Origin of the sequence: Nonomuraea sp. NPDC052265, from assembly GCF_044547985.1 — a bacterium.
Lineage (GTDB): Bacteria > Actinomycetota > Actinomycetes > Streptosporangiales > Streptosporangiaceae > Nonomuraea.
Genome location: NZ_JBIUBJ010000002.1, coordinates 55,496 through 170,838, shown reverse-complemented (window position 1 = coordinate 170,838; position 115,343 = coordinate 55,496). Strand labels below are relative to the sequence as shown.

93 protein-coding genes, 1 tRNA gene and 4 pseudogenes (2 of these 98 running past the window's edge) are annotated in these 115,343 nt (G+C 69.6%); 40 read left to right on the top strand and 58 right to left on the bottom strand.

The genetic code is table 11. From position 1 onward, the window contains the following. A protein-coding gene (locus ACIHAD_RS05805) for a winged helix-turn-helix transcriptional regulator (protein ID WP_397353198.1) crosses the window boundary here: on the bottom strand, nucleotides 1-125 show its 5' end (the start). 394 nt of this gene lie to the left of the window's left edge; the window shows 125 of its 519 coding nt (coding positions 1-125); its start codon is at nucleotides 123-125; the stop codon falls past the left edge of the window. 45 nt (nucleotides 126-170) lie between these two features. Between ACIHAD_RS05805 and ACIHAD_RS05800 the strand changes: the two genes are divergently transcribed. Beyond that, nucleotides 171-1,514, top strand: a complete 1,344-nt coding sequence (locus ACIHAD_RS05800) for an MFS transporter (protein ID WP_397353197.1) — start codon at nucleotides 171-173, stop codon at nucleotides 1,512-1,514. Nucleotides 1,515-1,529: 15 nt separating this feature from the next. On the opposite strand, the gene ACIHAD_RS05795 is transcribed toward ACIHAD_RS05800, so the two are convergent. Further along, nucleotides 1,530-2,615, bottom strand: a complete 1,086-nt coding sequence (locus ACIHAD_RS05795; RefSeq protein ID WP_397353196.1) for a PrsW family intramembrane metalloprotease — start codon at nucleotides 2,613-2,615, stop codon at nucleotides 1,530-1,532. A gap of 75 nt (nucleotides 2,616-2,690) precedes the next feature. After that, entirely contained in the window at nucleotides 2,691-3,896 is a 1,206-nt protein-coding gene (locus ACIHAD_RS05790; protein WP_397353195.1) for an amidohydrolase, read from the bottom strand. A gap of 117 nt (nucleotides 3,897-4,013) precedes the next feature. Here ACIHAD_RS05790 and ACIHAD_RS05785 point away from each other — a divergent pair, with 117 nt between their 5' ends. The 3 genes from ACIHAD_RS05785 (at nucleotide 4,014) to ACIHAD_RS05775 (ending at nucleotide 5,419) form a co-directional block, all read left to right on the top strand. Further along, entirely contained in the window at nucleotides 4,014-4,478 is a 465-nt protein-coding gene (locus ACIHAD_RS05785; RefSeq protein ID WP_397353194.1) for a hypothetical protein, read from the top strand. Nucleotides 4,479-4,507: 29 nt separating this feature from the next. After that, a complete protein-coding gene (locus tag ACIHAD_RS05780) occupies nucleotides 4,508-4,900 on the top strand; it encodes an ester cyclase (RefSeq protein WP_397353193.1) in 393 nt (130 codons plus the stop codon). A gap of 66 nt (nucleotides 4,901-4,966) precedes the next feature. Next, nucleotides 4,967-5,419 (top strand): pyridoxamine 5'-phosphate oxidase family protein, encoded by a 453-nt coding sequence (locus tag ACIHAD_RS05775; protein ID WP_397353192.1) that lies wholly within the window; start codon nucleotides 4,967-4,969, stop codon nucleotides 5,417-5,419. Here ACIHAD_RS05775 and ACIHAD_RS05770 read toward each other — a convergent pair. Further along, nucleotides 5,373-6,770 carry an MFS transporter gene (locus ACIHAD_RS05770; RefSeq protein ID WP_397353191.1) on the bottom strand — a complete coding sequence of 466 codons (1,398 nt, stop codon included), beginning with the start codon at nucleotides 6,768-6,770 and terminating at the stop codon, nucleotides 5,373-5,375. The two genes, ACIHAD_RS05775 and ACIHAD_RS05770, sit on opposite strands and share 47 nt — an antisense overlap. 99 nt (nucleotides 6,771-6,869) lie before the next feature. Here ACIHAD_RS05770 and ACIHAD_RS05765 point away from each other — a divergent pair, with 99 nt between their 5' ends. Next, nucleotides 6,870-9,431, top strand: coding sequence for a glycosyl hydrolase family 18 protein (locus tag ACIHAD_RS05765; protein ID WP_397353190.1), 2,562 nt, complete (start codon nucleotides 6,870-6,872; stop codon nucleotides 9,429-9,431). A 187-nt stretch (nucleotides 9,432-9,618) separates the two neighbouring features. After that, entirely contained in the window at nucleotides 9,619-10,443 is an 825-nt protein-coding gene (locus ACIHAD_RS05760) for a glycerophosphodiester phosphodiesterase (protein WP_397353189.1), read from the top strand. A gap of 63 nt (nucleotides 10,444-10,506) precedes the next feature. Here the strand turns inward: ACIHAD_RS05760 and ACIHAD_RS05755 are convergent, their stop codons facing one another. From ACIHAD_RS05755 to ACIHAD_RS05745, 3 genes are all read right to left on the bottom strand, one after another. Further along, nucleotides 10,507-13,317 (bottom strand): vitamin B12-dependent ribonucleotide reductase, encoded by a 2,811-nt coding sequence (locus tag ACIHAD_RS05755; RefSeq protein WP_397353188.1) that lies wholly within the window; start codon nucleotides 13,315-13,317, stop codon nucleotides 10,507-10,509. After that, nucleotides 13,314-13,769 carry a transcriptional regulator NrdR gene (gene nrdR / locus ACIHAD_RS05750; protein WP_103955744.1) on the bottom strand — a complete coding sequence of 152 codons (456 nt, stop codon included), beginning with the start codon at nucleotides 13,767-13,769 and terminating at the stop codon, nucleotides 13,314-13,316. Before nrdR ends, ACIHAD_RS05755 begins: the two co-directional genes overlap by 4 nt. 523 nt (nucleotides 13,770-14,292) lie before the next feature. After that, the gene (locus ACIHAD_RS05745; RefSeq protein WP_397353186.1) at nucleotides 14,293-14,664 is read right to left on the bottom strand and encodes a hypothetical protein; all 372 of its coding nucleotides are present in this window, start codon (nucleotides 14,662-14,664) and stop codon (nucleotides 14,293-14,295) included. Nucleotides 14,665-16,137: 1,473 nt separating this feature from the next. Between ACIHAD_RS05745 and lexA the strand changes: the two genes are divergently transcribed. Both lexA and ACIHAD_RS05735 read left to right on the top strand, forming a co-directional pair. Beyond that, nucleotides 16,138-16,845, top strand: coding sequence for a transcriptional repressor LexA (gene lexA / locus ACIHAD_RS05740; protein WP_397353185.1), 708 nt, complete (start codon nucleotides 16,138-16,140; stop codon nucleotides 16,843-16,845). Nucleotides 16,846-17,656: 811 nt separating this feature from the next. Beyond that, entirely contained in the window at nucleotides 17,657-18,739 is a 1,083-nt protein-coding gene (locus tag ACIHAD_RS05735; protein ID WP_397353184.1) for a MalY/PatB family protein, read from the top strand. Nucleotides 18,740-18,774: 35 nt separating this feature from the next. On the opposite strand, the gene ACIHAD_RS05730 is transcribed toward ACIHAD_RS05735, so the two are convergent. Beyond that, the gene (locus ACIHAD_RS05730) at nucleotides 18,775-21,921 is read right to left on the bottom strand and encodes a PDZ domain-containing protein (RefSeq protein WP_397353183.1); all 3,147 of its coding nucleotides are present in this window, start codon (nucleotides 21,919-21,921) and stop codon (nucleotides 18,775-18,777) included. A gap of 155 nt (nucleotides 21,922-22,076) precedes the next feature. Here ACIHAD_RS05730 and ACIHAD_RS05725 point away from each other — a divergent pair, with 155 nt between their 5' ends. Then, nucleotides 22,077-22,499 carry a hypothetical protein gene (locus ACIHAD_RS05725; RefSeq protein ID WP_397353182.1) on the top strand — a complete coding sequence of 141 codons (423 nt, stop codon included), beginning with the start codon at nucleotides 22,077-22,079 and terminating at the stop codon, nucleotides 22,497-22,499. A gap of 49 nt (nucleotides 22,500-22,548) precedes the next feature. Then, on the top strand, nucleotides 22,549-23,517 hold the full coding sequence (locus tag ACIHAD_RS05720; protein ID WP_397353181.1) for a TIGR03557 family F420-dependent LLM class oxidoreductase: 969 nt from the start codon (nucleotides 22,549-22,551) through the stop codon (nucleotides 23,515-23,517). A 24-nt stretch (nucleotides 23,518-23,541) separates the two neighbouring features. Here ACIHAD_RS05720 and leuS read toward each other — a convergent pair whose 3' ends face one another. Beyond that, the gene (gene leuS / locus ACIHAD_RS05715; RefSeq protein ID WP_397353180.1) at nucleotides 23,542-26,022 is read right to left on the bottom strand and encodes a leucine--tRNA ligase; all 2,481 of its coding nucleotides are present in this window, start codon (nucleotides 26,020-26,022) and stop codon (nucleotides 23,542-23,544) included. Nucleotides 26,023-26,526: 504 nt separating this feature from the next. Between leuS and ACIHAD_RS05710 the strand changes: the two genes are divergently transcribed. After that, nucleotides 26,527-28,128: a hypothetical protein gene (locus ACIHAD_RS05710; RefSeq protein ID WP_397353179.1), complete on the top strand. Its 1,602-nt coding sequence runs from the start codon at nucleotides 26,527-26,529 to the stop codon at nucleotides 28,126-28,128. Between the two features lie 30 nt (nucleotides 28,129-28,158). Here the strand turns inward: ACIHAD_RS05710 and ACIHAD_RS05705 are convergent, their stop codons facing one another. Beyond that, on the bottom strand, nucleotides 28,159-29,400 hold the full coding sequence (locus tag ACIHAD_RS05705; RefSeq protein ID WP_397353178.1) for a cytochrome P450: 1,242 nt from the start codon (nucleotides 29,398-29,400) through the stop codon (nucleotides 28,159-28,161). A gap of 230 nt (nucleotides 29,401-29,630) precedes the next feature. Between ACIHAD_RS05705 and ACIHAD_RS05700 the strand changes: the two genes are divergently transcribed. Beyond that, on the top strand, nucleotides 29,631-30,755 hold the full coding sequence (locus tag ACIHAD_RS05700; RefSeq protein WP_397353177.1) for a methyltransferase domain-containing protein: 1,125 nt from the start codon (nucleotides 29,631-29,633) through the stop codon (nucleotides 30,753-30,755). On the opposite strand, the gene ACIHAD_RS05695 is transcribed toward ACIHAD_RS05700, so the two are convergent. Continuing rightward, nucleotides 30,724-31,563, bottom strand: a complete 840-nt coding sequence (locus tag ACIHAD_RS05695; RefSeq protein WP_397353176.1) for an alpha/beta fold hydrolase — start codon at nucleotides 31,561-31,563, stop codon at nucleotides 30,724-30,726. The two genes, ACIHAD_RS05700 and ACIHAD_RS05695, sit on opposite strands and share 32 nt — an antisense overlap. 11 nt (nucleotides 31,564-31,574) lie before the next feature. Further along, the gene (locus ACIHAD_RS05690; RefSeq protein ID WP_397353885.1) at nucleotides 31,575-31,805 is read right to left on the bottom strand and encodes a hypothetical protein; all 231 of its coding nucleotides are present in this window, start codon (nucleotides 31,803-31,805) and stop codon (nucleotides 31,575-31,577) included. Here ACIHAD_RS05690 and ACIHAD_RS05685 point away from each other — a divergent pair. Next, nucleotides 31,702-31,974: a TetR/AcrR family transcriptional regulator C-terminal domain-containing protein gene (locus ACIHAD_RS05685; RefSeq protein ID WP_397353859.1), complete on the top strand. Its 273-nt coding sequence runs from the start codon at nucleotides 31,702-31,704 to the stop codon at nucleotides 31,972-31,974. The two genes, ACIHAD_RS05690 and ACIHAD_RS05685, sit on opposite strands and share 104 nt — an antisense overlap. Here ACIHAD_RS05685 and ACIHAD_RS05680 read toward each other — a convergent pair. Next, nucleotides 31,874-32,560, bottom strand: coding sequence for a TetR/AcrR family transcriptional regulator C-terminal domain-containing protein (locus ACIHAD_RS05680; protein ID WP_397353175.1), 687 nt, complete (start codon nucleotides 32,558-32,560; stop codon nucleotides 31,874-31,876). The genes ACIHAD_RS05685 and ACIHAD_RS05680 overlap by 101 nt on opposite strands. A 51-nt stretch (nucleotides 32,561-32,611) precedes the next feature. Between ACIHAD_RS05680 and ACIHAD_RS05675 the strand changes: the two genes are divergently transcribed. Continuing rightward, on the top strand, nucleotides 32,612-34,096 hold the full coding sequence (locus ACIHAD_RS05675) for an FAD-dependent oxidoreductase (RefSeq protein WP_397353174.1): 1,485 nt from the start codon (nucleotides 32,612-32,614) through the stop codon (nucleotides 34,094-34,096). Here the strand turns inward: ACIHAD_RS05675 and ACIHAD_RS05670 are convergent. Together ACIHAD_RS05670 and ACIHAD_RS05665 are read right to left on the bottom strand one after the other, a co-directional pair. Beyond that, complete coding sequence (locus tag ACIHAD_RS05670; RefSeq protein WP_397353173.1) at nucleotides 34,071-35,324, bottom strand: cytochrome P450; 1,254 nt, start codon at nucleotides 35,322-35,324, stop codon at nucleotides 34,071-34,073. The genes ACIHAD_RS05675 and ACIHAD_RS05670 overlap by 26 nt on opposite strands. Nucleotides 35,325-35,402: 78 nt before the next feature. Next, complete coding sequence (locus tag ACIHAD_RS05665; RefSeq protein WP_397353172.1) at nucleotides 35,403-36,947, bottom strand: GMC family oxidoreductase; 1,545 nt, start codon at nucleotides 36,945-36,947, stop codon at nucleotides 35,403-35,405. A gap of 145 nt (nucleotides 36,948-37,092) precedes the next feature. Here ACIHAD_RS05665 and ACIHAD_RS05660 point away from each other — a divergent pair, with 145 nt between their 5' ends. After that, entirely contained in the window at nucleotides 37,093-38,628 is a 1,536-nt protein-coding gene (locus ACIHAD_RS05660) for a long-chain fatty acid--CoA ligase (protein WP_397353170.1), read from the top strand. A 35-nt stretch (nucleotides 38,629-38,663) separates the two neighbouring features. Next, the gene (locus ACIHAD_RS05655; RefSeq protein WP_397353169.1) at nucleotides 38,664-39,335 is read left to right on the top strand and encodes an HAD family hydrolase; all 672 of its coding nucleotides are present in this window, start codon (nucleotides 38,664-38,666) and stop codon (nucleotides 39,333-39,335) included. Nucleotides 39,336-39,442: 107 nt separating this feature from the next. Here ACIHAD_RS05655 and ACIHAD_RS05650 read toward each other — a convergent pair whose 3' ends face one another. Together ACIHAD_RS05650 and ACIHAD_RS05645 are read right to left on the bottom strand one after the other, a co-directional pair. Then, nucleotides 39,443-39,805 (bottom strand): DUF488 domain-containing protein, encoded by a 363-nt coding sequence (locus ACIHAD_RS05650; RefSeq protein ID WP_397353168.1) that lies wholly within the window; start codon nucleotides 39,803-39,805, stop codon nucleotides 39,443-39,445. Between the two features lie 137 nt (nucleotides 39,806-39,942). Then, nucleotides 39,943-40,305, bottom strand: a complete 363-nt coding sequence (locus tag ACIHAD_RS05645) for a winged helix-turn-helix transcriptional regulator (RefSeq protein ID WP_397353167.1) — start codon at nucleotides 40,303-40,305, stop codon at nucleotides 39,943-39,945. A gap of 62 nt (nucleotides 40,306-40,367) precedes the next feature. Between ACIHAD_RS05645 and ACIHAD_RS05640 the strand changes: the two genes are divergently transcribed. Then, complete coding sequence (locus ACIHAD_RS05640) at nucleotides 40,368-40,751, top strand: YybH family protein (RefSeq protein WP_397353166.1); 384 nt, start codon at nucleotides 40,368-40,370, stop codon at nucleotides 40,749-40,751. 41 nt (nucleotides 40,752-40,792) lie between these two features. Here the strand turns inward: ACIHAD_RS05640 and ACIHAD_RS05635 are convergent, their stop codons facing one another. From ACIHAD_RS05635 to ACIHAD_RS05620, 4 genes are all read right to left on the bottom strand, one after another. Next, nucleotides 40,793-42,052 carry a class I SAM-dependent methyltransferase gene (locus ACIHAD_RS05635; RefSeq protein WP_397353165.1) on the bottom strand — a complete coding sequence of 420 codons (1,260 nt, stop codon included), beginning with the start codon at nucleotides 42,050-42,052 and terminating at the stop codon, nucleotides 40,793-40,795. Nucleotides 42,053-42,054: 2 nt separating this feature from the next. Then, complete coding sequence (locus ACIHAD_RS05630; RefSeq protein WP_397353858.1) at nucleotides 42,055-43,404, bottom strand: FAD-binding oxidoreductase; 1,350 nt, start codon at nucleotides 43,402-43,404, stop codon at nucleotides 42,055-42,057. Nucleotides 43,405-43,534: 130 nt separating this feature from the next. Then, nucleotides 43,535-44,518, bottom strand: a complete 984-nt coding sequence (locus ACIHAD_RS05625; RefSeq protein WP_397353164.1) for an NAD(P)-dependent oxidoreductase — start codon at nucleotides 44,516-44,518, stop codon at nucleotides 43,535-43,537. Continuing rightward, nucleotides 44,515-46,053 carry a serine/threonine-protein kinase gene (locus ACIHAD_RS05620; RefSeq protein WP_397353163.1) on the bottom strand — a complete coding sequence of 513 codons (1,539 nt, stop codon included), beginning with the start codon at nucleotides 46,051-46,053 and terminating at the stop codon, nucleotides 44,515-44,517. Before ACIHAD_RS05620 ends, ACIHAD_RS05625 begins: the two co-directional genes overlap by 4 nt. Nucleotides 46,054-46,274: 221 nt before the next feature. Between ACIHAD_RS05620 and ACIHAD_RS05615 the strand changes: the two genes are divergently transcribed. Next, complete coding sequence (locus ACIHAD_RS05615; protein ID WP_397353162.1) at nucleotides 46,275-47,396, top strand: CaiB/BaiF CoA transferase family protein; 1,122 nt, start codon at nucleotides 46,275-46,277, stop codon at nucleotides 47,394-47,396. A 23-nt stretch (nucleotides 47,397-47,419) separates the two neighbouring features. Beyond that, a complete protein-coding gene (locus ACIHAD_RS05610) occupies nucleotides 47,420-47,827 on the top strand; it encodes a TetR/AcrR family transcriptional regulator (RefSeq protein ID WP_397353161.1) in 408 nt (135 codons plus the stop codon). A gap of 10 nt (nucleotides 47,828-47,837) precedes the next feature. Here the strand turns inward: ACIHAD_RS05610 and ACIHAD_RS05605 are convergent, their stop codons facing one another. Then, a complete protein-coding gene (locus ACIHAD_RS05605; RefSeq protein ID WP_397353160.1) occupies nucleotides 47,838-48,290 on the bottom strand; it encodes a GyrI-like domain-containing protein in 453 nt (150 codons plus the stop codon). 96 nt (nucleotides 48,291-48,386) lie between these two features. Between ACIHAD_RS05605 and ACIHAD_RS05600 the strand changes: the two genes are divergently transcribed. Beyond that, complete coding sequence (locus tag ACIHAD_RS05600; protein WP_397353159.1) at nucleotides 48,387-49,826, top strand: GuaB1 family IMP dehydrogenase-related protein; 1,440 nt, start codon at nucleotides 48,387-48,389, stop codon at nucleotides 49,824-49,826. A gap of 387 nt (nucleotides 49,827-50,213) precedes the next feature. On the opposite strand, the gene ACIHAD_RS05595 is transcribed toward ACIHAD_RS05600, so the two are convergent. Further along, entirely contained in the window at nucleotides 50,214-51,086 is an 873-nt protein-coding gene (locus ACIHAD_RS05595) for an SDR family NAD(P)-dependent oxidoreductase (RefSeq protein WP_397353158.1), read from the bottom strand. A gap of 67 nt (nucleotides 51,087-51,153) precedes the next feature. Here ACIHAD_RS05595 and ACIHAD_RS05590 point away from each other — a divergent pair, with 67 nt between their 5' ends. From ACIHAD_RS05590 to ACIHAD_RS05580, 3 genes are all read left to right on the top strand, one after another. Further along, nucleotides 51,154-51,528 carry an FKBP-type peptidyl-prolyl cis-trans isomerase gene (locus ACIHAD_RS05590; protein ID WP_397353157.1) on the top strand — a complete coding sequence of 125 codons (375 nt, stop codon included), beginning with the start codon at nucleotides 51,154-51,156 and terminating at the stop codon, nucleotides 51,526-51,528. A gap of 141 nt (nucleotides 51,529-51,669) precedes the next feature. Further along, entirely contained in the window at nucleotides 51,670-53,193 is a 1,524-nt protein-coding gene (locus ACIHAD_RS05585; protein WP_397353156.1) for an ATP-dependent DNA ligase, read from the top strand. A gap of 386 nt (nucleotides 53,194-53,579) precedes the next feature. Then, on the top strand, nucleotides 53,580-54,347 hold the full coding sequence (locus ACIHAD_RS05580) for a septal ring lytic transglycosylase RlpA family protein (RefSeq protein WP_397353155.1): 768 nt from the start codon (nucleotides 53,580-53,582) through the stop codon (nucleotides 54,345-54,347). Nucleotides 54,348-54,696: 349 nt separating this feature from the next. On the opposite strand, the gene ACIHAD_RS05575 is transcribed toward ACIHAD_RS05580, so the two are convergent. Next, a complete protein-coding gene (locus tag ACIHAD_RS05575) occupies nucleotides 54,697-55,293 on the bottom strand; it encodes a DUF1707 and DUF4870 domain-containing protein (RefSeq protein ID WP_397353154.1) in 597 nt (198 codons plus the stop codon). A 130-nt stretch (nucleotides 55,294-55,423) separates the two neighbouring features. Between ACIHAD_RS05575 and ACIHAD_RS05570 the strand changes: the two genes are divergently transcribed. Then, a complete protein-coding gene (locus ACIHAD_RS05570; RefSeq protein WP_352327808.1) occupies nucleotides 55,424-55,768 on the top strand; it encodes a hypothetical protein in 345 nt (114 codons plus the stop codon). Nucleotides 55,769-55,812: 44 nt separating this feature from the next. Here the strand turns inward: ACIHAD_RS05570 and ACIHAD_RS05565 are convergent, their stop codons facing one another. After that, on the bottom strand, nucleotides 55,813-56,811 hold the full coding sequence (locus ACIHAD_RS05565) for a DUF4192 domain-containing protein (protein ID WP_397353153.1): 999 nt from the start codon (nucleotides 56,809-56,811) through the stop codon (nucleotides 55,813-55,815). A 189-nt stretch (nucleotides 56,812-57,000) separates the two neighbouring features. On the opposite strand from ACIHAD_RS05565, the gene ACIHAD_RS05560 reads away from it, so the two are divergent. From ACIHAD_RS05560 to ACIHAD_RS05545, 4 genes are read left to right on the top strand one after another with little or no spacing between them, the layout of a single operon-like run. Further along, nucleotides 57,001-58,449 carry a hypothetical protein gene (locus tag ACIHAD_RS05560; RefSeq protein ID WP_397353151.1) on the top strand — a complete coding sequence of 483 codons (1,449 nt, stop codon included), beginning with the start codon at nucleotides 57,001-57,003 and terminating at the stop codon, nucleotides 58,447-58,449. Then, on the top strand, nucleotides 58,446-60,185 hold the full coding sequence (locus tag ACIHAD_RS05555; protein ID WP_397353150.1) for a hypothetical protein: 1,740 nt from the start codon (nucleotides 58,446-58,448) through the stop codon (nucleotides 60,183-60,185). The genes ACIHAD_RS05560 and ACIHAD_RS05555 overlap by 4 nt, the downstream gene beginning before the upstream one ends. Then, nucleotides 60,182-62,383, top strand: a complete 2,202-nt coding sequence (locus ACIHAD_RS05550) for a hypothetical protein (protein WP_397353149.1) — start codon at nucleotides 60,182-60,184, stop codon at nucleotides 62,381-62,383. The genes ACIHAD_RS05555 and ACIHAD_RS05550 overlap by 4 nt, the downstream gene beginning before the upstream one ends. Further along, nucleotides 62,380-62,799: a hypothetical protein gene (locus tag ACIHAD_RS05545; RefSeq protein ID WP_397353148.1), complete on the top strand. Its 420-nt coding sequence runs from the start codon at nucleotides 62,380-62,382 to the stop codon at nucleotides 62,797-62,799. The genes ACIHAD_RS05550 and ACIHAD_RS05545 overlap by 4 nt, the downstream gene beginning before the upstream one ends. A 148-nt stretch (nucleotides 62,800-62,947) precedes the next feature. On the opposite strand, the pseudogene ACIHAD_RS05540 reads toward ACIHAD_RS05545, so the two are convergent. The 3 genes and pseudogenes from ACIHAD_RS05540 to ACIHAD_RS05530 form a co-directional block, all read right to left on the bottom strand. Then, nucleotides 62,948-63,764 (bottom strand): annotated as a pseudogene (locus tag ACIHAD_RS05540) (IS701 family transposase). A 169-nt stretch (nucleotides 63,765-63,933) separates the two neighbouring features. Next, nucleotides 63,934-65,499 carry a hypothetical protein gene (locus ACIHAD_RS05535; protein WP_397353147.1) on the bottom strand — a complete coding sequence of 522 codons (1,566 nt, stop codon included), beginning with the start codon at nucleotides 65,497-65,499 and terminating at the stop codon, nucleotides 63,934-63,936. 182 nt (nucleotides 65,500-65,681) lie between these two features. Further along, nucleotides 65,682-66,683, bottom strand: a complete 1,002-nt coding sequence (locus ACIHAD_RS05530; protein WP_397353146.1) for a DUF4238 domain-containing protein — start codon at nucleotides 66,681-66,683, stop codon at nucleotides 65,682-65,684. Between the two features lie 217 nt (nucleotides 66,684-66,900). Here ACIHAD_RS05530 and ACIHAD_RS05525 point away from each other — a divergent pair, with 217 nt between their 5' ends. Continuing rightward, on the top strand, nucleotides 66,901-67,716 hold the full coding sequence (locus tag ACIHAD_RS05525) for a hypothetical protein (RefSeq protein ID WP_397353145.1): 816 nt from the start codon (nucleotides 66,901-66,903) through the stop codon (nucleotides 67,714-67,716). A gap of 23 nt (nucleotides 67,717-67,739) precedes the next feature. On the opposite strand, the pseudogene ACIHAD_RS05520 reads toward ACIHAD_RS05525, so the two are convergent. From ACIHAD_RS05520 to ACIHAD_RS05490, 7 genes and pseudogenes are all read right to left on the bottom strand, one after another. Continuing rightward, a pseudogene (locus tag ACIHAD_RS05520) lies at nucleotides 67,740-68,157 on the bottom strand (metalloregulator ArsR/SmtB family transcription factor). 1,018 nt (nucleotides 68,158-69,175) lie between these two features. After that, nucleotides 69,176-69,511, bottom strand: coding sequence for a DUF3732 domain-containing protein (locus tag ACIHAD_RS05515; RefSeq protein ID WP_397353857.1), 336 nt, complete (start codon nucleotides 69,509-69,511; stop codon nucleotides 69,176-69,178). Between the two features lie 243 nt (nucleotides 69,512-69,754). After that, the gene (locus ACIHAD_RS05510) at nucleotides 69,755-70,303 is read right to left on the bottom strand and encodes an SMI1/KNR4 family protein (RefSeq protein WP_397353144.1); all 549 of its coding nucleotides are present in this window, start codon (nucleotides 70,301-70,303) and stop codon (nucleotides 69,755-69,757) included. Then, nucleotides 70,287-79,802, bottom strand: a complete 9,516-nt coding sequence (locus ACIHAD_RS05505; RefSeq protein WP_397353143.1) for a DNA/RNA non-specific endonuclease — start codon at nucleotides 79,800-79,802, stop codon at nucleotides 70,287-70,289. Before ACIHAD_RS05505 ends, ACIHAD_RS05510 begins: the two co-directional genes overlap by 17 nt. A gap of 978 nt (nucleotides 79,803-80,780) precedes the next feature. Then, a complete protein-coding gene (locus ACIHAD_RS05500) occupies nucleotides 80,781-81,203 on the bottom strand; it encodes a hypothetical protein (RefSeq protein ID WP_397353142.1) in 423 nt (140 codons plus the stop codon). Between the two features lie 180 nt (nucleotides 81,204-81,383). Then, nucleotides 81,384-81,986, bottom strand: a pseudogene (locus ACIHAD_RS05495) (transposase). A gap of 367 nt (nucleotides 81,987-82,353) precedes the next feature. Further along, on the bottom strand, nucleotides 82,354-82,602 hold the full coding sequence (locus tag ACIHAD_RS05490) for a helix-turn-helix transcriptional regulator (RefSeq protein ID WP_397353141.1): 249 nt from the start codon (nucleotides 82,600-82,602) through the stop codon (nucleotides 82,354-82,356). A gap of 189 nt (nucleotides 82,603-82,791) precedes the next feature. Here ACIHAD_RS05490 and ACIHAD_RS05485 point away from each other — a divergent pair, with 189 nt between their 5' ends. Beyond that, nucleotides 82,792-84,165 (top strand): hypothetical protein, encoded by a 1,374-nt coding sequence (locus ACIHAD_RS05485; protein WP_397353140.1) that lies wholly within the window; start codon nucleotides 82,792-82,794, stop codon nucleotides 84,163-84,165. A gap of 582 nt (nucleotides 84,166-84,747) precedes the next feature. Here the strand turns inward: ACIHAD_RS05485 and ACIHAD_RS05480 are convergent. From ACIHAD_RS05480 to ACIHAD_RS05455, 6 genes are all read right to left on the bottom strand, one after another. After that, nucleotides 84,748-86,814, bottom strand: coding sequence for an endo-1,3-alpha-glucanase family glycosylhydrolase (locus ACIHAD_RS05480; RefSeq protein WP_397353139.1), 2,067 nt, complete (start codon nucleotides 86,812-86,814; stop codon nucleotides 84,748-84,750). A 363-nt stretch (nucleotides 86,815-87,177) separates the two neighbouring features. Then, on the bottom strand, nucleotides 87,178-87,948 hold the full coding sequence (locus ACIHAD_RS05475) for an EI24 domain-containing protein (protein WP_397353138.1): 771 nt from the start codon (nucleotides 87,946-87,948) through the stop codon (nucleotides 87,178-87,180). A gap of 10 nt (nucleotides 87,949-87,958) precedes the next feature. Beyond that, nucleotides 87,959-88,540, bottom strand: a complete 582-nt coding sequence (locus ACIHAD_RS05470) for a Maf family protein (RefSeq protein WP_397353137.1) — start codon at nucleotides 88,538-88,540, stop codon at nucleotides 87,959-87,961. Nucleotides 88,541-88,568: 28 nt separating this feature from the next. After that, nucleotides 88,569-89,159: a DUF937 domain-containing protein gene (locus ACIHAD_RS05465; RefSeq protein ID WP_397353136.1), complete on the bottom strand. Its 591-nt coding sequence runs from the start codon at nucleotides 89,157-89,159 to the stop codon at nucleotides 88,569-88,571. 99 nt (nucleotides 89,160-89,258) lie between these two features. Then, entirely contained in the window at nucleotides 89,259-91,178 is a 1,920-nt protein-coding gene (ftsH, locus tag ACIHAD_RS05460) for an ATP-dependent zinc metalloprotease FtsH (RefSeq protein ID WP_397353135.1), read from the bottom strand. Nucleotides 91,179-91,215: 37 nt separating this feature from the next. Continuing rightward, a complete protein-coding gene (locus ACIHAD_RS05455) occupies nucleotides 91,216-91,989 on the bottom strand; it encodes a hypothetical protein (RefSeq protein WP_397353134.1) in 774 nt (257 codons plus the stop codon). 170 nt (nucleotides 91,990-92,159) lie between these two features. Here ACIHAD_RS05455 and ACIHAD_RS05450 point away from each other — a divergent pair, with 170 nt between their 5' ends. Next, on the top strand, nucleotides 92,160-93,125 hold the full coding sequence (locus tag ACIHAD_RS05450; RefSeq protein WP_397353133.1) for a DUF3616 domain-containing protein: 966 nt from the start codon (nucleotides 92,160-92,162) through the stop codon (nucleotides 93,123-93,125). Here ACIHAD_RS05450 and ACIHAD_RS05445 read toward each other — a convergent pair. Both ACIHAD_RS05445 and ACIHAD_RS05440 read right to left on the bottom strand, forming a co-directional pair. After that, on the bottom strand, nucleotides 93,115-93,780 hold the full coding sequence (locus tag ACIHAD_RS05445) for a peptidyl-tRNA hydrolase (protein ID WP_397353132.1): 666 nt from the start codon (nucleotides 93,778-93,780) through the stop codon (nucleotides 93,115-93,117). The two genes, ACIHAD_RS05450 and ACIHAD_RS05445, sit on opposite strands and share 11 nt — an antisense overlap. Further along, nucleotides 93,780-95,048 (bottom strand): MFS transporter, encoded by a 1,269-nt coding sequence (locus tag ACIHAD_RS05440; protein WP_397353131.1) that lies wholly within the window; start codon nucleotides 95,046-95,048, stop codon nucleotides 93,780-93,782. Before ACIHAD_RS05440 ends, ACIHAD_RS05445 begins: the two co-directional genes overlap by 1 nt. 71 nt (nucleotides 95,049-95,119) lie before the next feature. Here ACIHAD_RS05440 and ACIHAD_RS05435 point away from each other — a divergent pair, with 71 nt between their 5' ends. Next, entirely contained in the window at nucleotides 95,120-96,070 is a 951-nt protein-coding gene (locus tag ACIHAD_RS05435) for a GlxA family transcriptional regulator (protein ID WP_397353130.1), read from the top strand. A gap of 25 nt (nucleotides 96,071-96,095) precedes the next feature. Here the strand turns inward: ACIHAD_RS05435 and ACIHAD_RS05430 are convergent, their stop codons facing one another. Next, the gene (locus ACIHAD_RS05430; protein WP_397353129.1) at nucleotides 96,096-96,860 is read right to left on the bottom strand and encodes a class II aldolase/adducin family protein; all 765 of its coding nucleotides are present in this window, start codon (nucleotides 96,858-96,860) and stop codon (nucleotides 96,096-96,098) included. Between the two features lie 147 nt (nucleotides 96,861-97,007). Between ACIHAD_RS05430 and ACIHAD_RS05425 the strand changes: the two genes are divergently transcribed. After that, nucleotides 97,008-97,154, top strand: coding sequence for a TetR family transcriptional regulator (locus ACIHAD_RS05425; RefSeq protein WP_397353856.1), 147 nt, complete (start codon nucleotides 97,008-97,010; stop codon nucleotides 97,152-97,154). Nucleotides 97,155-97,222: 68 nt separating this feature from the next. Here ACIHAD_RS05425 and ACIHAD_RS05420 read toward each other — a convergent pair whose 3' ends face one another. The 3 genes and pseudogenes from ACIHAD_RS05420 to ACIHAD_RS05410 form a co-directional block, all read right to left on the bottom strand. Beyond that, nucleotides 97,223-97,414, bottom strand: coding sequence for a hypothetical protein (locus ACIHAD_RS05420; RefSeq protein ID WP_397353855.1), 192 nt, complete (start codon nucleotides 97,412-97,414; stop codon nucleotides 97,223-97,225). 64 nt (nucleotides 97,415-97,478) lie between these two features. Then, nucleotides 97,479-97,976: pseudogene (locus ACIHAD_RS05415) on the bottom strand (FAD-dependent monooxygenase); the annotation flags it as partial. A gap of 137 nt (nucleotides 97,977-98,113) precedes the next feature. Next, nucleotides 98,114-98,743 carry a TetR/AcrR family transcriptional regulator gene (locus ACIHAD_RS05410; protein ID WP_397353128.1) on the bottom strand — a complete coding sequence of 210 codons (630 nt, stop codon included), beginning with the start codon at nucleotides 98,741-98,743 and terminating at the stop codon, nucleotides 98,114-98,116. A gap of 85 nt (nucleotides 98,744-98,828) precedes the next feature. On the opposite strand from ACIHAD_RS05410, the gene ACIHAD_RS05405 reads away from it, so the two are divergent. From ACIHAD_RS05405 to ACIHAD_RS05395, 3 genes are all read left to right on the top strand, one after another. Beyond that, nucleotides 98,829-99,404 carry a CGNR zinc finger domain-containing protein gene (locus ACIHAD_RS05405; protein WP_397353127.1) on the top strand — a complete coding sequence of 192 codons (576 nt, stop codon included), beginning with the start codon at nucleotides 98,829-98,831 and terminating at the stop codon, nucleotides 99,402-99,404. Nucleotides 99,405-99,493: 89 nt separating this feature from the next. Next, complete coding sequence (locus ACIHAD_RS05400) at nucleotides 99,494-99,937, top strand: VOC family protein (protein WP_397353126.1); 444 nt, start codon at nucleotides 99,494-99,496, stop codon at nucleotides 99,935-99,937. After that, entirely contained in the window at nucleotides 99,938-100,801 is an 864-nt protein-coding gene (locus tag ACIHAD_RS05395; protein WP_397353125.1) for a pyridoxamine 5'-phosphate oxidase family protein, read from the top strand. A 25-nt stretch (nucleotides 100,802-100,826) separates the two neighbouring features. On the opposite strand, the gene ACIHAD_RS05390 is transcribed toward ACIHAD_RS05395, so the two are convergent. Continuing rightward, a complete protein-coding gene (locus ACIHAD_RS05390) occupies nucleotides 100,827-101,819 on the bottom strand; it encodes a helix-turn-helix domain-containing protein (RefSeq protein ID WP_397353124.1) in 993 nt (330 codons plus the stop codon). A gap of 70 nt (nucleotides 101,820-101,889) precedes the next feature. Between ACIHAD_RS05390 and ACIHAD_RS05385 the strand changes: the two genes are divergently transcribed. Then, the gene (locus ACIHAD_RS05385) at nucleotides 101,890-102,909 is read left to right on the top strand and encodes a type III polyketide synthase (protein WP_397353123.1); all 1,020 of its coding nucleotides are present in this window, start codon (nucleotides 101,890-101,892) and stop codon (nucleotides 102,907-102,909) included. Between the two features lie 261 nt (nucleotides 102,910-103,170). Beyond that, nucleotides 103,171-104,628, top strand: coding sequence for a von Willebrand factor type A domain-containing protein (locus ACIHAD_RS05380; protein WP_397353122.1), 1,458 nt, complete (start codon nucleotides 103,171-103,173; stop codon nucleotides 104,626-104,628). Between the two features lie 6 nt (nucleotides 104,629-104,634). Here the strand turns inward: ACIHAD_RS05380 and ACIHAD_RS05375 are convergent, their stop codons facing one another. Beyond that, nucleotides 104,635-105,300, bottom strand: a complete 666-nt coding sequence (locus ACIHAD_RS05375) for a tRNA-dependent cyclodipeptide synthase (protein ID WP_397353121.1) — start codon at nucleotides 105,298-105,300, stop codon at nucleotides 104,635-104,637. 94 nt (nucleotides 105,301-105,394) lie between these two features. Here ACIHAD_RS05375 and ACIHAD_RS05370 point away from each other — a divergent pair. Next, nucleotides 105,395-105,467: transfer RNA gene (locus ACIHAD_RS05370), tRNA-Ala, on the top strand. Between the two features lie 30 nt (nucleotides 105,468-105,497). Here ACIHAD_RS05370 and ACIHAD_RS05365 read toward each other — a convergent pair. From ACIHAD_RS05365 to ACIHAD_RS05355, 3 genes are all read right to left on the bottom strand, one after another. Continuing rightward, nucleotides 105,498-105,902: a DUF3224 domain-containing protein gene (locus ACIHAD_RS05365; protein WP_397353119.1), complete on the bottom strand. Its 405-nt coding sequence runs from the start codon at nucleotides 105,900-105,902 to the stop codon at nucleotides 105,498-105,500. A 35-nt stretch (nucleotides 105,903-105,937) separates the two neighbouring features. Continuing rightward, nucleotides 105,938-106,729 (bottom strand): LLM class flavin-dependent oxidoreductase, encoded by a 792-nt coding sequence (locus ACIHAD_RS05360; protein ID WP_397353117.1) that lies wholly within the window; start codon nucleotides 106,727-106,729, stop codon nucleotides 105,938-105,940. A gap of 91 nt (nucleotides 106,730-106,820) precedes the next feature. After that, complete coding sequence (locus tag ACIHAD_RS05355; RefSeq protein WP_397353854.1) at nucleotides 106,821-108,026, bottom strand: FAD-binding protein; 1,206 nt, start codon at nucleotides 108,024-108,026, stop codon at nucleotides 106,821-106,823. A gap of 66 nt (nucleotides 108,027-108,092) precedes the next feature. Here ACIHAD_RS05355 and ACIHAD_RS05350 point away from each other — a divergent pair, with 66 nt between their 5' ends. Next, complete coding sequence (locus ACIHAD_RS05350) at nucleotides 108,093-108,440, top strand: PLDc N-terminal domain-containing protein (protein ID WP_397353116.1); 348 nt, start codon at nucleotides 108,093-108,095, stop codon at nucleotides 108,438-108,440. Here ACIHAD_RS05350 and araA read toward each other — a convergent pair. The 6 genes from araA to mmsA all read right to left on the bottom strand — a co-directional run. Next, complete coding sequence (gene araA / locus ACIHAD_RS05345) at nucleotides 108,437-109,891, bottom strand: L-arabinose isomerase (protein ID WP_397353115.1); 1,455 nt, start codon at nucleotides 109,889-109,891, stop codon at nucleotides 108,437-108,439. The genes ACIHAD_RS05350 and araA overlap by 4 nt on opposite strands. Continuing rightward, on the bottom strand, nucleotides 109,888-110,535 hold the full coding sequence (locus ACIHAD_RS05340) for an L-ribulose-5-phosphate 4-epimerase (RefSeq protein ID WP_397353114.1): 648 nt from the start codon (nucleotides 110,533-110,535) through the stop codon (nucleotides 109,888-109,890). Before ACIHAD_RS05340 ends, araA begins: the two co-directional genes overlap by 4 nt. After that, entirely contained in the window at nucleotides 110,532-112,151 is a 1,620-nt protein-coding gene (araB, locus tag ACIHAD_RS05335; protein ID WP_397353853.1) for a ribulokinase, read from the bottom strand. Before araB ends, ACIHAD_RS05340 begins: the two co-directional genes overlap by 4 nt. Before the next feature lie 53 nt (nucleotides 112,152-112,204). Further along, nucleotides 112,205-113,188: a LacI family DNA-binding transcriptional regulator gene (locus ACIHAD_RS05330; protein WP_397353852.1), complete on the bottom strand. Its 984-nt coding sequence runs from the start codon at nucleotides 113,186-113,188 to the stop codon at nucleotides 112,205-112,207. 71 nt (nucleotides 113,189-113,259) lie between these two features. Further along, complete coding sequence (gene mmsB / locus ACIHAD_RS05325) at nucleotides 113,260-114,519, bottom strand: multiple monosaccharide ABC transporter permease (RefSeq protein ID WP_397353113.1); 1,260 nt, start codon at nucleotides 114,517-114,519, stop codon at nucleotides 113,260-113,262. A gap of 5 nt (nucleotides 114,520-114,524) precedes the next feature. After that, nucleotides 114,525-115,343, bottom strand: the 3' portion of a protein-coding gene (mmsA, locus tag ACIHAD_RS05320) for a multiple monosaccharide ABC transporter ATP-binding protein (protein ID WP_397353112.1). It continues 711 nt past the right edge of the window; 819 of the gene's 1,530 nt are visible here — the last part of the coding sequence; the start codon falls outside the window, past its right edge; the stop codon is at nucleotides 114,525-114,527.

Here is a 115,343-nt window from a genome sequence, read left to right as displayed (position 1 = left end):
TCGCCGTAGCGGCGTACGCCGTACATGGCGTCGCGGACCACGAGGAGCGTCCACCGTTCGCCGATCACTTCCAGGGCCCTGGCCAGCGAGCAGTCCTGGCCTTCGTAGTTCTTGCCGAGCGCCATGGACCCCATGCTAGTTCATTCATCGAACCGTGGTACGTTGCGCCAATGAGTTCAGTGACCGAACTGACCCGGGCGCGTCCGGGCACGCTCGCCGTGGCATCCTCGGCCCCGCTGCTGGTCCTTACCAACTACACGGTCCCGATGGTGACGTTGCCGCAGACGGCCGCGTCCCTGGGCGCGGGGCCGACGGGGCCGGTGTGGATGCTGGGCGGCATCTCGCTCGGGCTGTCGGCGCTGCTGCTGGTCTCCGGCGGCCTGGCCGACGACCACGGGCGCAGGCGGGTGCTGGTGTGGGGGTCGGCGGTGCTGGCCGCCGCCGGGGTGGTGGCCGCGCTGAGCACGTCGGTGCCGGTGTTCGTGCTGGCCAGGCTGGTCCAGGGCGGGGCGAGCGCGGCGATCCTGGCCGCCAGCCTGGGCATCGTCGGCCACGCCTACCCCTCGGGCGCCGAGCGGGTACGGGCCACGGGGCTCTACGGCGCGATGATCGGACTGGGCACGGCGGTGGGCCCGCTGGCCTCCGGCGTGCTGGCCACGGCGGTGAGCTGGCGGGCGGTCTACTGGGTGCTGTCGGCCGGCGCGCTCGTCCTGGCGGCGGCCTCGGCCCGGCTGCTGGCCGAGTCGCGCTCCCCCGCGCCGCGCCGGTTCGACGTGCCGGGTGTGCTGCTGCTCAGCCTGGGCGTCGGGGCGCTGGTCGCGGGGGTCACCGAAGGGCGTGCCGGGTGGGGGCGTCCGGTGGTGATCGGGGCGTTCGCGCTGGCGGCGGTGCTGGTGGCGGCGTTCGTGGCGGTGGAGCGCCGGCGGCCGGAGCCGCTGCTCGACCTGGAGCTGTTCGGACGGCCGGTGTTCCTGGTCGCCACCGGTGGCGCGCTGGTCGTCGGCGCGGCGGTCGTGGGCCTGCTCAGCTACCTGCCGACCGTGCTGCAGACCGCGCACGCGCTGACGCCGTTGCAGACCGGCCTGCTGTTCTGCCTCTGGTCGGGCACGTCGTTCGTGGTGTCGCTGCTGTCCCGGCTGGTACGCCTGCGCACCGCCGCCCGCCTGGCCCTCGGCCTCGGCCTGACCGCGCTCGGGTTCGCGGGCCTGCTGGGTGTGGGCGGCTCACTGGACCTGCCGCTGGTCATGGCCGGGCTGGTGGTGAGCGGCGCCGGGTCCGGGCTGATCAACTCCTCGATCACCCATCTGGCGATCGAGAGCGTGCCGGCCCACCGGGTCAGCATGGGGTCGGGCGCCAACAACACCGCCCGGTACGTCGGCTCCTCCCTGGGCGCGGCGGGCGTGGCCGCGGTCGTCGGCGCGTTCGGCGTGGACCGGGGGGCGACGGTCGCGGTGGCGGCCTGCATCGTGCTGGCCGCGGTCACGGCCCTGGCCGCCCTGCTCACCCGCCCGTGAGCTCGCCCGGGTCGGCTACCAGCGCCGGGCGTGGGCCATGGAGGCGAGCAGGGTGGCACGTTCCGCCTCGAACCTGCCCGGGTCCATGCCCTGCCGTTCGGCCCGCAGGTGCAGCACGGTCAGCTCGGTCGCGGCCTGCTGGTAGTCGCTCATCGCGCGGCCGAGCCCGGCTCCCCTGGCCCACTTGCGGGCCGCCTTGCGGGCCTTGAGCGTGCTGAGCATCGTCAGGTCCTCCGCCGTGACCAGGCCGGTCTGGCCGTAGCCGGGCAGGTAGACGCCCATCTTCGAGACGAGCTGGCGGCGTTCGACGACGGTGACCACGATGAGCAGGACCAGCGCCACCATGATCACCAGGTACGCCGTGCCCAGCCAGGCCAGCGACTGGGCGGAGGCGGCGCCGTTCCAGAGCCCGTGCAGGACGACCGCCCCCAGGTAGCCGAGGGGGATCGCGGCGAACCTGGCGGGCGTGCGGCGGGTGAGCGCGTAGGCGACGCCGAGGCCGATCATCGAGGTGTAGATGGGGTGGCCGAGCGGGTCGATCAGCCCCCTGAGCACGAACAGCCGCACCGCGGCGCCGGTGCCGTCCTGGCCGAACGCGATCAGGTAGTAGCCGATGTTCTCCACGGCGGCGAAGCCGAGGCCCGCCATGGAGGCGTAGACGATGCCGTCGGTCAGGCCGTCGATCTCCTGCTTCCTGCGCAGGAGCAGCAGCAGCGCCGACCCCTTCAGCGCCTCCTCGATCACCGGGGCCAGGAACACGGTGCCCACGTCGTTGACGAGCTGGGCGCCGTACCCGGCCCGCAGGAACAGCGCCTGTCCGGCCAGCGTCAGCCCGACGCCCAGCACGATCGCCAGGCCCGCGCCCCACGCGAAGGCGAAGGCGAGGTGCAGCTTCGGTTCGGGCTCCAGCCGGTCGAGCGAGAGCACGGCGGCCAGCAGCACCGGCAGCGGCGCGAGCCCCAGCACCGCCGACAGCCCGAACCCGACCGGCCCGCCTTTGTGCAGCATGAGACCGAGGACGATCAGCGCGAGGACGCCTGAGACGACCAGACCGATCAGGAGCGCCTTGCTGGGTCTCTTGGCGAACTGCGGAGCTGTCATGGGGGGCGCCTTTCTCCGACTCGGTGCACCTACTATGAGCGTTCCCGGCCGTCGCACACTTGACAGTCGCTTACATCACCGTGACTCGCGGTAATAGGGATCGGCCACGACGGATTCCCCGTCCACGTAGGAGTACACCTCGCGCCCGGCGATGAACACCCGCAGCGCCCGGCTCATCACGTCGAGGGGGTCGCCGGACCAGATCACCACGTCGCCGTCGAGGCCGGGCCGCAGCGAGCCCACCCGGTCGTCGAGGCCCATGATGCGGGCCGGGTTGACGGTGATCGAGCGCAGCGCGGTGTCCCGGTCGAGCCCCTCCTTGACCGCGAGGGTGGCCTGGTGGACGAGGAAGTGGATGGGCACCACCGGGTGGTCGGTGGTGATCGCCAGCTCGACCCCGGCCCGCGCGAGGATGCCCGGGTTGCGCAGCGCGCGCTGCCGCAGCTCGACCTTCGACCGGCTGGTGAACAGCGGGCCGATGATGACCGGCACGTTCCGCTCGGCCAGCGTGTCGGCCAGCAGGTGGCCCTCGGTGCCGTGGTTGATGATCACCCGGTAGCCGAACTCGTCGGCCAGGCGCAGCGCGGTGGCGATGTCGTCGGCGCGGTGCGTGTGCTGGCACCACGGCAGCTCGCCGTCGAGCACCCGGACCAGGATCTCCAGCGTGCCGTCGCGGTCGAACGGCTTGTCCTCACGCTCGGCCGCGGCCTTCTTCGCCTTGTAGTCCTGCGCCTTCATGAGCGCGTCGCGGATCACGGCGGCCACGCCCTGCCGGGTGGAGGGCAGCTTCTTCTGGTCGCCGTAGACGCGCTTGGGGTTCTCCCCCAGCGCGCTCTTCACGCTCACCGGCTCCCTGACCAGCATCTCGTCAACGGACCTGCCCCAGCACTTGATCGCGACCGTCTGCCCGCCGATCGGGTTGCCGGACCCCGGTTTGATCACGGCCGTGGTGACGCCGCCGGACAGCGCGTCGGCGAAGCCCTGGTCGGCCGGGTTGATGGCGTCGAGGGCGCGCAGCCGGGCGCCGTTGGGGTCGGTCATCTCGTTGATGTCGTTGCCCGCCCAGCCCTCGGCCTCCTCGTACACGCCCAGGTGGCCGTGCGCCTCGACGAAACCGGGCAGCACCCAGCCGCCTTCGGCGTCCACGACGGTGGCCGCGTCGGGGATCCGTACGTCCCGGCCCACCGCGACGATCTTCCCGTCGCCGACCAGGACGGTGCCGCCCTCGATGGGATCTCCGTCAACCGGTACGACATATCCGTTGATGATGGCGAGAGTCATGGCGGCAACTTACAGTCGTGGCGCTTTCGACCGTAAAGCCTGGACCGATAACCAAGTTTCGGGCATGCTTGTCGAGATCTTTAGTCAAGACCAATCGAAAGGGACGTACTAGTGCGCATGCCGGCAAAGGCAATCCTTCTCACGGCGGCGATCGGCCTCAGCGGTGTTCTCGCGGCCCCGGCGAACGCCACGGCCGTGCGAAGCCCGCAGAGCATCTGCGGCTCCGGCTTCGGGCTGGTGTCCGATGGCGCGAAGCCCGTCAAGACGCAGGGGGGCCAGCGCTACGGCACGGTCTACCTCCTGTACAACCGCGGCACCGGCGAGAACTGCGTCGTCACGATCAAGTCGAGCTTCGTCGGCTCGAAGACGCAGATGAGCGCCAGGCTCACCGTCATGCCCAAGCCGCGCAAGGACGAGAAGCAGGACGCGACCGTGCGCATGGACGCCGGCAAGTTCTCGCAGTACGCCGGGCCGGTCAAGTACTGGGCCAAGGGCTCCTGCGTGAAGTTCTGGGGCACGATCCAGGCGACCACCGGGTCCATCGCGGGCGGCGGCCGTACCAGTTGGGGCAATTGCGGCTAGGGGCGTCCCGCGCGGGTAGGCATGCCGCCATGTTGACCAAACTGTACGAGCGCTGGCTGCTCGAATTGTGGAACGGCGACCTCTCCCTCGCGCACGACCTCGTCACCCCGGACTTCGTCGGCCACTGGCCCGGCACGGACGTGCACGGCCCCGACGGGCTGGCCGAGGCGATCCGGCAGGGCCACGCGCCGTTCGACGACGTCCGGGTCACGATCGACGTGGGCCCGGTCGTCGACGGCGACCTGGTCGCCGCCCGGTGGACGTTCAGCGGCGCCTACCGGGGCGGCCTGCCCGGCACGAGCGCCCCGCCGGGCACCCGGATCTCGTTCTCCGGGCACGACCTCCTACGCGCGACGGACGGACGATTCTCCGAATACTGGGTGATCTCCGACGTCCAGTCCTTCTCCCGACAACTCGGATAGGCTGACATTTCGCATCACGACGGGGGTCGAGGGATGTCACAGGAGGCAATGGGGGCCATGGGGGCCATGGGGGCACAGCCTCTGGAGCTGCCCGAGGAGGCTCTGTCGGCGCTGCTCGCCGGCCAGCGCTTCGGCGCGCTCGCCACCAACGGCGCCGGCGGACGTCCGCAGTTGTCCACGGTGATCTACACCTGGGACCCCCGGCGCCGGGTGGTGCGGATCTCGACCGTCGCCGACCGGCTCACGGTGCGCCGCCTCCACAAGGACGCCCGCTGCGCGCTCTACGTCGTCGGCGACGACTTCGGCTCCTACGCCGTCGCCGAGGGCGAGGCCGAGCTGTCCCCCGTGAGCGACCGGCCGGGCGACGAGGTGGGGCTGGAGCTGCTGGCCATGCAGCCGGCCTTCGGTGACGCGGGCGGGGAGCTGGCGTTCCTGCACCGCATGGTCGCCGACCGCCGGCTGGTGGTCAGGATCAGGGTGAGGCAGCTCTCGGGGACCCTGCTGCCGACGCCTTCCTGATCGCGCGCCGCCGGTTGTAGGCCACCATCGCCACCACGAGCAGGATCAACGCCAGGTCGATGGCGGCCGACCAGCGCATGGCCCGCGCGTGGTGGCCGCCCTCGGCGACCGCGAAGTAGACCGCCCCGATCACGGCGACGCCGCCCGCGCCGGCGAACTGCTGCGCCGTGCTGAGCACGCCCGACCCGATGCCGGCCTGGTGCGGCGCGACCTCCACCAGCGCCGCGCCGATGAGCCGCGGCAGGACCAGGCCGTTGCCCGAGCCCACGAGCATGAGCGCGACCATGATGTACGGCAACCCGCGCCCGGCCGCCACCACCAGCAGCGCCAGCCCAAGCGCGGTCACCAGGCCGCCGGCCATGACGACGACGAGCCCGTACCGGCCGACCAGGCGGGTGCCCAGCAGCGAGGTCACGGTGAACAACACGCCCATCGGCGCGAACGCCAGCCCCGCCTGGAAGGCGGTGAGCCCGAGCCCGTTCTGCAGCAGCAGCGTCAGCGTGAACATGAACGAGGCGAAGTACGCCATGAACGCGACGATCGCCCCGACGCCCGCCAGGTAGGAGTGGACCTTGAGCAGGCCGAGGTCGAGCACCGGCTGCCCGCCGCGGGCGGCCAGCGCCCGCTGCCACCACCAGGTCAGCGCGAACACCGGCGCGCTCGCCGCCATGGCGGCCCACGTCCAGGCGGGCCAGCCCAGGCTGTTGCCCAGGCCGAGCGGCACCAGCAGCAGCGCCAGCCCGGCGGCGAGCCCTGCCGCGCCCGGCAGGTCGAACGCGACGGGCTCGCGCCGGTCGGCCTCGGGCAGCAGCCACCGGGCCAGCGGCACGACGACCAGGCCGACCGGCAGGTTGATCAGGAAGATGACCCGCCAGCCGAGGCCGAACAGGTCGGCGGTGAGCAGCAGACCGCCGAGCACCTGGCCGGCGATGGAGCCGAGGCCGCCGGCGGCGCCGTACCAGCCGATGGCGCGCCCGCGGCGCTCGGGCGGGTAGACGGCCGAGATCATGGCCAGCACCTGGGGCACCATGACGGCGCCCGCCAGGCCCTGGAGCAGGCGGGCGGCGACCAGCCAGGCGGCGCCGGGCGCGAGGCCGCACAACACCGAGGCGACCGTGAATCCGGCCACGCCGAGGACGAACAGCCGCCGGTAGCCGTAGCGGTCGCCGAGCCGGCCGCCGGTGATCATGCCGGCCGCGTACGTGAAGGCGTACCCGGCCACGATCAGCTCCAGGGCCGCCGGACCGGCGCCCAGGTCGTGCTCGACGGCGGGCGCGGCCACGTTGACCACGAAGAAGTCGAACTGGGCCATGAACCACGCCGACAGCAGGACCGGCAGCACCCCTCTCATCCTGTCAGGCTAGATCAGCCGGGCTCTTGCAAGTTCAGTGGGAGGGGCTTACTATCCGCGTAATTGTTAGGAAACTTTCTTTAAAGAAAGGTCCTTGACGTGCGCCGATTAGTCACCCCCCTGATCGCCGTCCTCGTGATCATCGGCATGTGCACCCTTCCCGCACAGGCCGCGAGCCGCCTCATCGCCACGTTCTCCCTCTCCGGGACCACGGGCACCTTCCTGGTGAGCAACCCGGGCACGACCGCCGTCAGCGGCTGGTCGATCGTCTTCGAGCTGCCGTCCGGGGTCACCGCGAGCAACCCCCAGAACGCCACCATCCGCCAGAACGGCACCAAGGTGACGCTCACCCCCGCTTTCTACATCAACACCGTGCAGGCGGGGAAGAACACCGAGCCCTACAGCCCCAAGGTCACGCTGAGCTCGGCCGTCCAGCCGACGAGCTGCCTGATCAACGGCGCCAACTGCGACGGCACCGGCGGTGATCCGCCCGCCAAGCCGCCGGTCAGCGCCACGTACGACGTCAGCGGCACCTCGGCCAAGTTCATCGTCGCCAACAACAGCACCACCGCGCTGAACGGCTGGTCGATCGTCTTCGACCTGCCCGCGGGCGTCACCGCGAGCAACGCCCAGAACGGCTCCCTCACCCAGAGCGGGCGGACGGTCACCTTGTCCCCCGTCCACTACAACACCACCGTGAACGCGGGCGCGACCACCGAGCCCTACAGCCCGAGCTTCACCGTGAGCACGGCCAACGCCGAGCCGACGAGCTGCCGGATCAACGACGTCAACTGCGACGGCACCCCCGACGCGCCGCCCGGCGCCCCCGGGAACCTGCGCTCGCCGGTCAAGACCACCAAGACCGTCTCGCTCGCCTGGGACGCCGCCACCCAGGGCAGCCTCCCCATCGTCGGGTACGAGATCTACAACGGCACGGCCCTGGCCGCCTCGGTCACCGAGACCTCCGGCACCGTCTCCGGCCTGACGCCGAACACCGAGTACACCTTCACCGTCAAGGCCAAGGACCGCAAGGGCACGCTGTCGGCCGCCTCCACGCCGCTGAAGGTGACCACCCGCAACCCGGCCGACGACACGCAGGCGCCGTCGGTGCCGTCGGGCCTGCGCAGCACGGCCAAGTCGTCCAGCAGCGTCACGCTGGCCTGGACGGCCTCCACCGACAACACCGGCGTCGCCAACTACGACGTCTTCGTCGGCTCGGCCCTGGCCACGACCGTCACGGGCACGACCGCGGTCGTCTCCGGCCTGTCCCCCTCGACCGAGTACACCTTCACGGTCAAGGCCCGCGACCTGTACGACAACCTCTCGGCCGCCTCCACCCCGGTGAAGGTGACGACGTCGGACATCGTCGAGACCGGGTACGCCCGCGTCGGCTACTTCGTGCAGTGGGGCATCTACGGCCGCCAGTACTTCGTCCGCAACCTCGACACCACCGGGGCCGCGGCGAAGCTGACCCACATCAACTACGCCTTCGCCAACATCGACCCCAAGAACCTGACCTGCCTGCAGGGCGTCACCAAGGGCACCACGTCCGACCCGCAGGACCCGAGCCAGGGCGACGGCGCCGGTGACGCCGAGGCCGACTACGGCAGGCCGTTCAGCTCCGCCCAGTCGGTCGACGGGGTCGCCGACACCGGCTGGGAGAAGCTGCAGGGCAACTTCAACCAGCTCAAGAAGCTCAAGGCGAAGTACCCGAACCTGAAGGTGCTGATCTCGCTCGGCGGCTGGACGTACTCCAAGTACTTCTCCGACGTGGCGGCCACCGACGCCTCGCGCAAGAAGTTCGTGTCCTCCTGCATCGACACCTACATCAAGGGCAACCTGCCCGACTACAACGGCAAGGGCGGGCCGGGCACGGCCGCGGGCATCTTCGACGGCATCGACCTCGACTGGGAGTGGCCGGGCGCCGAAGGGCACGCGGGCAACCACGTCGGCGCGAACGACAAGGCGAACAACACGCTGCTGATCGCCGAGTTCCGCCGCCAGCTCGACGCGCTGACGACGACGACCGGCAAGCGGTACCAGCTCACGGCGTTCACCCCGGCCGACCCGGCGAAGATCGCCGCCGGCTGGGACCTGCCCGAGGTGGCCAAGTCGCTGGACATCTTCAACATCCAGGGCTACGACTTCCACGGCGCGGGCAGCGACAACTCCTGGGAGCCGAACCGCACCGGCCACCAGGGCAACCTGTACCTCGACGCGGACAGCCCGTACAACCCGGACTTCAGCGTCGAGAAGGCCGTGGACCTCTACCTCCAGGCCGGCGTCAACCCGCGCAAGCTCACCATCGGCCTGGCCTACTACGGCCGCGGCTGGCAGCAGGTGACCGACGGCGGCAAGGCCGGCGAGTGGCAGGACGCGCACGGCGCGGCCCCCGGCCAGTTCCAGGAGGAGGCGGGCACGCGCGGCTACAGCAACCTGCTCGCCATGGTGCCCGGCTGCACGGTGCACCACGACGAGGTGGCCGTGGCCACCTACTGCTACACCGGCAACAACGGGCAGTGGTGGTCGTTCGACGACGCCTGGTCGATCGGCAAGAAGACCGCCTGGCTCAAGAGCAAGGGCCTGCTGGGCGCGATGATCTGGGAGATGTCCGGTGACACCGGCGTCCTCACCACCGCGCTGGACGGTGGTCTCAGGTAACACCGGCACACACGAGGGGCGGGCCGCCACGGGCGACCCGCCCCTCACGCGTGTCCGGGCAGCCTCAGCGCCCCGGGTGTCAAAGGCTCATCCGGCGGGCACCACTTCGTTACTGTGCCCTCAACTCACGGTCATCCGGCCTTGTCATGGTCGGGTTTGTCGGTCTCTCCCCCAACCGAGGAGATCCATGCTCCGGCGACTCGCCCTGTCCCTGCCCCTCGTCGTCCTCGCCCTCGCCTCCCCGCCCGCCGCCGCCGTCGACACCGTGGTCAACGTCGCCCATCGGGGCGCGTCGGCGTACGCGCCGGAGAACACCATCGCCGCATTCCAGCTCGCCGCCCGCCAGGGAGCCGGCATGTTCGAGCTGGACGTCCAGGAGACCAAGGACCATGAACTGGTCCTGATGCACGACACCACCCTCGCCCGGACCACCGACGCCGAGCGCGTCCTGCCCGACCTGGCCCCCTGGCGGGTACGCGACCTCACGTTCGCGCAGGTCCGCGGACTGGACGCGGGCTCCTGGTTCGACCGGGAGTACACCGGCGAGCGGGTCCCGACCCTTCAGGGGGCGCTGCGCGCGATGGCCGGCTCCGGCGCCGGCCTGCTGCTGGAGGTCAAGGAGCCCCGGCTCTACCCGGGCATCGAGGCCCGCATCGTCCGGGCGCTGCGCGCCGAACCCGTCTGGCTCACGCCGGGGCGGCTGGTGGCGCAGTCGTTCGACTGGGACTCGATGCGCGCCTTCCACCGGATGCTGCCCGAGGTCCCGATCGGGCTGCTCGGCACGCCGGACACCGCCGCGCTGCCCGGCCTGTCCAGGTTCGCCGACCACGTCAACCCGCCGTACGCCGCGATCACCCCTTCGTACGTGAAGCTCGCGCACGACCACGGTATGAAGGTCTTCGCCTGGACGGTCGACAACCCCGACATCATGCACCGCCTGCTGACGTACCAGGTGGACGGCATCATCACCGACAAACCCGACGTCCTGCGCGACGTGCTGACCGAGACCTGACCCCGCGCACGCCACTGAGGGGGACCCGGTCCCGGATCCCCCTCAGCTCAGCTCAGCGCGGAATCAGCTGCAGCCGCTGGTCGAGCCGCAGCCCTCGCAGACGTAGCAGCTTCCGGCGGGCCGCATCTTGGTGCCGCAGGTCATGCAGAGCGGCGCGTCGGCGGTGAACCGCTGGTGGCTCTCCAGCGTCAGCTCCTTGACCGGCTCCTGCTTCGGCTTCTCCTCGATGGGCGCCGACTGGGCCAGCGCCTCCCGGTCGACCGCCTCCTGCAGCGCCGCCGGGTCCTCGCCGCGCTGCTGCGCGGCGCGCTCGGCCGCCGAGAAGATGCCGAGGGCCGCCCGCTCGTCGTAGGGCAGGTGGTCGAGGGCCAGGCGGCGGAAGATGTAGTCCATCACCGACGTGGCCATCCGGATGTCCGGGTCGTCCGTCATGCCCGCCGGCTCGAACCGCATGTTCACGAACTTGCTCATGTACGTCTCCAGCGGCACCCCGTACTGGAGGCCGATGGAGATCGCCACCGAGAAGGCGTCCATGACGCCCGCCAGCGTCGAGCCCTGCTTGGACATCTTGAGGAAGACCTCGCCGAGCCCGTCGTCAGGGTAGGACGAAGCGGTCATGTAGCCCTTGGCGCCGCCCACGGTGAAGCGGGTGGTCATGCTGGGACGCTGGTTGGGCATGCGCCGCCGGGTCGGCCGGTTGACCTCGATGACCTTGACCTCGGGCTCGGCCTCGACCGCCTTCGGCTCGTCCTTCTTGGCGCCGCTGCCGGCCGACAGCGGCTGGCCGACCTTGCAGTTGTCGCGGTAGACGGCCAGCGCCTTCAGGCCGAGCTTCCAGCCCTCCAGGTAGACCTGCTCGATGTCGTCGATCGTGGCCGACTCCGGCAGGTTGACCGTCTTGGAGATCGCGCCGGACAGGAACGGCTGGGTCGCCGCCATCATCCGCACGTGGCCCATCGGCGCGATGGCCCGCTCGCCCATCGCGCAGTCGAACACCTCGTAGTGCTCCTTGCGCAGGCCGGGGGCGTCGACGACGTGGCTGTGCTCGCCGATGTACTCGACGATGGCCTCGATCTGCTCCTGCTGGTAGCCGAGCTGCCTGAGCGCCCGCGGGATCGTCTGGTTGACGATCTGCATCGAGCCGCCGCCGACCAGCTTCTTGAACTTGACCAGCGCGAGGTCCGGCTCGATACCGGTGGTGTCGCAGTCCATCATCAGGCCGATGGTGCCGGTGGGGGCGAGCAGGCTGGCCTGAGCGTTGCGGTAGCCGTTCTTCTCGCCGACCCTCAGGCACTCCGACCACTGGCGCGACGCCTCGGCGTGGATCTTCGCGTCCATGGTGCCGACCGTGCGCAGGTTGTCGTTGGCCGCGGCGTGCTTGCGCATGACCCGCTTGTGCGGCTCGGCGTTGCGGGCATAACCGTCGTACGCCCCCACCACCCCGGCCAGCTCGGCGCTGCGCCGGTAGGACACGCCGGTCATCAGCGACGTGATCGCCCCGGCCACCGCCCGGCCGCCGTCGGAGTCGTAGGCGTGGCCCGTGGCCATGAGCAGCGCGCCCAGGTTGGCGTAGCCGATGCCGAGCTGGCGGTAGGCCCGCGTGGTCTCGCCGATCTTCTCGGTCGGGAAGTCGGCGAAGGTGATCGAGATGTCCATCGCGGTGATGATCAGCTCGGTCAGCTTGACGAAGTCGGCGACGTTGAAGGTGTTGTCGTCCTTCAGGAACTTCAGCAGGTTGATGCTGGCCAGGTTGCACGAGGAGTTGTCCAGGTGCACGTACTCGGAGCACGGGTTGCTGGCGGTGATCCGGCCGGTCTCGGGCGTGGTGTGCCAGTCGTTGATCGTGTCGTCGTACTGCACGCCCGGGTCGGCGCACTCCCAGGCGGCCTTGGCCATCTTGCGGAACAGGTCCTTGGCGTCGACCTTCTCGATGACCTCGCCGGTCAGGCGGGCGCGCAGGCCGAACTCGTCGCCCTTCTCCACCGCGCGCATGAACTCGTCGGAGACGCGCACCGAGTTGTTGGCGTTCTGGTACTGGACGGAGACGATGTCCTTGCCGCCCAGGTCCATGTCGAAACCGGCGTCACGCAGGGCGCGGACCTTGTCCTCCTCGCGCGCCTTGGTCTCGATGAACTCCTCGATGTCGGGGTGGTCGACGTCGAGCACGACCATCTTGGCCGCCCGGCGCGTCGCGCCGCCCGACTTGATGGTGCCCGCGGAGGCGTCCGCGCCGCGCATGAAGCTGACCGGGCCGCTGGCCGTGCCGCCGCTGGAGAGCAGCTCCTTGGACGAACGGATGCGGGACAGGTTGACCCCCGAGCCCGAACCGCCCTTGAAGATCACGCCCTCTTCCTTGTACCACTCCAGGATCGACTCCATCTGGTCGTCCACGGAGAGGATGAAACACGCGCTGACCTGCTGCGGCGAGGCGGTGCCCACGTTGAACCAGACCGGCGAGTTGAACGCGAAGACCTGGTGGATCAGCGCGTGCTTGAGCTCGTGGTCGAAGATCTCGGCGTCTTCCTCGCCGGCGAAGTAGCCGTGCTCGACGCCCGTCCTGGTGTAGACGCCGACCACCCGGTCGACGAGCTGCTTCAGGCTCCACTCGCGCTGCGGCGTGCCCACGGCGCCGCGGAAGTACTTGGTGGTCACGATGTTGGCCGCGTTCACCGACCAGAACTCGGGGAACTCGACGCCCCGCTGCTCGAAGTTGATCGAGCCGTCGCGCCAGTTCGTCATCACGACGTCGCGGCGCTCCCACTGGACCTCGTCATACGGGTGCACGCCGGGCTTCGTGAAGATCCGCTTCATCCTCAACCCCTTACGCGGCCGCTTACCCCCGCGCGCCACTGAACCGCTGGCCGTGTCCGTCATGACTCCCCCTTCTCCGCCTTCAACTGTGAGATCTCGGCCTCGAAGTCCGCCAGGCTCTCGAAACCGCGATAAACCGATGCGAATCGCAGGTAGGCCACCTCGTCCAGCTCCCGGAGCGGACCGAGGATCGCCAGGCCCACCTCGTTCGACGGCAGCTCGGCCGCACCCTTGGCCCGGATGGCCTCCTCGACCCGCTGCCCTAGCTGGGCCAGCGAATCCTCACTGACCGGCCTGCCCTGACAGGCCCGCCGCACGCCCGCGACGACCTTGTCCCGCGAGAACGGCTCCGTCACCCCGCTGCGCTTGCTCACCATCAGCAGGACGGTCTCCTGCGTGGTGAACCTGCGCCCGCACTCGGGACAGGTGCGGCGGCGCCTGATGGCCGCGCCGTCGTCCGTGGACCGGCTGTCGATGACCCTGGTGTCAGGGTGGCGACAGAACGGACAGTGCACGGCTTCGCCTCCTTGACCCGCACGGCCCACCACACGCGTAAAACCCTCGCCGCGGTACGCTCGCGCACGCCCCACGGCTCGCCATGGTGCGGTCACGGAAACACAAGGTGTGGTGAACCGACATCGGTGTAACTACTAGATGTTGTGGTCCAACCGTAGAAGCGCGCGACCATGAACGCAAGTTGAGCAACACCCTGGAGCTGAAGTCGCTGATCAGCCCCCGAGTCACACCGGCCCCGGGCGTGTCGCCCCGGCCACGCCCCCGCGCGCCTCGGACGACCCGTCTCGCGTCACCCGACGGCGACCAGCCCAAACAGGCCCCACAAAGGTACCGGAGCCCACACCCTCCCCCCACCTCCCGCGGCCCCCCGAGGACCCCACCCACTACCCCCACGAACCCCCCAGGAACCTCCGAACTCCGACTCCCCCTCGGCCCCGCCTGCAATGTCCTTGGACCGCCGTCACACCGGCCACTTCTCACCCGCCACCGCCATAACCCCGGCAGGCGGCCGCGGCACGGGCCTCACGCCACAACGCCCCATCGCCCTTCAGAACCCATCCGGCCCCACAGGCGCCCAATGGCATCGACTCCCGAGCGGTGCGCCCCCCTCAGCGAGCGCCGCGCCAGCCCGGGTCCGTGGGCGGCGAGGAAGTCGTCGACGGTCTGCGTGCCGAAGTCGTCGCGCAGGTCTCGTACGGCGTCCTCGGTGGCGAGGCGCTCGGCGATCAGCCGGTCGTGGAGTCGCCGCGGAGACAGGCCGCGGTGGTCGTCGTCGAAGTCGTCCGGATCGACCAGCCCGGCGCAGACGCGCTCGGCGGCGCGGGTGAGACGGACGTCGAGCCGTTCGTCGAACGGGCCTTCGCTGATCGTGATGGCGTGCAGGTGGCGGGACACTCGGCCCGTGATCGTTCGGACCCCCCGACCACCGCCCCTCTTCCTCTCACCGCACGTCCGCGATCCCCCACAGCGCGGCTCCCCGACCGGCCTCCACCGGCGACACCCCCGCATGGCCGGGCACAGCGAGACCCACAGCCGCATGCCCCGCCGCCCGCGTCCCCAGCCAGAATCCACCCAGGGACAGCAGAACCATCCCCACCACCAGCACGATCCGCCCCCGCCGGGTCAGCCGCACCGGAGGAGCGGGAACCTTGACGCCCCCATCCCGAGAGATCACCGCAACACCACGCCCCCGCCGCCGCAACGCACGACGACTCCACGCCCGCCCTCCACCGCTACCGGCCCGAGCACTTCCAACCCCCACAACACGCCCCGACACCTCTCGCCCCCCGCGAGCCTCGCCACCACCAGCACCTCGCGCCCCCCGACGCCCCGAGCCCCCCGGCCCGCTCACCACCTGCCCCCGCTCCCCACCCGAAGCCTCCCCCGACCGCCTGCCCCGCCGCTCGAACCGCTCCGCCGCCTGCCCCGCCGTCTGCCCGGTCCCTCGCCTACGCCTGTCGAACCGCCCGGCCATCTCCCCTCGACGCCGCCCCTGCGTCTCCAACTGCACGGCCGCCTCCCCCGAGCGCCGTCCCCGCGTTTCCGGCCGGTCGGCCGTTTCCCCGGAGCGGCGTCCCTGAGTTGCCTGCCGCTGGGTCGTCTCTCCGGAGCGGGGGCCGCGTGCGTCGGGTCGGCCCGTGACCTCTCCTGGACGACGCGCCTCACGGCCCCGCGCCACACGCCCTGCCCGTCGGCCCGAGCGCCGTTCCCGCTCGGCGGGGGCGGTCTCGGGTGGGCGGTCGTGGGGCTCTGTCACGTCCGTTCCGGCTGCGCCTGCCGTACCCCTTGGGCCGGCACGGCGGCGGCCGGCAAGCGTGTCGTCGGCGGGCCGCCGCCTCTCACCCTCCCGGGCCCCCGTCCGGTCGGTGTCCTCATCCGCGTCGGGCCGCGGTGAGGGGACCAGCCACAGATGAGGGCGGGACGAGCCGTGTGCGGCGCTTTCGGAGCCACCGGCGCGGCGCCGCCGGGTGTTCGAATCGGGCGCGGGCCGCTTTTCCCGATTTTCGTGGTGGCCGGAGTCCGTACGCGTGTCGTCTCCCCGTTGCCCACCGCCCCGGGTGGCGTCCGCGATGAGGGTGAGCCGGTTGACGTCTTCGCTGGTCGTGTCGGTGCTCGGGTTCGTTCGCACGATTGACCTCCCGCCGTCTGGCCCGAGGAAACGGCCAAAATAGATCAGCAAATCGAACACGGTGTCGATCGAACTCCCGTACGATGTTGTACACCACGCTGGCGAGAATTTCGAGGAAGACTCGAACAATTGTTTGAAGATGATCTTCAACAGCGATACGGTCGCTGTGTGCGACATCAAGACCACGGACCGGGAGGTTCGCCGGTGAGGCGGGCCGCCGCCAGGCGAGGAGGAAGAGCATGAGTGAGCGGGAAGACGCGAACGGGGTCACAGACCTCGCGGTGCGCCGACGCGACTCCCTGGGCCTGACGCCCAGGCAGCGCAAGATCCTCGAAGTGATCCGCGATTCGGTGCAGCAGCGCGGCTATCCGCCCTCGATGCGCGAGATCGGCGAGGCCGTGCAGCTGACGAGCACGTCCAGCGTGTCGCACCAGTTGACCGCCCTCCAGCGCAAGGGCTACCTGCGGCGCGACCCGCACCGGCCGCGCGCCCTGGAGGTGCGCCTGCCCGGCGAGCCCGTGATGTGGGTCGACCCCGACGCGACCGACGACGAGGCGCCGGTGAGCCGGCCGACCGCCGCGTACGTGCCGCTCGTGGGCCGCATCGCCGCCGGTGGTCCGATCCTGGCCGAGGAGAGCGTCGAAGACGTCTTCGCCCTTCCCAAGCAGCTCGTCGGCGAGGGCACGCTCTTCCTGCTCCAGGTCGCCGGTGACTCGATGATCGAGGCCGCCATCGCCGACGGCGACTGGGTGGTCGTCCGCCAGCAGCCGGTCGCCGAGAGCGGTGACATCGTGGCCGCCATGATCGAGGGCGAGGCCACGGTCAAGACGTTCAAGCGCAAGGACGGGCACGTGTGGCTGGTGCCTCACAACTCGAACTACGAGCCCATTCCGGGCGACGAGGCCAGCGTTCTGGGCAAGGTGGTGGCCGTCCTCCGTCGCCTCTAGTTCTCCGCCGACCGGCAGCCGCCCTCTCCTGAGAGGCTGCGGCGGTCGTCCGGCATCCTTGCGATCCGGCCTCCCTCGTACGGGGACTGCGGTCGCTCGCGCCATGTGGCGATTCCTCGCAAGTCGCACGCAACGAACGCCGCCCTCCCTGGCGAGGCCCTTTCACCCGGCCTCACGTGGGGGGCGGCGTTTCGGGCGTCCACCTGGAGGGGAGTGGCAGCCGCACCCGGCGGCCACCGGGCCCGCCCAGGCGATCAGCACCCGGCGAACGAGGCCCGGTGGAGCACGCGCCCCCGCCGGCCCGACACCGTGCCGCCGCCCACAGTCCGGCGAAGCTCGTGCCGGGGCACACCCGCTCGCGTTCCCTCAGGACGTCCCTCCAGGCCCCGGGCAGAAGGGACGCGGCCTGCCCCAGGGTTCAGTCCGCGCCGACCTCACGCGGTGAGAGACGCTCCTGCGACAGGGCCACCGAGTGCCGTACAGCTAGTGCGCGGCGCTGATCGACGGGACGTCGCAGCGCCCTACCAAGGGCGATCGGTGGAGCGAACGCCGCTCGTGCGCACGCAGTCGCAACCCCTGCTTGACGCCCCGGCGCCCACGGCAGGGAAGGCACCGAGCGGCCCCGACCGGGACGCCACCTGGCCCCTTCGCATACAGGCCCGATGCCACCGAGCAGGTACGCCACCCCAGCCACCCGTCCACGGGCACAGCCCCACCCCGCCACACCGCAAACTCCTAGAATGTACCTGTGACCGACACGAACCCCCCAAAAGAGACGCATGCCCCCAAAGCGTCCTCTGTCTCCAAGGAGATGAAGGACCTCAAAGGCACGCATGACGGTCTCAAGTGGGCAGACACCCCACCCGGGGTCGTCCCGGCCTGGATCGCCGACATGGACCTGTCCACCGCCCCCGAGGTGATCGAGGCCCTGACCCGCCGCGCCGCCGGCGACCTCGGCTACCCGACCTGGCTCGACAAGCCGCAGAGCGGTCCCCTGGCCGAGGCGTTCGCCGAGCGCATGGCCGCCCGCCACGGCTGGGCCGCCGACCCCTCGTACGTCCACACGTTCAGCGACATCAACCAGGCCCTCCAGGTGCTGCTGCACGTCTGGACCAGGCCCGGTGACGGCGTCGCCCTGCACACCCCCGCCTACCACCCGTTCCTGACGACCCTCGACACCATGGAACGCCCGCTCGTCCCCATCCGGCTCGAACCGGACGGCGACGCGTGGCGGTTCGAGGTGCCCGGCCTGTCCGGCTGCCGGGTGCTCCTGCTGGTCAACCCGCAGAACCCGACGGGCCGGGTGTTCACCCGCGCCGAGCTGGAAGGGCTGGCCGAGCACGCGGAACGCCACGACCTGCTGGTCCTGGCCGACGAGATCCACGCCGACCTCGCGTACGAACCGCACCGGCACATCCCCTTCGCCACGATCCTCCCCGAGCGCACGGTCACCCTCACCTCGGCGACGAAGGCGTTCAACCTGGGCGGCATCCGCTGCTCGGTCGCCCACATCGGACACGCCGGGGTGCGCGCGGCCGTGGCGGCGCAGCCGCCGTTCCTCTTCGGGTCGGCGAACCTGCTCGGGGTGGAGGCCACGGTCGCGGCCTGGCGGCACGGTGACGCCTGGCTGGACAGGACCCGGGAGCTGCTCGACCGCAACCGCCGCCTGATCGCCGAACGGCTGCCGGACCGGTTCGGCTACCGGGTCCCGCAGGCCACCTACCTGGCGTGGCTGCACACCGGGCGGCCGGGCATGGCCGAGGTGATCGAGCGGGAGGCGAGGGTGCGGCTCAACGACGGCGCGGCGTTCGGGCCGGGCGGCGCGGACTACGTACGGCTGAACTTCGCGACGACGGAAGCGCTGCTCTCGGAGATCCTCGACAGACTGAGCTGAGGGGCGCCCGGACGGGCCGCCCCTCAGCGTGGTGGTCAGCCCAGCGGCGGCAGATCGGGCGCGGTGACGGCCGGGCGCTCCTCAAGGGCGGCGAGCGCCAGCTCGATCGCCTTCTCCAGCTGCGGGTCACGGCCCGCCACCCGGTCCTGCGGCGTGATCACGACCTCGACGTCGGGATCGACGCCGTGGTTCTCCACGCCCCAGCCCGGCCCCTCCAGCCAGAACGCGTACCGCGGCTGGGTCACCACGGTCCCGTCCACCAGGGAGTAGCGCGAGTCGATGCCGATGACGCCGCCCCAGGTCCGGGTGCCGACCAGCGGGCCGAGGGCGCGGTTCTTGATCCCGGCGCTGACGATGTCGCCGTCGGACCCGGCGAACTCGTCGGCGACGGCCACGATGGGCCCGCGGGGCGAGTCCTCGGGGTAGCGCATCGGCTCGTAGCCGCGGGCCCGCGCCCAGCCGGTGACCTTGCGCGACAACTTCTCCAGCACCAGCTCCGACAGGTGCCCGCCGCTGTTCTCGCGCACGTCCACGACCAGCCCGTCGTGGGCCATCTCGGTACGCAGGTCGCGGTGGAACTGCGCCCACCCCGAGGCCACCATGTCCGGTACGTGCAGGTATCCGAGCCTGCCGCCGGACGCCTCGCGGACGAAGGCCCGCCGGCTCTCCACCCAGTCGTGGTAGCGGAGCTGGCTGTCGTCGGCCAGCGGGGTGACGACGACCCGGCGCGGCGAGCCACCGGCCGCGGGCCGCACGGTCAGCTCGACGGGCTGGTCGGCGGTGCCGGACAGCAGCGCGAGCGGGCCGCGTACCGGATCGACCGGACGGCCGCCCACCGCCACGATCGCGTCACCGGGACGGATCGCGACGCCGGGCGCGAGCAGCGGCGAGCGGGCCGCGTGGTCGGACGTCTCGCCGGGCAGGACGCGCTCGACCCGCCACGTCCCGTCCTCGTCCTTGGCCAGGTCGGCGCCGAGCAGGCCCTGACGGCGGCGCGGATCGGTGACGCCGTCGTGGCCCCGGGCGTAGGCGTGCGAGGTGCCCAGCTCGCCCTGCACCTCCCACAGCAGGTCGATCAGCTCGGAGTGGCAGCCGAGGCGGGCGACCAGCGGCTCGTACCGGTCGAGCGTGGCCTGCCAGTCCAGGCCGCCCATGTCCTCGCGCCAGAAGTGGTCGCGCATGAGCCGTCCGGCCTCGCGGTAGCCCTGGTGCCACTCGGCGACCGGGTCGATCTGGACGGTGATGCGGTCGAGGTCGATCGTGACGACCTCGTCGCCCTCGCCGGCCGCCCGCGTCTGGAGGCCGTTCTTGCCGTTGGTGACCAGCCTGGTGCCGTCGCCGCTGACCTCGAAGGCCCGCACCTCCTTGCCCAGCTCGGCCTTGGCGCGCTTCTTGAGGTCGTAGCGTTCGAGCACGGTCTCGGTCGCCGGCTCGGTCCCGTCGCCGAGCTGGCCCGTCACGGGGTGGCGGAGCCAGAGCAGCGCGTCCTTGGCGGTCCTGAGGTTGCCGTAGCGGCCCGCCGGCACGGGTACGGGCACCACCCGCGAGGCCAGCCCCTCGGGGTCCACCTCGGTACGCGGCGGCGCGTCGTCCTTCTTGTCGTCCTTGGCGGGCTTGTCGTCCTCCCCGTTGAACCCGCGTCCCTGCAACGAGGGGTCGAACGGCGACGGCGTGGTGGCCTGCAGCGGCACGATGTACGGCCGGCAGCCCGCGGGGAACGACAGGTCGAACACGTGTGCGTCGTAGACCGGGTCGAACGTGCGCACCGACAGGAAGGCCAGGTGCTTGCCGTCCTTGGTGAACATCGGGTCGTAGTCGGAGAAGCGCAGCGGCGTCACGTCGATCACGGACGTGCCGTCCACGCGGCCCATCTTGATCTGCGACAGGGGCTCGTGGTCCGGGTGCACCCAGGCCAGCCAACCGGAGTCCGGCGAGAAGGTGAGCCCGCTGATGTCGCCCTGCGTGGTGCGGTCCAGCTCCCGCAGGTTGCCCGACTCCAGGTCCACGACCAGCAGCCGCCCGTCGTGCGTGGCCACGGCCGCGTGCTTGCCGTCGGGGGCGGCGGTCAGTTCGAGCACCCTGCCGAGCTGCCCGTCGGCCAGGGTCCTGATCTCGCCGCCGGGGGTGCCGATCTCCAGCCCGTCCTCGCCGCCGGCGTCCGAGACCCACACGGCGCGGCCGTCGGCGCCGAGGGCGCGCGGGAGCCGGATCCGCACGCCGGGTTCCACCCGGAGCGCGCCCGCGGGGCCGTCGCGGTGGGTCACCCAGTGCGCGGTGCCGCGGAGCTCGACCGCGCTGGCCCGCCCGGTCGCGTCCGGCGAGAAGGCCCCGACGCGCGCGGGCGCGGGCCGCCGCGCCCGTCCCGGCCGCGGGCCGCCGAGCTTGACGTCCAGCTTGTACGGCTCGGCGTCCAGGCTCTCCAGCAGCCACAGGTCCCCCGCGTGGCTGTAGATCACCCGCCGGCCGTCGCTCGTGGCGTGGCGGGCGTAGAACTCGTCGTGGGTGGTGTGCCGGCGCACATCGGAGCCGTCGGGGAGGGCCGAGTAGAGGTTCCCCGCGCCATCGACGTCGGACAGGTAGACGATCCGGTCGCCGACCCAGTTGACCGCCCAGTACTGGGCCGGGCTGTCGGCGAACAGCCTGGCGAACTCCCCGTCGCCCTCGGCGTCGACCCAGATCTTGGCCGCCGTGCCGCCCCGGTAGCGCTTCCACTGGGACGGCTCGCGCCAGACCGGCGACACCGTGGCCACCTTCGTGCCGCTGACGGCCGCCTCGCTGACCCACCCGTACGGCAGCCGCGCCGCCGGTCCCCCGTCGAGCGGGACGGCGTACGCCCAGAGCCGGGTACGCGACGCCTCCCCGGTGGAGCTGATCGCGAGCACGGCGTCGTCGCCGGCCCATCCGCGGACGCCGGTCATCGCGTTGCCCCAGTGCGTCAGCCGCGTGCCCTCGGGGCCGTCGAGCTCGGCCGCGAACACCTCGGGGGCGCCTTCCTTGCCGCTGGTCCACGCGATGCGCGAGCCGTCGGGCGAGAACCGCGGGGCGGAGACCGGCACGCGGTCGGCGGTGAAGCGCCAGGCCCGCCCGCCGGCGACGGGGGCGAGCCAGACATCGTCGTCGGCGACGAAGGTGACCAGGTCACCGGACAGATGTGGATATCTCAGGTATGCGCCATATGTCACAGCTAGACACTAATGCGGAACACCAAACCAGCTAAAGATTTTCTCTCACAGCGGCGGTCCACCGTACGCGAACAGCCAAGACCGTCCGATGGCCCGGATGTGCGAGGAGCGACAGGGAAGGAGCCAATCGCCACAATTATCCACTGTGAGGAATCATGAGATTTTTCGCTCGCCCACACCAGCTCCCGCCCCGCCTGGCCGCCGCCGCCATCATCCTGAACTCCGGCCTGGGCAAGGCCAAGGCCGACGAGCAGACGGCGGCGGGCCTGCACGGCATGGCCTCGGGCACGTACCCGTTCCTGCGCGGCCAGGACCCGGTGGCCTTCACCAGGCTGCTGTCGAAGGGCGAGCTCGCCCTCGGGGCCGCGCTCGTCCTGCCGTTCGTGCCGTCGCTGCTGGCCGGCGCGGGGCTGACCGCGTTCGCGGCGGGCCTGCTCGGGCTCTACCTCAGGACGCCGGGCATGCGCGAGGAGGGCAGCCTGCGCCCGACCCAGCAGGGCATCGGCCTGTCCAAGGACCTCTGGCTGCTGGCGATCGGCCTGGGCCTGGTGATCGAGGAGCTCCGCAGTGACGATTGATCTCCGGACGCCCGACCCTAATGCAGACAAAGTTGGGTAGCCCGATCGCATGGTACAAATCGGCTACACCTTGATGTCCGAGCAGACCCCGGCCCGCGAACTGGTGGAGTACGCCGCCACCGCCGAGCGCGTCGGCTTCGACTACGCGGTCATCTCCGACCACTACTTCCCGTGGATCGAGGAGATGGGCCACTCGCCGTACTGCTGGTCGGTGCTGGGCGCGGCGGCGCAGGTCACCGAGCGCCTGCCGCTCATGACGTACGTGACCTGCCCCATCATGCGCTATCACCCGGCCGTGGTGGCGCAGAAGGCGGCCACGATGGGTGTGCTGAGCGAGGGCAGGTTCACGCTGGGCCTGGGCGCCGGTGAGAACCTCAACGAGCACGTCGTGGGCGAGGGCTGGCCGCCGGTGGACACCAGGCACCGGATGTTCGCCGAGGCCGTGCAGATCATCAGGGAGCTGTTCACCGGCGACTACGTCACCTATCAGGGCGAGTTCTTCGACGTCGACTCCGCCAAGCTCTACGACCTGCCGGACGAGCAGGTGCCGATCGGCATCGCGGCCTCCGGCGGCAGGTCGGCCGAGATCGCCGCGGACCTGGGCGACGCGCTGGTCATCAACGACCCCATGCCCGAGGTGGTGCAGCAGTTCCAGGCCGCGGGCGGCCAGGGCAAGCCGGTCTACGGCCAGCTCCCCATCGCCTACGACACCGACCCCGAGGCCGCCAAGGAGCGGGCGCACCGGCTGTGGCGCTGGTCGGGCGTCGGCGGCTGGAAAGTCATGGCCGAGCTGCCCGGCCCGGTGAACTTCGCCGCCGCGGCCGGCTCGGTACGCCCCGAGGACGTCGCCGAGAGCGTGCCGTGCGGCGACGACCTGGACGCGGTCGTGCAGGGCGTCAGGAAGTTCGCCGACGCCGGATACACCCACGTGGCGCTCGTGCAGATCGGGCACGACCAGCAGGAGCCGTTCTTCGACTGGGCGGAGAAGGAGCTCCTGCCGGCCCTGCGCCGGATCTAGCCGGACGAGACCCGGGGGCCCCGCCTACGGGACGATGTTGACCAGCTTGGGCGCGCGCACGATCACCTTGCGCGGCGTGCCCTGGAGGTGGGCGGCCACCTTGTCGGAGGCCAGGGCCAGGGCCCGCAGCTCGTCCTCGGAGATGTCGGGCGAGACCTCCAGCCGGTCGCGCACCTTGCCCGCCACCTGCACCACGCACGTGACCGACTCCTGCACCAGCAGCGCGGGGTCGGCGACCGGCCAGCCGGCGAAGGCGACCGGCCCCGTGCGGCCCAGGCGCTCCCAGCCCTCCTCGGCGATGTAGGGCGCCACCAGCGACAGCATGACGGCCAGCGACTCGGCGGCCTCGCGCACCGCCGGGTCGGCCGCGCCGGGACCGGAGTCGATGGCCTTGCGCGCGGCCGAGGTCAGCTCCATCAGGCGGGCCACCGCGACATTGAATCGATGCGACTCGACCAGCTTGGTGACCTCGTCGATCGTGCGGTGGGTGACCTTGCGCAGCTCGGCGTCGCCGCCCTCGAACGGCACGCCGGGCTCGGCGGTCGCCTCCGACATCACGCGCAGCGCGCGGGCCAGGAACTTCTGCGAGGCGGCCGGCGAGACGTCGGCCCAGTCGATGTCGTCCTCCGGCGGCCCGGCGAAGATCATCGTCAGGCGTACGGCGTCGACGCCGTACGCGTCGATCTGCTGGCCCAGGTCGATGCCGTTGCCCAGGGACTTCGACATGGCCTTGCCGCCGTTGATCACCTGCCCCTGGTTCAGCATGCGCAGGAACGGCTCGGTGAAGTCGAGCATGCCCATGTCGTGCAGGACCTTGGTGAAGAAGCGCGAGTACAGCAGGTGGAGCACGGCGTGCTCGATGCCGCCGACATACTGGTCGATCGGCCCCCACTTGCGCACCTGCTCGGGGTCGAACGGCCCGTCGGTGTAGCCGGGCGAGCAGTAACGCAGGTAGTACCAGGACGAGTCGACGAACGTGTCCATCGTGTCGGTGTCGCGCCTGGCCGGCCCGCCGCACTTGGGGCACTCGACGTTGACCCACTCGGTGGCGCTGGCCAGCGGGGAGACGCCCTTGGGCGCCAGCGCCTCGCCGCGCAGGTCGGGCAGCGTGACGGGCAGCTGCTCGTCGGGGACGGGCACCTCGCCGCAGTCGGCGCAGTGGATGATCGGGATCGGCGTGCCCCAGAAGCGCTGGCGGGACAGCAGCCAGTCGCGCAGCCGGAAGTTGACCGCGCCGGTGCCCCGGCCCTCGACCTCCAGGATCTCGATGATCTTGGAGATCGCCTCGACCTTGGTCAGGCCGTCCAGCGGGCCGGAGTTGACCAGGGTGCCCTCGCCGGGCGTGGCCTCGCCGGTCTCGCCGGGGTCGGCCAGGCCGGTGTGGACGACGACCTTGACCGGCAGCTCGAACCGCCGGGCGAAGTCGAGGTCGCGCTGGTCGTGGGCGGGCACGGCCATGATCGCGCCGTGGCCGTAGTCGGACAGCACGTAGTCGGCCGCCCAGACCGGGATGCGCTCGCCGTTGACCGGGTTGACCGCGTGGCGGCCCAGGAAGACGCCGGTCTTCTCCTTGTCGGTGGCCAGGCGCTCGATGTCGCTCAGCTTGGCGACCTCGGCGCGGTACGCCTCGAAGGCCGGGCGCTGCTCGTCGGTGACGATCTCGTCGGCCAGCGCGGCGTCGACCGCGACGACGAAGAACGTGGCGCCGTACAGGGTGTCGGGACGCGTGGTGTAGACGTGGACCGGCTCGTCGCGGCCCTCGATCTCGAACAGCACGTCGGCGCCCTCGGAGCGGCCGATCCAGTTGCGCTGCATGGTCAGCAGGCGCTCGGGCCAGCCGGTCAGCTGCTCCATGTCGTCCAGCAGGCGCTGGGCGTAGTCAGTGATCTTGAAGTACCACTGGGTCAGCTCGCGGCGGATGACGTCGGCGCCGCAGCGCTCGCACTTGCCCGCGACGACCTGCTCGTTGGCCAGCACCGTCTGGTCGTTGGGGCACCAGTTGACCAGGCCGCCCTTGCGGTAGGCCAGGCCGCGCTCGAAGAAGCGGTTGAACAGCCACTGGTTCCAGCGGTAGTACTCGGGGTCGCTGGTGTGCAGGCGGCGCGACCAGTCGAAGGCGATGCCGTAGCGCCGGAAGGAGTTGGCCTGCGTCTCGATGTTGGCGTAGGTCCACTCGGCGGGGTGGGCGTTGCGCTTGATCGCGGCGTTCTCGGCAGGCAGGCCGAAGGAGTCCCAGCCGATCGGGTGCAGGACGTTGTAGCCCTGCTGCATCCAGTAGCGCGCGACGACGTCGCCGATGGCGAACACCTCGCCGTGGCCCATGTGCAGGTCGCCCGACGGGTAGGGGAACATGTCGAGCATGTAGCGCCGCTCCCGGGGGTCGGCCGCGTCCTCGCTCGCCCGGTAGGGCTCCTGTTCCTCCCATCGCTGCTGCCACTTGGCCTGCAGCGCCTGCGGGTCGTACTCACTCACGGCTACTGTCCTTCTGGCTTGACTCGGACCCATAAGAAAACCCCTCGTGCACGACGAGGGGTAGCCGCGACGGCGAGACCTCTCAGGGCCGTCGCGGCCCGCTAAGAAGCAGGGTCGCGGAACGCATGTGTCAAGCCTAGCGCACGTCTTCGGCGGAATGCAGATACTCGAAGGACCAGCACCGGCACAATAGACCCTTCAGGTCCAGCGAGACCTGATGGTGATGTATCCGTTGTGACCTCATATGTCCCTTTAGAATACTGTCGTCGCGTAGTGTACCCAGCTGAGCCAGATCGACCGGAGGGCGACCTGCCGCTGCAGGATCCGCCAACCGATCCGCACGGCTTCGCTCGTTTCGCTGCGAAACCAGCCGTATCTCCTGGAAAATCCCATGAGATCATGCCTGGTACGTCAAATCCGGATATAGCGGCACATCCGGACACAACCTCGGGAGGGCCGGCAGCAATGGCAACGGAGAATTCCGCGAGCTCCGGGGCGTCACACCTGCCACCGTCCTGGCCGGAGGTCCGCAACGACGTGCCTTCCTCGTGGCCGTCCGGCGGGCAGGAGCCCTCCGGCGTGCCGATGTCGTGGCCGGAGGCCGCCCCGGCGCAGCCGTCCTGGCCGGAGGCCCCGCAGGCGCCTTCCTGGCCCGAGCCGCCGCGCGCCGAAGCCTCCTGGCCCGACGCCCCGCGCAACGACTCCTACCGCAACGACGCGCGCCCGCAGGGCGGCGACGCGTCGTGGCCGGAGCCGGCGCGGCCGTCCTGGCCCGACCCGCCCCGGCAGGAGCAGGGCCGGCCCGAGACGCCCCGCCACGAGGTCCCCGTCTCCTGGCCCGAGCAGCAGCAGCAGCCGGCCCAGCCGCAGGCCCCGGTGCCCGCCTGGTCGCAGCCGCCGACGCCCTCCCCCGGTGCGTGGTCCAACCTGTCCACGCCCGCGCCCTGGCCCAACAGCTCTTCGGCCGGCCCGTCCGCGTCCGCCGGCGACCCGCTGGACCGCACGGTCACGCTGGGCCGCGCGCCCGGCCCGCTCGACGCCCCCGTCCAGCCCGCGCCGTCGCCGCTCGACGGCCCCGGCGCGCCGTCCGCCCATCCGGCCGACGAGCACACCGTCATGTACGGCGGCCGGCAGGCCGACACCATGGTCGGCGACCACGGGATGCCGTCCGGCCCGCTCGGGGCGGCCCACGTCGGCGCGCCCCCGGCGGGTCCCGGCGTGCCCGGCATGCCCGGCGACGGCCACCCCGACCAGCCGCGCCCCGGCTCGAACCTGAACCGCGACCCCTCCGACCCCGACCGCCGGTTCGTGACGGCCGGTCAGATCAGCGGCTCGCGCACCCCGCCCCCCGACCGCCAGCAGGAGTTGTGGAACAACGTCTTCGGCGACGAGTACGAGGGCGGCGACTCCCTGGACGACGAGCCGGGCAAGCCCATCTGGATCTACGCGCTCGGCGGCTCGGTCGTGATCGCCCTGATCGCGGCGCTGCTGTGGGCGTTCCTGGCGGGACCGCTGGCCGGCGAGGACACCCCTGAGAACAAGGCGGTCTCCTCCCCCGCGGCCTCGACCGGCCCCTCGAAGGGCACGGGCAAGCAGTCCACCACGATCCCGGCCCTGCCCAAGTACCCGGGCAAGGCGTCCCCGGTGACCGGGCGGGTGGAGGACGCGGCGGCCGGCGTCTCGCTGCCCCGTCTGGGCGGCACCTGGCAGCTCGACCAGCGCGCCACGGTCAAGTCCACCTTCGGCTACGACACCCGTCAGTACGTGCAGGTCGCGCCCGAGAAGTACGCCCAGGTCATGTCGGGCCCGCTCCCGTCGAACCTGTCCGCCCTCTACCAGGAGGACGACCTGGAGCCGGTCATCAAGCGCATGGTGCTCCAGGCCCGCAAGGACTTCTACCCCGCCGGCAACAAGGTCAGGAAGATCGCGCAGCAGCCGATCAAGGTCGGGACCGCGACCGGCCGGCTCATCGCGTACGCCATGACCGCCGGCACGGAGAAGGCCACGATCGTCACGATGGCGATCAACACCGGCGGCGACGTGCCCGCCATCGTGTTCGTGTCGATCCCGGACGCCGGCAAGCAGCTCCTTCCGGACATCCGTACGGTGATGAACCAGCTCAAGCTGAGCGCGCAGTAGTCCTGAACCCCGGGCGTCGCCGCGCCCGGGTCAGAACGTGCACTCCATGTGCTTGATCCCGTTGATGAACGAGGAGTGCAGGCGGTCGGGCCGGCCGCCCTCGATCCGCGGCACCCGCCGCAGCAGCTCGCGGAACATCACCGTGATCTCCCGCCGGGCCAGGTGGGCGCCGAGGCAGAAGTGCGGCCCCGGCCCGCCGAACCCGACGTGCGGGTTGGGGTGGCGGGTGATGTCGAAGCGGTACGGGTCGGTGAACACCCGCTCGTCCCGGTTCGCCGCCCAGTAGAACAGCACCACCTTCTCGCCCTTGCGGTAGAGGTGACCGTTCATCTCGTGGTCGCGGGTGACCTTGCGGCGCATGAAGTTCACCGGCGAGGCCAGCCGGACGATCTCCTCCACGGCACCGGGGGCGCGGCCCTCGACGTCCTCCAGCCACAGGGCGCGCTGGTCGGGGTTCTTGGTGAGCAGACGCAGGCCGTGGGAGATGGCGTTCCTGGTGGTCTCGTTCCCGGCGACCACCAGCAGGATGAAGAACGACCCCAGCTCCCGCATCGTCAGCCGCTCGCCGTCGATGTTGGCGTTGACCAGCGAGGACGTCAGGTCGTTCGTGGGGTTGGCGGTGCGGTGGGCGGCCAGGTCCTGGACGAGCTGCTGCAGCTCCATCCCGGCGGTGAGCAGGCGGGTGGCGAGCTGGTCGAGGTCGTCGCCGGTGTACTCGGGGTCGAAGCCGCCCAGGATGATGTTCGAGCGGTCGAAGACGAACCGGTAGTCGCGCTCGGGGATGCCCATCATGTCGCAGATGATCTTCAGCGGGAGGCGCGCGGCCACCTCGGTGACGAAGTCGACGCCGGGACCGGCGGCCACCAGGTCGTCGACGATCCGCACGGCGGCGGCCTCGACGTCCGACTCGAACTGTTTGATCATCTTGGGGGTGAACGCGCGGGAGACGATCCTGCGCAGCCGGGCGTGCCGGGGGTCGTCCATGTTGATCATTGAGCCGAAGTACTCGGTGAACTCGGCGGGCATGTCGGGGATGTTCGTCGCGCCGCCGTCGCCGGAGCAGAAGACCTCGGGGTTGCGGCTCGCCGCCAGGATGTCGGCGTGCCGGGCCAGCGCGTAGTAGCCGGGCCCCTTGGGCGCGACGGCCATCTCCATCTCCTCGAAGAAGGCCGGCGTGTCGCGGGCGCGCAACCGGTCGAACGCCGCCTCGCGCTCGCTCATGGGCCTGGCCCAGAAGTTCCGGTCCGAAAGGTCGAAGTCCAGGACGGTCATAGGGCCATCATTCGGAAAGCGACCACTTACGTCAATGGTTGTGACGTACACCGTACGTGGCAACGCCGAAAAACCTGTGGCTCCTGACGCCGGAGGCTTTGTAGGGTGCCGCGCATGACGTTCTTCTTCCTCCTCGGCTAGCGATCCGCCGGCGGGCCGTGGGCTGACCCACCGCCGGCGATGCGGGACGGCCTGCCGCCGTCCCGGGTCGCTACGTGGGAGAAGAACAGTTGATCACCTTGGCGGTGGCCAGGGCGGTGCGCGGCACCGAGCCCTTGGTCGCGGCGGAGATCAGGCGTGCCCGTCTCGGGGCGGTCGTCGGCCTCCGCCATCGGGAGGTGTGGTTCGAGGCCCGGCCCGGAGCCGGGCTCCTGAGGTTGCGCACGGCGGACGACGTGCTGCTGGCCGCGGCCGTGGTGGACGGGGTCGGCCACGGCCGCTCCGCGCTCGCCCGGCTGGCTCGGGCGGCCCGCGGGATCGCCCCCGGCGGGCCGGGCGCCTCCGATACCACCGGCATCGAGGTGTCGGCCTCGTTCGTGGGACGCCGCAACTACACCAGGCACGAGATCGAGGACGCCGTCGGCCACGAGCTGGCCCGGTCGTGGCGGCTGCGGTACCACTCCCGGCGGGACGGCGCCCGGCCGCCGTCGGGGGCGATGGCGTGGCGGGTGACGATCGAGGGCGACCAGGCGGTCATCGCCCGGCGGGCCGGGGATCGGCCGTTGCACCGCAGGCCGTACAAGACGGCCTCGATCCCGGGCACGCTGCATCCGCCGCTGGCAGCCGTGATGGCCCGGCTCGCCGGGCTGGACGCGGAGGCCTTCCGCGGCGTCGTGCTCGACCCCTGCTGCGGAGCGGGCACGACGCTCGTCGAGGCGCACGCGCTCGCCCCGCACGCCGTGCTCGCCGGGTTCGACCGCGACCCGGCCGCCGTCGCCGCGGCCGCCGCGAACGCGCGGGCGGCCCTGTCCCCGTCCGGTCCCGGCCCGTTCCGCTGGGGGATCGCCGACGCCGGACGGCTCCCGGTGGCGGACGGCAGCGTGCGGCGGGTGCTGGTGAACCCGCCGTGGGGACGCCAGGTGCCGCCGCGCGGCCTGCTCGGGCACGGCCTGGACCCGCTGTGGCGGGAGGTGCGGCGGGTGCTGGAACCCGGCGGCCTGGCCGTGGCACTGCTCCACGACGATCCCGGCACCGGCGGCGGCGTGCCGGGCGGGGTGCCGAGCGATGTGCCGGGTGGGGTGCCGGGTGGGGTGCCGGGCGGGTTCGGGGTCGAGGAGGCGGTCCGGGTGAGCCTGTCGGGGCGGCACGCGGTGATCGCCGTGCTCAGGAGGCGGGGCCGAGCCAGTCGAGGATGAGGCGGTTGACCTCCGCGGGCCGCTCCAGGTGCAGGAAGTGGCCCGCGTCCGCCACCTGCTCGGCCCGCGAGCCCGGCGGCAGGCTCCCGGCCGCGCTCTTGGCCATCTCCACCCCCATGCACCCGTCCCGCTCGCCGTGCAGGTACAGGACGGGGCCCGCGGTGGCCGGGTCGACGTCCGGGTAGCGGCCCGAGGGGGGCGTGGTGCCGAGCGCCGCGCGGTAGTACCCGATGGCCGCCGCCAGGTTGGCGGGCTCCCCGAGGCTGCGCCGGACGAACTCCAGGTCCTCGGCCGGGTCGTAGCCGGGCGACCAGTCCCGCCACAGCCGGTCGAAGAAGGCCGGGTCGGCGGCGGCGGGCTCGGCCAGCACGGTCTGGAACAGGAAGATGTAGAACGACCGCTTGAGCTGCTCGTACGCCAGCAGCCCGGGAAGCTGCGCGCCCGGCGGCGGCACCGCGAGCGTGACGGCCCGGCGGAAGCGCCCGGCCAGGGCGTAGGCGGGGAAGGCCCCCCAGTCGTGTGCGACGATCACGGCGTCGTCGCCGCCGCCGAGCTCCTCGTGCAGCGCGCGCACGTCGGCGACCAGGGCCGCCTCCTCGTACGCGCCGTCGGCCGGGACCTCGGTGGGCGCGTAGCCGCGGCTGAACGGCGCGACCGCGCGGTAGCCGCGTTCGGCCAGCTCGGGCATCAGGTGCCGCCAGGTGTGCGCGGTGTCGGGGAACCCGTGCAGGCACAGCGCCAGCGGCCCCTCCCCCACGGTCAGATACGCGAACTCCACACCGTTGGCGTGGATCGTTCTGATCTCCATGACTGCGAAACCTAGCATTCGCCCTCTCGCGGGAGCACGTCCCGCGAGGGGGTGCTCAGTCGACCAGTTTCTCCCGAGTCGATCAGGGCCGAGCTGCTGCGGCATCCCGCGCTCATGCCGGTGGTGGCGATCAGGCCGGTGGCCACGCCGGGCACCCTGGGCATGGTCGAACGCGCCGCCGCGCTGACCCGGGCGGGCTTCACCGCCAAGCAGGCGCTGCACGTGATCAACGCGGTGTCCACGTTCGTGATCGGGCACACGCTGGCCGAGGACCACCGGGAGCGCTTCGACCTGGCCGTCGAGGCCCTGCTCAGCGGACTTGCGCCGCGAACCCCCGCAGCAGGCACGACAGCCCGAACTCGAACTGGTCGCCGAAGCTCAGGTCGTCGGCCTCGACCACCCGCCGGTTGAACTCCGGATAGGCGCCACCGGCCATCACCTCGCGGATGTAGGGGCCGATCGCGGCCCGCCACTCCTGCTCCGACAACCCCGTACGGCGCCGCGCCTCCTGCTCGGCCAGCTCCTTGGCCACCGCGCCCAGCACGTAGTCGCCGATCACCCCGATCACGGTGGCGGCCCGCGTGATGTCGGAGGTCAGCGGCCGGGCGGCGGACAGGGCGTGTTCCACCCGCCGCAGCGAGTTGGGCCCGAGCGCCGGCCTGCTGGACATCAGCGCGGCCAGCCACGGATGGCGCAGCACGCCCGCGCGCTGCTCACGGGCCACCTCGGCCAGGTCGGCCCGCCAGTCTCCGGTCAGCGGGGCGGGCGCGCCCTCGCCCCAGACCGCGTCGACCATCAGGTCGAGCAGCTCGTCGCGGTTCTCCAGGTAGCGGTAGAGCGAGGTGGTGCCCGACTTGACCTCGGTCGCCACCCGGCGCATGGACACCGCGTCGAGGCCCTCGGCGTCGGCCACCGCGATCGCGGCCCGCACGATCGCCTCGACGCTGAGGGCCTGACGCTTCGGCGCGTACGGCTCGCGACTCCACACCAGTGACATCCGGCTCCCCCTCTCCGGCCATCATCGTACGCCTGTGGCTACAGTGTTCCCATGACGGAAACAGTGTTCCCACAAGAAGTTCACGACGTCCTGGTCGTCGGCGGCGGCAGCGTCGGGCTGAGCGCGGCCGTGTTCCTGGCCCGCCACGGCGTGCGCGCGCTGGTCGTCGAGCGCGAGTCCGGCCCCCGGGCGCACCCCCGTGCCACCGGGATCGGCCCGCGCACGATCGAGCTGCTCCGCGAGGTGGGCCTGGAGCAGGCGGTGAACGAGGTGGCCGTCGACATGACCGGCGCGACCCTCGGCAAGATCACCGTGGACACGATCGCCGGCGCCGACCTCGCCACGCTCGCGGCCGACCTGCCCACCCGTAGGCAGGCGTTCGACACGATGACCTACAGCCCGGCCCGGCTGCGCGGCGTCTGCCCGCAGAACCGGCTGGACCGGGTGCTGCTCGACGCCGCCCGCGAGCGCGGCGCGCACGTCGCGTACGACACCGAGCTGCTCTCCCTGGAGCAGGACGCCGACGGCGTGACGGCGGTCGTGTCCGGCCCGGACGGGACCCGGACCCTGCGCGCCCGCTACGTGATCGCCGCGGACGGCGTGCGCGGCCAGGTACGCCGGACGCTCGGCATCGGCGTGACCGGCCCCGGCCCGCTCGGCCCCGAGCTGCACAACGTCATGTTCCACGCCGACCTGAGCCACCTGACCGGCGAGTACGGCTTCGCGCTCGCCGAGATCACCACCCCGGAGGCGCCCGGGATGGTCATGGCCATCGACGGCACGACCGAATGGGTCTTCCACACCGGCCAGGAACCGGACCCCGACCTGGTCAGGACCGCGATCGGCGACCCCGGCCTGAAGCTGGAGATCGTCAGCGTGCTCGGCTGGCGGGCCCGCGGCCAGGTCGCCGACCGGTTCCGGGACGGGCGGGTCTTCCTGGCCGGGGACGCGGCCCACGCCGTGCCGCCGACGGGCGCGTTCGGGCTGAACACGGGCGTCGCCGACGCGCACAACCTGGCCTGGAAGCTGGCCAGGGTGCTGTCCGGCCGGTCGGATGCGGCGCTGCTGGACACCTACCACGACGAGCGGCGGCCGGTCGCGCTGCTGGCGCTGGAGCAGTCGCTGCTGCGGATGCGGGACCTGCGCATGCACTTCGGCCACGGGCCGGAGGCGGCCCGGCTCAGGGCGGAGGCGGGCGCGGTGAACGCGCCGATCGTGCACGTCGGCTACCGGTACGGCGGCGCGTCGGCGGTCGAGGGGCTGCCCTCGACCGAGGACGTGACGCTCTGCCTCGACGGCTCCCCCGGCTCCCGGCTGCCGCACGTGTGGATCGGCGAACGTTCCAGCCTCGACCTGGTCGGTCCCGATTTCAGCGTGTTCACCGGGACGCCGGTGCCCGACCCCGGGGTGCCGGTGCACGTGGTCGAGGGCTGGCCGTACGGGACCGTGCTGGTGCGGCCGGACGGGTTCGTGGCCTGGCGCGGCGAGGACGACGCCCTGGCCGCGGCGGTCAGAACGTATACGGCAGGTGCTTGATGCCGTTGATGAAGTTCGACAGCAGGAAGTCGGGCTCGCCGGCCGTCCTGATGCCGGGCAGGCGGGTGAACAGCTCGCGGAACATCACGCTCATCTCCCTGCGCGCCAGGTGGGCGCCCAGGCAGTAGTGGGGCCCCGGGCCGCCGAAGCCGACGTGCGGGTTGGGGTCGCGGGTGATGTCGAAGACGTCCGGGTCGGCGAAGACGGACTCGTCACGGTTGGCCGAGTTGTAGAAGAGCAGCACCTTGTCGCCCTTCTTGTACGGCACGCCGTTCATCTCGTGGTCCCGGGTCAGCGTGCGGCGGAACTGGATCACCGGGGTCGCGTGACGCACGATCTCGTCGCACGCCTTGCCGATGCGCGCGTCGAAGTCGGCCAGCAGCAGTTCGCGCTGATCGGGATGGTCGGTGAACAGCTTCAGCCCGTAGGCGACGGCGTTGCGGGTGGTCTCGCTGCCGGCCACCACCAGCAGGATGAAGAACGAGCCCAGCTCCTGCGGGCTGAGCCGCTCCTCGCCGCCCACGAGCAGGCTGACCAGGTCGCCGGTCGGGCGTTTGCGGCGCTCGTCGCCGAGGCGGGCGGCCATCCGGTTCAGCGAGTAGCCGGCGCGCAGCAGCTTGGCCAGGCCGCGGGCGACGTTGACGCGGCTGAAGCCGGGGTCGATGCCGGTGTACTCGGGGTCGGCGTTGCCGAGGATGACGTTGGTCCGCCGCAGCACCAGGTCATGAAATTTCGGCGGGATCCCCATCATGTCGCAGATGACCCGTACGGGGAGCCGGGCGGCGACCTGCGCCACGAAGTCGTCCGGCCCCCGCTCGATCGCCTCGTCCACGATCTCGGCGGCGGCCCTGGCCAGGTCCTCCTCCATCTTCGACAGGATGCGCGGGGTGAAGGCCCTGGAGACGATCCTGCGCAGGCGGGCGTGGCGGGGGTCGTCCATGTTGATCATGGAGCCGAAGTAGACGCTGAGCCAGCGCGGCATGTCGGGGATGCTGTTGGAGCACGGCTCGCTGCTGAAGACGGCCGCGTTCCTGCTGGCCTCGGTCACGTCGGCGTGCCGCACGAGGGCGTGGTAGCCGGGGCCGCCGCCGATGAACGGCACGGTCTGCTCCGGCACGAAGAGGGGCCGTTCGAGCCCGCGCAGGCGGCGGAAGGTCTCCAGGCGGTCGGCCTGCGGCAGCCCCCAGAACGGTATCTGCGAGATGTCCAGATCCGTGGAGAGCGTCATACCGTACAAGCCTTGGGCAAGCGCTCACTTACGTCAAGGTCCGCCGGACCGGGTCGCGGCGCCCGGCCCGGTGACGGGTCACCGGCTCCCGAGGATCAGCTCGGAGCCCTTCTCGCCGATCATGATCGCCGGCGCGTGGGTGTGGCCGCGGTTGAGCGTCGGCATGACGGAGACGTCCACCACCCTGAGGCCTTCGAGGCCGCGCACCCTGAGCGACGGGTCCACGACCGAAGCCTCGTCCGTGCCCATCCGGCAGGTGCCGACGGGGTGGTAGAGGGTCTCGCCGCGCTCGCGCACCCACCGGGCCAGCTCCTCGTCGCTCTCCGGCCCCCAGTACGGCGCCATCGGGCCGCCCGCGTACCGCTTCATCGCGCTCGTCGCGAACACCTGCTTGGCCGTCCTCAGCCCGGCGACCAGGCGTTTGACGTCGGCCTCCGCGCTCAGGTAGCCGGGGTCGATCAGCACGTCCCGGCCGCTCAGCCCGACCCGGCCGCGGCTCTGCGGCTGCAACAGCACGACGCCGACGGTCAGGCCGTGCCCGGTCGGCGGGGTGAGCCCGTGGTCCACGAACGGACCGGGGGCGAAGACGAGCTCGATGTCGGGGGCGGGCTCATCGGCCGAGGTCCGGACGAAGGCGACCGCCTCGCCGACGTTCGTGGTGAGCATGCCCGAGCGCAGCACGATGTAGCGCAGCAGGTTCGCCAGGGACTCGGCCTTGGTCAGGGTGACCGGTTCCTTGCACTCGACGTACACGCCGGAGGCGAGGTGGTCCTGGAGGTTCTTGCCGACCTGGGGCAGCTCGCGCACGACCGGCACCCCCGCGTCGCGCAGCTCCTCGGGCGCGCCCACCCCGGAGCGCATCAGCAGGTACGGCGAGCCGATCGCCCCCGCCGACAGGACGACCTCCTTCGCCGCCCTGACCAGGGTGCCGCCGCTGTGCTCGATGCCGACGGCGCGGGCGCCCTCGAACACCACGCGGTCCACGGTCGCCCCGGTGAGCACCGTGAGGTTGGGCCTGGAGGCGGCCGGGCGCAGGTAGGCGTCCGCCGCGCTCCACCTGCGGCCGCGGTTCTGGGTGACGGGCGTGGGGCAGCAGCCCTCGTTGGAGCGGCCGTTCAGCTCGTCGAGGCGGGTCAGGCCGAGCTCCTCGCAGGCCCGCAGGAAGGCCGCCGTGGTGACGTTGGGGCTGCGCAGCTCGGAGACGTAGAGCGGGCCGGAGGTGCCGTAGACGCCGCCGTGGTTGCTGCCGACGCGCTGCTCGGCCCTGGTGAAGTACGGCAGGACCTCCTCGTACGTCCAGCCGGGCACGCCCCACTGGTCGTAGTCCTCCTGGCAGCCGCGCACCCACATCTGGGCGTTGAGCGAGGACGACCCGCCGATCACCCGGCCGCGCGGCCAGTAGAGCTCGCGGCCGGACATCTCGCCCTGCTTGGCCGTCGTGAAGTTCCAGTCGTAGTCGGTCTTGAACAGCTTGGCGAAGCCGGCGGGCATGCGGATCTCCAGCTTGTCGTCGTGCCCGCCCGCCTCGATCAGCGCCACCGACACCGACGGGTCCGCCGACAGCCGGTTGGCCAGCACGCACCCGGCGGACCCCGCTCCGACGATCACGTAGTCGTACTGCATGAGCACTCCAGGGGGCTAAGTAACCTGCCACTTGCTTACTCCAGGTGAGCTGGCGCGTCCATATGCATCTGTAACCTTGGTTACCTACCGGTCGGTATGGGGGGATGCCAAGATGGCGGCACGCGGATAGAGGAGGAAGGCGTTCATGCTCAACTTGTCGGTCGTCCTGGAGGACAGCGCCAGAAACAACCCCGACGGCACGGCGATCGTCTTCGGTGACATGCGCCTGCCGTACGGCATGATCGACACTGTCGCCCGCCAGGTGGCGAACCTGCTGGTGTCGCGGGGCATCGGCAAGGGCGACAAGGTGGCCCTGGCCTGCCCCAACCTGCCGTACTTCCCGTTCGTCTACTTCGGCATCCTCAAGGCCGGCGCCACCGTGGTGCCGCTGAACGTGCTGCTGCAGGGCCGGGAGATCGCCTACCACCTCGACGACAGCGACGCCAAGGCGCTGTTCTGCTTCGAGGGCTCGCCGGAGCTGCCGCTGGGCGAGCGCGGCAGGGCCGGGTTCGAGGCCGCGGACGGCTGCGAGCACTTCTTCGTGCTGCCCGCCACCCCGCTGGCCACCGAGTCCCCGTACGGCGAGACGGTGTGGGCCGCGCTCAACGGCGTGCCGGCCGACTTCGAGACCGCACAGACCGCCCCCGAGGACACCGCCGTGATCCTCTACACCTCGGGCACCACCGGCCAGCCCAAGGGCGCCGAGCTCAGCCACCAGAACATGCTGATGAACGCGCTGATCAGCGACAGGATGTTCCCCCGCAGCGAGGGCGGCGACACCTACCTCGCGGTGCTGCCGCTGTTCCACTCCTTCGGCCAGACGACCGTCATGAACACCGCCTTCATGCGCGGCGCGACGGTCGTGCTGATGCCGCGCTTCGAGCCGGGCGAGGCCCTGGAACTCATGCGCAAGGAGAACGTGACGACCTTCGCCGGCGTCCCGACGATGTACTGGGGCATGCTCACGAAGATCCACGCCGAGGGCGCCGAGGTGCCGCGGAGCCTGAAGGTGGCCGTGGCCGGCGGCGCGTCCTCGCCGGTCGAGGTGCTGAAGGACTTCGAGCAGACCTTCGGCGTCGGCATCCTGGAGGGGTACGGCCTGTCGGAGACCTCCCCCGTGGCCAGCTTCAACCAGCTCGGCCGGCCCACCAAGCCGGGCACGATCGGCACGCCCATCTGGGGCGTGGAGATGAAGCTGATCGACGGCGACTGGAAGACGGTCGAGGGCGAGGGCCCCGGCGAGATCGCCATCCGCGGCCACAACGTCATGAAGGGCTACTACGGCCGCCCGGAGGCGACGGCCGAGGTGATCAAGGACGGCTGGTTCCGCACCGGCGACATCGCCACCCGCGACGCCGACGGCTACTACGCGATCGTCGACCGGGCCAAGGACATGATCATCCGTGGCGGCTTCAACGTCTACCCGCGTGAGCTGGAGGAGGTGCTCATGACCCACGAGGCCGTATCGCTGGCGGCGGTCGTGGGCGTGCCGCACGAGTCGCACGGCGAGGAGGTCAAGGCGTACGTCATCCGCACGCCCGGCTCGTCGGTCACCGAGGACGAGCTGATCGCCTGGGCCAGGGAGAACATGGCCGCCTACAAGTACCCGAGGATCGTCGAGTTCCGCGACGCCCTGCCGATGACGGCCACGGGCAAGATCCTCAAGCGCGAGCTCCGCTGACCGGCCCCGCCGACCACGAAGGCGCGGCGCGGCTGATGCGGCCGCTCGCGCTGTTCGACCTGGACAACACGCTGATCGACCGGCTGGCCGCGTTCCGGCTGTGGGCGGCCGAGTTCGCCGCCGGACGCGGGCTGGGCCCGGACGCCGTGGAGTGGCTGGCGCGGCTGGACGCCGACGGATCCGTGCCCATGGACGTCTTCTTCGCCCGCGTACGCGAACGCTTCGCCCTGGCCGAGCCCGTCGAGGAGCTGTGGCGGGCGTACCGGGCCAGGCTGCCGTTCCTGGTGGAGTGCCGGGCCGAGGTGCTGGCGGGCCTCGACCGGCTGCGGGCGGCCGGGTGGGCGGTCGGGATCGTGACGAACGGGATGGCCGACAACCAGACGGGCAAGATCCGGCGTACCGGGCTGGCCGAGCGGGTGGACGGGTGGGCGATCTCCGGCGCGGAGGGCGTGCGGAAACCCGGCGCGCGGCTGTTCGAGATCGCCGCCGACCGGTGCGGGGCCGCGCTGGAGGGCGGGTGGATGGTGGGCGACGACCCGGACAAGGACGTCGCGGGCGGACGCGGGGCCGGGCTGCGGACGATCTGGGTCGACCGCGGGACGGGCGTGGCGGATCCCCGGGCGGACCTGGCGGTGGACGACGTGCTCGCGGCCATGGAGGTGTTGATCGGGATGCCGGAGGGCGGCACCCGCGCAGGCGGATCGTGAGGCTGCTCGGCCGGGACCGCACCTTCGTCCTCGTCCGGCCGTTCAGGAAGGACCACTACTGAGCGCGTGGAAGCCGGGGGCGGCGTTCCCGCCCGTCGCCGTCGCGTTCAGCCTCCGAGCAGCTCCGCGAGCACCGCGGCCTCGCTGATCTCGGGCTGTCTGGTCGCGGTGAGCAGGGTCAGCGTGCCCTTCCCGGCGAGCTCGCGCAGGTGCGCCACCGCCTCGGCCCGCTCAGGCTCGGCCAGCTCGCCGCGGTAGCGGTGGCCGAACTCCTCGAACCGGTCGGGGTCGTGCTGATACCAGGTGCGCAGTTCGGTCGAGGGGGCCACCTGCTTGCACCATTCGTCGAGGTGGGCGTCGGCCTTGGCCAGGCCGCGCGGCCACAGCCGGTCGACCAGCACCCTGGCGCCGTCGTCCGGCGCGGGATCCTCGTAGACCCGGCGCACTCGCACCTTGTTCCCGGTCGTCACCGTCCGCCCGCCCCTTCTCACGCCGTGACACCACGCTACGCCGGGCGATGCCAAGCGCCGTTCAGGGACCCGGCCGCAGGACGTCTAGGATCCGGGATGCGGACGAGCGTGGAGGCGACCTCTGACGGGCCGGGGCCTCAGGAGGTTTCGGCGCCCCAGTCCCACAGTGCCTGGAGCACGGGGCCGAGGCGGCGTCCGCGCGGGGTGAGCGTGTAGTGCACCCGCGGCGGCCAGCCGGGCTCACGGCGGCGGTCGAGCACGCCCGCCTCCGTCAGGTGGGCCAGCCGCTCGGACAGCACCTTGTCCGACAGCGCGGGCAGGGCCCGGCGCAGCTCGGTGAAGGTGCGCTCGCCGTGCAGGAGCTCGCGGACCACGAGGGTCGTCCAGCGGCCGTGCAGGGCCGCGAGGGTGATCTCCACCGGGCAGGACGGGCTGGGCGCGGCGACCTCGGCGCGGGGGTCGTCGGGCAGCCCAGGGTGACCAACCGTTTGGGAAGTCACGAGAGCGCCTCCTAACGTGTGCCGCGTCCGCCCGAGATCCGAAGGTGAAAGGACGTGCGACGATGACGAGGCTACTGGCCGAACGCCCCGAGGACGTGCCCGCGGTGTTCGCCGAGCGTTTCAACACGGGCGACGCGGCGGCCGTGGCGGAGGTGTACGAGAGCGGGGCCGTGTTCGTCCCCGAGCCGGGGTCCGGCCTGACCGGCGACGAGGCCCGCGCCGCCAACGACCGGTTCCTGGGGCTCGGCCTGCCGATCGAGGTCCGGCCGCGGCACGTCTACACGACCGGCGACCTGGCGCTGCTGATCGTCGACTGGGTCATCGACGGCACCGGCCGGGACGGGAAGCCGGTGCGCATCGAGGGCACCGCCACCGACGTCGCCCGCCGCGGCCAGGACGGCCGCTGGCGGTACGTCATCGACAACCCGTTCGGCGTGGCGGGATGAGTCACGGGGAGAGGGCGAGAGGCCCTCTCCCGCCCGTCACGTCACGGCCAGTTGACCGCCGGGCGCAGCTGCACGCCGGACCGGCCGTCGTCGTCGAGCTTGACGCCCAGCACCTGGTGGAGCTGGACCTTGTTGCGCTCGAAGCCCACGATGCAGCCGGCCATGTACAGGGCCCACACCCGGGCCGTGCCCATCCCGACCTCCTGGACGGCCTCGTCCCAGTTGGCGTCGAGGTTGTCGCACCAGTGGCGGAGGGTCTTGGCGTAGTGCTCGCGCAGGTTCTCCTCGTGGCGGATCTCGAAGCCGATGTCCTCCATCTGCCTGACCAGCCAGCCCACGGACTCCAGCTCGCCGTCGGGGAAGACGTAGCGGTTGATGAAGCCGCCCTTGTTGAACGTCTTCTCCTTGCCCGTCGGACGGGTGATGCAGTGGTTGAGCAGGCGACCGCCGGGCTTGAGCTTGCCGTACAGGAACTCGAAGTACGACGGGACGTTGTCCTTGCCGATGTGCTCGGTCAGGCCGATCGAGCTGACGGCGTCGAACCCGGTCTCCCGCACGTCGCGGTAGTCCATGTGGCGCACCTCGGCGAGGTCCTGGAGGCCCGCGTCCGCGATGGCCTTCTGGGCCCACTCGGCCTGCTGGCGGCTCAGGGTCACGCCCAGGGCCTTGACGCCGTAGTGCTTGGCGGCGTGGATGACCATGCCGCCCCAGCCGCAGCCGACGTCGAGCAGGCGCATGCCGGGCTTGAGGTCGAGCTTCCTGGCCACCAGGTCGAACTTGGTGTACTGGGCCTCCTCCAGCGTCGCGTCCTCCTCGGGGAAGGTCGCGCACGTGTAGGCCATGGACGGCCCGAGCACCCACCGGTAGAACCGGTTGGACACGTCGTAGTGGTGGTGGATCGCCTCGGCGTCACGCTGCTTGGCGTGCCGCGAGCCGAGCCGGGCCAGGGCGCTCTGGCGCACCTCCTGCGGGGGCGGCGGCACCCGCATGAGCAACGGCTTGACGCCCAGCGACCGCACGGCGGCGAGCTTCTCTCCCGCGCTCAGGTCGTTGGTGGTGATGTTCCACATACGGTCGAGCAGGGTGTACAGGTCGCCGTGCACGTCGATGTGGCCGGAAATGTACGCCCTGGCCAGGCCCAGTTCCCCGGGGGCCTGCGCCAGGTAGGCCACCGCGATGGGCGACTTGACCTCAAGGCCGAGGTCGGCGCCGTCGGGACCGGCCTTACTGCCGTCGTAGGCCATGAACGAGATGTTCGCGTCAGAGCCGACGATCTTCTCAAAGATGCTTGCGAGAGCCATGCTCACCTTCCCCGTACACACTTTTCGTACAGGTCCAGCAGGCGACCGTTCGGGTCGTATTCCCGCTTGACCGGCCAATAAGCATCACCGTTGTACAGCTCCCAGAACTGCTCACGGGCGTAGAAGGAGGTCGAGTAGAGCGACTTGTGGCCGTCCAGCTCGTGCACCGAGTCCTCGATGAGCCTGTTGTAGTAGCCGTCGAACTGGCCGCGCGGCAGCGGGACCATGCCCCAGAAGCCGAAGTTGACGTAGAGCTTGCGGGGCTCCAGCGGGTACAGCGGCCAGCGGGAGCTCGCCCGCAGCGGGCACATCCACACGGGGGTCATGCCCACCTTGTCGTGGAAGAACTCCAGGAACTGCGCGCCGCGCTCGATCGGCACCTCGACGTCCTGGATGACCGACTCCTGGACGGGCTGGTCGCGCCAGCGGTCGACGCGGGCGGTCAGGCCGGTCCGCCGGTCGAGGGCGACCAGCCTGCGGTAGACGTCGGAGCGCATCCAGCGGCGCGGCATCAGCGAGCGCACCACCGGCTGCTGCACGCCGAACGCCCGCGAGCACCAGAACCAGTCGGTGTCCCAGCGCCACAGGTAGTCGTGGATGCTCAGCCAGTCGCGGCTGCGCTGCCTGATCGACTGGTAGTAGATGCGCATGCCGGTGTAGTCGGAGACGTAGGGCGCGCGGTCTGCGAAGCGGCCGAGCGTGATGTACATCTCCTCCGGGTCGAAGAAGACGCCGTCCACGAAGTCGACCTGCTCGCCGTCGTGGACCATGCTGTCGCTGATCTCCTGCATGGCCAGCATGCACTTGGCCGCGTCGGTGAACCTGATGTGGGTCAGGTGCACGTACGGCTGGACCTTGCGGAGCCTGATCCGGATGCGCAGCGCGTAGCCGAGCGTCCCGTAGGAGTTGGGGAAGGCGCGGAACAGATCCTGGTGCTCGTTGTCGTCACGGGCCACGATGATGCGGCCGTCGCCGGTGAGGATCTCCAGTTCCTCCACCGACTCGTGCGGGAGGCCGTCCCTGAAGCTGGTCGACTCGATGCCGAGGCCGGTCACGGCGCCGCCGAGCGTGATCGTCTTGAGCTGCGGCACCACGTACGGCATGAGCCCGTGCGGCAACGTGGCCTCGACCAGGTGCTCGTACGTGGTCATGCCCTGGACCTCGGCCGTCATCGTCGCCGGGTCCACGCTGATGACTTCGTCCAGGTCTCTGGCCGACAGCTTGGCCGTCCTGCTCCCGTCACGGAACCTGAACAAGTTGGACGTGGACTTGGCCAACCGGGGAGCGGCGTCGCCGGGGATCTCGGCGTAGGACTGCCGGATCTGCTCTACTGCCCGTTGGTGTGTCGACATCGTCGTCGTCACGGAAGCACCCCCTTGAGCTGGTAGAGATCGTCCGTAAGACCGTATCTCCCGTGGGCCGACTCGAACAGACCGGGGTCGTTAAAGACACGAAAACTGTTCACCGTGCCAGGTGAAACGCCTATGTGGCAGGCGAATGCGGAAATCTCCTGCGTACGACGGGTGAGACCCCATTGAGCACGGCACGCACCTCTCGTCCCTCCAGTGCCGCCGCGAGGTTGTCCAGCGTGGCTGTGACCAGGCGCGTCGTCGCCTCGGGCGTCACCCCGGCGGCGTGCGGCGACAACAGCACGTCCGGCAGGTCGCGCAGCGGGTCGCCGGCGGGCAGCGGCTCGGTGTCGAACACGTCGAGCGCGGCCCCGCCGAGGTGCCCGTCGCGCAGCGCGGCGACCAGCGCCGCCTGGTCGACGACGCCGCCCCTGGCTGCGTTGACCAGCAGCGCGCCCTGCTTCATGCGGCGCGGGTCGATCAGCCCGCGGGTCTCCTCCGACAGCGCGATGACCACGACCAGGACGTCGCTGCCGGTCACCAGCGTCTCCAGGTCGGCGTGGCCGGGCGCCTCCCGCGGGGACCTGGTCCAGTACGAGACCTCACAGCCCAGGGCGCGGAACAGCCGGACGCAGTTCTCGCCGATCGGGCCGTGGCCGACGACGCCGACCCGGCCGCCGCTCAGCTCGCGCGGCCTCAGCCCCTGCTGCGGCCACTCCCCCGCGCGTACGGCGGCGTCGGCGGCCCCCAGCCTGCGCGACAGCGACAGCGTGGCCGCCAGGCACCACTCCGACACCGCGACGGCGCTGACGCCCGGCGTGTTGGCCAGCGGCACCCCGGCCTCGGCCAGGGCGGCCAGGTCGTGGCCGTCGACGCCCACCGAGGGCTGCTGCACGAAGGCCAGCGCGGGCGCGTGCTTGACCGCCTCGGCGTCGAGCACGAGCGTGGAGGTCCAGTCGCCGAGCACGATCTCGGCCTCGGGCAGCGCGGCCAGCAGCCCGGCCCGGTCACGGGTGGCGGGCACGCGGACCGTCACCCGGTCGCCGAGCGCGGCGAGCAGGCCGCGCGTCGCCTCCTCGGGGAGCGGCGGCAGGGCGAGCAGGTTCCAGGGCGTCATGCCTTCACAGTAAAGCTGTCGATCACCTGTCGCATCAGCCCCCTGTTGCGCAGCCACTGGTCCTGGGCGACCGTCCAGGACAGGATGTAGGCCGTCTCGCCGGACACCACCGCGCGGCGCACCTCGTGGTAGGTCATGCCGGGCCGGATCCAGCCGGTGCCCGCGGCGCTGGCGGCGGTCCAGGAGAACTCCCACTCGACCGCCTTGACGCCCCGGTGGTCGACCACGCGGCGGCCGCGGTTGATCACCTCCTGGCCCTCCTCCCGCAGCGTCTCCTCCGAGTCGCGCAGGATCTGGTTGGCGTCGAGGCTGGAGAACAGGGCCTGGACGCCGAGGTGGGCGTTGCCGTCGCGACGCGTCCACTCGGTGGAGGACTCGCGCAGCGCGCCCCGCCAGCCGATCGGGCGCAGGATCGACCAGCCGTCCCGCGAGGTCCACGCGCGTACGAGCGGGCGCACCCGGCGCACGGTCGGCGTCGGGGTGGCGGACGGCGTCCGGCTCGTCGTGGGCTGCTGCGAAGGGGACGGGGTCAGCGGGCTGGCCGCGGCGGCCGGCTGCGCGGTGCGCGGGGCGCCCTCGGCGGGCGTGGCGAGCTTGAGGTAGGCGACGGCGCCGCCCGCGACGACCACCACGGCCGCGGCGGCCACGGCCAGCACGGCCCGCCCGCGCCCGCGGCCCGGCTTCTTCTCCGGCAGGTCGGTGTAGGCCGGCTTGGCCGCCACCTCGATGGCCGCGAGCAGCCGGTCGGCCTCCTCGGCGTCCACCCGCTCGGCGGGCTCCTTGCGCAGCAGGCCCTTCAGGACCGGATGCATGATCGGCGGGATGCGCCGGTAGTCGGGCTCCTCGTTGAGCAGCGCGTTGAGCGTCGCCATGGCCTCGCCGCGGTCGAAGGGCGAGCGGCCCACCATCGCGGCGAACAGCGTCGCGCCGAGCGACCACAGGTCGGAGGGCGGTCCCGCCTCGTCCGCGCGCACCCGTTCGGGGGCGAGGAAGCTGGGCGAGCCGGTCACCATGCCGGTCCTGGTCAGCGAGGCGTCGCCCTCGACCGTGGCGATGCCGAAGTCCATCAGCACCGCGCGGCCGTCGTCGGCGAGCAGGATGTTGGCGGGCTTGACGTCCCTGTGCAGGATCCCGGCCTCGTGGGCGGCCCTGAGCGCCGACAGGACCTGGCGGCCCACGTCGGCCGCCTGCCGTACGGGCAGGGCCCCAGAGGTGGCCACGACCTCCTCCAGCGAGGGGTGCGCGACCAGCTCCATGACGATCCAGGGCCGGCCGCCCTCCTCGACCACGTCGTAGACCGCCACCACGGAGGGATGGTTGAGCTTGGCCGCCGTACGGGCCTCGCGGGCCGTGCGCAGCAGATGGCGCTCCTGCTCGCCGGGCGAGAGCCCTTCGGGCAGCAGTACTTCCTTGATGGCCACCTGCCGGTTGAGCAGCGTGTCGTAGCCCTCCCAGACGACGCCCATACCCCCGCGGCCCAGTTCGCGCAGTAACTGGTAGCGCCTGGCGACAAGCCGGTTGCTCTCCGAAACCATGTCCTACCCCTGTAGCGGCGCGAGCGCCTGCTGCAGACAGCCGCTGGACGCCGGCGATCTGTAGACCACCCGAACAGTGGGCAAGTTTCCCATACCTCCCACGAGTTCGCGGGGAGGACGCGGAAAGGCCGCTTGCCACGACTCCCCGAAGGTTGTTCTACTGGGGCGGGTTCGGAGCCCCATGCCAAGCGTTCGCTTGTTCAACTGTCGAGGAGATGTCCATGTCGAAGGGTAGTGGCGGTCCGCTGGCCGGAGTGCGCGTGCTGGAGCTCGCGGGGCTGGCTCCCGGGCCGTTCGCCGGGATGATGCTGGCCGACCACGGGGCCGAGGTGCTGCGGGTCGACCGGGTGAAGGCCGTGTCCGACAGACCCCGTACGGACGTCATGGACCGTGGCAAGCGGACGATCGGCCTGGACCTGAAGTCCCCCGAGGGCGTGGCCGCCTTCAAGGAACTGGCCCGCAACGCCGACGTGGTGATCGAGGTGTTCCGTCCCGGCGTCGCCGAACGGCTCGGCATCGGCCCCGCCGACCTGCACGCGGTGAACGAGCGGCTGATCTACGGCCGGATGACCGGCTGGGGCCAGGACGGCCCGCTCGCGCCCACCGCCGGCCACGACATCGACTACATCGCCATCTCCGGCGTGCTGTCGATGCTCGGCCGCGAGGACGGCAAGCCGACCCCGCCGATCAACATCCTCGGCGACTTCGCCGGCGGCGGCCTCATGCTGGCCTACGGCGTGCTGCTGGCGCTGTTCGAGCGCGAGCGCACCGGCAGGGGACGGGTGATCGACGCCGCCATGGTGGACGGCGCCGCCCTGCTGTTCTCGATGTTCTACCAGGCCGCGCAGAGCGGTTTCTGGGGCCCGCGCGGCACCAACCTGCTCGACACCGGCGCCCCCCAGTACGACACCTACGAGACCGCCGACGGCGGCTACCTGGCGGTCGGCTCGCTCGAACCGCAGTTCTGGGACGCCATGGTGAACCTGATGGGCCTGACCGGCCTGCCCGACAGGAACGACAGGACGCAGTGGCCCGCGCTCAAGGCCCGGCTGGCCGAGGAGTTCGCCAAGCGCACCCGTGCCGAGTGGGAGGCCCTGTTCGAGGGGTCGGACGCCTGCGTCTCCCCCGTCCTGTCCATGGCCGAGGCCGCGCGGCACCCGCACAACGTGGCCCGGGGGACGTTCGCCGAGGTCGGCGGCGTGACCCACCCGATGCCCGCGCCGCGCCTGCTCGGCGTGCCGGCCCCGGACCTGTCGCCCGCCACCCGCCTCGCGGACCTGTCCGCCTGGGGACTGCCGCCGGAGGAGGCGGACAAGCTGCGGGAGCAGGGGGTGCTGGCCTGAGACGGTCGGCGTCGGTCAGGGGTGTGACGGCGCTCTACTACCACTTCGCCTCGCGCGACGACCTGGTGCGCAGCATCGTCCAGCCGCTGGTGGAGGACTTCGAGCGCTTCACCGCCGCGCGGGAGCCCGGCGACCCGCGCGCGCTGCTCGACGACTACTTCGAGCTCATGTGGCGCCACCGCGAGGTGACCGGGATGATGGTGCGCGACATCTCGATCCTGGCCTACCTCGACCTGGGCCAGCGCATGTTCGAATGGCGGCGCGTGCTGATCGCCCTGCTGCTCGGCCCCGACCTCACGCGGGCCCAGCAGATCCGCGCCACACTGGCGCTCGGCGGCATGGCCGACTGCACGGTCGAGTACGCCGGCCTCCCCCTGGAGGAGGTCAAGCCGACGGCCGTCGCGGCGGCGGCCGAGGCGCTCGGCCTGTGACTCCTCGGGCCTAGACGGCCACGTAAAGGTCGGCGCCCCCGGGGTGGTGGACCTCCAGGTCCGTGGTGAAGGCGCGGAAGGGCTGACCGCCCGACTCGGTGTGCTGCCACACCTGCCGCCACGCCTCGATCAGCGCCTGCGGCATCTGCCCGCGCGCCTCCAGGCGCAGCGACTTGGCGGCCGGCACGCGCACCGCCACCATGCCCTCGGGCAGGCGCGGCACCGTGCGCACGCCGATCCCGACGATCTGCGTGTAGGCGCCGGTGTGGTCGCTCTCGTAGTCGGTCAGCACCGCGTAGAGGTTCTCGTCGACGCGCGCCGGCACGTGCGCGAAGGCCCCCGGCGCGCCCGCCCGCTGCCACAGCGTGGGCAGCGCCGCCCGCGCCGGATCCGCCTCGTCGGCGTTCGTCGTGCGTACGGCGAAGCCCACCACGGTCAGCTCGTCCCGTTCGACGATGTCCACGACTTCCCTCCCCCAAATGTGTCCCCGGCCGATCATAAGCCCCGGAGAAAGGGGGAGACCCCTTGTTGAACCTGTCACCCCATAAGATGGATGAACGTGAAGTTTCTCAATGACCAAGAGCCTCGTTACGATTTGACTTACAGCGACGTGTTCATGGTGCCGTCGCGCTCCTCGGTCGGATCGCGGCTCGCGGTCGACCTCTCCACGAACGACGGCACGGGCACCACCATCCCCGTCGTCGTCGCCAACATGACCGCGGTCGCCGGCCGCCGCATGGCCGAGACCGTGGCCCGCCGCGGCGGGATCACCGTGATCCCCCAGGACATCCCCCTCGACGTCGTCGCCGAGGTGGTCGACTGGGTCAAGAAGCGCGACCTGGTCCACGACACGCCGCTCACCCTCACGCCGCACGACACCGTGGGCGAGGCGCTGCAACTGCTGCCCAAGCGCGCCCACAACGCCGTCATCGTCGTGGACTGGGACAACCGTCCCGTCGGCGTGGTGACCGAGGCCGACTGCCAGGGCGTGGACATGTACACGCAGCTGTCCGAGGTCATGTCGAGCGAGCTGCTGACGCTGCCCGCCGGGCTCGACCCGCGCGCCGCCTTCGACCGCCTGCACGGGGGCCGTCACCGCCTCGCGCCCATCGTGGACGAGGACGGCCGGCTGGTCGGCATCCTCACCCGTACGGGCGCGCTGCGCGCCACGCTCTACCAGCCCGCGCTCGACGCCCAGGGCCGCCTGCGCATCGCCGCCGCCGTCGGCGTGAACGGCGACGTCGCCGCCAAGGCCAAGGAACTGCTGGAGGCCGGGGCCGACTGCCTGGTCGTGGACACCGCCCACGGCCACCAGGAGAAGATGATCGCCGCCCTGCGCGCGGTACGAGCGCTCGACCCCGGCGTGCCGGTCGCGGCGGGCAACGTGGTGACCGCCGAGGGCGTGCGCGACCTGGTCGAGGCGGGGGCCGACATCCTCAAGGTCGGCGTGGGCCCGGGCGCCATGTGCACCACCCGGATGATGACCGGCGTCGGACGTCCGCAGTTCTCGGCGGTGCTCGAATGCTCGGCCGAGGCCCGCCGTCTCGGCAGGCACGTCTGGGCGGACGGCGGCGTCCGGCACCCTCGTGACGTGGCGCTGGCGCTGGCCGCCGGGGCGTCCAACGTCATGATCGGCTCGTGGTTCGCCGGCACGTACGAGTCGCCCGGCGACGCCCGTACCGACGCCGACGGGCGCAAGTACAAGGAGAACTTCGGCATGGCCTCCTCGCGGGCCGTACGGCTCAGGACCGCCGAGGACTCCGCCTACGACCGGGCCAGGAAGGCGCTGTTCGAGGAGGGCATCTCGACCTCGCGCATGTACCTCGACCCCAAGCGTCCCAGTGTGGAGGACCAGATCGACGGGATCGTCGCGGGGCTGCGGTCGTCGTGCACGTACGCGGGGGCGGCGACCCTGGAGGAGTTCCACCGCCACGCCGTCGTCGGCATCCAGAGCTCATCCGGCTACGCGGAAGGCATGCCGCTACACCAAAGCTGGTAACCCGTCCTCGACTCACCCCCTTGGCTCCCTTCACCCTTGGCTCCCTTCACCCTTGGCTCCCCCGCCCTTGACTCAACCCCACCCGCCGCCCCAGCACCGCCCGGCCGTGTGTCTCCGACCGGGCACCCGGTGCTGCCCGCACGAACGGGGCGGCGGGTGCCCCCAACGCGCCCACGCCCGCCCCTCCCCACCGCCCCAGGCCCGCGTACGTATGCTCATCCGACCGATGACGGGCGCCACTCCGGCGACCCCACCGGGACACTGGCATGGGGGCGGACATCTGTGCAGGGCGCTGGCCCAAGGCCGCACTGTCCGGCATGCCGGCGGGCATGTCGATCAAGGGTGTCCGGCATGCCGGTGGGGCCGGGGCGTCGGGGCGGCGGTGGGTCAGGTGCGGTGCCAGCCGCCGGCGGCGTGGATACCGCCGTCGACGTGGAGCGTCGTCCCCGTGACGAACCCGGCCAGGCCACCGGCCAGGAACACGGCCGCCCCCGCCGCCTCAGCCGGGTCGGCGAGATGACCGAGGGGCGGCAGCCGGGCCGGGTCGTACGGGAGCGGACGGGCCGACATGCTCTCGCGCACCCCCGCCTCCCCCGCCGTACGCAGCGCGTCGGGCGCGATCGCGTTCACCCTGACGCCGCGCGGGGCCAGCTCAAGCGCCAGCGACTTGGTCAGGCTCATCACGGCCGCCTTCATCGCGGCGTAGACCGCGAAGCCGGGCGCGGCCTGGTGTGCCTCGCTGGAGGTCACGTTGATGATCGAGGAGCCCTCGGGCATCAACGGGAGCATCGCCCTGATCATGCCGGTGACCTGGGTGAAGTTCTCCGCCACGAGCGTTCGCTCGCCGCGCGGCGACACGTCCGCGAACGCCGCGTGGAACGTGCCGCCCGCGTTGTTGACCAGCACGTCGACGCGTCCCCAGCGCTCGCGCACCGCCTGCGCGAACAGCTCCACCGCGACCGGGTCGCGCACGTCCAGCGTCATGGCCAGCTCCACCCCAGGAGTGCCCGCCGGGTTCGCCCGGTCCGCCAAGTCCGCCTGACCGGCCCGGTTCGACGGGTTCGATTGGTGTGCTGGGCTCGATCGGTGCGATGTGGGGTTCGGTTGGGGTGTCTGGGGCCAGGTGCGGTCGCAGACTGCGACGTGTGCGCCGAAGGCGGCGAACGTCTCGGCGATCGCCAGCCCGATGCCCCGGCCCGCGCCGGTGACCACGGCGACGCGCCCGGTGAGCAGCACGGAGTCGGGAGAAAGGGCGGCCATGAACGACGACGATATCCCGACGGCATAGAGTCGTCGGGTTATTGTCACCGTCAACAGGAGCACATTCGTGGCACTCGAGAAGCCTGAGATCGACTTCCCCGAGGGCAACCCGCCCGCCGATCTGGAGATCGTCGACCTCGTCGAAGGCACTGGCCCCGAGGCCAAGCCGGGCCACAACGTCAGCGTCCACTACGTGGGTGTCTCGTTCTCGTCCGGGGAGGAGTTCGACGCGTCGTGGAACCGCGGCCAGGCGTTCGAGTTCCCGCTCGGGGGCGGCCGCGTCATCGCGGGCTGGGACCGCGGGGTCGCCGGGATGAAGGTCGGCGGCCGTCGCAAGCTCGTCATCCCGGCGCACCTCGGCTACGGCGACCGCGGCGCGCCGCCGCGCATCAAGGGCGGCGAGACGCTGATCTTCGTGGTCGACCTGCTCGGCGTCAGCTAGACCGGGAACGGGCGGGCCGCCGACAGCGGCCCGCCCGCCTCCCCTGCTTCCCGTCTTCCTCTCCCCCGCCTTCTTCCGCTTTGGCAAAACCCGGGACATATCGGGTGGGGAAATGTCGGCGTGGTGAGGCACGATAGCGGTGTGCTTCTGATCGACGTGGTCCGAACCTCCGACGCGGTGACGCGCACCTCCGCACGGCTCGGCAAGGTCGGGCATCTGGCCGAGCTGCTCGCCCGGGTCGGTCCGGACGAGGCGGAGATCGCCATCGCCTACCTGTCGGGTGATCTGCCGCAGCGTCAGGTGGGCGTGGGCTGGCGTTCGCTGGAGGACGTCCCGCAGCCGAAACTGGCCGCCACCGCCACGCTGACGGCCGTCGACGCGCTGCTGACCCGGATCAAGGCCGTCTCCGGCCCCGGCTCGCAGGCGGCGCGCAGGGCGCTGGTCGCGGAGCTGTTCGCGGGGCTGACCAGCCAGGAGCAGCAGTTCATGCGCAGGTTGCTCAACGGCGAACTGCGTCAGGGCGCCCTCGACGGCGTGATGATCGAGGCGGTGGCCAAGGCGTCCAGCGCGCCGTCGGCCGACGTGCGGCGGGCGCTCACCCTGCGCGGCTGGCTGCCCGCCGTGGGCGCGGCGGCGCTGACGGGCGGCGTGGCGGCGTTGCACGCGTTCAAGCTGGAGGTGGGACGGCCGGTCTCCCCCATGCTCGCGGGCAGCGCGCCCAACGTGGCCGCCGCGCTGGAGAAGGCGGGCACGCCCGCGTCCCTGGAGTGGAAGCTCGACGGCGTGCGCGTGCAGGCCCACCGCTCGGGCGCGGAGGTGCGGGTCTTCACCCGCACGCTCGACGACATCACCGCCCAGGTGCCCGAGCTGGTCGAGGCGGTGCTCGGGCTCGACCGCGCCGACCTGGTGCTCGACGGCGAGGTTCTCGCGCTGCGGCCGGACGGGCGTCCCCACCCGTTCCAGGTGACCGCGAGCCGCGTCTCCAGCAAGACCGACGTCGCCAGGCTGCGCGAGCAGACCCCGCTCAGCGTGTTCTTCTTCGACGCGCTGCGCGCCGACGGCGCAGACCTGCTCGATCTGCCGTACTCGCAGCGCCAGGAGGCCCTGGCCCGCGCCGTCCCGCCCGGCCTGCTGACGCCCCGGATGGTCACCGCCGACGTGGCCGAGGCGGAGAAGTTCTTCACCGACGTGGTCAAGGCCGGCCACGAGGGCCTGGTGGTGAAGTCTCTGTCCGCCCCCTACGCCGCCGGCCGGCGCGGCGCGGGCTGGGTCAAGGTGAAGCCCCGGCACACGCTCGACCTGGTGGTCCTGGCGGCCGAGTGGGGCCATGGGCGGCGCCAGGGCAAGCTGTCCAACCTCCATCTGGGCGCGCGTGATCCCGAGGGCGGGTTCGTCATGCTCGGCAAGACGTTCAAGGGGCTCACCGACGAGCTGCTGGCCTGGCAGACCGAGCGATTCCTCGAACTCGCCGACGGCCCCACCGACGAATGGGCGGTCCGGCTCCGGCCCGAGCTGGTCGTGGAGATCGCCTTCGACGGCGTGCAGCGTTCGCCGCGCTACCCCGGAGGGATGGCGCTGCGCTTCGCCCGGGTGCTGCGGTACCGGCCGGACAAGCGGGCCGAGGACGCCGACACCGTGGACACCGTCCGCTCCCTCATGTTCTGAAACCAATTCTCCCGTTCAGGCTCGCCGGGCGCACAGTACGCCCTGAGCGGGGAGAGGCCGGCCGCGAGGGGTGCCCGGCCATGCCGGCTCCCGTTCGTGGCTTGAGGCCGGATTCTCCTGCCCCGTGGTCTTGGGCGAGTTCTGTCGTTCTCCGGAAACCCCAAGATCCTCGGCGTACGCTCGACGTTCTGGGCCTCTTGCGCCCTTAAGTGGGATATGTCACTGTATGTCGCATTAAGTTGTCTTTACCCGCTGTTTGTCGCATATGTTCTTCCTCGCCCGCCGGATCCCCCATCCCCTGCGGGCGGACAGGCCGTCACACGCCTCCACACCCCCACGACCTGGCCTTTCCCTTTCCTGTCCCCTAGCTAGGACCGTGGTTTACCTTGGGCCAGCACTCCCACAAATCGTCCCCCAACGACCGCAGGCTCTCCCCGGGCAAGCGCCGCTGGACCGCCATCGCCGCAGGCGCCGCCGTCGTGGCCGCCGCCTCGACCACCGCCTGGGCCGCCGTCGGCAACGACGCCCCCGGCACCACCACCGCCAAGGACGCCGCCACCGCGGCCCCCTCCGCCCGCACGTCCCCCAACACGCCGGTCGCGGCCAAGGTCTCCCAGGCCAAGCCCATGACCCCGGCTCCCAGCGCTTCGAGCCCCAGCGCCTCGACCTCCACCGCTTCGGGGCCCGGCGCGAAGAACGTCCCGGACTCCCCGCACGGCGCCACCCCCGCGCCCAAGGCGCCCGGCGCCGCACGGCCCGACGTCACCGAGACGCCGGCGTCCGAGACGGCGGTGTCCGAGACGGCGAAGACGGCCAAGACCGTCAAGCCGGTCAAGCTCAGGACGACGAAGCCGAAGGTCCGCGTCCTGTCCTCCGGGACCTGTGGCGCCTCGTACTACGGCGAGCCCCAGATGACGGCCAGCGGCGAACGCTTCAACCCCTCCGCCATGACCGCCGCCCACAAGTCCCTTCCCCTGGGCAGCCGCGTCCGCGTCACCAATTCGCGCAACGGCTCGTCGGTCACCGTACGCATCAACGACCGCGGCCCGTACGTGGGCGGACGATGTCTCGACCTCTCCAGGGCCGCGTTCGACGCGATCGGCAGCCTGAGTTCGGGCGTGATGACCGTCCGCTACGAGGTCCTGGCCCGCTGACCGCCCCTCCGGTCCCCTTCTCGGCCCCGCCCCCGGCTTCTCGTCACCTCGGGGGCGGGCCAGGCCTTCCCCCGGCACCACCCTCCACGCCCCGACATTCCCCGCAAATCCTCCCGACACCCCACCAGCGACTACCCGCGCCCGTCCGCGATTCCCTCAGGCCCCGCCCGCACATCCGTCGGACGGTCCCCGACGTCCGACGTCCTCCGGCCGCCCGTCCCTCGGGCATCCCCCCTAGTACGGCCCTCGGACGTCCCCCGACATCCCGCCCCCGCAGTCCTTCGGGCATCCCCACCCGTAGGAACGCCGCCCTCTCCCCTGAGGACAGCCTCCCCGCGCGGAAGAAGCGTTACTTGACCAGCCGTACCGTCAGCGGGTAGCGGAAGTGGCTCTCCGACAGGGCGGAGATGCCGCCGACGATGCCCAGGACGATCGCCCCGACCCAGATCACCGGCAGAAGCACGATGCCGATGACGGTGATGGGCAGGATGCACGTCGCCCCCACCACGGTGAGCTGGAAGTTCAGGGCCTCCAGCGCCTGCCGTCGCAGGTACGGCGAGGTCTTGGCCGCCGTGAGGAGCAGGATCAACGGGCCGACCACCGGGATCCCGACGGCCATCAGCAGGTGGCCGAAGGCCGCCTGGAGGCGCTCGTTGCTGTCCGAGGACCGCACCGGACGGACCGGCGGAGGCATCGGCGGCGCGAGTCTGGGCACCGCCATCGTCCCGTACAGCTCGTTCATGATGGGCATCAGGTCACCGTGGGTACGGGCGGTCATCGCGCGTTCCAGCCGGTCGTCGAACTCCAGCTTGTCGAACCGGCCCTCCGCGTAGGCGGCCTTGACGTGCTCGACGACGTGATCTCGGTCCAGGTCGGTGACGCGCAGATGAGCTGGCGGCACCTGTCCCGGCCCGGGGGTCTTGGGTACCCCAGCCATGATGGTCATGCCTCTCCTTGGAATCGGCGGTCAACTCTCATACTGCGTCCTCGGAGCCGGACGTGCCATCGGGAGAAACCCGGAGCTGTCCCCGAGATCATCCCCGACGCCGGAGCTCCAGACGGTATAAAAAGGATTCATGAGATGGCGAGACCGCTACGGTATCCGTCGGCTGCGCGGGCAGAAGATCGCGCGGTTCGACCGCGAGGCGACCGACGCCGACATCGAAGCGCTCATCGCCTTCGCACGTTCGCGGCGTGGCGTCGAGTTCTACGTCGAGCCGGAGACGTTCGCCACCGACACGACCGCCGTGGCGGTGGCTGACGACGGCGAGTGGACCAGACGCAGGGTCGGGTCGCCTGCCGTGATCCACAAGGTCGCAAGAGATCTGGCATTACCGGTGTACGACGTGCAGCTGACGGGCTATCCCCCTCGGATGCGGGCGTACAACGAGCGCCGCCGCCGCGAGGAAGGCAGCCTGTAGTCCTGGTGGAGAGGGTGCTGGTCGATGTCACCGGCACCCTTTCTTCATGCGCCCCCACCCGGCCCCCTGTGCCGGTCGGGCCCGTGCGGGGACGGGTCGTCGTCGAGCAGCCCGAGCATGGGGATCAGCCAGCCGCCGTTGGCCGGGCCCATGGCGGTGTCGAGCTCGTCGGGGGTGGGGAGGCGGTCTCGGACGACGGCGGGTGAGAGCAGGCTCTGCAGGGCGTGCGTCAGGAGGTTGGCCATCGAGTAGTGGGGGTCGGTGGTGAGGGCGCGTTCGAGCGCGATGGTGGCGAGAATGTTGTCGCCGGTGCGCCAGGCGGCCATGGCCAGCAGGGAAGCCGCCGGAGGGACGAAGCGGGGCTCCAGACGGCGGGTGAGGTCTTTCCACAAGGGCAGGTGGGCCTCCTGCATCATGGTCCAGGCTTCGTCGCGGACTCTGATCACGGTCAGGGCCAGGCCCAGCCGGGCGGCTTCGACGTCGTCGAGGCGGACGCCGCCGGCGTGGGCGCTCAGGGTAGCCCTGACTTTGGTGAGCGCCGCGGCGACGTAGCTCTGGGCGAAGGTGTCCAGGTCGGGGGCGGCGGTCAGGCGGGCTCGGACCTCTGCGACGGCGGTGGCGGTGGCCCGGCGCATCGCCATGCGGACCGGGCCGGTGGCGGGGGCGATCGTGCGTTCGAGGCTGCGGCGGTCGGGGAGGGCGACCATGCCGCGCACCGTCGCCTCGGCGGCGATGTGGCTGGTGGTCGGGTCGTACGGGGTGCCTTCGGGCGGGCAGCACCGGGGCAGCTCGCAGACGTAGGACCAGTAGCGGCCTTCGTGGGCGCGGATCGCCTCCCCCACGCGGATCTCCGACGCGGTGGCCACGAGCCTGGCCTCGTCGACGGCGGGAGTCACCGTCTCGCCTCTGCCGTAGCCGACGATGACCATCTCGGTGATGCCTTCGCGGTCGAAGAGGTCGGTGAGGGGGGTGAGGGTGCCGCGGGGGAACGGGAGGTTCCATCTGGCGGCCACCTTGGCCTGGCCGTGGCGGAGGCCGATCACGACCAGGCTGCCGCCATTCCCTGATGCTTGGATGTGTTCAAGCGTCTAGGAAGGCATCCGATGAGTGGCTGGCGTGTGGTGTTTGTGCCGGACTGGGACCATTGGGGCCCGGAGCCCGCGGAGGGCGTGCTGGGAGTCAGTGACCTAAAGGGGGCGGTACAGCGGGCAGGCTTGCGGCCAGGGGATTCGGTGTTCGTACGGCCGGATTTTCAGGTGGATCCGGATCTGCTGGATTTTGTGATGTCGAGAGGGTTCCGCTATCTGGCGCGGAGCACGAGAGAAGATTATGCAACGGATATCCGCTTGCTGCTGGACTGGTTGTGGACTCGGGGGGTGGCGTGGTGGCAGGCGACCGAGGATGATCTGGCCGCTTACCGGGAGTTCCGGTGTAATTCGCCGCTGAATCCGCAGCGGATCAGTGGCGCGAAGTGGAACCGTGAGGCGGCCGCGTTCACGCGCCTGTTCAAATGGGGGCAGGTGGACCCGCTTCCTGTGGATGTGGGCCGGCGGGAGGATCGGGCGGCGTACGCGCGAACACGTTACGTGCGGTGGCTGACGCCGCGGACGTGGCGGTTGTGGATGGACCTGGGGCTGCGGAGGTTGCGGCCTAACGGAACGCGGGTGCCAGGGTGGGATGGCCGGACAGAGTTGCGGAACACTGCGTTCACGCAGTTGGCGCTGAGCTCGGGGATGCGGAGGCAGGAGGTCGGAGGGCTGCTGGCGTTCGAGCTGCCCGACCAGCGCCTGCGGCGGGGCTTGTTCTCTCATGGGACAGTGCCGTGGGCCTTGACTCGGTCGAAGAAAATACGGGTGTTTTATGCGCGGGCGGACGCGTTGCGGCAGGTGGAGGCATACAGGGAGTCCGAGCGGATGTGGGCGATTGCGCAAGCCCAGCGCCAGGGTCGTTACGACCACCTGCCCTATCTGCTGGTGACGGAGGTGACGCGAAGCCCAGAACCAGTGGTGAGGTGGGTGGACCGAGACGGTGTGCAGGGTCGCCGGGAGCTGGGAGCGCTGGACTGGCGGGAACGTCAATGGCTGTTCACGGAGGGCCAGCAGGGGCCGGAGCCATGGTGGCTGTGGCTGACGGAGGAAGGTATGCCGATGCTGCCTGACCGCTGGAACACGATGTTCCGGCTGGCGAACCTGCGGTGCGAGGAGCAGCTGCTGACCTCACAGGAACGGCAGGTGCCGCGGCATCTGCGGACAGCCGAGGCCCGCGGCCGTGTCCCTTGGGCAACTCCGCACATGACCCGGCACTCGTTCAGCCTGTTCATGCTGGTGGTGCTGAATGACCTGGTCAACCGGAAGTTCGGATTGACACCGACCGAGCGCAGAGACTTCGCCTTACTGTACGGGGATCCGTGGTTGCTGGTGTGCGAGTTGCTCGGGCACACGGATGTGGAAACGACGAAGGATCACTACCTCTCGCCCGTCCGCCACATGCGGCTGGAGACCCTCCTCGCGTTCGATGAGAATGAGAGGAGACATCCGTCTGACGGTACTCAGACCGGTGGAGCAGAGCGGGTCACGAGCCTGTTCGCCCGGCTAGCACAAGAAACGTCGGGGATCCAGGACCTGGATGTGCTGCTAGACCGCCACCCGATGCCCGACACCGACGATGAGGTGCCAACGTGAGCCCCCGCGGCCACAAGGCGGTGCTGCCGCCCGCCGGATTCCAAGCCACCCCGCGTACCGATCAGACCGGCCTGAAGGTCACCCTGGTCAACCACCGCGGCGCCACGAAGGTTCACGACTTCGCGGGCCTTGCCGACCTGGGCGTTCCCGAACCGATGCAGCTGTCCTTGGCTCGTGTGTTCGCCCGCCAGTCTCGGAACTGGAACGCCCATTCGGCCTCGCACGCGTACTGGGCAGCTGTGAAGGCGTTCGCGGCATTCTTGCGGGACCAGGGGCATCCTGCGCAGGACCTGTACGAGGTTTCACCTGCAATGCTGCGTCTTCTGCGGAACAGTTTCATGACCGCTGGGAGGCGGGCCAACCTTGCCAACCTGCTGCGGCTGCTACGGCGTGATCCTCGGCTGAACCAAGGACTGGCTGCCGAGGAGCTCGCCCGCCCCGCCAGGCGTTTGGCATCGACGCGACAGTCCATGGGGGAGGACGAATATCAGCAGGTGAAGAGAGCCGCGCAGCGGGAGTTCCGGACGGCCCTGCTGCGGATCCGGGAGAACACGGCCCACCTGAACCGCTATCGGGCCGGTCAACTGGCCGAACGCAGTAAGGCATGGAAGATCGGCAAGATCCTCGACCATCTCGCCGTCACCGGCGACGTCCCCCGCTCCGCTCGGCCCTGCGGCACGGTTGAGGTTTCCAACCCGGGGCTGCTCGGGGGAGGCCAGCCGCTGCAGACGTGGGGGCGGTTGTTTTTGATGCGTTCTGAGCTGATCGCCTTGGCGGTGCTGATGACCGACCAGTGGGGCTGGAACCTGTCAATGTACAACCGGGTACCGGTGCCAGTACGGACGCCGTCAGCGGGAGAGACCAGCACCATCACGTACCAGGTTCATGTGGAGAAACACCGCGCTGGCGAGGGAAGGTGGTGGAACACGGAGAACATCACCGACTCAGGCGCGGACTCCAAAGGTCGCCTGATTAGCCAGGCGCTGGAGGCCACAGCACATGCCCGTGCCTTGGCGGCTCGGCTCGTCCCCGGCATCGACCTTCTCATGGTCTTTCGCCTCCACCGGACGAACACCGAGCACGGAGACGGCGATCGTCCCCCGCAAATCTGGCCGCTCGGCTTCGGTTTGGGCAGCTCCGACGCGCACTGGTGGAAGCGGCGGCATGGGCTGACACGGTCCCCGTTTCAGCCGTTGCGCCGAACGGCGGTAGTCGACGAGGGGGAACCGCTGCAGCACAAGCGGGGCACGCACGAGAGCGTCTATGTGCTGCCCGACAAGCGCGTCCAGAAGAACGCCCGGAAGGTTATCGCGGCCGGCGCAGAGGAAGCCCTGCAGCAGGCCCGCGACATCACTTTCATGGGCCAGCTCACCAGCGCTCCCGGCCCCGGGGACGAGGAAACCGTCACGTCCGACTGTGCAGATGCCAAGTCCAGCCAGTGGTCAGACCCAGACGGAGGCTGCAAAACAGCCTTCATGAACTGCCTGGCCTGCCCGAACTCCCGGGTCCACGACGGCCACCATCCCCGCCTCGCGCTTCTGCGCCAGTGCCTGATCTCCCTACGCGGAGTCATGCCCAGCCGCCACTTCGACCGGACCTGGAACAAGCCTCTGCTTCGTTTGGATAACCTGCGGGAACGCGTCGGCGAGGACATTTTCGACGGTGCCCTGCACCGCGCCACCGACCGGGACCACCTGATCGTCGAACATCTCCTCAAGGGAGACCTCACCCCGTGACCATCGCTCCCGACATCATCGACGACCCGTTCATCCTGGCCGCCCCACTGCCAGACGACTTGGTCATCCAGCCCCGTTGGATCAGTGCCAGCAACAACCACCTCAACAACCGCGTTCGCGACGACACCTGGTCGCTTGGTCCGCTCACTGACCGGCCCGGCACGATCCTCAACCGGATTCACTGGAAGAACTGCCCTGCTCACCTCCGCGAGGACCTCAAGGTCCTGGCCTGGACGCTCATCAATGGTGAACGCCGCCCCACCGTCGCTGCACGCCGCCGGACGCTCACCCGCCACAGCGTCAGCTCTTTGCACCAACGGCTGATCGAGTGGCTGCGGTGGGCACGCTGGCTAGGACAGAAGGAGGTGGCTCGACTCTCCGAATGCACGGACGACCATTGGCGCGCTTACGCCAGCGGACTCGTGGCATCCGGTGTCAACCGCACAACGATGGAACACTCCCTCAACCAACTCTCCGATCTGTGGGAGTTCGACCAGCTCACGACCGCCCCAACACAGGTGTCACGGCCGCCGTGGGACACCGAGGGCATCGACGACTTCCTCCCCGAGGAGAAGCAGGCCAGCACACGAGAAAACACCACGGAGCCGCTGGATCCGGCCGTCGTCGGCCCGCTGCTGGTCTGGTCGATACGCATGATCGAGGACCTCGCCGACGACATCCTCGCTGCCCGGAACGAACGCACCCGCATCGCCAACCAAGCCAACAGCACCGAGTCGACACCGGAAGGTGCTGCGGCCCTTCGCACCTATGTGGAACACCTCCTCAAGGCCAACACCGTCATCCCCGTCGCCACTCACCGAGGCCGCACTGGCCTGGCACGGACCTATATCGCCGTCAAGACCGGCGCCAGTTACCAGCAGGTGAAGTGGGCCGCAGTTAAACATGACCTAACGAGGTTGGCGGCCGAACGGCCGGGCCCCTGCCCCATGCTGATACCGATCAGTGGCTTGATCGACGGACAGCCGTGGCGCGAGAACATCGACTACGACGAAGCCCAGTGTCTGTGGCGGCACCTGGGCACGGCAGCCGCCATTATCGTCCTCTACCTCACCGGCATGCGCCCACAGGAGGTGCAAGGGCTGCGGGCAGGCTGCTGCCCCGATCCCGCCCCTGACGGCACCTCCCATCACCTCGTCCACAGCCTCGCCAGTAACACGGAGGCCATCGAATCCGACGAGCCCTTGACGGAGGAGGAGGCCGATCCATACCTGATTCGCGGGCACCACTACAAGAACGTCCGAGACCACAACGGTCATCACGTTTCAGGAGGCGAGGAGCGCACTGTTCCCTGGGTCGCCATTCGCCCTGTCGTCAACGCCATCCGGGTCCTGGAACGTATGGTCCCTGAAGGAGAGCTTCTCTTCAGCTCGATCCACCACGATACGGACAACCGCCAGCAGCAGGGCAGCCTCACGCTGGTAGGCATCGCAGACCGGATTAGAGCATTTGTGGCCTGGATCAACCGGGAAGCCCTTGCCCAGGGCCTTCCCGAGCAGACAGTCCCCGATGACCCCCACGGTCCTATCAGCCCATCTCGGTGGCGCCGCACACTGGCGTGGCATATCGCACGGCGTCCTGGCGGGCTGATCGCGCTCGCGATCCAGTACGGGCACATGCGCACGTTCCTCGACGCACGCACCTCTCACAGTTATGGCGCCCGCGGCCGCCGCGGCATGCACGGCATCCTCGATATGGAGACCGTCCTCGCCACCGCAGACACGGCTGACCGCCTACGCGACGCTACGGCTGCCGGCGAGAAAATCTCCGGCCCCGCAGCTCGGCGCGCGCTCCTGGACGCAGCTGACACTCCGCAGTTCGCAGGCGCCCTCACCACCATCCGAGCTACCAAACAACTGCGTCAATTGGACGGACGCCTGCTCTTCGACAACCCTAACGCGTTCCTGATTTGCTCTTTCAAGCATCAAAACGCCCTATGCGAGCCTGACGCGGATGCAATCGCCCCGCTCACTTTCGCCTGCCAAAAGGGCTGCGGCAACGCGGTCCGCACCGACCAGCACGCCCGTGCCGCCCGCGAGCAAGCCGACCACCTCGATCGCCAAGCCGCCCACGTCCCTGGTCCCATGGCCCGAGCTCTCCACGCCAAAGCCGCCGACTGGCGTCAAATCGCCGACGCCCACTCCGCTGCCGCCCGCACCGCCCAGGAGATCCTTAGATGACCGACGACTGTGATCTCCACGGTGCCGAGCGCAAACGCATCACCGCCGCCATCGACCGCCTTCTCGCTGGCACTCCCACCTACTCCAGCGGCAGCCTCACCATCGAAGCTCTCGCCGCTGAAGCCGACGTCAACAGAATGGCGCTCTACAAAAGACACGCGGACCTCGGCGAGGTATTCAAGGCCCGCGTCCGTAGCGAGACTCACCAGATCACCGAAACTGAGAAACGACTCCGCAGTGACAACGCTCGACTGCGGCACGCACTTAAAGAGGCACGAGCTAGGGAGAAGGACGCCCGGTGGACCGCCGACCAGACCGCGCTCGCCGCAGCAGTCCTCGTCCTCCAAGTCAAGGCCAACGAGACCGCCTCGGATGACAGAGGAACCGTCATTCCCCTTAGGAGGCCGACCCAATGACCCCTGCGAACTAACCGTTGGTCCGTTTACCCTGGCCCAGCCAATTCGGGCCATTGCGTGATCAGCCACCGCTCAGGCAGGGTGCCGTCGCCGACGCGAGTGATGCGGTGCCCGGCCGGACGCACCCGCAGGAAGACGAACTGCGAGCTCATGGCCGCCCTTGGAGCCTTCGCGCCAGGTGAGCGTGACCGCAGCGTCGTGGCCGGCGGCCCGGACGTGTTCGGCCAAGCTGACGGCGGCGTCGGGGTAACGCAGGCCGGTCCGGGTGGGAGGCCGGCCGCGGCCGGACCAGACCCGGGGGCACTGCGACCACGTCTGGGGCGTGCGCGAGGGCGTCGCCTTTGACCTGCACGATGTAGCCGATCCCGCGCTCGTCCAGGGCGCCGCGGAACTGACTGCTGTCACCGTAACCGGCATCGGCCACGACCATCGGCGGGCGCAGTCCTTGCTCGATCAGCGCATCGAGCATCTCCACTGCCATCATCCACTTCGGACGATGCCGCTCCTGTCCGGGGATCCCCACCGGTCCCGTCGCGTGGCCACTTGCGGACCGGTGGCGGCATCACCGGCCTGGTCATCCCATGACGTGGGCATGAACAGCCGCCAATCGAGTGGACTGGACGCGGTGTCGGTGACTGCATGGACGCTCACCCCGATCTGGCAGTTCGCCACCTTGCTCAGGGTGCCGGAGTACTGCCGCGCCACGCACGGCGAGCCCTTGCCGTCCTTGGGAAGCCCGTGTCGTCGATCACCCACGCCACCGGCTCCACGACCTCGATGGTCCGCCGGGCCAGCCTGGCCCGCACCGTCCAGGTGTCCCAGGTCGACGTGGTCACGAACTGCTGCAACGCCTGATGATCCACCCCGAGCCGCTCCGCCATCGGCTGCATCGACTTACGCCGCCCATCCAGCAACAACCCACACAGGTATGTCACCCCTTTGGCTCGCTGATCGGAGCGGGCCATGGGCGCGAACATCTCCGCGGCGAACGCCTCAAGGCGCCGCCGCACAACCGCAAGCTCGTGAGGGGTCATCGCAGCATGAAACTACCCACACCGGCACAGCCACCCAACGACACGCCGACCTAACAATGCACTACTAGGCCGCGCAGCTCGGGGCTGGTCCGGCCGGAGATCAGCAGCGACTGGACGAGATCACGCACGGCGGGGCGGGCGTACCGTTGGCGTGATGTTCCCGATGGGCGTGGAAGTAGCGTTCCGAGCGTGAAGAATGCGCCGTACAGCGCCGCCCTTCCAGCGCGTTGACGGCAGCGGACAGGTCGCTCGACAGGGCTTGCGTTGGACAGGTGCGGATCAGCCCTTGCGCATCGACATAGATCGCGCCCTGCTCGAAGAGGGCATCACAGCCAAGAACGCAGGCGAGCATCACGATCGCTGTATCGCGCCGCTCCTTTTCATCGGCTTGGTCTCGACGTTTGATGTGGGCCACATGCAGATAGGCGATTGGCAGCGTCCGGCCGCACAGGGCGCAAACCCCGCTCGTGCGGCCGCCCAAGAGATGACGGCGCAGTTTGGTCTGTTCGCGCCGCTGGGTGACCTCGCGCAGGATGTCGGTGGCGCCTTCCAGGTCCAGTCCGGTGGTCCGGCTTAGCTCTCCCGGATCGGCGAGCGTCTCTTGAACGGGCAATAGGAGCTGGGGCGCCTCGGCCAATTCGATCCTGCCGTCGCGGAACGTCCAGCCTTCACGTTCGCCGAGGGTTTCGGCTGCTGGTGCGCTGGCCATGATGAAGGTCTGCGGCGGGCCGGTGCGGAACGCCGCGTTGCGGCGCAGTTGGTCAGTGTCTTGCTTGAGCAGTTGTAGGTGCTCATACATCAGACGGCAGTCTTCAGCGGCTGTGGCGCCATCAAGATGCGCCAGCTCGACAACCCCGCTCTGCCCAGCGCCCCGCCACAGTAGGTCGGCCTCCTGTAGATCGCACATGGGCAACTTGCGGAGCGCGTCCTTGACATCCTGGAGGCGGCCGTTGCGTGGATGGCCGTGCGCGAAGGCGTACTCCCGATGTAGCGCCTGCAGCAGGCTGGTGCCCCACACGACGATCCGCGAACGGCGGCGACCACCCCGTGCCTCCAGACCTGCAATCTCGACGTCTCGGTTGTTGTAGCGCAGGAACAGAGAGAATTGAAGGGCCCAGTGCGAAAACGGGCCGCACCAGACGTCTTGCTGACGCTGGAGCCACTGCGTGTGCTTGCTTGCGCAAGGCCACCACTTATCCACCTTGCGCTCGTCGTAGTCTTCCCCGCTCTGCGGAGCCATGGCCCGGTTGAACAAGGGCCGTCCATACTTGTCGAAAACGGCCAGTTCGCTGATTCGCCCACAGCACTCAGCGGTCCGGCCGGCCAGGAACACGACATCTCGGGCACGCAGGCCTTCACGTAGGTGCGTCATGCTCTCGTGGACGAGTAGATCAGGGCGGGCTCCGTGGCCTGAGGTACAGGATGCCATCGTCGAGGCCGCGTACACCGGAGTGCGAGTTTCGGCACCCCACTCATTGGTGACCAGGCGATACCCATCGGGCCACCACCAGCGCCCTTGTTCGACAATGTCCGGGCGGCCGCTGCTCACCATCGGCATGCCGTGGCCGAGATGTTCCTCGTAGGAGTACAGGTCGCGGGGCGATTTGTTTGCATGCCAGACCTGCGGATCGAGCACAAGGTCCGAGGTGAAGAAGGCTGGGGACATGGGGCGAAATGTAGTGCAGCTTCCTGGCGGCCGTGCGGGAACAAACGACCGGGGCTTGGCACCCGCGCCCGGCGCGAGCCTCCCGTAGGGCTGATGTTGACAGATAACGCTATCGACTCAGCCGGGGCGAGGCGAGGGGGTGAGTTGGGCCGATGCGGCCTGCGCACAGCTGATTACTGAACTCATCTCGTGAGCGATGAAGGCCCGGCGGCCTTCCCCGCCGCGGGGGCTGGAGGAGCGGGTGGATGCTCGTTCAGCCATCGTCGCTCGACGGTGAGGTTCGCTCCCAGCACCGAGTATTCGACGAGATAGGAGGGAGAGGGGCGGTCCGCCTGCCCTTCCCCGCTCCATGGTTCAGGCAACCGGGCGCTGCCCAGGTGGGCACCGAGGAACGGCAGCGGGTCATGCCCGGGGTGGCAGTAGAGGTGGCTGTCGGCTGCGTCGAAGATGACCCCGTTGATCCACAGGCCGAGGCCGCCGGGGAACTTCGTCAGATGGTCTCGCTGCTTGCCAGCGTCGTCACCCAAGGTGGTGAGGCCGGGGAGGATGAGGAACCGGTGAGGATCCAGCGGCAGGATCACGTCCCAGTAGATCGCGGCACGGAGCTGGTCTTCGTCGTCGTGGCCGTTGAGAATCACCACGGGAACGTCGCTGGTCCATAGGCACGCGTCGCTGAACCCGAGCCCCCAGGGACGGTTGTGAATGATCTGAGCCAGCGCGGCGAGCTGATCGGCCATGAACCGCAGGTGAGCGTCTCGGCCTGCCAGGGACTTGAGGGAGTGCGGCATCTCCAGCGGCGGTTGGCCGGCATCCGCCGCTGCGGCCAGGGAGGCCAGACGTCGGCGTTGGCGGGTGGTGCGGACCAGCTGGGCGGCGATCCACCAGGCCATCCACGATCTGTCTTCTCTCTTCAGGGGCCATGTGCGGGGAAGCGCTCCTGACGGGTCGTCCAGAACGGCGCGAAAGACGGGGGCGGCACGGGTCTCGATGTCCGACAGCAACGCTTCCACGCGCGGGCCGTAGAAGTCGGTGACGGCCGCCACGTGCGTGATGTTCGCCTCGAAGGTCCGGTCGAGGTTTATCAGAGCGCGGGCTCTGATGAACCAGTTGGTGCTTGCCTTCTTCTTTTGGCGGGCGAAGTGCCGCAGATACATTCGTGGCACGGTGTGGTCGTTGGTCGCCATCGTGATTGTGCAGCCCTTCCTCGCCAGCCTCTCCTGGCCCTGCTCTCACGGCCATGGCTTTCCATGATGGCCACGGCTGCGAAACCGCAGCAACACACTTACTGGCGTCGTGACGATCATCGGCCGCACAGGCGCGCCCCTGGGCGCTGTCGGCTCGAGAGGTGGGGGTGGAAAACGCCTCGCGCTCGACCCGGGTTGCGCCGTAGCGTCTCAGGATGTGAACACCGATGAGCAGCGTGACCTCCGCCGTCTGCTGGACCATCTGGAGCGCCTGGAGCCGTGGCAGAAGCTGACCGGGGAGGACTCCGGCCGCTGGCAGATCGACCCGCGGAGCCCGCTGACCGGAGACGACGCCAAGACACACCCCTTCGAGGTGTCGCATTCCGCCTGGCACGCCCTCACCGTGGCGATGGACCATATCGGATGCCTGCGCTCGTCCCTGGTGGGCCAGTTGAACGGCAACCGACTGGAGGTGCGCATTCACACTCACGCCCAGTCGTCGCTACTGCGCGGGGCCGTTGAGAACGGTGCCCGGGCGGTCTGGATGCTCGGGCCGAAAGATCGGCTGACCCGCGTCACCCGCCGTCTGGCCCTGCAGTTCAAGGAGACCAAGGACGCCGAGCGGTTGCGTGAACTCCTCAACAAGCCGGCGTCCAAGACTCTGCAGGAGCGGCAGCAGCGCCTGGTCGACCTGCTCGCCTCGGCCGGGCATCCGGCCGAGGAGGCCGCCAAGACGTTGAAAACCGTGGCGGCCACCTACACAGCCATCGTGCGCGAGGCCGGGGAGCTCACCCCCCGGCTTGGCAGCGATGTCGCACATGCGGTGTGGAGCGGCTGCAGCGCTCTGGCCCACGGCGACACCTACGGCACGCTGTCCATGCTGGACAAGGAGATCGTCTCCCGCAACGACGACATCGCGCTCGTGCGCGTCACCGGCTCGATCAGCAGCCTTTTCTGGTGCACCGTGGCGGCCACGCTCGTGATCGAGCGGGGCTTCCAGCTGTATCAGGAGCGCGGCATCTCCTACCGGTAACTCTCGCGCGGCGCCGACCCACCTCAGGTGGCGATGAGCTCCCTGTCCCCCGGGCCCGGAGTAGGCGTCGGACCGGCCCCGGCCAGCGGCGTGAACAGAGCACCGAGCTTGTTCACCGTCTTGGGGATGATGCGGGACCCAGGTACCACGGCGGTCGCCGTCGGTCAGCCCGGCGCCGCGCAAGATCTTCAGCTGATGGGAGATCGTCGGGGCGGTCAGGTCGAAGGCGCCGGTCAGATCGCACACGCACGCCTCGCCACCGGCGTGAGAGCCAATCATGGACAGCAGCCGCAGCCGGACTGGGTCGGCCACCGCCTTCAGCAGCACGGCCAACTCGGCCGCCTCGCCCTCTCCAAGCGGCTGGCGGGCGATCGGCGCGCAGCACGCCACGTCCTGCGCGCCCTTGCTATCCGAGACAAGGGGCCAGCTGGTGGCGGTCATGCGGGAGCCTCCGGTGCTGACGGCTGGTTCGACGTTCGTCTAAATGCTAGGCGGTGGTAGCCGACCAGTGCGGCGGCGGCGACTAGATGGTTGAGTCCAAGGGGTCGGGGTGATCAGTGGTCGTAGCGGGTGAGTGATCTCTTGATCGGCTGGCCGGTGTGGTCGTTGTGCCAGATCGCCGCGGGCCGCTAGCAAGAGAAAGCCCCCGCCCGCCCCAGGCTCATACCAGGGTTCGGGCTAGGGCTTCGTGGCGTACGACTTGCCTCAGGCGCGCCGCCACCGCCAGTACGGGTCAGAGCTCTTGTAGGTGCACTTGTAGCGGACCTTCGTCACCTTCGCGTACCCGTACCTCCCGTGCGCCGCCTTCGGACAGAAAGCACCCGGTGTGATGCATTCCCAGTGGGAGCCGACCTGCCGGTAGCAGGAGGCGGCAACAGCGTTCACGTGCACGGCCGCGGAAGCGGGCACGGCGGCCACAGCAGGAGCGACAAGGGCGGAACCAGCCAGGAGAGTGGACACGAGCAGGCGTCTGAGCACAAAGACTCCTCGGGGGATGGATCGTGACAAGGGCGAGACGCCATAGGCCTTCGAAGAGTTGTCACGCTCGGCTGATCGGGCATGCCGCGATCGGCGACTTACGTCCGCGTGCTGACCGACCAATCGGCGACAGCACCCTCCACGGCCTATGGCAGCCCGCCCTCGTTCCCCACCCTGCCCTCAGCATTCTGAGCGATCGGCGAGCCGGTCGGCGGTAGCGCCAAATTCGGTCGGTTCTTCCCCGGATGCCCACAGGCCACGCCCGACCAGCCAGCTTGACAGCCGACACATGGTTCGCCGCCAGATGAGCCGCCATCTCAACCGCCTATCGACCGTGACCACCAAACCCGTGCATCGGATGCATCCACTCGCTCAGTGCCGGCGACGCAGCATCTCACCAGACCACCCAGCCCCTGCTATGCCCCGACCGGCATCGTGAGACTCTGCCAAACACCCAGGCCCAACATCGACTCAACGTGCCTTACGCGCCTGACAAGATCATCGATCTCTGACCTGAGGGAGCCTGAGTTGGCTGGTCGAGAATGAGGAGACGGGGTACGGGCCTATTCTGCCTAGTGAAGTAGCGGTGAAGTACCTGGTAGGTGGCCAGGTGGTAGCTGATCCATTTGGCAGACTGCCGATCCGTTCCAGCCGGATGGGACCTCGTTCGGTGTCCGTGAGGCGGTGAGGCGGGCGCGATCGAGACGGACGTGAGGAGTCGTGAGGTAAGTTGTTCGCGGTCCCCGTCGTTATTGCGTTCGGCTTCGAGGACAGCAACGGTCGCGGCTGCGATTTCGGCGGCACAGTAAGCGACCATGCGAACCAGAAAGGGCAGGGTCGGCAAAGTCGTCACACCTTGTGTGGCCGATGTGCTGCTCCAGTGGCGCCTGCACGATCTGCAACTGCTCGCTCAACGGGAGCAATTGGCCTGGGCCTTGGGTGCCCCAGGGACGGCCGGGTCAGCGAAGCTGTCGTGATCTTCAATGCAGCGACAAGCAGGACAGGAAAGCGATGAAGGAAATGACCGATAATGTCTGCACACGCTGCCACCGCTGACATTCTACATGAAAGTATATGTCCGGTCCAGTTTTCCGCCGTTGGGAAGGAGAGGGCATGAAAGACTCCCTTGATTGGCCTTCACCAAGAAATCCAGAATGCCGTCGCTGTGCCTCCACATAAAAGTCCCGTCGGAGATGCACGCCTTCCACGCATTGGGATCGCCTTTCGTTTCCCATAGGCAAACGTCGCCGTTCTGCGTCGAGCCCCACGGGAAAAGCCCACCCGGACTAGGATAGTGTTGGAAATAGCGCACTTCAAGGACCTTGCCTTGATCGTCTACAACTTCCAGCTCTTCATCCTCATGAGGCCCTAGATCGTGCAGTATTCCTAGTACAGCCTCACGCATCGACTCGCCTGGCCGATCTCCGGGGTTAGCTATATACAACCCTAGGAACGCGTCTAGATTCAGACTGCCGTATCTGGCCATAAGCCTCTTGTAGTCGCTCGGAAGACGCAGGCCTAGTTCAGCCTCTATAGCGGTCCAGTCATTGTCGGGTGCAGGTCTGCGCGGAGCGCCGATTAGGTTTTCAAGGTCAGCAATAGTAGCCATCTGTTACCGTTAGATCTGAATCGTTGTGAATGCATTCATCGGAGACCACTTCACCGTCTATCGACGTCGTCATTCGGAATCTGCTAGGCAGCGTACTACCGCCATCATATTTAACCTCTACACGGTAGTCTACCACGCGTCTTCCTGCCGCCTCTCGAACTGCCTTTTTGACGGCGTTCTCGTATCGCTTCATCGGTCCGTTGTTTACTGTCGATAGACATGGCACCAGGTTGTTGCGGTTAGTTCCTGATCCACCTAGCTGATTGCCGACTACATGGCATCGGCTATAGCGTCGAACTGACGGCTTCCTGGGATTCGGTGCAGGGTTTGTGCTGGGCCAATATTTAGGGTCAACACTTGCGGGTGACCCTCCTTCGAGGTCCGACGGCCTGCAATATCGAGCGAATCCGCCAATCGGACGCTCATCGCGAGGATCGACATAAGGCTCGTTTTTGGGCGTGCATCCAGAAGTCTCGTTGCCTCCGTTAGGAGAACCTGGCGCTGGCTCCTCATTAGGTACTGGCTCAGGCACCGGCTCTGGTACCGGCGCGGGCCCCTGATCGTCTTGCGGCTCTGTTGTCGGTTGAGTCGGTAGCTTGACGAATCCAGGACCGTCGCCGTCGAGAAACCAGACGCCACCAAATCCCGTGTAGTCTATACCGACGGGCCAAATTTCATCCAGGGGCAGATTGCCATCGATCATGCATTTGTTGCCACAGAAGTTCCCCCAGGGAATATCTGGCTTACGGACGGGTTCTTTGTCTTTCTTGGCAGGGGGACGCGGGCTGGGCGGGGCGGGCGGGGCAGGCGGATGGTAGTTGTTGGGAGGGCTGGGCTGACGCGGACGCTTTCTGTCGGTCGGTTCCTTTTTGCGGTTGTCGTCTTTCTTTCCGGTTCCATGCTTATCAAAGTGGCATTTGTTGTTGAACTCTGCACAAGGATCCGGTTTTGGCGTCGGTTTGTTGCATTGCGGCCTTGGGTCGGACCACTTGCAAGGGCCTTTAGCTACGTCATCAGAAGCAGTACCCTTCGCGTCGGTTAGCACATCGCAAGCAACCGCGACCGGCACGCCTACGACTGGAGCACCGACCACTCGATAGCACCTTGGATTGGGAGCCTTCCCTGATGGATCAGTATAAACTAGGGGATTTCCCGCTCCGTATGTGTAACGATTTGACAGGATTGATGGATCAGGAGCGAACTCCCACGTGTCACGCGAAGCGAATCCTCCCGTACCTGGCTGATACCAACGGGCATGCATGTTGACAGCGCCTGTATCGGGATCGGTGTACTCACTCTGGTATCCCAGGTTAGGTTTGATGCCAGTACGTGCCACGACTTCACCGAATGGGCTGTAGGCGCTTGTCGCGGACAGTGCGGTGCCTGAGAAGGTGCCGATCAGGTCCTGATGTAAATCGGTGAGTGCGCCCAGGGCAGGATTTCCGCCTTCTTTGACGCTGACGAGACCGCCTACAGGGTCACGGCCATAGGAGGATTGGATGGCGCCATTCTGATCGGTGATGGCGACCACGTCATTGTCGAGTCCGGCATAGACGAAGCGCTGCTTCCCACTGCCTGTCTGCCGTGTAGTCATGCGGTCGAAGGCGTCATAGGTGTAGGTGGCGTCACCGTCGTTGATGAGCCGGTCGAAGGCGTCGAAGGTTAGGGTGCGTGTGTCTCCGTTCTTGGTCTGGCCGGCCAGAGTTCCGCGCGGACTGTAGGTGTATGTGCTGCCGTCACCTGAGATAAGGCGGTTGCGTTCGTCGTATGTGAAGGTCTTGTCACCGGCCTTGATGCGGTTTCCGGAAGCATCCCAACCGTAGTTTGTAGTGTTGCCGTCCGGCCCGGTCCAAGAGGTGAGTCGGTTGGCGTGGTCATAACCATAGGTATTGGTCCCTGCGCCAGCCAGCCCTTCGGTGGCCTTGGACGTGAGATTGTCGTCCTTGTCCCACCCATAAGTGATCTTAGCGAGTAGGGCGCCGCTGCCACTCTGCAAAGTGTGAGTGAGCAGGCGATCCAACGCGTCGTAGGTATAGGTCTGTGTGTTGGCCGGGTTGGCAGATGTGATGGTGGTGAGCCGGTCGGCCTTGTCGTAGTCGTAGGTGTTGATCCGGCCACTCACCGGGTCGTTGACGGTCTTGAGTCGGTCGTCCTTGTCCCAGGTGAAGGTGGTCGTTCCGGTCACATCTACACGTTGCGTTGGATTGCCAACTGCGTCGTAGGAGAAATTGCTGGTACCGCTGGTAGACGAGGTCACTTTGGTGAGCAGGCTGCGGTCGTTGTACTCCAGAGACTGACCACTGACCATGGTGGGGCGGCCACTGAGGTCATAGGTGTAGGTCTTGTCCTCTGCAACGATTCCCGCCCCGGAGCCGGTGACCTTTGTCACCTGGTCGAGGGCGTCAAATTGCCGGTCTAGCCGCACGCCGCCAGGCTTGATCAGTGCGGTTTCATTTCCGGCGGCGTCGTAGACATGCGTCCAGGTGCGGTCGGCCTGGTCCGGATGGGCAGTCGTAGCTGGCTCGGTGAGAGTTTCGATCAGCCCTAAACTATTGTAGGTGGTCCATGTGGTGTTCCCGCGACCATCGGTGACGCGAGTACGGGCGCCGTTGGCGTCATGGCCGAAGCTTGTGGTGATCGACTCATCAGCGGAGACCGGTTCGATGAGCTTGGTGACCATGTTGGTGGCGTCGTAGTTGCGCCGGGTAGTGTGACCCTCGCCGGAGGTGTGCTGGATCTGGTTCCCGGCGGCGTCATAGCCGAAGCTAACGGTGCGAGCGATGGCCCCGTTGCTGTCCAACCGCTTCACATCTGTGAGCCGACCTGCGAGATCGTACTCGCCGATTGTGGCATTGCCGATGAGATTAGTGACCTTGGCCGGACGACCTGCAATGTCGTACGTGTACGTTGTTGTGTCGTTCATTGGGTCGGTCACGGTCATGACCTCACCTGCGGCGTTCACTTCATAGCTGGTGATCTTGTCATCCGGCAGGACTGTCTTGGTGAGATCGCCAGCATCGTTGTAGGTCATCCTGGTGATGTAGGCGGCGGTAGCCGGCTTCCGCTCAATCTCGGTATGGGTGATTTGCCGTCCCAGATCGTCATATGTTGCCTGGATGCGCGCGCCCGTCGGGTCGATGACGGCTAGTTCCTCACCGGCCAGATCATACTCTGACACCCATTGCCCGGCGGGCTTTCCTGGACCAGCAGGTGGATCAGTGACGCGGACCCGGTTCCCCAGTGCATCGTATTCATAGGTGGTGGCATGTCCGCGCGTGTTTGTAACGCTGTGCAGGCGCCCGCCACTGTCGTAGGCGAAGGCTGTCTGAGGCGTGACTGTGGTGCCGCCTGGTGGGGTGTAGGCAGGCATAGTTTGAGAGGCAATTCGTCCGGACTTGTTGTAGCTAGTGGTGCTGGTTTTGCCTTCAGCGTCCACGAAGTGGGTCTGGTTTCCGAAAGTGTCGTAGCCGACCCGCGTGGTCGGCTTCGTAGTGACTGCCTGTACACCTGCCCTTTCCACTACCACGGTGGGCACTGTGGTCTCCACTGGTCGGCCGAAGACATCGTAGCGGTGGGTAGTAGTGAAGTCTGCTGGTGTAGCTCCGTCTGCATTGCCGCGGGGGTCGGTCATGGCGGTGATGAGCCCGCGGTCATCCACCTGCCAGGTGGTGATCAAGTCTTGAGACCCGTTCTCGACTTTCTGCCTGATCAGCACACCGATGGAGTTGTAGGAGTTTTCAACGGTCTCTTCCCTGCTGCTCCCCGCCCCTGTACGAGTTTCTTTCGTGATCAGTCCATTGGCGTCATAGACAAAAGCGGTCTTACGGGCGAGCTTTGCCGGATCGAGGATGCTCCAGGTGAGACGGTTGGCTGCGTCGTAGACGTAGTCCGTGGTGGTGAGGCCGCCGCCGGTGATCTTCTTAGTGAGGTTGCCGGCCGCGTCGTAGATGTTGGCCTCCAGCACTACGTCCGTGGCTGTAGCGGAGCCGTTCAGCTTGACGTCATCGCCGATCACCTCGGACAGCAGGTTATCGGCATAGTAGGTGTAGGAGGTCTTGCGGCCCATCGCGTCCATCCGGGCGGCCAGTCGGCCCGCCGGGTCGTAGGAGAACGACTCCAGCACCACGTCCGTGGCCGGCTGCGGGTTGACCGGGCTACCTGTCCAGCCTTTTAGCGTGCGCAAGATGAGCTCGCCCCGCCTGCTGTAGCCGTTCTCGATCACGGTTCCGCTGGCGTCGGTTAACCGGGCGAGCTGGCCTAGGACGTTCCACGCCTGGCGGACCACGCCGCCCTCCGGGTCGGTGACTGTCTCGACACGGCCTTGGGCATCGTAGGTGTAGGCCGTGGTCCGTGCGGCATCGCCGCCAGTCAGGTCAGAGACAGTCTCGCTGAGCTTGTTGCTGTCCGGATCATAGGAGAAGGCGATCCTTCTGGTGTGGGTGACACCAGTGATCTCGTTCTTGACTCCGGGCTCTGTCTGCGCCTCCAGACGACCTTGTCCGTCATAGGCGAAGATGGACTTGACCCCGTCCGGATGAGCGGAAGACACCTGAGTCGAGGTGATCAGCCTGCCGAGTGCGTCGTACTCCAGCTTGGTGACCAATCCGGCCGGATCGCTCTGCTCGGCCAGATCGCCGGCGGAGGTATAGCGGTAGGTCCAAGCGTTACCTTGCGGATCAGTCTTGGTTTTCACCAACCCCGCCGGGGTCGCCCCGCCGGAGATGGCCGGCTCACTGCCATCTGTATAGGCGAGGGTAACGACACGGCCGTTGGGAAAGTCTGGAGTGGCCGGAGTGGTCTGCTTGATCTGCTCGCCGTAGGTGTTGGGCAACCAACTGGTCATGTAGGTTTCGTCTATCGCCGACGCAGAACGCTCATCCCGATCGGTGAGCATCACATCGTTGCGAGGGTCGAATGGCTCGTCCGCATCGAAAAAGTAGCTGAAGTAACGAGTCGAACAGTCCGCCTCGCGCGTACGGCAGGTCGTCTGTGAAAGCAGGTTGCCGCGCGAGCTGTAGGCGAGCTCGACCACGTTGCCGTTACCGTCAAATACCTTGGCCGGATACCCGCCCACGTCGTAGGCCCATGTGGTGGTGGCCCCCACCTGATCGGTCTGCGACACCGGCCGGTAACCGCGCTGGGCGTCGTTGACGTAAGTGGTGGTCCCGCCGTCGGGGTCGGTCACGGTCACGGTGGCGAAGGTGGAGACGGTGGTCTGCTTGGCATACGCCGGTTCAGACAGTGTCCAGCTGCCACGGTGAGCATCGGTGTGGGTCACCAACCTGCCGCCGTCGGGGCTGTAGGTGTTGTTCGCTCCCACGCGGCCCGAGGGCCAGGTGACCTTTGTCAGTTGCAACTGCGCGTTGCGCGCTGCATAGTGCCGCGTCACCGCAGGCGCGCTCAGCGGCTTCCCGTAGATCGCGACCTCGTCGATGTCGCCGTTGAACGGGAACGCTGTGGTGGAGGTGGTGGTTGAGGGCCAGGCGGTGCTGCCGTAGCCGGTTCCGATCCGGGTCTCCCACATGTCGCCGTGCTTGATTTCCCCTGCCAGTGTGCCCACGGCGGCGCCATCCAGGTACAGGGTCTGCAGGCTCCCCGGTCCGGTAGTGGAGGTGGCAGGCTTGGACGGTGCGGCCGACAGCACCACGTGGTGCCAGTTCCCATCATTTACCGCAGCTGTGGAGGTGATCGGCGTGTGGGCTGCGGTGTAGAACTGGCCACGAAGCTTGCCGTCTGTGCCGACATACACGACCGGGACGAACGCCGACGGGGTGTTGTCGGCGGAATTCTGCATCCCGATGATCGTGCCAGAGGCGGTGGTCTTGAACCATGCCTCCACAGTCACCTCGCCCCCCTGGCCGCTGATCGCCGAGCGCGGCAGTTGGACGAAGGTCGAGGTGGCCGCGCCCTTGAACCGCATCGCGGTGTCGGGCGACCCGGCCAGCGCGCCGGGCACACCGGCCCCAAGGTCTGCAGGGGTGGTGCCGGTGAGCTTGGCCTGCTCCTCGGTGATGTTCCAGCCCGCTGCACTTGCGACGATCGTCCCTGTCCGGGTCTGGTTCTCATTCAACCGGTAGTAGTACTCCGGCGCAGAGTCGGTCACCAAGCTCTTGTACCGGGAGGCCGCTGTGTAGCCATAGATGGCGCACGCCGTCGCCGATGTTGGCGGGCACACCTTGGTCAGATAGTCGCCCTCGTAGGTGTACATCCAGGTAAGTGTCTTGCCATCGACCGCATCGGTGGAAACGCTGGCGACGTGGCTGCCGGTCCAAGAGAACGTTAGTGACCGGCTGCCGACCGCGGTCACCTTGGTCAGCTTGCCGTTGGTGTCACGGGTCAGCTCCTGCGACCGTCCTCGGTTATCAGTGATCTTGAGTAGGCGGCCGGAGGCATCGAACCAGTAGGAGGTGGCCGACTTGTCCATCAGCCGCCACCCTCCTCCCGGTTCCGTGGCCAGGGTCGCGAACGTGCCCGAGGGGGCGGCAAACGTCCCATCGCCCTTGGGCGCGAACCGCATCTGCTCACCGGAGGGGTAGGTGACTAGCAGGGTTCCCTGCGGTTCAACCTCAATCCGCATGTCCCACCGGGTCGTCCAGCCGGCTCCGAAGATGCCGTCGGTGCGCGGGTCCAGGCTGTTGTAGGCGCGGGTCACCGACAGCGGCGGACCCACTACCGCTACCGAGGCGTCGGTCTCGCTGCGGGCGTAGTTCCCCGAGATGTGGTTAAATTCCCGCCCCTGGGTTCCGCCCGTGAGCAGTCCGTTGATGCTGCCCTGCTCCGGGGAAGGGGTGAAGGTCCGCCAGGACGACGTTACCGTCGTAAATGTCGTAGCGGCCTTGACCATCCACGAATAGGTCTTCCCCCACACCAGTTTCTCATCCGGAACTTGCCACGCGCCCGAGGTCTTCCAAGTCCTGGAATCCTCGCACCAGGCCCAGTTCGGTGCACTGCCTTCACACACCTGGAACCAGTATTTCACCGGTGCCTCGTTCAATGGTCGCGCGTTAGCCGACAGGACCGGAGTAAGTGAATCGACCTGTGTGTTGTGGGCTGGAGCGAACGTCTCGAAAGGCAGGGCGCTGATTTTCGCATACACCCAGTCTGACCAGGGGCCGGCGATCCCAGTGGTGGTCCTGGCATGAGCACGCCAACGGATGTGCCAGCCGTCCTTCAGTTTGTCCGCTGGTACTGCAAGCCACGCGCGTGTGCTAGTGGCATTGTCAGTGCTGGTGGTACCCGCCCAGATCCGGCCCGTGCCTTGTTCCGCCACATCGGGATCGTGCTCGACCTCGATGTCGAGCCTCATGGGTCGATTTTCCGGATCGCTCACCTTGGCATACATGTGGGGCGTCAATGAGCCTGCGGTCCAGGAGGCGGTGCCGCGGGCTGCTGGGTCCATGCCCAGATCCTCAACCGACGGTTTGGCGAGATCGACCTTGGCCGATTGCCAGTTGGACCAAAGACCGGTGATGCCTGATGTGGTCTTGGCTTGGACACGCCAGCGCACCAGCCAGCCATCCCGCAGCTTGGCCGCAGGGATCTGAACCCATGCCTTCGATCCGGAATTGGCAGCTTGTGTGCCAGTCCCTGCATAAATCAATCCAGCGCCCTGGGCTGGAAACGCAGGGTCATGTTCAACTTCCACCGTAAGGAGGGACGGGCGACCTTCCGAGTCGGTTACCTGTGCATATGCCCAAGGAGTCAACGAGGAGAGGGTCCAGAAGTTTGATTCAGCCGTACTCGGGGTGATGCCAGGCGCGGCGACGGCCGGCTTTTTCAAGTCGACACGGGCCAACTGCCACTCCGACCATGTGCCCTGAACGCCGCTTGTGGTTACCCCGCGCACCCGCCAGCGGATGGCCATGCCATCGGCGAGCTTACCGGTGGCTACCTTGAGCCATGCGTTGGATCCGGAGGGATAGGAGGTTGTGCCCTTTCCCGCCCACACCGAACCACTCCCTTGGCCTGCAGTCGGATCGTGCTCGATCTCCGCTTCCAGATATGAGGCGGCGCCGCTGGAGGAGGTGATCTTCATGTAGAACTGAGGAGTCAATGACGCCAGCGTCCATGCCCCGGAGCCGAGTGTTGCTGGTATCACGCCGAGCCCGGAACCGGCCGGCTTATTGATTTCGATTTTCCCTGTCTGCCATTCCGACCACGGCCCATCCACATGAGGCGTCCGCAAAGCGGAATTCTCAGCCGCGTAACCGCGCACCCGCCAGCGAATCAGCCACCCATCCTGCAACTTGCCCGATGGAATACCCGCCTCAACAGTCCGAGTCCCCATCGGGACACTCGTCTCATTAGAGGTGCCCGACCAGATCAGACCACTACCCTGACCCGCCGCCGATGGATCACGCTCAACCTCCAACTTCAACCCAACATACCGACGCAACGGATCACTAACCCACGCATTAAAAGTCGGCGTCACCGACGAAAACGTCCACAAACCCGACGCCAGCGAACCCGACGACGACACAGCATCAACCGTCGGCTTGGTCGTATCGATTTTCCCTGTCTGCCATTCCGACCACGGCCCATCCACATGAGGCGTCCGCAAAGCGGAATTCTCAGCCGCGTAACCGCGCACCCGCCAGCGAATCAGCCACCCATCCTGCAACTTGCCCGATGGAATACCCGCCTCAACAGTCCGATTCTCCATCGGGACACTCGTCTCATTAGAGGTGCCCGACCAGATCAGACCACTACCCTGACCCGCCGCCGACGGATCATGCTCAACCTCCAACTTCAACCCAACATACCGACGCAACGGATCACTAACCCACGCATTAAAAGTCGGCGTCACCGACGAAAACGTCCACAAACCCGACGCCAGCGAACCCGACGACGACACAGTATCAACCGTCGGCTTGGTCGTATCGATCCTCCCGGCCTGCCATTCCGACCACGGCCCATCCACATGAGGCGTCCCCAGATTCGAATTGCCAGAGGCATATCCGCGCACCCGCCAGCGAATCAGCCACCCATCCTGCAACTTGCCCGACGGAATACCCGCCTCAACAGTCCGAGTCCCCATCGGGACACTCGTCTCATTAGAGGTGCCCGACCAGATCAGACCACTACCCTGACCCGCCGCCGACGGATCATGCTCAACCTCCAACTTCAACCCAACATACCGACGCAACGGATCACTAACCCACGCATTAAAAGTCGGCGTCACCGACGAAAACGTCCACAAACCCGACGCCAGCGAACCCGACGACGACACAGCATCAACCGTCGGAGGTGCCTCGGCAGAACTGGTCTTTTTCGCCGAGATCACGCCTCTGGCGGGCGGAGTAACTGACGAGCCCCCCTGAGCAGCAGTCGCATCACCTGTTACTCGCCGAAGTCGCATGGGTTGCGCTCCGACCGTATCGACCTTCTCCGCAGCAAGGTCGTGATCGACTGGTCCGGAGCGCTGCTCCCACTTCAAGGGCGGCGGCGCGTTCAGCCCGTCGGTTGCTGGCTCATCTGCTACGTCACGTAGCTTCTCCACCGGAAGCGAGCCCTTTGGCCGGCTACTGTCGTCGGCGGGCCGCCCAGGACCGTCTGGCTGGGTGACAGACGCATCGACGAGGTGAGGGAGCTGATCCGCGGCCCCTGACGTCTGGACAGGAACGCCGCCTACGGATCTAGGCGACGGAGTACTGGGTATCTCCACCTGTGCGGACGATGGACCGTTGGCGACCGCTTGAGCCTCTACGCCGAGAAGGCTCGGCAGCAGCGCAACTGTAACCGCCAAGGCGGTACGGGCCACCCATCGCGATGGTCCACTCCAGCCCGAAGGGTCAAGCGCCGGACCAGTCACGAAACGCGATGAATGAGTCCAAGACAGCAAGCGCCGCATACGCCGTCACACTCCGAACCAACGAGGGGCGGCCGCGGGGACGCCAGACGTCGCTCCACCCCACCCGGCAAGGAGAAATAGCCGTCTCGGCCCGTGCGGCTCGGAGCATGTTGCGAAACAGGCAGAGCGTAACTTTCAGAAGATCAAGGCGACAAGATCCATTTCGGCTACCTTATGGGCACGGAGCGCAACGTTCCGGATAGAACAGGCCATACGGGATACAGGGGATGATGCTGCCAAGGTGAGGTCACGTCAGGGCTCATGGACACCGCCGGCTTCACACTGAAGGAGTTTGGCGAACTGTGGCCTTCACTGGCCGACCTGACGGCGCGGCGCGGTGGCCCTGGAGTCGGCTCGGCGTAGCAACTGCTGGTTCGCCGAGCTGGTACGAGTAGTGCGGAACCGCGATGTGATGGCCAGACTGCGACGCTGGGTACTGGAGGGCAAGGAGGGTTCGTGGCGGTCTGCGCGGCGATTTGGCCGTCGAGCACTTGTTAGCTTGCCGTTAACCTGCCTGCCGTTGGCGTTCAGTGAGTGTGGTGGCGCGTGTGACGGTCTTGCCTGGCTCGTAGCGGGGCGCACGCCTTCGGTTGGCTGATCCCCGGAGGCCTCCGGGACCGGGCACAGCTAGTTTCCGTGCACTGGCGGGCAGTGGCAGCCGTCCGCGGAGGTTGCGAAACCCTCTGCGGACGCTGGCAGGGGTATGTCGCTCACCCGGACAGGGACGCGCCCAAGAGCGGCGAAGATCGACCGCGAGCGTGCGGCCAGGCGCAGTTGAGGGTGGGCCACAATGACCAGCCAGGTCCACAGGTCGGCCGCGTGCGGACTACGGATCACGGGCAGGGTCCCGCCGAGGGTCTGCTTGAACATGCTGAATGTGTGCTCAAGATCGAACTTGCGGAGGAACGCTTGCCAGAGCCGGTCCAGGCGCGCGGCGGTGATGCTGATCGCCGAGTTCCAGAGCCACAGCGGCTTGGAGTCACGCTCGCCGGGCAGGTACTCGACCTTCAGCCGGATCAGCGTGCCCCCGAAGACGGGCAGGTAGCCCACGTGGTCGATCCAGGCCGAGCGGCGGCCCAACCCTGTGGTGCAGCCGATCCCAGCACATGGTGGCGTTGCCGTAGCGGCTGGATTGGGTCATGGTGCGGTGCCGCGGCTCGCCCCAGGTGCATTCCTCCTTCAGCCAGAAATCGCCGCCATGCTGGGGCGGGTGGCCACCGGCGGGGCTGGTCAGCAGAACTCCCGACGCGAGGGCGCCACTCGGAGCAACACACGATCGCTGCGCAGTCGTCCGAGCACTTCGACCGGCAGATCGGCCAGCAGGTAGGCCAGGCGGGGGATGTCGTAGTCGGCGTCGAAGACGATGAGGATGACGGGGTCGCCCCCGTTCCAGTGCCCGGCGCCGATCAACCGGCTGACCAGGTCGCGCACCTGGGCAGCAGTGACAGCGGCCTCATCGTCGTCCGGGCGCAGCCGGACGACGTCCAGCACCGCGGTCCAGGAGGTGCGGCCGGTCTCCAGCGCTGCATTCACCGAGTACGGCCAGCCCGGGATCATCTCGTGCTGGTTCTTGCTGCGCCCGTAGGCGTGACAGCACAACCGGTCCGCGCTGGTGGGGACACCGGGACGCAACTACAGGCTGACATCGACGGCCAGCACGATCCGGCCGCCCGCCGCGCGTGGCAACGGCAGGGGAGTCAGCGTCTGCCGCAGCCGGTTGATCTCGATGCTTCCGTGGTTGGTCGCGTCATACAGCGCGCCGTGCCCACGCCGGTGTTCGGGCGCCAACGTCAGCCCGACCAGTGTCTTGACCGGCCCATCGGCGCATAACATCGCCTCGGCCAGCTTAAGAGCTCATCCGCGCGAGCTATCAGACACTCATGGAACTCATGCCGGAACTCCGACAGCTCTACCAGTGCCTTGCCATACGACTCTTTCTCCTCAAGTTCTGGGACACCGCCTGCAGCGCGTGCCAGCATGGACGTCACGGTCGCCGCCTCCCCTTGAGGTTATGGATTCCACAGCGAAGATGAGACGGTGGCCGCCCCACGTCACGGCGACACACCGTACCGTAATGTCGACAACCCGCTATGCCGTATAGGCATACTCAATTCCCGATCACCGCAAATGTGAAGGTCGGAGAGTAAACGGCAAGCTTAGTGGGCGCGCCCCCAATCAAGCGTGCCCACGTGCGCCCCTATCACTTTGACGTACCGTGCAGCTCAAACAAATCGCGGACCGGCAGTCGCAAGGCGTCCGCAATCTGAAATACGTTGTCCAGATGCGGGCTATACATGCCGTTCTCAATGCGGTTGATCGTCTTGCGGTCAACGCCGGCCAGTTCACCAAGCTGCTCTTGTGTGAGCCCGCGCCTCTCACGAAGCTCGCGTAGCCGTGTGCCGAACTGTCTTCGCAGCTCAGCGAGGCGTGGCGTGAGTGGGTTGGGCACTCAACCACCGTGGCGGGCTTGATCTTCAAGGTCTGTACCAAAGTTGGTACAAATGGCGGTGAGGCCACCTCACCACAGCGCGCTGACGTGCAAGCATGCAGCCGCGTCCTCATACGCGCAGCCATTCCCACTGCAGTCCCGCTGTCCTTGGAGAGATGTATGCCCCCTTCCCGAAACGGTCGCTCCGCCGTGGCCCGCACCATCGCCCCGCCCCGTCGCGACCACCACGGCGGCTTCTCCCCGGCTTGGCTGCTCATGCAGGCCGCTCAGCTGTCCTGGGAGATCCGCAACATCCTGCAGCTGATCAACGGCATGCGGCTCAATCTCAGCGAAGAGCTGCACGTCTATCGCGAAGCCTGCGACATGCTGCTCAACGCCGCGCATGCCACTGCCATCATGGAGGCGCGGCTGCCGCTGGCTCCGGCCTGGGGTAGTGGCCCGCCTCGGGTCCGCTCCATCTTCGCCCAAGCCCGTGAGGCGGGGACCGACCCCGCTGAAGTCCGCCCGGATGTGGACCTATCCCAGCCGTGCATCGACCCACAGATTTCCCGGGAAATGGAGGCTGCCTATCGCGAGGATCCTGACCCTCACGCTCAGTGCGCTGGCGCTACGGTGAAGAAGGAACGCTGTGCCAAGACCATCGTCAGGGGAATTGGCTCAGCGCACTGCGCCGTGCACCTCGCTCCTGCTGAACGGCAGCGCCGCGACGAACTGCGCGCAGCCGAAGACCGGCGGATGCAAGCCATTATGGATGCGCTTGATGAGCACCGAGTGGAGTTGGCCGCAGCCTGGATCGCCCGCTACGGCACGCGCCCGCACCGTCTCGAACAGCCAGCCACACCAAGCCGTCCCCGCCAGGCCGCGGCGTTCGACGGGTGTTCCGGGCTGACGCTGGGCAAAGACGAGCAAGCGATGCTCGCCTTGTACGACAGTGGCTGGCCTTCACTCTGCCCTCGCTCAGCGGAGATCATCAGGGCTCTGCTCAATTGCCCTCGTGCCACGATCGGCCGGCTGGCCGAGCTAGCCGCAGCTCAGGCGCCGGAGCGCTGGTCTCATGGCGAGCAGTGGCTTCAATCGGACATCTGGGACGGCATCCAGCCCCCTGATCTTGCTTTGCCGCCCCTCGGCCAAGCACCTGAACTGGACGAGCACCCGGCCGTGCAGGAACTGCGCCGCCATATGAACGCAAGCCAAGGCATGTGCGAGGTATGGCAGACCGGCTTCAAGGTCCTGGTCGAGGCTTGCGACAATCCTCCCATCGATACCATGATCGATCTGCTCGCCTTCTGGCAGGACCTCGGCATTCTGGTCCCGGATGGATATGAAGCCGATGCCACGATCTGGCGGCTCGCAGCACTGCCGCCCTCTGCCTGGCGAGTGGTGCATGCACGCGGCCGGTTTGTCCCGTCCCACGTTCTGGCGACGGCCCTGAACTGGCTGCTGGAGGGTGAAACACCTCGGGATCCCGACATCTCGCCATCCGAGGTCTTCAATTTGCTTCTCACCTCGGCCGAGCCGCCGAACCCTGAGGACAGCATCGCCCCCGCTCGGGCAGCGTCATGAACAGGTCATAACGCCCTCGCGGCCATGACCGCGGCTCGCATCATGGCCTGGGTGCCAGTACCTGCCCGAGATGACCTACTGGCTCGATCCTGGGCACCGCACGGCACACGGTGCTCAGGTCGTAACCACTGTGGCCTGCGAAATCGCAGTCCGCCGCTAGCTTGGACATGAGCCTCAGGACTTTCGGTGGGCAGACGCAACTGAGGTGCTCCCGACGAGCGCCTAGAACTGAACACAGTGACTTGACAGAGAATCGTGGGGGTGGAAGCCGACCAAATAGGGGACGGCGGCCAGGATGTCGGCCGGGCTGGTGAGGGTGAGGCAGGGGGCCGGGGCGTTGGTCGTCATGAGCGTCAAGGGTGCCGGGGAGGCGCGACCCGAAAACGCCCGAGCGCGGTTCTGTGGATGAGAGGCAACCCGCCGACGCCCCTGTGGACAACCGGGAGGGCAGGAGGGGCCTCGCGGAGCGGGCGTCACGCGGGCGACTGGATGCCCGGCACCCCGCTAGGGCGTCGCGACGAGACCAGGCGTGCAGGTCCTGCCGGGCCTCCCGGCCCAGGTCGGGCCGGGAGGCGGCGACCGCTACAGCGGGCGCGAGCAGGGGACGCCGCCGCCTGCGTGGTTGATCAGATCCTGATAGACGACGCTCTTGACGATCGGAGTGTCGCTCTTGACCGTCTGGATGACCTTGCCGCTCCGCTTCAGCTCGAAGACGGGGGTCGTCCCGGGCACCATCGGCGCCTTGAAGGACACCATGCCGGGTCCGGTCACCTCCTTGGTCCGTACGTCGTCGCCCTGCCTGATGGTCAGGGTGCCCGCCTCCTTGACGAAGGCGAGCAGTTCGACGTTGTCGGTGGCCGCGTCACCGTAGGGGATGGAGATGGGGCCGATGGTCTGCTTGGAGGCGTCGAACGGCGCGTCGGTGCGGTGGCTGCGGTGGAAGTAGTACAAGGCGTCCCGTTTGACGCTGGGCTCCTTACCGGTCTTGAACCAGGTCGTGTAGTAGGCGATGACGTCGGCGGGCGCGTAGCCGCGTTCCACCGACGGCGCCAGCCACGACTCGGCGTAGTCGTTCCACGTGAGCAGGTTGACGATGTCGGCGTCACCCTCCATGGCCTTGACGAAGGACTGCCGCAGGGTGCCGCTGTTGGACGGTTCCCAATAGCGTTTGTCGCGCGGGCGCACGTCCTCCAGAGCCGCAGGGGCCATGTAGAACCTGCCGCGCTTGGCCGCCTCGACACCCGACTTGCGGTAGCCGTCCGTCGAGCTCTGCCAGCGGACACCCCAGGAGGAGTATCCGGCCACGGAGTCGTTCCACTCGGTCTTGCCCGAGCCGCTCCAGTCCAGGAAGATCGGCACCAGTACCGTCTTCATGCCCTGGGCGGCCAGCTTCTCGCGCAGGGCGTCCCACCAGGCAGGGGTCTGGCGCTCGGGGTAGAACGGCGCGAGGGGGATCGTCCCGTCGGGCAACGTGTACAGCGACGGGTGCCCCTTGGCCATCAGGACATCGGAGATCACCTTGTCGGGCGCGGCGCCCTTGGTGGTCGGGAAGTCCGGGCTCAGCATGATCCGGAAGCCCGGGTCCACCGCCTTGGCCGCCGCCAGCATCTTGGGGAACTGGTTGAAGCGCTGGTCGGTGGCCGACGTGTGATGCTCGTAGATGAAGCCGTCCAGGCCCATGGCGATGGCCTGGCGTACCTCGACCTCGAAGTCCGCCTGCCGCCAGTCGCCCGTGCGCACCGGGCGGGTCAGCGGCCGGTCGCGCGAGTGGCCACCCTGCGCGGCGTACATGCCGTTGGAGCCCGCGGGGTCCAACCAAGAGGCGTACTGGTCCTTGGCCGGATCCTTGTTGTCGATGGACAGCGGATAGGGCGGGAAGTAGAAGGCGAAGACCTTCTTGTCGTAGGAGCGCAGCGTCGAGGCGGCCGGCTTGTCGAATGGCAGGCAGGGCGCAGCGCCCGTCGCCGTGGGGCTTGGTGTCGGGCTGACAGTGGGGCTGGCGGTGGGACTGGCGGTGGGACTGGCAGTGGGACTGGCGGTCGGCGAGGCCGTGGTGGTGGGGCTCGCGGTCGGGCTCGGGCTCGCGGTGGCCCGGGTGTAGGTGACCTTGAGGCTCGGCCCCTTGCCGGTCGTGCGTGAGGAGTACAGCACCGCCACCGGGCCCTTGGACGCGGTCAGGCCGAAGGAGTAGGTGCCGTTGCCGGTGTAGGCCTTGGAGACGTCCAGGTCGGCCGTCGTGTCGGCGGTGAAGCCGGTGCGGGTGGTCAGCGCTGTGCCGAACGTGGGCCTGGAGGTCCAGGACGTGGTCGCCTGCGACCACGTGCCGGTGACCTTGTGGGCGCTGACCGTGGTGTCGGTGGTCCGGGTCGGGCGCACCTGGAGCGTCAGCTTGACGTCCTGGGCGTCGGCCGGGACGCCGGAGACCTTGAACTGCATCAGGGCTCTGCGCTCGGCGTTGGTGGCGCCGTTGCAGGTCTTGACGCAGACCGACATCCACTCGGCGCTACTGTAAACGGTTTCCGGCGCGACCTGACTGATGAACACGTCGTTGGTCGAGGTGAGCACGACGCTCACCGGCGCCGCCGAAGCCGACGCGTCCGCCACGCCCGCGCTGAGCGCGCAGGACAAGGCGAGGAGGACGGCGGGCACCGCCCGTCGATGGGTTGACAAAGGGCCTCCAGTCGGGGGGTTCCCTGGGGTGAATGTCGATCACCTTAGCTCCGCCTTACACGGCTTTGGGGACGAAATCCACCTTTTAGTCCTGTCTCTAAATGGCTATTAATCCCGTATATCCAGTTGGACCGGACCATAATTCACGATGTGATCACCCCGTCACGCCGAGAAGGCGGGACCGACCACCCGGACACTCCACGGCGAGCCCGGCATCGGCACGATCAGAGTGCCGCCGCGCTGAATGTCGGAGCCGATGGACAGCGCGCCGAACCCGGACGCCAGGGCCGCCGCCGACCCGCCGGGCTTCGTTCCTCCCGGTGGAGTCGAAGTCGAGGTGGGTCAGGTCGTGGGTGGGGTCAGGTCGCGGGTGGGGGCGGGGGTGGTGGGGGCGATGCGGGCGCGTACGAGGAGGGCGGCGCCCGCCACCGCCGCCGGCATCATCACGACCGCCACCAGCGGCACCAGGAACAGCAGGAACCCGACCACCCCGAACCCCAGCGTGCTGGCCATGTTCCGGCGCAGCAGCGCGAAGCGTTCCTTCCTGGACACCCCCCGGCGTTCGAGGGCCAGCGTGGTGAGCTCGACCGTCAGGAAGAACCCGGAGACCAAGGCCCCCACCACGGGCACCACCGTCTGGCCGATCACCGGCACGAACCCCAGGAAGAACAGCGGCACGGTGAACAGCAGCACATAGAACAGGGTGATCAGGCTGTCCCTGATCGAGCGGGGCAGCGTACGCCACCACGGCTGCTCCACCGCCTCCGGCAGCGGGTCGGCCTCGCCCGAGAGCCGTTCGTAGAACGGCTCGCCGATCGCCAGCGTCAGCGCCGCGAACGTCAGCACCGCCAGCGCCAGCCCGCCGAGGAAGAGCGCGATGCCCACCAGCGTGCGGAACAGGTCGGCCCAGCTCCACGAGTCGGCGAACGGGGTGAAGAACTCGGCCAGGTCGCGGGCGTGGGTGCCGAGCAGGATCAGCGCCACCACGTAGACGGCGAACGCGATCATTGCCGGGATCAGCCCGAACAGCCACCACCGGCCATGCCGCGACACCCATCCGAGACCCTGGAAGAAGAAGCCGACGCCGGCGGCGAAGTCGCGCAGAGATCGCATGCCCGGCAGGCTAGCGCCAGAACGACGTGACCGCGTAACCCAGCTCGTCGAACAGCTCGCGCAGCAGCGGCAGGGACACCCCGAGCACGTTGCCGTGGTCGCCCTCGATGCCCTCGACGAACCAGCCGCCGCGCCCCTCGATGCTGAAACCGCCGGCCAGGCCGAGCGGCTCACCGGTGGCGACGTAGGCGGCGATCTCCTCCTCGGACGGCTGGCCGAAGCGCACCACGGTGGTGGCCACCTGCGCCGCCTGCCGCCCCGCCGGCACGTCGATCACGCAATGGCCGGTCACCAGGCGGCCGGTGCGCCCGCGCATGATCCGCCACCGCTCGGCGGCCTCCTCGGCCGTGCCCGGCTTGCCGTAGGGGCGGCCGTCGAGCTCGAGGATGGAGTCGCAGCCGATGACCAGCCCCTCCTCCAGCCCGCTCGCGACCGCCTCCGCCTTGGCCTTGGCCAGGACGAGGCTGAGCGCCGCCGGGGAGTGCGCGGAGAAGGCGTCCTCGTCGACCCCGGAGACGATCACCTTGGGGTCGAGGCCGGCGTTGCGCAGCACGGTGAGGCGGGTGGGCGAGGCAGAGGCCAGAACGATCACCGCCCCAGCTTACCGAAGGCCCGCGTGGTCACCAGTCGTGGTTGGGGGTGCCCCTGGCGGGCTGCCGGTCGGCCGGGTCGTAGGGGCCGCCCTGGGCCGGGACGGCGCCGCCGAAGATGCCGCTGAGCAGGCCGTCGAGCAGGTGGCCGAGGCCGCCGGGGAGCGAGGCGTGCTCCTGGCGCAGGTCGGCGGCGAGGGCGGAGGCGTCCATGTTCGCCTTGGCGGCGCGGTTGGCCAGCAGGGACATGACCATGGGGGCGACGAGGGGAAGCAGTCTCATGATGGTGCCGGAGCTGACGCAGGCCAGTTGCGAGAGCCCGGCGGCGGCCCGTTCGGTGCCCTGGCCGCCGAGGACGTGGCCGAGGATGCTGTGGCCGTCGCGGGTCAGCGAGGCCACGTCGCCGTTGAAGGGGTCGGTGTCGACGTGGTCGTCGAGGGCGCCGCGCAGGGCCTCCGCGCCGTCGGGGTGCTCGGCGTTGCGGGCCATGCCGCCGAGCACCGTACCGGCCACGGCCTCGATGACCTTGCGCGCCGTGGCCGTGTCGGTGCCTAGCATCCCGGCGATCTGGTCTACGCCTGAGTCGCCGAGCTGGGTGAGAAGCTCGTCATTCAGTGTCAAGACAGTCCCCCGATCCGAGTCGCGGGAGACGTTCCCCGGCCGTGATCGAGGCAAGGCCGGGGTTCCCCTAAGTCTCGGGAAAGGCGGGTCTCCCGGGGCTCAGTCGAGTGCGAGCTGCTTGCTGCCGCTGGCCAGGCCGGCGGCGGCGTACGCGCTCGCCTCGTCGAGCGTCTCGCGTTCGAGCAGGGCCGCCACGATGCCGTCGAGCCGTTCCCGGTTCTCGGTGAGCACCTGGACGGCGCGTTCGTAGCACTCGTCCACGATGCGCCGCGCCTCCTCGTCCACCGTGGCGAGGGTGGCCGGCGACGCCTGCGGCGAGGAGCCGTCGTTGGGCAGGATGGTCAACGGGCCGACCTTCTCCGACATGCCCCAGCGGCCCACCATGCCGCGCGCGATCATGGTGACCTGTTCGAGGTCGTTCTCGGCGCCGGTGGTGATGATGCCGTAGACCACCTGCTCGGCCGCCATGCCGCCGAGCGCGCCGGTGATGCGGCCGCGCAGGTACTGCTCGTCGTAGGCGTAGCGGTCGGTGTCGGGGGTGGACAGCGTGACGCCGAGCGCCCGGCCGCGCGGGATGATCGAGATCTTCCTGACCGGGTCGGCGCCGGGCTGGAGCATGCCGAGCAGGGCGTGCCCGGCCTCGTGGAAGGCGGTGCGGGTGCGCTCCTCCTCCGGCATCACGATGCTGCGGGCCGCGCCGAGCTGCAGTTTCTCCAGCGCGTCCGCGAAGTCCGACATGTCGACCTTCTCCTTGCCGCGCTTGGCGGCCAGGAGTGCGGCCTCGTTGACCAGGTTGGCCAGGTCGGCGCCGGTCATGCCGGGGGTGGTCTTGGCGATGCGGTCGAGGCTGACCTCGCCGTCGAGCGGCACGCCGCGCGAGTGGACCTCCAGGATCGCCGTGCGGCCGGCCGCGTCGGGCAGGCCCACCTGCACCGTACGGTCGAAGCGCCCGGGACGCAGCAGCGCCGGGTCGAGGATCTCGGGCCGGTTGGTGGCCCCGATGACGATCACGCCCTCGGCGCCGGAGAAGCCGTCCATCTCGGTGAGGATCTGGTTCAGCGTCTGCTCGCGCTCGTCGTGGCCGCCGATGCCGCCCGCGCCGCCGCGGGCCCGTCCGATGGCGTCGATCTCGTCGATGAACACGATCGACGGCGCGACCTTGCGCGCCTCCTCGAACAGGTCGCGGACGCGCGAGGCGCCCACGCCGACGATCATCTCGATGAACTCGGAGGCGCTGGCCGAGAAGTACGGCACCTTCGCCTCGCCCGCCACGGCCCTGGCCAGCAGCGTCTTGCCGGTGCCGGGAGGGCCGGCGAGCAGCACGCCCTTGGGCAGCTTGGCGCCCAGCCTGCGGTACTTGTCGGGGTCCTTCAGGTAGTCGACGACCTCGACGAGCTCGTTCTCCACCTCGTCGATGCCCGCGACGTCGTCGAACGTGACGCGCACCTTGTGGGCCTCGACCGGCTTGGCCGCCTTGGACTTGCCGAGCCCGCTCAGGCCGCCGCCCATCATGCTGGCGCCGCGGCGCATGACCCAGATCCACAGGCCGGCCAGCAGCAGCACGGGCAGCAGCGACAGCAGCAGGTTGGAGAAGAAGCCGCGGGTCAGCGGCTTGGACGTGGTCTCCACCTGGGCCGACTTGAGCTGCTGATCGAGCTGGTCGGTGTTGGCGAAGGCGGGGATCTCGGTCTGGAACTTGGTGTAGGACTCGCTGCTCTCGGGGTTCTTGGCCGGGCTCCTCAGGTCGCCCTCGACCGACAGCCCCTGGGCGTAGATGTCCTTGACGTTCTTCGCATCGACCTGCTTGGTGAACTCGGTGTACGAGATCGTCTCGACCGAGTTGCTGTCCACCAGCGACGACACGACGAAGAAGCCCGCGTACACCACGAGCAGGGTGACGACGAATCGCCACCAGTTGATCTTGGGCCGCCCACCTGGCGAACCGGGCAGGCCCTCCGAGCGCCAGGGCGGCTTGACCTTGCCCTTGTTCGGTGCCTGCGGCGGTCCAGAGCGTTCCACGGCGTCACTCCCCCACATCGCCGCATACATGATCTTTCTAGCCTAGAACACGCACTCCCGAGACCACGCGGCCAATATCACGCCAACGCTTTCTCTGCGAGTCAGGCACTGTGACGAACGCAAGTCCTGGCTTGCTCATTCCCCCGTCCATGACCACGACGGCCGCTCGGGAGGAATGTTTGCCGTATTTGACGCGAAAAACGAGCATCCATCCGGTTTTAACCCGTTGCGAGGCCAGCCAGCTGATCTTGGAACCCTTGGGGTGGTGGTTGAGCGTCCAGCGGGCGGCCAGCAGCGCCGTGTCGCGCGGCGACTTCTGCTCCATGATCGGCAGCGGGCAGGTCACGAGCATGCCGCGCAGCTTGCCGCCGCCCGCGGCCGGCAACACCTGCTTGCTGGTGAACGGCGCCGCCCCGTGCGTCTTCCACGGCTTGCCCAGCCGGGGCACGGCCAGGCCGGTGCGCTTGTCCTTCACCACGAGTTTGGCCGGCCGGGGCAGGGCCATCCGCTTGACCCGGCCGGTCAGCCGGGGCACGCGCGGGTCGGCGTACAGGGCCTGCATGGCGGTGTAACCGGGCGCGAGGGAGGCGCCCGGCGACGGTATGGGGGTGGGGGCCGGCGTGGGAGGCGACGTCGGCGTGGGGGTGGCCGACGTCGTGGGGGCGGGAGCGGACGAGGCGGGTGCGGCCGGCGGCGCGGTTACCGGCCCCGCCACGACCTCGTCCGGCCCGGACGGGAGCGCCAGGACGATCACCGTGGCGCCGACCGCCACGGCCGCCACGACGGCGAGCCCCCGATATATCGACCGCATCCGGACATCGCCGATGCGGGAGCGCCTGGGCGGTGAAACAGGGGTCGCAGGGCGGTCTGTGGTTCTCACTCGTGAACCCTCGGTCTCATCTTCCCCATGGAGCACGACGGGAGCGTACGACATATCCCGCCATTGCGCGTGTGAAGCGACCGAAGTGCAATCATGGCGGGGTGGAACAGGTGGAACTGCGGTTCGGCGAGGACTCCCGGTTCGCCCAGACGCACACGAACCTCTCGGCGGTCAGGTGGGAACCGGCGGGCCTGTGGGTGGCCGGTGACGAGACCGCCACCGTCGAGCGTCTCACCTGGACCGGCGACCACTTCGGCGACGAGCGCTCGTTCGCCCTGGCCGACTACGTCGAGCTGCCGGCCGGGCGCCACGACGAGGCCGACATCGAGGGCCTGGCCAGGGCCGACGGCCACCTGTGGGCGGTCGGCTCGCACAGTCTCAAGCGCCGCAAGGCCAAGCCGGGGCAGCCGGAGAAGTCGATCAAGAGGCTGGGCACGGTCGTCCGGGAGGAGAACCGGTTCATCCTGGTCCGCCTGCCGCTGGACGAGTCCGGCGAGCGTCCGCTGCCCGGCGCGATCCTGTCGGGCGAGCGCAACGTGGCCGCCATGCTGGCCGGCGACCGCCACCTGGCGCCGTTCCTGGCGCTGCCGGGCAAGGACAACGGTCTCGACATCGAGGGCATCGCGGTCGTGGGCGAGCGGGTCTACCTGGGGCTGCGCGGGCCGGTGCTGCGCGGCTGGGCGGTCGTCCTGGAGATCCGGCCCGTGGACGACGGCGGCGGCCGGTTACGGCTGGACGGGCCGTACCGCAAGCACTTCCTCGACCTCGGCGGGCTGGGCGTGCGCGACATGTGCCCGCACGGCGGCGACCTGCTGCTGCTCACCGGCCCCACGATGAGCCTGGACGGCCCCGTGCGGGTCGTGCGCTGGCGGGAGCGGCAGGGCGGCGGGCTCGTGCCCGCGCACGACCTGGAGACGGTCCTGGAGCTGCCCTACGGCGTCGGCGACGACCATCCGGAAGGGCTGGCCGTGCTGCCCGACGGCCGGCTGATGGTCGTCCACGACAGCCCGTCGCCCGCCCGGATCACCCCGGCGGGCGGCGTGCTGGCCGACATCTTCACGATCTAGCCACCCGCCCGAGGAGCCAGGGCGCCTCGGCGACGAACGTGCACGAACCCGGCTCGATCTCGGTGAACCCGGCGTCGCGCACCACGGGCAGCCCGGCGGCCACCTTGGCGTCGAAGTCGTCCCGGTCCGGCGCGGCGCGTACGGAGACCGCCAGGCCGTCCGCCCGCCAGGCGGCCCGCTCGGCCTCGTCGCTGGCCCACCAGGCGAGCTGCGCGGCGTGCCCGGCCTGGGCCATGGCCTTGCCCGCCGACATGGTCAGCTTCGGGTTCTCCCACAGGACCGGCGGTCCGGGCGGGTCGCCGGGCTCGGCCGTGTCGCCCAGCTCGGTGCCGCCCACCTGGAGCCGGGCCAGGTCCTTGGGCCAGGCGTCGAGCGGGACGGGCGGATGCACCCGAACCTCCGCCGTGCGGTGCTCGATCGTGCGGCCGGGGAGCGCGGCGGCCCTGCGCCACTCGGCGCCCCTGGCGCGGCGCACCACCTTGCGGATCTTGCCCGTGGACTGCCAGGCGCGCAGCTCGGCGGCCCACTCCCCCGGGTCGTCCAGCAGGCTCAGCACGGCCATGGCGGCGGCCTCCAGCGCGTCGGTGCGCTCGGGGGGAGCGGCCCTCTCGATCCTGACCACCAGGGGGAGGACCATCAGTTCGGTCTCGTTCATCACCGTCTAGCATGCCGGATGGCCAGGGACATTCCCGCGGCCAGGAGGCAGAGGGCGCCGGCGGCGTACCAGGCCAGGTCGTAGGCGCCGAGGTGGTCGCGGGTCAGGCCCGCGCCCACGGCGGCGATCGCGGCGCCCACCTGGTGCGAGGCGAACACCCAGCCGAACACGACCGCGCCGTCCTGGCCGTAGATCCGGCGGCACAGAGCGACGGTCGGGGGCACGGTGGCCACCCAGTCCAGGCCGTAGAACACGATGAAGATCAGCATGCTGGGCTCGGTGGTGGCCGCGAACAGGCCGGGCAGCAACATCAGCGACAGGCCGCGCAGGCCGTAGTAGACGCCGAGCAGCAGCTTGGGGTTGACCTTGTCGCTGAGCCAGCCGGAGGCGACCGTGCCGGCGATGTCGAAGATCCCGATGATCGCGAGCAGCCCGGCGGCGACCGGCTCGGCCATGCCGTGGTCGTGCGCGGCGGGGATGAAGTGGGTGCCGACCAGGCCGTTCGTGCTCATGCCGCAGATCGCGAAGCCGCCGGCGAGGAACCAGAAGGCGCGCGTGCGCGCGGCCGAGCGCAGCACCGTCAGCGCCCGCGCCGCCGCGTTCCCGGCGGCCGGCCTCGTCCGTACGGCGCCCGCCTCGGCGCCGAGAGCCGTCGTGCCCACCTCCTCGGGGTGGTCGCGCAGCAGCCACCAGACGAACGGCACCACCGCCAGCGCGGCGCCGGCCACCGTCAGGGAGGCCGCCCGCCAGCCCGGTCCCTCGGCCAGCCGGGCCAGCACCGGCAGGAAGATGAGCTGCCCCGTCGCGCCCGCCGCGGTCAGGATGCCGGTGACGAGCCCCCGGTGCCGGACGAACCAGCGGTCGGTCACCGTGGCGGCGAACACCAGCGCCATCGACCCGGTGCCGAGCCCGATGAACACGCCCCAGAACAGCAGCAGGTGCCAGCTCGCCGTCATGATCACGGTGAGCCCGCTGCCCACCGCGACCAGCAGCAGCGCCAGCGACACCACGCGGCGCATGCCGAAGCGGTCCATCAGCGCGGCGGCGAAGGGGGCGGTCACCCCGTAGAGCACCAGGTTGATCGACACGGCGAACGAGATCGTGCCCGTGCTCCAGCCGAACTCGTCGTGCAGCGGGGTGATCAGCACGCCGGGGGTGGCGCGGAAGCCGGCCGCGCCGAGGATGGCCACGAAGGCCACGGCCGCGACCCACCAGGCGCGGTGGATCCTGCGGGTCCGCGTGGGGGCGGGGGTGGTGCTCAACGTCATGCGCCAATCCTGATTTATCGCCTTTTGACGGCGCGAGTGGCCCGAAAGCCAATATGTGCAAGAATCTGGCCATGGCCCATCGTGTCGCGGTCGTCGTGCTGAACAACTTCGCCCCGCTCGACCTCGGCGTGCCCGGCCAGGTCTTCGAGTCGGCCGAGACGCCGGACGGCGAGAAGCTCTACGAGGTCGTGACCTGCTCCCCCGACCGCGAGCCGGTCCGCTGCAAGGCCGGCTACACCGTGCTGCCCGACCACGACCTCGACGTGCTCGACACGGCCGACACGGTGCTGGTGCCCGGCATCCACGCGGGCCGGGCGATGAAGGACGGCACGATCACCGCCCCCCTGCGCGCGGCCCTCCAGGACCGCCCGCGCGTCATGTCGATCTGCACGGGCGCGTTCGTGCTGGCCGCGGCGGGCCTGCTGGACGGCCGCCCGGCCACCACGCACTGGCGCGAGGCGGCCCGGTTCGCCGCCCTGTTCCCGCTGGTCAAGCTGGATCCCGACGTGCTGTTCGTGGACGACGGCGACGTGCTGACCTCGGCCGGCGTCGCGGCGGGTCTCGACCTGTGCCTGTACGTGATCAAGCGCGACCACGGCACCGAGGTGGCCAACCGGGCCGCCCGCCGCTGCGTGATGCCGCCGTGGCGGGACGGCGGCCAGGCGCAGTACATCGAGCGCCCCCTGCCGCACGACGACGCCGGCGGCACCGCCCCCACCCGCGACTGGATGCTGGCCCACCTCGACGCCCCGCTCGACCTCAACGCGCTGGCCGGGCACGCCAGGATGAGCGTGCGCACCTTCACCAGGCGCTTTCGCGAGGAGACCGGGATGAGCCCGGCCAAATGGCTGACCGGCCACCGCGTCCGCCACGCCAGGCGCCTGCTGGAGACCACCGACCTCGGCGTGGAGGAGGTGGCCAGGCGCTCCGGCTTCGGCACGGCGGTCTCGCTCCGCCAGCACCTGCACGCGGCCGTCGGCGTCGCGCCGCTGACCTACCGGCACACCTTCCGCCGCGCGTGAAACGCCACCGGGCCGCTGGGCGGGCTCACTCGAACAGGTCGGGCTGCTCGCGCACGATCTGGTCGTGCAGCGGCTGGTAGTTGATCCAGCCGACCAGGTCGTTGCCGATCTGCTGGTGGGTCAGGGCGGCGTTGTCGGGTTCGATGGGCACGACCTGCCCGGCGGCCTTGGCGAGGAGCTGGACCTGTGCCGAGCGTTCCATGGTGATGAACCACCAGGCGGCCGCGTCCACCGTGTCGCCGACGGTCAGCAGGCCGTGGTTGCGCAGCACGAGGGCCTTGTTGCCGCCCAGGGCGGCGGCGATGCGCTTGCCCTCCTCCAGGTCGGTCACGACGCCCGTGTAGTCGTCGAACAGCGCGTTGTCCTGGTAGAAGGCGCAGGCGTCCTGGGTGATGGGCTCGATGGTCTGGCCGAGCGCCGACAGGGCGCGGCCGTGGATCGAGTGGCTGTGGGCGGCCGCGACCACGCCGGGACGGGCCTGGTGCACCTGGGAGTGGATGGCGAAGGCGGCCTCGTTGACGTGGTAGCGGCCCTCGACGACCTGGCCCTCGTGGTTGACGAGGATGAGGTCGCTGACCCTGACGTGCTTGAACGACATGCCGAACGGGTTGACCCAGAAGTGGTCGCTCAGCTCGGGGTCGCGGGCGGTGATGTGCCCGGCCACGCCCTCCTCGAACCCGAACCTGCCGAAGATCCGCAGCGCGGCCGCGAGCCGCTCCTTGCGGTGCCGACGCTCCTCCTCGATCGTCTCGAACGTCGGCGGCAGGCGGAAGATGAGGTTGTCCGGCATGGCTCTCCTCGTGCACAGAATGTTGTTCTGACCGCAGACTAGCGCTTGAACGGCACGCCCGCCGTCCGCGATCCGGCCAGGATCACCAGTGCCTCGCCGAGCAGGCCGACGCCGATCGACAGCGGGATCGACCGCACCTCCTCGTGCATGCCGGTGGCCGGCACCGTGTTCGGGGTCGTGCGCCGCGCCGGGTTCGAGCAGGCGTCACTGCGCAACGTGGCGGAGGAGGCCGGGCTCGCCATCGGCTCGGTGCGCCACTACTTCGCCGGGCACACCGAGCTCATCGCGCGCTGATCGACGGGCCCACGGTCGAGGGCGTGCTGCACCCCGAGCGGATGACGGCCGCCCTGATGCGCCGCTGCCTACGCCGTCACCTCGCCCCCATTGCCGAACCAGGTCTCCAGCGCCTCCGTCAGCGTCGCGTCCGGCGTGCCGGCCCAGGCCACGTAGCCGTCGGGGCGTACCAGCACGGCCTCGGCCGGGCAGGACGGCACGGTGACCGTCTCGACCCGCTCGTGGCGCACGCGCAGCTCGCCGGTGCGGTCGAGCAGCAGCGGCCGGGCCCGGGAGGCGGGCTCCTGCGGCAGGTCGGCCAGGATTCGACCGCATGGCGGAATGCACGTGGGCGGCGTCGCCCGCCACGAAGACGCGGCCCGCCCGGTAGCGGTCGGCCACCCGGGTCTCGCGGCCGTTCAGCCGTCTGAGCAGGTGGGGGCCCTCGCCGGTCGGCGGGGCGAGCGGGAGGTCGGCCCCGAGCACGCGGGCCAGGCTTGCGCGCAGCTCGCCGATGGTCATCGGCTCGCCGTCGCCGGGGATCTCGCCGTCCTGCTCGAAGCCGGTCAGCTCGTGGCCGCGCCGGATCTCCGCGCCCAGCTCGACGGCCCGCCGCTCGAACAGCTCCTCCAGCTCGGGCTGCCGGACGCCGAGGGTGCGCAGCGGGTTGCCGTCGAGCCCGGCCAGGTCGAGCGGCATGGCGCCGAAGACGAACGCGGGCACGGGCGCGGGCGCGGGCGCGGGCGCCGCGGTCAGACCGCGCTGGTGCAACAGGCCGACGACCTGGCCGACGATGCCGTTGGCCTTGGGCAGGTCGCTGCGGGCGGGCAGGCGTTCGAGCACGACGGGCCGGATCCCGGCCAGGCCGAGCTAGCAGGCCAGCATCAGGCCGTTGGGCCCGGCGCCGGCGATGACGACGTCCGCGGTCATGGGGTCTCCTGCGGTCATGAGGTCGTCCGGAGTCATGAGGTCTTCCGGGGTCATGCGGTCTCTCCTCCGGTCGGGGGGCAGGGGGCGGGCAGCCCGGCGGCCAGGCAGCGCAGGGCCTCGCACAGCACCGGCACCAGCGGGACGGGCGGATCGGACCGCAGCCAGTGGCCGACGGCCACCTGCACGGCGGTGCTCACCGTGGCCGCCACCAGGTGCGGGTAGAGGTCCCGGCCCGGATCGGTGCCCGTGCGCTCGGCCACGGCCGCGGCCAGCTCTCCGTCGGCCGCGAACTGGGCCTTGAGCGCCTCGGCGCGCAACGCGGGCTCGCCGGCCAGCAGCCGGGTGAGGGCCAGCCGGTCGGCGTCGGGCGGCTCGGGGCCGGTCACGGCCTGTTCCCAGGGCTCGGCGACGGCCGCGACCAGCGACTCCCACAGCGGCTCGGCCGCCGGCCGGGCGCGCAGCACGGCCACCGTCCGCCGGACGCGGTCGGTGTGGCGGGCGGCGAGGGCCTCGTACTTGCTGGAGAAGTAGTTGTTGAACGTGCGTGGCGACACGCCGACCCGGTCGGCGATGTCCTCCACCCGGACGTTCTCCAGCCCGCGCTCCAGGGTCAGCCGGAGCGCCGCGTCCATCAGCGCCTCGCGGGTCGCCTGCTTCTTCCGTTCCCTCAGTCCGCTCACTTTTTCAGAATACGCATTTTTTCTGATCGCGCAATATTTTCCCGACCTAACGGAAGCCAGGCCGGGCAGGCGTTAGATTGGAGGCATGTCCACCATCCTGACCATGGAGTTCGCCGGTACGGTCAGGGCCGACCGCTCGGGGCCCGTCGATCGGCTGCGCGATGCCGACGCGATGACCGCATGGGTCCGCGAGCACGCGGCCGACCTGGGCGTGCCGCCCGACTTCACCGCCACCGAGGAGCTGCGCGAGCAGACCGTACGGCTGCGCCAGGCCGTCAGGGCGCTACTGGCCAGGGCGATCACCCCGGAGCCGCCCAGCGGCGCGGACGCGGCCGGCCTGCCCGGCTTCGCCGAGTCGCTGGCCCTGGTGAACGCGACCGCCCTGGCCGCCCCCACCGCCCCGCGACTGTCGTGGACCGGCGAGCCGGTGCTGACCATGGTCCCGGCCGTGAAGGCGAACCCGTCCACGCGCCTGCGGGGGCGGCTCGCCGTCGCGGCCGTGGAGTTCCTGGCCGGACCCGACCGCGCCCTGCTGCGCACCTGCGGGGCTCCGCGCTGCGTGCTCTATTTCGTCAAGGAGCACCCGCGCCAGGAGTGGTGCTCGCCGGCCTGCGGCAACCGCGCGCGAGCGGCCCGGCACTACCGGGAGCACAAGAAATAGCCTCATCTAACGCCACTGACCCATTTTTGCCGTTATATTGGCTTTCTAACGGCCAATCGGTCGCGCAACCGTTAGACGAGGAGAGTCGCATGTCATTCCAGACCGGGCACGTCGGGCTCAATGTCACCGACCTCGACAGGTCCAAGGAGTTCTACGGCCGCGTCTTCGGCTTCACCGTCGCCGGCGAGTCCAACGAGGACGGCCGCCGCTACGCCCTCCTCGCCCAGGACGGCAAGCTCGTGCTCACGCTCTGGCAGCAGAGCGACGGCCGCTTCCCCACCGCCCTGCCCGGCCTGCACCACCTGTCCTTCCAGGTCGAGGACCTCGACGCCGTGCTCAGGGCCGAACAGGTCATCAGGGAGATCGGGGCGACCCTGCACCACGACGGCGTGGTCCCCCACGGCGAGGGCGCCTCCTCCGGCGGCGTGTTCTTCGAGGACCCCGACGGCATCCGGCTGGAGATCTCCGCCCCCGGCGCCGCCGGCGACCGTCCCGCGCCCACCTCCGGCGCCCCCACCTGTGGATTCTTCTAAATGAGACATCCAGGGGAGATCGCCGTCCAGGCTCGGGCCGGGGTCCGGACGCCGGGCGCGTTCGGCAGCTCGCGCACCCGTCCGGAGATCCCCGAGGTGGCCGCCGCGTTCCTGCGTGCCCGGCACCTGCTGGTGGCGGGCGCGGCCGACGACCTCGGCCGGGTGTGGGCCGACGTGCTGACCGGCCCGCCGGGGTTCGCCGACGCCGACGACGACCGCACGATCACCGTCCGGGCCCTGCCCTCGGCGCCCCTGCGGGACCTGTTCACGGCGGAACGCGACATCGGGCTGCTGGCCATCGAGCCGCACACCCGGCGCCGGATGCGGGTGAACGGCACCGCCGTACAGGCGGGCGGGAGCCTGGTGATCTGGACGGAGCAGGTGTACTCCAACTGCCCCAAGTACATCCAGACCCGCGAGCCCACCGCCGTGCCCGGCGTCCCCGAGGTCGTCGGCGGCGGGACGGCGTTCGCGCCGCACCACGTCGAGTGGATCGAGCGGGCCGACACGTTCTTCGTCGCCACCCGCGCCGAGGGCCTGGGCGCCGACGTCTCCCATCGCGGCGGCAACCCGGGGTTCGTCCGGGTGACCGGGCCGGGGTCGCTGGAGTTCCCGGACTACGTCGGCAACGCGATGTACATGACACTCGGCAACCTGGAGCTGGATCCCGCCGCCGGGCTGCTGTTCGTCGACTGGGAGCGCGGCCGGACCCTCCACCTGACCGGGCGGGCGGAGGTGGACTGGACCGCGGAGCAGCGGTCGGTGCGGTTCGAGCTGACCGCGTACACCGAGGTGGACGGCACGGTCGGCGCGGGCTGGACCCCGCCGGGCCACCATCGCTTCAACCCGCCCGTCGCCCGCTGACGGCCCAGGCTCCCGGAGGGGCGGGTCAGGGGCCGAAGGTGCGGCGGTAGGCGGAGGGCGAGGTGCGCATGGCGCGCGTGAAGTGGTGCCGGAACGTCGCCGGGCTCTCGAACCCGACCGCCGCCCCGATCTCCTCCACCGGCACCGCCGTCGACTCCAGCATCGGCAGGCTCGCCGCCACCCGCTGCGAGATCACCCACCGCAACGGGCTGGTCCCGGTCTGCCGCTTGAAATGCCTGATGAACGAGCGTTGCGACATGTGCGCCACCCCGGCCAGGTCCGCCACGCCGATCGGCTCGGCCAGGTGCTCAAGCGCCCACCCCATGGCCCTGGCCACGCCGCCGTCGTCCGTCACGGGGGTGACGGCGGCCTCGATGAACTGGGCCTGACCGCCCTCCCTGTGCGGCGGGACGACCAGGCGGCGGGCGACCGCGCTGGCCACGTTCGGCCCATGGTCGTTGCGTACCAGGTGGACGAGCAGGTCGAGGCCGGCCGCGCTGCCCGCGCTGGTCAGCACGTCGCCGTCGTCCACGTACAGGACCGAGGGGTTGACGCGGACGGCGGGGTGGCGCCGCTGGAGCAGGTCGGCGTACCTCCAGTGGGTGGTGGCCTCGCGGCCGTCCAGGAGGCCGGCGGCGGCCAGCGCGAACGCGCCGGAGCAGATCGAGACGATCCGGGCGCCCCGGCCGTGGGCCAGGCGCAACGCCTCGACCAGTTCGCCGGAGACCTCGCCCCGGACGTCGGCGACGCCGGGCACGATCACCGTCCCGGCCCCGGCCAGGACGTCGAGCCCGTGCGCGGCCTGCATGGTGAACCCGCCGACCACGCGCAGCGGCTCGGGCGTCTCGGCGCAGACCTTGAGGTCGTACCAGGGGACGTCCAGCTCGGGCCGGGGCAGCCCGAAGAACTCCACGACGCACCCCAGCTCGAACGGCGCCATCCCGTCGAAGGCCAGCACGGCGACCGTGGGCAGCCGGGCGGGCGACGGGAGCGGACGAGCGGAGGACGGGAACGGCACATCCGCATATTAACCGCCCATATCCGGCGCGAGCAGGTTAGCGCTCCCCTCCCTGCGGCAGGAGTGATATATGCATATTTCGGGGGTAGAGACCGTTTTCCCCGATCACCGCTACGAGCAGGCGGAGATCACCGAAGCGTTCTCCCGTCTGACGGACTGCGACGAGGAGTTGCTGCGGCACTTCCACGCGGCCACCGGCGTCGTGGGCCGCAACCTCGCACTCCCGCTGGACGGCTACACCAAGCTCGACTCCTTCGCCCGGGCCAACGCCATGTACGTCGAGATCGCCCTCGACCTGGGCGAACAGGCCGTGAGGGGCGCCCTCGAAAAGGCCGACGTGCCACCGGAGAAGATCGACCACCTGCTGTTCTGCTCGACCACGGGCCTGGCCACGCCCTCCCTGGACGCCAAGCTGGCCCAGCGCCTCGGGCTGCGCGGCGACGTCAAGCGGGTGCCCGTGTTCGGCCTCGGCTGCGCGGCCGGGGCCTCGGGCCTGTCGCGCCTGCACGACTACCTGCGCGGCTGGCCGGACCACGCCGCCGTGCTGGTCTGCGTGGAGCTGTGCTCGCTGACCATCCAGCGCGACGACACCTCGATCGCGAACCTGATCGCCAGCGGCCTGTTCGGGGACGGCGCGGCGGCCGTCGTGGGCACCGGACGCGGCAAGGGCCCCGAGGTCGTCGCCACCCGCAGCAGGCTCTACCCCGACACCGAGCACCTGATGGGATGGGAGGTGGGCGACCACGGCTTCCACATCGTGCTCGACGCCGACCTCACCGACTTCGTGGACCAGGTGCTGGCCGACGACATCAGGAGCTTCCTGGCCGACTACGGCCTGACCCCCGACCAGGTGCCGACGTGGATCTGCCACCCCGGCGGCCCCAAGGTCATCGAGAAGATCGTGGACAGCCTCGACCTCGACCCCAGGGCCCTGGACGTGACGTGGCGGTCGCTGCGGACGTACGGGAACCTGTCCTCGGTCTCGGTACTGCACGTGCTCCAGGAGACGCGCGGGCATCCCGGACGGCCCGCCGTGCTGATCGCGCTGGGGCCCGGCTTCTCCGCCGAGCTGCTCCTGCTGCACTGGTGATGCCGAGCTGCTCCTGCCGCGCTGGCGATAGCGAGCTGCTCCTGCCGCACTGGCGATAACGACCGGGCGACGGCGGCCTCCTCCGCATTGGCGCGACCGCCCGCGCTTCTCACCTCATTGATCCCCGTTCGTCACAAATGATCACGTGACGATCGCGGTTTGTGCTCGCTTGCGTCTCCGGCCCGGCCGCTTCCACGCGAATCCCCGTCATAGGACGCGGAGGTGGTTGCGATGATATTTCGTCCCTTAGCCATTCGTCCCTTGGCCATCAGCGTCGGGCTCGCGGCGCTCCTCGGACTCGCCGCGTGCGGCGGCTCCGGCGGATCGAGCGGCAGCGCCGCGCGGGCCCCGCTGTCGGACGCGCAACGTCGGCCCGCGCCGAGCGCGTCCGCGACCGGCGCCCAGGAAACCGAGCAGGACACGACCAAGGCGCAGATCTCCACCTTCGCCCTGGACGTGGACACCGCCTCGTACGGCTACGCCCGCCGTACGCTCCAGGAGGGACGCTGGCCGGCGCCCGGCGAGATCCGCCCCGAGGAGTGGGTCAACGCCTTCGGCCAGGACTACGCGCAGCCCACCGACGACGGCTTCGCCGTGCACGTGGACGGCGCGCGGCTGCCCGGCCGCGACGAGGCCGTGCTCCGCGTGGGCCTGCAGACCCGCGCGTCCGACGCCGCCGCGCGCCGCCCGGCCAACCTCACGTTCGTGGTCGACGTCTCCGGCTCGATGGCCGAGACCGGCCGCCTCGACCTGGTCAAGTCGGCCCTGCACAAGCTGCTCGACCAGCTCGCGCCCGGCGACCAGGTGTCGCTCGTGGCGTTCAGCGACGAGGCGGACGTGCTGGCCTCCATGACGCCGCTCACCGCCAGGAGCCAGCTCCACGCGGCGGTGGACGAGCTGGCCACCGCCGGCGGCACGAACCTGCAGAGCGGCATCCTGGCCGGGTACCGGGAGGCGTCCCAGGCGTTCCGGCCCGCCGCCACGAACCGGGTCATCCTGCTCTCCGACGGCCTGGCCAACCAGGGCGAGACCGAGTGGCGGACCATCGTGGAGCAGGTCAAGGAGTACGCGGGCAAGCAGGTCACGCTGCTCACCGTCGGCGTCGGCCGCGACTACGGCGACGAGCTGATGGAGCAGCTCGCCGACAACGGCGACGGCATGGCCGTCTACGTGGACTCCGAGCAGGAGGCCGAGAAGGTCTTCACCACCCGGCTCCCGGCCAACATCGAGGTACGCGCGCGCGACGCCAAGGCGCAGGTCGTCTTCAACCCCTCGGTCGTGGAGAGCTACCAGCTCATCGGGTACGAGAACCGCGCGATGTCGGCCGAGGAGTTCCGTGACGACAGCCGCGACGGCGGCGAGATCGGCCCCGGCCACTCGGTCACGGCCCTGTACGCCCTCCACCTCAAGCCGGGCGCGCGCGGCCAGCTCGCCCAGGCGACCGTGCGCTGGCAGGACCCCGACACCCGCGCGGCCTCCGAGGCCGGCAAGTCGTTGCGGGCCGACGACCTGAACGCCTCGATCTGGACCGGCACACCGGTCAGGCTGCAGGTGGACGTGGTGGTCGCCGCCTTCGCGGTCTACCTGCGGGACAGGAAGGCGTTCGGCCTGGACCTGCCGACCCTGCGCGAGCACGCCGAGCGCCTGGCACGGACCTCGGAGGACCCGATGGTCGCCGAGCTGGTCACCCTGATCGACAAGGCCGGCTCGGTCGGCTGACCGGCCTCAGGCGGGGTCGGGGACCGGCCGCGAGGAGACGAAGCCCTGGTGGGGCGAGCGCGAGACGGGCAGCGTGCCCGCGTAGAGCTCCCCCACCATCGGCCTGGGCTCCGGGTGGCAGAACACCGACGAACCCGTACGCAGGATCGCCGGGCTGTTCAGCACCAGCGGCAGCCAGGCCAGCAGGAAGGGCAGCGCGTTCGCGGCCTGCTCGGGGGTGAGCTCCTGGCCGCCGACGACCGGCAGCACCGCCGCCACGCACCGCTCGCGGAACGACGCGTCCTTGGCGACCAGCCGCTCCAGCTCGCGCCGGGAGCGCCGGTAGGCGCGGTTGCCGGCCAGCTCGTTCCAGTCGAAGACGGTGGCGTTGGCCGCGCCCATGCCTTCGAGCACCCGGATCACCCGGTTGCGCGTGTTGTTGGCCGCCGACCGCGCCTTGATCAGCGCCGTGCCGGACGGCACCCCGCGCGCGACCAGCGTGCCGGCCAGCTCGACCCCCGGCACGAGCACGTGGACGCCGGTGAACGTGCGGGTCGCCCACTCCAGCAGGCTGCGGATGGCCCGGAGGGTGAAGAACCCGTCGAACGCGCTGACCTCGACGACGGCATGCTCACGAGCGGCGAGGATCTTCGCGCACCGCGGGGTCAACGGGACGGCCTGCACGCTGGACATGACACGGAGAGTAGCAAGATTTGACCGTGCGTATGCCCGGTACGCGCATGTGTTTCGTGGGTCCCGACGTCCTATACACTTGTGATCGCAGCAAGGGGCTATGGCGCAGTTGGTAGCGCGCCTCCATGGCATGGAGGAGGTCTGGGGTTCGAATCCCCATAGCTCCACCCCTTATCCTCCCGGGCGTTCGTCCCGGGTCAGCCTCCCGCCCGCAGCTCGTAGTCCAGGGTGTAGGAGTGCGAGCCGTCCGGGGCGACGGTGATGGTCATCCCTCCTCTGAGCCCGGTCAGTTCGCCGGTGCCCGAGTCGGGGACGACCGTGACGGTGAGTGACTGCTCCCCACGGTCGCTCATCGCCTGGTGCGCCACGACGAAGCTGCCCTCGCGGCCCTCCAGGGTGCCCTCGACACGTTCGAGCGCCACGTACGCGCGCGACTCCTCGACCGGGGTCGAGGCCACCATCAGCTGGACGACGCTCGTCCCGATCAGGTCGCCGTGGAAGGTCTTGGTCATGCTGACGAGGCCGAGCGCGACGCCGTCGCGGTCGTCGAAGGACGGCTTGGCGTCCCAGCCGGCGGTGTCGAAGGTTCCCTTTGCGGTCATGGGACCATCGTGCCGGTCTTACCTGTCAGATCCCGTCAGGTACCCGCCAGACGTTCCACGACGGGCGCGAAGGCGTCGACGAACTGGGCGTTCACCGTGACGTAGGAGATGCCGAGCCGGTCCCTGCGCCGCCGGAGGGTCTCGGCCATCTCGTCGGGGGTGCCGGTGAGCAGGCCGGTGGCGCCGGGGCCGATCGGGCCGAAGCGGCCGGTCAGCCAGGCGGGCGGCTCACTGCCCACGGCCACCAGGTTCATGCCGAGCTCCAGGTCGTGGAAGCGGTCGCCGGCCAGCTCGTACAGCTCGTCCAGTTTGGCCGCGACCTGGTCCTCGGTGTGCTGCGGCGGCAGGCCGAGTGCCACCGTGTCGGCCTTGCGCGCGGCCAGCCCGAGCACGCGGGCGCCGGTCGCGGCGACCAGGATCGGCACGTCCTTGACCGCGTCGATCGTCGCGGCCAGGCGTTCCAGGCGCTCGGCCGGGGTGCCGAACGGCACGCCGAGCGCCGCCGCGTCCTGCTCCGCGCCGGGGCTGCCGGCGCCCAGCCCCAGCTCGAAGCGTCCCCCGGTGAGGGTGTGCAGGGTGGCGGTCTCCCAGGCGACGGTCTCGGGAGTGCGGTACGGGGCGCTGACCACGTACGTGCCGACGCGCAACGTCGTGGTGACGGCGGCGGCCGTGGCCGCGGCGGCGAACGGCGACAACGTCCCGAGCGTGTCGGGGACGAGCAGGGTGGAGAAGCCCAGGCTCTCGACCCTGCGGGCCAGCCCGGTCCAGGCCTCGGCGGTGGGGGCGTAGCCGGCGACGGCCCCGAATCTGAACGGGTGATCGGTCATGCGCTCCACGATGCCGCGCCGGACCGGCGGGCACATCGTCCGCCGGACCGGTGGCCCGCTACGACGGCGGGTGCATGCCCGGCGCGGGCCGCTACTCCCCCAGCAGTAGCCGGACGAAGTCGTTGGCGAACTTGCCCGCCGGGTCCAGCCGCCGGACCAGCTCGCGGAAGTCGCCGGGGCAGCCGGGGCGGCGGATGAACAGCTTGCCCCAGTGCGGGCGCGGCTCGAAGGGGGCCAGCGTCCGCTCGACCAGGTCGAGCACCGGGAGCACGGTGGCCACGTCCCTGACCCAGGTGAAGTGCACGCCCACGCTGTCGCGGTCACGGAAGGGGCTGAGCCACAGGTCGTCGGCGGCGATCGTGCGCACCTCCGAGACCCGCAGGGCCGGCCGGACGCGGTCGCCGACGGCGTACAGCGCGCGCAGGGCCTCGACCGCGTGCGCCCGGGGCAGCAGGAACTCCGACTGGAGCTCGTCGCCGGCGCCGCTCGGCGGGGCGTCGGGGCGGAAGTGCGGCAGCCGCTCGTGCCAGGGGCCCGGCACGCCGAGCTGTGTGGTGCAGGCGTCGGCGGGCATCCCGGCCAGCGGGTGGCGGGGGGCGGGAGCGGGGCGGGTGCCGTGCCAGGAGTCGTCGGTGAACTCCTCGCGGCGCTTCAGCCAGATCCGGGTGTCGCGCCAGTCGGTGAACAGGCTGACGCTGTGGCCGTTCGCCATGATGTCGTCGAATCCGTCGAGGGCGTCGGGTGTCAGGCCCTCGCGGACGTACTGGCGCAGCTCGAAGGCCGGTACGAGGTCGAGCGTCAGCGTGCTGACGACGCCGAGCGCGCCCAGCGAGACGACCGCGCCGGCGAAGTCGTCGTCCCCGCGTGACAGCGACAGCAGCGAGCCGTCGGCGGTGACCAGCTCCAGCCCGGACACGGCGGCGGCCAGGCAGCGGTTGGCGTCGCCGGAGCCGTGCGTGCCGGTCGCGACCGAGCCGGCGACCGAGATGTGCGGGAGCGAGGCCATGTTCTCCAGCGCGAACCCGGCCGCGTGCAGCGCCTCGGCCAGCCGCGCGTACGTGGTGCCGGCCGCGACCCGGACCTTGCGCGCGGCGCTGTCGATCTCGATCGTCGCGGGCATGCGGTCGAGCACGACGAGGTCGCCGGTGGTGTCGGCGACGTCGTTGAAGGAATGACCGCTGCCCAGGGCCCGCACCCGGTCGCTGGAGGCCACCAGGCCGCGCAGCTCGTCGAGGGTGGCCGGGCGATGGACGGCTCGCGCCCGGAAGGCGGTGTTGCCCGCCCAGTTGGTCAACATCACGGCTTCACCCTATTCATCCGAATATCCTTGCCGTCGCCCCCGGCCGTCACTACGGTCGGCCCCGTGCTGTATCTGTCCGAGGCCATGGGCCTGGCCACCCTCGTCCTGTGGCTCTACTGCCTCTTCGACGTGATCACCACGCCGGACGCGGTCTGCAGGAACCTGCCCAAGATCGTATGGGTGCTCGTGGTCCTGCTGTTCCCGCTGGTCGGCTCGGTCATCTGGCTGGTGGCCGGCCGCCCCGAACGCGCCGGCCAGGCGGCCGCGCGCCCGAGCGCGTTCCCCGAGTACGACCGCCCGGGCCGCTTCGCCGCCACCAACCCCGACGACGACGAGGAGTTCCTGCGCCGCTGCCGCGAACGTGCCGAGGAGCAGCGCAGGAACGCCCCGAAGAAGCCGCCGGAGGACTAGAAGCCCTGGGCCAGGCGGTAGTACGCCTGGTTCCAGCGGATCTCCTTGACGAACTGAGCCGTCGTGGTGTCCTTGTCGATCACCAGCAGCTCCACGCCGAGCATGTCGGCCAGGTCGGTCAGCTCCTCGCGCCCGACGGCCGTGGACAGCACGGTGTGGTGCGGCGCGCCGGCGGTCAGCCACGACTCGGTCGAGGTGCGCAGGTTGGGCCGCGGCGACCAGACGGCGCGGGCCACGGGCAGCCTGGGCAGCGGCTCCGGCGGCGCGACGATGTCGATCTCGTTGGCCACCAGGCGGAACCGGTCGCCCATGTCGGCCAGGCCGACGACGACACCGGGGCCGGGCGCGGCGTCGAACACCAGCCGCACCGGGTCCTCCCGCCCGCCGATGCCCAGCGGGTGGATCTCGCACGACGGCGTCCCGGCGGCGATGGACGGGCAGACCTCCAGCATGTGCGCGCCGAGGATGAGCTCGTTGCCGGGCGTCAGGTCGTAGGTGTAGTCCTCCATGAAGGACGTCCCGCCGGGCGTCATCGCCTTGAGGGTGCGCAGCAGGACCGAGGTCTTCCAGTCGCCCTCGCCGCCGAAGCCGTAGCCGTCGGCCATCAGGCGCTGCACGGCCAGGCCGGGGAGCTGGCGCAGGCCGCCGAGGTCCTCGAAGTTGGTGGTGAAGGCCCGGAAGCCTCCGTGCTCCAGGAAGCCGCGCAGGCCGAGCTCGATCCTGGCGGCGTAGCGCAGGGACTCGTTGCGCTCGCCGAGCAGCTCGGGGGCCACCCGGTACAGCTCGGCGTACTCCTTGACCAGCGCGGACACGTCGGCGTCGGAGGCCGCGTCCACGACCTCGACCAGGTCGTTGACGCCGTAGGTGTTGACCGAGACGCCGAACCGGAGCTGCGCCTCGACCTTGTCGCCCTCGGTCACGGCCACGTCGCGCATGTTGTCGCCGAAGCGGGCCAGCTTGAGCGCCCGCACCTCGGCCACGCCCCTGGCCGCGCGCGCCCACGCCTCGATGCGCGCGCCGACCGCCGGGTCGCTGACGTGCCCGGCGACGGTCTTGCGCGGCACGCCGAGCCGGGTCTGCACGAACCCGAACTCGCGGTCGCCGTGCGCGGCCTGGTTGAGGTTCATGAAGTCCATGTCGATCGAGCTCCACGGCAGCTCGACGTTGGCCTGCGTGTGCAGGTGCAGCAGCGGCTTGCGCAGCGCGTCGAGGCCGGCGATCCACATCTTGGCCGGGGAGAAGGTGTGCATCCAGGCGATGACGCCGGCGCACTCGTCGTCCGCGTTGGCCTCCAGCATGACGCGCCTGATCGCCGCGGCGTCGGTCAGCACGGGCTTCCACTGCACGGGCACGGGAAGCTGCTCGGCGATGCGCCTCGACTGCTCGGCCACCTGGCGCAGCGTGTCCTCGCCGTACAGTCCCTGGCTGCCGGTCAGAAACCAGATGTTCAACGCGGGCTCCTCTGTCCGTAGACGTTCTGATAGCGGTCGTACAGGCGGTCGATGTGGGCCGGGCCGATGGGCAGCGGCGTGCCGAGCTGCTTGGAGACGTGGACGGTGCGGGCGACGTCCTCGCACATCACGGCGGCCTTGACGGCGGCCTCGGGGTCCTTGCCGATGGTGAAGACGCCGTGGTTCTGCATCAGGACGGCCGGCGAGCGGTGGCCCTCGAGCGTCGCCACGATGCCCTGTCCGATGGAGTCGTCCCCGATCAGCGCGAACGGGCCGACCGGGATCTCGCCGCCGAACTCGTCGGCCATCGCCGTCAGCACGCACGGGATGGGCTCGCCGCGCGCGGCCCACGCCGAGGCGTAGGTCGAGTGGGTGTGCACGACGCCGCCGACCTCGGGCATGTTGCGGTAGACGTAGGCGTGCGCGGCGGTGTCGCTGGAGGGCGCGTGGGCCCCCTCGACGAGGTTGCCGTCGAGGTCGCAGAGGACCATGTTGTCCGGGGTCAGGTCGTCGTAGGAGACCCCGGACGGCTTGATGACGAACAGGTCCTCGCCCGGGACCCGGCCCGACACGTTCCCCGCGGTCCAGACCACGAGGCCGTAACGGACCAACTCCCCATGAAGCCTGGCAATGGTGGATTTCACTGGGCGGCCTCGTTCCTGATCGTGCGGAGGGCGTGGAGCATGCGTCCGTCCCCGAAGTGGTCGTGCAGTTCGCGGTACTGGGCGTACAGGCGGTCGTAGGCGTCGGCGCGGGCCTCGTCGGGCACGTACGCCGCCCGCGTGCGCTTGCCCATCGCCGCGGCGGCCTCCTCGATGCCCGGGTAGGCCCCGGCGGCGACGGCCGCGTGGACGGCCGAGCCGAGCGCGGGCCCCTGGTCGGAGCCGATGACCGACAGCGGGCGGCGCAGCACGTCGGCGTAGACCTGCATGAGGAAGCGGTTCTTCAGCAGCCCTCCGGCGACCACGAACTCCTCGACGGGCACGCCCGACTTCTCGAACGTCTCGACGATCATGCGGGCGCCGTACGCGGTGGATTCGATGAGCGCGCGGTAGACGTCCTCGGGCCTGGTGGCGAGGGTCTGGCCGACGATGACACCGGACAGGTCGTGGTCCACCAGCACCGAGCGGTTGCCGCCGAACCAGTCGAGCGCGACCAGCCCGTGCGCGCCGACGGCCTGGCGCTCGGCCAGCTCGGTCAGGCGCTCGTGGCCGTCGGTGCCGAAGGCGTCGACGTACCAGGCGAAGATGTCGCCGACGGCGGACTGGCCGGCCTCGTAGCCCCACAGGCCGGGCACGATGCCGTCCTGGACGACGCCGCACATGCCGGGCACCTCGGCCAGCCGGTCGCTGGGCATGATGTGGCAGGTGGAGGTGCCCATGATGGCCACCATCTGCCCGGGGCGCACGGCGTCCGCGGCGGCGGCGGTGACGTGGGCGTCCACGTTGCCGACGGCCACGGCGACGCCCTCGGGCAGGCCGGTCCACTCGGCCGCCCGCGCGGTGAGGACGCCGGCCAGGCCGCCCAGGGGGGCCAGGGTGGTGCCGTTGACGTCGTCGCCGACCACGCCGGTGGCCAGTTTGCCGGTGAAGCCGGCGAAGCCGGGGTTCAGGGCGGCGAGGAAGTCCTCGGAGGGGTAGCTCCCGTCCTGGAAGACGCCCTTGTAGCCGGCCGTGCAGATGTTGCGGCTCTCGACGCCGGACAGCTGCCAGATGATCCAGTCGGCGGCCTCGATCCAGCGCTCGGCCCTGGCGTACACCTCGGGGGCCTCCTCCAGGACCTGGAGGGCCTTGGCGAACTCCCACTCGGAGGAGATCTTGCCGCCGTAGCGCGGCAGCCAGCTCTCGCCCCGCCGCGCGGCCAGCTCGTTGATGCGGTCGGCGTGCGGCTGGGCGGCGTGGTGCTTCCACAGCTTGGGCCAGGCGTGCGGCTGCTCGGGCGTCTCGAAGCACAGGGGCGTGCCGTCGGCCGTGGTCGGCAGCACGGTGCAGGCGGTGAAGTCGGTGCCGATGCCGATCACGTCCTCGGCGGCGACCCCGGCGGCGGCCAGGGCCCCGGGCACGGCCACGCGCAGCACGTCCAGCCAGTCCTGCGGCGACTGCAGCGCCCAGTCGGGGCCGAGCCGCACGCCGGTGCCGGGGAGCGTGTGCTCGATGACGCGCTCGGCGTACTCGTGGACGGCGCTGCCCAGCTCGGCGCCGTCGGCCACGCGGACGACGACCGCGCGCCCCGACAGCGTGCCGAAGTCCACTCCGACCACGAATTTGTTAGCGTTCACATTGCACTCCAGAGAGTTGTCTGTTCGCCTGCCGGCTACGGCGCCGGCGCGGTGCTGGACCTGACGACGAAGCTGGGACGCACCACCATGCGCTCGTACGCCGTCGGCCCGGCCTCGATCTGCCGCAGCAGCACCTCGATGCAGTGGCGGCCCACCACGTCGAAGTCCTGCCGGACCGTGGTGAGCGGCGGGGAGAAGAACTCGGACTCGGGGATGTCGTCGAAGCCCACGACGCTGATCCGGCCGGGGACGGGCACCCCGGCCTCGCTGAGCGCGCGCAGCACGCCCAGCGCCATCTGGTCGTTGGCCGCGAACACCGCGGTGACGCCGTCCATCCCGGCCAGCCTCTTGCCGGCCTCGTACCCGGCGCGCGGGCTCCAGTCGCCGGCCAGCGGCTCGGGCACCGGGCGGCCGGCCTGCTCCAGCGCCGCGCGCCAGCCCTCGACGCGGCCCTCGGTCTCCAGCCAGCCGGCCGGCCCCGTGACGTGCCAGACCGTCTCGTGGCCCAGGTCCAGCAGGTGCCGGGTGGCGAGCCTGGCGCCCTCGACCTGGTCGATGCAGACCGCGGAGACGTCGGCGCCGTGCGCGCCCTCGACCACGACCGCGGGCACCCCGGCCGGCAGGCTCTCCAGGGCGGAGGCGGCCGAGCGCTGCGGCGCGACCACCACCACCCCGTCCACGTTCTGCTCGGCCAGGTAGTCCAGCGCGTCGCGGACGCTGGCCGCGTCGATCGACTTCAGGCTCACGATGCTGACGAAGTACCCCGCGGTCCTGGCCGCCTGCTCGATGCCGTAGACCATGCTGGCCGGGCCGTACAGGGTGGTGTCGAAGCTCACCACCCCGAGGGTGCGCGACCGCTTGGTGACCAGCGCGCGGGCGACCAGGTTGCGCCGGTAGCCCAGGCGGGTGATCGCCTCCTCCACCCGGGCGCGGGTGTCGGCCCGGACGTTCGGGTGGTCGTTGAGCACCCGCGAGACCGTCTGGTGCGACACGCCGGCCTCCTTGGCCACGTCGGCCATGACCGGCGGACGCGGCCTGGGGCTCGGTACCACGGGTTCTCCTTTCGCGGGGCTTGCCGGACCTGCGGCGGTCAGCGGGAGGCGCCCGCCCGGCGCTTGGTCCACACGTCGAACGCGACGGCGGCCAGCAGGACGGCGCCCTTGACGAGCATCACGCGTTCACTGGGCGAGCCGATGAGCGACATGCCGTTGTTGATGACAGCCATGATCAGGCCGCCGGTGATGGCGCCGACGACCTTGCCGACGCCGCCCTGGACGGCCGCGCCGCCGATGAAGGCCGCCGCGATGGCGTCCAGCTCGAAGCTGTTGCCCGCGGTCGGGCCCGCCTGGTTGAGCCGGCCGGCGAAGATGATGCCGGCGATGGAGGCCAGCACGCCCATGTTGACGAAGATCCAGAAGACCACCGACTTGACCTTGACGCCGGACATGACCGCCGCCTGGAGGTTGCCGCCGATGGCGTAGATCTGCCGGCCGAAGACCGTGCGGTTGGCCATCAGCGAGTACGCCAGCACCAGCACGGCCAGCAGCACCAGCACCCATGGCAGGTTCTTGAAGCGGGCGAGCTGCACGACCAGGAACAGGATCAGCGCGGCGCCGGCCACCATCTTCAGCGCGAACATGGCCATCGGCTCGACCGACTGGCCGTAGCCCCTGCGGGCGTTGCGGGTGCGCCACTGCGCGGCGACCATGCCGCCGATCGCGACCAGGCCGATGATCAGGCTGAACAGGTCGGCGCCGCCCAGCGGGCCGAGGCCCACGTTGCCGAGGTAGCCGTCGGTGAAGCCGTTGGCCAGCGTACGGACCTGGTCGGGGAACGGGCCGATGCCCTGGTTGCCCAGGACGGTCATGGTCAGCGCGCGGAACAGCAGCATGCCGGCCAGCGTGACGATGAAGGCAGGGATGCCGAAGTAGGCGATCCAGTACCCCTGCCAGGCCCCGATCAGCGCGCCGGCGGCGACCGTGATCAGCAGGGCCAGCGGCCACGGCAGGCCCATGTTCACCATGAGCACGGCGGCCAGCGCCCCGGTGACCGCCACCACCGAGCCGACCGACAGGTCGATGTGCCCGGCGATGATGACCAGGATCATCCCGATCGCGAGGATCAGGACGTAGGAGTTCTGGACGATGATGTTGGAGATGTTCTGCGGCTGAAGCAAGGCGCCGTCGGTGAGCACCGAGAACAGCACGATGATCAGCGCGAAGGCGATGTAGATGCCGCTCGAACGCAGGTTCAGCGACAGGCCGCCCAGCGACACCTGGCCGGGCCGCCGCGGCGCTCCCCCGTCGCTTCCCGCGCCGACCTGCACGTCGGCGGGCGTGATGCTGCTCATCGGAGCTACTCCTGTCCCTTGGTCATGAGATGCATGAGGCTTTCCTGGGTGGCCTCCCGGCGGGGGACCTCGCCGGTGACGCAACCTTCGGAGAGCGTGTAGATGCGGTCGCACAGGCCGAGCAGCTCAGGCAACTCACTGGAGATCACCAGCACGGCCTTGCCCTGGTCGGCGAGGCGGTTGATGATCGTGTAGATCTCGTACTTGGCCCCGACGTCGATGCCGCGGGTGGGCTCGTCGAGGATGAGCACGTCAGGCTGGGTCAGGATCCACTTGGAGAGCACGACCTTCTGCTGGTTGCCGCCGCTCAGCTTGCCGACGACGCTGTTGACGCTGGGCGCCTTGATGTTCATGCTCCGGTGGAACTCCTCGGCGACCTTGTACTCCTCGTTCTCGTTCACCCAGCCGCGCCGGGCCAGGCCCTTGAGCCCGGCTGCGCTGATGTTGCGCTTGATGTCCTCGATGAGGTTCAGGCCGTACCGCTTGCGGTCCTCGGTGGCGTAGGCCAGGCCGTGGTGGATCGCGTCCTGCACGTTGCGGATCTCGATCGGCTTGCCGTCCTTGAAGACCTTGCCGGAGATGTGCACGCCGTACGTGCGGCCGAACAGGCTCATCGCCAGCTCGGTGCGCCCGGCGCCCATCAGGCCGGCCAGGCCGACGATCTCGCCCCTGCGCAGGTTGAGTGAGGCGCCGTCCACGACCTTCCTGCCGGGCTGGCTCGGGCTGTAGACCGTCCAGTCCTCGATCCGCAGGACCTCCTCGCCGATCGTCGACTCGTGCGGCGGGAAACGGTTGTCCAGCGCGCGGCCGACCATGCCGGAGAT

Excerpts from the sequence above, each read along its gene's own strand:
- ACIHAD_RS05800 (WP_397353197.1), top strand. The coding sequence starts at position 171 with ATGAGTTCAGTGACCGAACTGACCCGGGCGCGTCCGGGCACGCTCGCC.
- ACIHAD_RS05795 (WP_397353196.1), bottom strand. The coding sequence starts at position 2,615 with ATGACAGCTCCGCAGTTCGCCAAGAGACCCAGCAAGGCGCTCCTGATC.
- ACIHAD_RS05790 (WP_397353195.1), bottom strand. The coding sequence starts at position 3,896 with ATGACTCTCGCCATCATCAACGGATATGTCGTACCGGTTGACGGAGAT.
- ACIHAD_RS05785 (WP_397353194.1), top strand. The coding sequence starts at position 4,014 with ATGCCGGCAAAGGCAATCCTTCTCACGGCGGCGATCGGCCTCAGCGGT.
- ACIHAD_RS05780 (WP_397353193.1), top strand. The coding sequence starts at position 4,508 with ATGTTGACCAAACTGTACGAGCGCTGGCTGCTCGAATTGTGGAACGGC.
- ACIHAD_RS05775 (WP_397353192.1), top strand. The coding sequence starts at position 4,967 with ATGGGGGCACAGCCTCTGGAGCTGCCCGAGGAGGCTCTGTCGGCGCTG.
- ACIHAD_RS05770 (WP_397353191.1), bottom strand. The coding sequence starts at position 6,770 with ATGAGAGGGGTGCTGCCGGTCCTGCTGTCGGCGTGGTTCATGGCCCAG.
- ACIHAD_RS05760 (WP_397353189.1), top strand. The coding sequence starts at position 9,619 with ATGCTCCGGCGACTCGCCCTGTCCCTGCCCCTCGTCGTCCTCGCCCTC.
- ACIHAD_RS05755 (WP_397353188.1), bottom strand. The coding sequence starts at position 13,317 with ATGACGGACACGGCCAGCGGTTCAGTGGCGCGCGGGGGTAAGCGGCCG.
- lexA (WP_397353185.1), top strand. The coding sequence starts at position 16,138 with ATGAGTGAGCGGGAAGACGCGAACGGGGTCACAGACCTCGCGGTGCGC.
- ACIHAD_RS05735 (WP_397353184.1), top strand. The coding sequence starts at position 17,657 with ATGAAGGACCTCAAAGGCACGCATGACGGTCTCAAGTGGGCAGACACC.
- ACIHAD_RS05725 (WP_397353182.1), top strand. The coding sequence starts at position 22,077 with ATGAGATTTTTCGCTCGCCCACACCAGCTCCCGCCCCGCCTGGCCGCC.
- ACIHAD_RS05720 (WP_397353181.1), top strand. The coding sequence starts at position 22,549 with ATGGTACAAATCGGCTACACCTTGATGTCCGAGCAGACCCCGGCCCGC.
- leuS (WP_397353180.1), bottom strand. The coding sequence starts at position 26,022 with ATGGGTCCGAGTCAAGCCAGAAGGACAGTAGCCGTGAGTGAGTACGAC.
- ACIHAD_RS05705 (WP_397353178.1), bottom strand. The coding sequence starts at position 29,400 with ATGACCGTCCTGGACTTCGACCTTTCGGACCGGAACTTCTGGGCCAGG.
- ACIHAD_RS05695 (WP_397353176.1), bottom strand. The coding sequence starts at position 31,563 with ATGGAGATCAGAACGATCCACGCCAACGGTGTGGAGTTCGCGTATCTG.
- ACIHAD_RS05680 (WP_397353175.1), bottom strand. The coding sequence starts at position 32,560 with ATGTCACTGGTGTGGAGTCGCGAGCCGTACGCGCCGAAGCGTCAGGCC.
- ACIHAD_RS05675 (WP_397353174.1), top strand. The coding sequence starts at position 32,612 with ATGACGGAAACAGTGTTCCCACAAGAAGTTCACGACGTCCTGGTCGTC.
- ACIHAD_RS05670 (WP_397353173.1), bottom strand. The coding sequence starts at position 35,324 with ATGACGCTCTCCACGGATCTGGACATCTCGCAGATACCGTTCTGGGGG.
- ACIHAD_RS05665 (WP_397353172.1), bottom strand. The coding sequence starts at position 36,947 with ATGCAGTACGACTACGTGATCGTCGGAGCGGGGTCCGCCGGGTGCGTG.
- ACIHAD_RS05660 (WP_397353170.1), top strand. The coding sequence starts at position 37,093 with ATGCTCAACTTGTCGGTCGTCCTGGAGGACAGCGCCAGAAACAACCCC.
- ACIHAD_RS05655 (WP_397353169.1), top strand. The coding sequence starts at position 38,664 with ATGCGGCCGCTCGCGCTGTTCGACCTGGACAACACGCTGATCGACCGG.
- ACIHAD_RS05640 (WP_397353166.1), top strand. The coding sequence starts at position 40,368 with ATGACGAGGCTACTGGCCGAACGCCCCGAGGACGTGCCCGCGGTGTTC.
- ACIHAD_RS05635 (WP_397353165.1), bottom strand. The coding sequence starts at position 42,052 with ATGGCTCTCGCAAGCATCTTTGAGAAGATCGTCGGCTCTGACGCGAAC.
- ACIHAD_RS05630 (WP_397353858.1), bottom strand. The coding sequence starts at position 43,404 with ATGTCGACACACCAACGGGCAGTAGAGCAGATCCGGCAGTCCTACGCC.
- ACIHAD_RS05625 (WP_397353164.1), bottom strand. The coding sequence starts at position 44,518 with ATGACGCCCTGGAACCTGCTCGCCCTGCCGCCGCTCCCCGAGGAGGCG.
- ACIHAD_RS05620 (WP_397353163.1), bottom strand. The coding sequence starts at position 46,053 with ATGGTTTCGGAGAGCAACCGGCTTGTCGCCAGGCGCTACCAGTTACTG.
- ACIHAD_RS05615 (WP_397353162.1), top strand. The coding sequence starts at position 46,275 with ATGTCGAAGGGTAGTGGCGGTCCGCTGGCCGGAGTGCGCGTGCTGGAG.
- ACIHAD_RS05595 (WP_397353158.1), bottom strand. The coding sequence starts at position 51,086 with ATGGCCGCCCTTTCTCCCGACTCCGTGCTGCTCACCGGGCGCGTCGCC.
- ACIHAD_RS05575 (WP_397353154.1), bottom strand. The coding sequence starts at position 55,293 with ATGACCATCATGGCTGGGGTACCCAAGACCCCCGGGCCGGGACAGGTG.
- ACIHAD_RS05570 (WP_352327808.1), top strand. The coding sequence starts at position 55,424 with ATGAGATGGCGAGACCGCTACGGTATCCGTCGGCTGCGCGGGCAGAAG.
- ACIHAD_RS05545 (WP_397353148.1), top strand. The coding sequence starts at position 62,380 with ATGACCGACGACTGTGATCTCCACGGTGCCGAGCGCAAACGCATCACC.
- ACIHAD_RS05535 (WP_397353147.1), bottom strand. The coding sequence starts at position 65,499 with ATGTCCCCAGCCTTCTTCACCTCGGACCTTGTGCTCGATCCGCAGGTC.
- ACIHAD_RS05530 (WP_397353146.1), bottom strand. The coding sequence starts at position 66,683 with ATGGCGACCAACGACCACACCGTGCCACGAATGTATCTGCGGCACTTC.
- ACIHAD_RS05515 (WP_397353857.1), bottom strand. The coding sequence starts at position 69,511 with ATGGTCGCTTACTGTGCCGCCGAAATCGCAGCCGCGACCGTTGCTGTC.
- ACIHAD_RS05510 (WP_397353144.1), bottom strand. The coding sequence starts at position 70,303 with ATGGCTACTATTGCTGACCTTGAAAACCTAATCGGCGCTCCGCGCAGA.
- ACIHAD_RS05475 (WP_397353138.1), bottom strand. The coding sequence starts at position 87,948 with ATGCGATCTCTGCGCGACTTCGCCGCCGGCGTCGGCTTCTTCTTCCAG.
- ACIHAD_RS05455 (WP_397353134.1), bottom strand. The coding sequence starts at position 91,989 with ATGCGGTCGATATATCGGGGGCTCGCCGTCGTGGCGGCCGTGGCGGTC.
- ACIHAD_RS05445 (WP_397353132.1), bottom strand. The coding sequence starts at position 93,780 with ATGAACGAGACCGAACTGATGGTCCTCCCCCTGGTGGTCAGGATCGAG.
- ACIHAD_RS05440 (WP_397353131.1), bottom strand. The coding sequence starts at position 95,048 with ATGACGTTGAGCACCACCCCCGCCCCCACGCGGACCCGCAGGATCCAC.
- ACIHAD_RS05435 (WP_397353130.1), top strand. The coding sequence starts at position 95,120 with ATGGCCCATCGTGTCGCGGTCGTCGTGCTGAACAACTTCGCCCCGCTC.
- ACIHAD_RS05430 (WP_397353129.1), bottom strand. The coding sequence starts at position 96,860 with ATGCCGGACAACCTCATCTTCCGCCTGCCGCCGACGTTCGAGACGATC.
- ACIHAD_RS05425 (WP_397353856.1), top strand. The coding sequence starts at position 97,008 with ATGCCGGTGGCCGGCACCGTGTTCGGGGTCGTGCGCCGCGCCGGGTTC.
- ACIHAD_RS05405 (WP_397353127.1), top strand. The coding sequence starts at position 98,829 with ATGTCCACCATCCTGACCATGGAGTTCGCCGGTACGGTCAGGGCCGAC.
- ACIHAD_RS05400 (WP_397353126.1), top strand. The coding sequence starts at position 99,494 with ATGTCATTCCAGACCGGGCACGTCGGGCTCAATGTCACCGACCTCGAC.
- ACIHAD_RS05395 (WP_397353125.1), top strand. The coding sequence starts at position 99,938 with ATGAGACATCCAGGGGAGATCGCCGTCCAGGCTCGGGCCGGGGTCCGG.
- ACIHAD_RS05385 (WP_397353123.1), top strand. The coding sequence starts at position 101,890 with ATGCATATTTCGGGGGTAGAGACCGTTTTCCCCGATCACCGCTACGAG.
- ACIHAD_RS05375 (WP_397353121.1), bottom strand. The coding sequence starts at position 105,300 with ATGTCCAGCGTGCAGGCCGTCCCGTTGACCCCGCGGTGCGCGAAGATC.
- ACIHAD_RS05365 (WP_397353119.1), bottom strand. The coding sequence starts at position 105,902 with ATGACCGCAAAGGGAACCTTCGACACCGCCGGCTGGGACGCCAAGCCG.
- ACIHAD_RS05360 (WP_397353117.1), bottom strand. The coding sequence starts at position 106,729 with ATGACCGATCACCCGTTCAGATTCGGGGCCGTCGCCGGCTACGCCCCC.
- ACIHAD_RS05355 (WP_397353854.1), bottom strand. The coding sequence starts at position 108,026 with ATGTTGACCAACTGGGCGGGCAACACCGCCTTCCGGGCGCGAGCCGTC.
- ACIHAD_RS05330 (WP_397353852.1), bottom strand. The coding sequence starts at position 113,188 with ATGGCCGACGTGGCCAAGGAGGCCGGCGTGTCGCACCAGACGGTCTCG.
- mmsB (WP_397353113.1), bottom strand. The coding sequence starts at position 114,519 with ATGAGCAGCATCACGCCCGCCGACGTGCAGGTCGGCGCGGGAAGCGAC.